Below are 114571 nucleotides of genomic sequence, written 5' to 3'. Positions count from 1 at the left end.
GGGTCCCGGACAGGAACCGTCATCCACCCGGCGAAGTAACCCTTCCCCTGCAAAAGGGGTGATCTGGGGATGTTTGCCGTGACCGGTTCGCGGTTGCGGCGTTGAAGGGGCAGTGCGGTCGCGCGTCCTGCTGCCGCACTCCCCGAATCAGCAAGGAGAAAGTGATGTCTCGCATCGCGAAGGCCGCCACCATCGCCCTCGGCACGGGCGCCGTGGTGCTCGGCGGGGCCGGTCTCGCCGCGGCGAACTCGGGCGCGGAGGGCGCTGCGGCGCACTCGCCCGGCGTCGCGTCCGGCAACGTGGTCCAGGTCCCGGTTCACGTGCCCGTCAACGTGTGCGGCAACACCGTCAACGTGGTCGGCGCCCTCAACCCGGCGATCGGCAACGTCTGCACGAACGACTAGCCGCGAGCCGTGCGGCTGTGACGACCGACGTGCAATGACGGACGGTCGGTCGGCAGTTCCGAACGCCCGGCCGGGGATATCCCGGCCGGGCGTTCCCCGTGCAGGGCCGCTGTCGCGGCCCTCGGCGGTGTGCGCGGCGGTGCTTGGCACGGCGGCGTCCTCACGCGCGTACGCCGTGCTCGTTCTCCGGGTCCGCCCGGGGCGGCTTCGGGTTCCCCGGGTTCACCGTGTCGCCCGGCGGGCCCGGGGCCATGTCGTGCGGTCCTCCGCCGGGGCCGAGTCCGGCCACGGCGGAGCCGGCGAGGGCCGCCACCGGGACCAGGGCGGCGAGCACGCGGACGAGCAGGGTGCGAGTCGTCTTGCGCCGGGTGCCGGTCCGTGTTCCGGCGTTGCCCATGTCTGACTCCTCGTCCGGTGCGGTGCACGTCGTGCGGTGCTCGTGCGGAAGGGACGGCCCCCGGACCATGCCGGGGCCGTCCCTTCCGACGACGTGCGACGTTCGGCGTGTCGCCGTGCCCTACAGCGCCAGGTCGCCGTGCATCGGCTTGGCGTCCTGGAGGGCGGTCGTCGCGTCCTTGGTCGTGTGGTGCAGCGGGCGGGCGTCGTTCAGCGAGTTGGCGGCCTCGCGGGCCGTCTCGACGAGCGAGCCGCTGGTCCCGGTGTGGATCACGTCCGACTGGTGGTCCAGCGGGGCCACCTCGACGGGAAGCTTGGAGTTCAGGTGGCCGCTGAAGCCCGCGGACGCCACGTCGGCGGCGAACGCGGGCCCGCCGACACTGGCGGCGATCAGGGACCCGGCAACGATGGCGGCAGCCTTCAGGGACTTCATCGTGTTCCTTTCTTCGGCAACGCAGGTCGCCGGAGGGGGAGTCTTTCGCCCTGCCTAACGAGCCCGGGCCGGGCCGGAAACCGGAGGCGCCGAAGATTGCGAGTCCTCATATGAGATCTATGGATGACCGGTCGCCGGGGGAGCCGCGCGAGAACGGCGGCGAGAACGCCCACGAGGACGCGCACTCCCCGCCACCGCGTACGGCGAAGGCCGTGGCGCCGACCCGGAGGCCGGCGCCACGGCCGGAAGGAGACGCGCCGTACGGCGATATGGGTCCGCGTATGCCGCTCACGAGGCCGGCGACAGGAGCGACGACGGCAGCGAGATCGCAGGCAGCGTGACGGCCGAGGTGACGGGCTCCGACGAGGCGGACGAGGTGGCCGTGGGGGACGGCGTCGCCGAGGAGTCGGCCGGGGTCTCGACGGCGGTCAGCAGGCCGGTGACGAGGCCCGCCACCTGGGTCAGCAGATCGGTGACGACCGCCTGGACGTCGCCGACGCCGCCGGTGACGGCCTGCACGAGGTCGTCGACGGCCTTGTCCAGGGCGGCCAGCGCGTCGCTCACCGGGTCGGCGGCGCGCTGCCCCGCCACCGTGGCGGAGGCGGGCGAGCCGGCGGCCGGGGCGGCGGCCGAACCGGCCGGGGTCCTGCCGACCGCCTCGGCGACGGCGCGCTTGGCGGCCTCGCCGGCCTGCCTGGCCTGAGCGGCCGTCAGCTGGCCCTTGTCGGCCTTGGAGATGGTGTTCAGCAGCTCGGTGACCGGCGTGAGCACGTCCGCGCTGCCGCGGACCTTCCCGGCCTGCGCGCGCAGCGCGTCCGCGGCGGGCTGCCGCAGCTGGGGCGCGACGGGGTGGTCCTCGCGGACCGGGTCGGCGGCCATGGCGGCCGAGCCGGCGATCCCGGTCAGAAGGGCGGCGCACAGGGCTCCGGCGGCGAGGCGCCGTGCGGGCAGGGAACGCATGGGGATTCCTTTCGACGGGCGACTGATCTTGAGCCCACCGTGGGAGCGGCCCCGCGCGCCCGCAACCGATCATGCGCTTTCTGGCTGTCACCCGTTTCCCTCCGCTGCCGCGTCGCCGCTGGTGGGCAGGTGGGTCGCGGTGCGCGGACCGCCCCCGTGCGGGGGACAACCGCCGCCGGACGCCCGCCGATTCGGCCGATGGCGTGATGCACGACGGCGGAAAGTTTCACCATTCCGACACACATGCCCGGATTCACCATGTTTGTCCTGCTGACAACTAGAGTTGCGGCTCTCCCGAGGCAACTCTCCCGGCGGACGCATCGCACGCATGTCGCTGCTGTCACCGCCCCCCGCTTCCGAAAGGCATCGACGGTCATGCCCCAATCCCTGGGCCCGCTGCTGCGCCGTGCCACGGTGGGCGTCCTCGCCCTCACCGCCCTGTGGCTGCCCGGCGGGTCCCCCGCCGCCTCGGCCGCGCCGCCCGCGCCGGAGGCGGGCGGCATCGCGTTCGCCGAGCGGTACCACGCCCTCCAGCACGGCGGCATCGTGCGCGCGGCGAACTCCTCCGTCACCTGCCGCCCGGGCCCCGGCCAGGGCGGTCCCTCGTGCCCGGCCGCACAGGCGGGCGAGCAGGGCGCGAACGGCGACTTCGACACGTCGTACATCGACGTCGACGACGACCCGAACACCTACAACTCCTCCCGCGCCGAGGTCAGGCTGCCGGCCGGCTCCCGCGTGACGTACGCGCGCCTGTACTGGGGCGGCAACCTGCGCGTGGGCGAGCAGAAACCGCCGCAGGACAGCGGACGGGTGCTGGTCGCCGAGCCGGGCGGGTCGTACAAGGAACTGCTCGCCGACACCGTCGTCGGGCACCGGGTCGCGGACGGCGCGGACGCCTTCCAGGCGTCCGCGGACGTGACCGGTCTGGTGCGCGAGAGCGGACCCGGCCCGTACACCGTGGCGCAGGTCAACGTGGCCGGCGGCCGGTCGCAGGCCGGCGCCTGGGGCGGCTGGACGCTGGTGGTGGCGTACGAGAACCCGGCCGAGCCGCTGCGCAGCCTCGCGCTGTGGGACGGCTTCGCGCCGCTCCGGTCCGGCGCGCGGGAGATGCGGCTGGACCACCTCGGCTACCCGGCGGGCGCGGGCGGGCGGGTCGGTCTCGTCGCGTACAACGGCGACCGCGGCACCACCGGCGACTCGCTCACCCTGACGGCCGGTCACGCGGCCCCCGTCGACCTCGCCGGGCCCGGCAACCCGGCCGACGACGTGCTGAACTCCACCATCAGCGAGCCCGGCGACGCCACCGCGCGGGTTCCCGCGTACGGGAACACGCTCGGCTACGACTCCGATGTGTTCGACCTCGCGGGGCTGCTGCGCGACGCCGGCGACCAGGCGACCTTCCGGCTCCGTTCGCAGCGCGACGCGGCATGGGCCGGCGTGCTGTTCGCCGCCGTCGACGCCCGGCGGTGAGCACGCCGCAACCCGCGGCAGCGGGGGGCGCGGCGGACGCGCCGCGCCCGGGCCGCCCGCCACGCGTCCTGCACCTGGCCCAACCGGTGGAGGGCGGGGTCGCGCGCGTCGTGACGGATCTGGTCGAGGCGCAGTTGGCGGACGGTCTGGACGTCGTCGCCGCCTGCCCCGACGGCCCGCTGCCCGAGCGGTTGCGGGCCCTCGGCGCGCCCGTACGGCACTGGTCCGCCACCCGGTCGCCCGGTCCCTCGCTCGCCGGGGAGGTACGGCGGCTGGCGCGGCTGGTCGACGAGGTGCGCCCGGATCTGGTGCACGCGCACAGCGCGAAGGCCGGGCTGGCCGGGCGGCTCGCCGTGCGCGGCCGCGTCCCCACCGTCTTCCAGCCGCACGCCTGGTCGTTCGAGGCGGTCGGCGGCGTCACCGCGGCCCTCGCTCTCCACTGGGAGCGGTGGGGGGCGCGGTGGGCGGCGCGGACGGTGTGCGTCAGCGAGGCCGAGCGCGCCACCGGCGAGCGCGCCGGGATCGCCGGCCGGTGGGCCGTCGTCGCCAACGGCGTCGACACCGCCCGCTTCCGCCCGGCGCCCGCCGCCGCCGTACGGGCCGCTCTCGCGCCGGTGACCGGACTCGGCCCGGCCGCGCCGCTCGCCGTGTGCGTGGGGCGGCTGTGCCGGCAGAAGGGGCAGGACGTCCTGCTGCGGACCTGGGACCACGTCGTGCGCGCGGTCCCGGGCGCCCGGCTGGTGCTGGTCGGCGACGGGCCGGACGGGGAGCGGCTGCGGGCCGGGGCCCCGCCGTCCGTGCTGTTCGCCGGGGCCGTCGCCGACGTACGGCCCTGGTACCAGGCCGCCGATCTGGTGGTCCTGCCGTCCCGCTGGGAGGGGATGGCGCTGGCGCCGCTGGAGGCGATGGCGTGCGGGCGGCCGGTGGTGGTCACCGATGTGGACGGCGCCCGCGAGAGCCTGCCGCCGGAGTGCGCCGACCGCTGCCTGGTGCCGCCGGAGGACCCGGCGGCGCTGGCCCGCGCGGTGACCGGGCTGCTGCTCGACGGGGAGCTGCGCGCCGCGCTCGGCGCCGAGGCCCGGCGGCACGTGCTGGCCGCCCACGACGTACGGCACACCGCCGAGGCGGTCGCGGGCGTCTACCGCGATCTGCTCGGCCCCCGGCCCGCCGGCCCGGGACCGGTCCCGCCGCGGGCGCAGGGCCGCGCCGGACACGGCCGGCCGCTCGGCCCGGCACACGACGCCGGGGCGGTCCGTACGGCGCCGCGTCCCCAGCCCACCGAGCACAGGGAGTCGAACCAACCGTGACCGCCGAACGTACCGATACCGTCCCCTCCCCCGGTGTGCAGCCACGGGACGGCCAGCTCACCCCCGTCTCGGTCGTGCCGCCGCGCGGCGCGGCCACCGCCTTCCCCTTCCCCGCCGTCCGCCGCCCCGCCCTGCCGGGCACCCGGGTGGCGCTGCTCGTCGCGGACGGCGTCGCCGCCCTGCCCGGCGCCCTGGCGCTGGGCGAGGGCCGGCGGCAGCCGCTGCTGGTCGCCCTGCTGGTCGCCGGCTCGCTGCTGCTGCGCCCGCGCGGCGCGTGGCGGCCCGCGCCGGGCCTGCTGGAGGAACTGCCCGCCGTGTGGGGGCGGATCACGGTCGCCTGGCTGGCACTGGCCGCGTTCGCCGCCGCGTACGGGCCCGGGCACGCGCTGCCCCTGCGGACCGTGGTGACCGGTCTGGTGGTGCAGGCGGTGGTGTGCTGCGTGCTGCGCGGCACCGTGCACGGGCGGCGGCGCGCCGCGCTGCTGCGCCACCCGCACCCGGCGCTGATCGTCGGCCCGGTGACGGGCGCGCAGCGCGTGGCCGCCGCCGTGCTGCGCCACCCGCGGTGCGGGGTGCGGCCGGTGGGGATCGTCGCCGGGCAGCCGGAGGGCGCCGAGGTCCTGCCGGTGCTGACCACCGGCGAGGAGGTCAAGCGGGCGGTCATCCAGAACGGGGTGCGCGCGGTGCTGGTCCTCGGGCCCGAGGCGCGCGCCGAGCAGGAGCCGCTGCTGCGGGCGCTGGCCGAGTCGGGCTGCCGGGTGTGGGAGCTGGACGCCGGCTGCCCCTCGTACGCGGCGGGCGAGCGGCTGGCGGGGTTCCCCTGCCGGCTCCTCGACCTGTCCCCGGCGCGCCGCGAGGGCGTGGGCAAGCGGATGCTGGACGTGCTGGTGTCCGGGGCGCTGCTGGCGCTGGTCAGCCCGCTGCTGCTGGTCTGTGCGGTGGTACTGCGGATCAGCGACGGTCCGGGCGTGGTGTTCCGGCAGGAGCGCATCGGCCGCGACGGCCGGCCGTTCACGCTGCTGAAGTTCCGCACCCACCGCCCGGTGGACGAGCGCGAGTCGGCGACCCGGTGGAGCGTGGCGAACGAGCACGAGATGCGCCGCTTCTGCCGGATGCTGCGGCGCACCTCGCTGGACGAGCTGCTCCAGCTGTGGAACGTGCTGCGGGGCGACATGAGCCTGGTCGGACCGCGCCCCGAACGCCCCTACTTCGTCGCCCAGTTCAGCCAGGCCTACCCCGGTTACGCGGCCCGGCACCGGATGCGGGCCGGGCTGACCGGGCTAGCCCAGGTCAACGGGTTGCGCGGCGACACCTCGATCGAGGACCGCAGCCGGTTCGACAACGCCTACATCGACGACTGGTCCCTGTGGCAGGACGTGTGCATCCTGCTGCGCACCGCCGTGGCGCTGGTCCGTCCCACGGGGAGCTGAGCGACGTGAGCCTCGCCCTGACAGCGTTCCCGCGCCGCCCCGCCGCGCCGGCGCCGGCCGCCGCGGCGGTGGCCGTGGTCGCGCTGCTGGCCCTGCCCGTGTCGCCGGGCGGCGCGGAGCCCGCCGACCTGCTCTCCGCGCTGATGGTGCTGTACTGCCTGGTCCTGGTGGTGCGCGAGCGGCGGCGTCCGCTGCCGCCGGCCGCGGCGCTGCTGCTCGGCCTGCCGGTGGTGGGCCTGGCGCTGGCCGCCATGGGCGCCTCCTCCGCGGCGGCCGGGCTCGCCGGGCTCGGCCGCTATCTCCAGATCTTCGTGCTGGTCCCGGCGGCGGTGCTGCTGCTCGTCCGCGACCGGTCCGGATTCCGGCTGCTGGCCTGGTCGTTCGTGGGGCTCGCCCTGGTCCAGGGGGCGGTCGGCGTGCACCAGTACGTCACCCGGACCGGGGCGTCCTACCAGGGCGAGGACGTGCGGGCGGTCGGCACGTTCGGCCCGCAGGACGTGATGGGCATGGCCACGGCGGTGGCGCTCGGCCTGGTCTGCGCGGTCGGCATCGCGCTGGGCCGCTCGCCGCTGCGGCAGCGGGCCCTCGCCGCCGGGTGCGCGCTGGCCCTGCTGGCCCCGCTGGCGTTCTCCTTCAGCCGGGGCGCGTGGATCGCCACCGTGCTGGCGTGCTCCGCGCAGCTGGTGCTGGCGGGGCCGCGCCGGGCGCTGGTGACGGCCGCCGCCGTGGCCGCCGCGGGGGTGGTGCTGGTGGGCGGGTTCGGCGCGGGCTCGGCGCAGTTGCAGCAGCGGCTGGGCAGCATCGCGCAGGTCGCCGACGCCCCCGACCAGTCGGTGATCGACCGGTACACCCTGTGGGCGTCCGCCGTCGGCATGTGGCGTCGGCACCCGGTGACCGGGGTCGGGCTGAAGGGCTTCCCCGAGTACCGCGACGGCAACGCCAGTGTGGCGCTGTCCTCGGGCGCCGAGGTGGCGGGCGCGGGCGCGGCGTACCGGCGGCAGCCGCTGCTGTCGCCGCACAACATGTACCTGCTGCTGCTGAGCGAACAGGGCCTGGTCGGGCTGGTCGCGCTGGCGGGGGGCTGGCTGGCGCTGCTGGTGTGCGCCGTACGGCGGCTGCCGCGCGTCCGCGACGGCGGCGACGGCGGCCGCGGTGACGGGGGTGCTGACGGGGGCGGGCTCGACTGCGGGCTGGTGGCCTGCGGGCTGATCGTCTGGCAGCTGACCGACTTCGCCTACGGCGACATCGGCGGCCCCTCGACCCTGCTGACCGGGCTGGCCCTCGGCCTCACGGCGTGGTGGGCCCTGTCCGGCGACCGCACGCCGCGCGTACTCACTCCGACCCGTACCGAGGAGGCGGTGACGCGATGACCGTGAGACCTCCGTCCGTTCCGGACCCCGCGCGGGGTCCGGGCTCCGGGGCGGCCGAACACGTGACCGGGGCGCCCAGGCCGGGCGCGGTGCCGACCGGGCCGGGCGCCGGAGTGCCCAAGTCCGGAGTGGAGGCGACCCGGCCGGGCGCCGGAGTGCCCGAATCGGGTGCCGTGGCATCCAAGCCTGGAGCCGGATTACCGAAGCCAGGTGCCGGGAGGCGCACGTCGGGTGCCGGAGTGTCGAAGTCGCGCGCCGGGAGGCGCACGTCGGGTGCAGGCGGCCCCAAGTCCGGGGCCGGAGTCGCCGAGTCCGGGGTCGCGCCCCTCGACCTCGGGTTCGCCGACGACCTCTCGGCCCCGAACCCGCCCGGGGCCGCACCCGGGCCGGGCCCGTCCGTCGCGCCCGCGCCCGGCACCACCACCTCGCCCGACATCCCCGCCCCGGGCCTCCCGGCCCCCGGCTTCCCCCCGCCCGGCGCCGAATCCGCCGTGCCGCCCGCGCGCAAGGGCGGTTCCGGCGGGGGCGAGGCGGGGGCGGCGTCGCGGGGGTTCCTCGCGCGCGCCGCACTCCTCACGGCGTCGCTGTCCATCGCCGGTTCCCTGCTCGGCCTGGTGCGCGACCAGGCGCTGGCGCGGCTGTTCGGCGCGGGCAGCGACACGGACGCCTTCCTGGTCGCCTGGACCGTCCCTGAGTTCGCCTCCACGCTGCTCATCGAGGACGGCCTGGCACTGGTGCTGATCCCGGCGTTCAGCATGGCGCTGTCCCGCCGCGCCAAGGGCGCCGGGGGCGATCCGGTGCGCGCTCTGGTGGGCGACACCCTGCCCCGGCTGTGCCTCGCCCTCGCCGCGGTCGCCGCACTGGTGGCCGGCTGCGCGCCCTGGCTGGTCCGTGCCCTCGCGCCCGGCCTGCCCGATCCCCGTCTCGCCGCCGACTGCACCCGGCTCACCGCGACCTGCGTGCTCGCCTTCGGACTGGCCGGCTACTGCAGCGCGGCCCTGCGCGCCCACCGCCGCTTCCTCGCGCCCGCCGCGATCTACGTGGCGTACAACACCGGCATCATCGCCGCGATGTACCTGCTCGGCGACGCCTGGGGGGTGCGCTCGGCGGCGGTCGGCGTCGCGGCCGGCGGCTGTCTGATGGTCGCCGTGCAACTGCCTTCCCTGTGGCGGCAGCTGGCGAGCCGCAGACCGGCGCCGCGCCCGGGCGGGACGGACGCGGAAGGGCGGCCGATGCAGCTCGCCCTGGTCGCCGCCGTGCTGCTGTTCGCACTGTGCCGCCAGTCGCAGGTCCTCGTCGAACGCTTCCTCGCCTCCACCCTGCCCGCCGGGGCGATCTCGCACCTGAACTACGCGCAGAAGGTCGCGCAGATCCCGATGACGCTGTCGCTGATGCTGTGCACCGTCACCTTCCCGGTGGTGGCGCGCGCCCTCGCCGACGGCGACACCGAGCGCGCCCGCACCCGCGTCCAGCGGGACGTCGCGCTCGCCTCCGCGCTGGTGCTGCTGGGCATGTGCGCGGTCATCGCCTGCGCCCCGCAGATGATCGAACTGCTCTTCCAGCGCGGCGCGTTCACCGCCGCGGACACCGCCGCCACGGCGTCCGTCATGCGTGTGTACGCCCTCGGGCTGCTCGGTCAGACCCTGGTGGGCGCCCTGGTCCGCTCCTACTTCTCGGCCGGCCGGCCCCGCTGGTACCCGGTCGCGGCGATGGCCGCGGGGATCGCCGTCACCTCCTGGGCCGGCGCCGCGGCCGTGGGCCCGTTCGGCGTGGCGGGCATCGCCGCCGCCAACGCCCTCGGCATCACCGTCACCGCCGCCCTGCTCCTGACCGGCCTGCGCAAGGGGCGCCGCAGCGCCGCCGACGGCGTGTCCGTCCATCTGCGGCAGGTGCTGGCCGAGCTGAGCCGGCCGGTGCGCGCCGCGGTGGTCGCCACCGTCGCCGGGGCGTTCGTCGCCGGTCGCCCGGACTCCGCGCCGGCCGGTCTGCTGGCCGGCCTGCTGACCGTGACCGCCGTCTTCGTCCCCCTCACCCTCGCCCTGGGCGGACCCCAGGGCCGCACATCCGCCCTGCGCTCCGTACGCACCGTCACACGAAGGCTCGCACATGGCCGCAACCGTTGATTCCGCCGTCCCGGGCGCCGTGCCCGTTCCCCGCCAGGGGCCGTTCCCGTGGGTGGCGATGTACCACTCGGTGGGCGACTGCTCCCACGACCCGTACCGCGTCACGGTCACCCCCGAACGGCTGGAGCGGCAGCTGGCGTGGCTGCGCCGGCGCAGACTGCGCGGTGTGTCCATGGGCGAGCTGCTCGCCGCCCGCGCACGGGGTGAGGCCCGCGGACTGGTCGGGCTCACCTTCGACGACGGGTACGCCGACTTCGTCACCGGCGCGCTGCCGCTGCTGCGCCGCTGGGGCTGCCGCGCCACCCTGTTCGTGCTGCCCGGCCGGCTCGGCGGCGACAACGCCTGGGACCCGCTCGGCCCACGCAAGCAGCTGCTGGCCGCGGACGGCATCCGGCACGCCGCCGCCGAGGGCGTCGAGATCGGCTCGCACGGGCTGACCCACGTCGACCTGACCCGCGCCGACGACCGCACCCTGCGCGCCGAGGTAGCCGAGAGCCGCGACCGGCTCACCGAGCTGACCGGCGTGCGCACCGAGGGCTTCTGCTACCCCTACGGCACCGTCGACGCCCGCGTCGCCGGGGCCGTACGGGAGGCCGGCTACTCCTACGCCTGCGCCATCGACCCCGGCCCGCTGACCGGCCCGTACGCCCTGCCGCGCGCCCACGTCGGGCAGGGCGACACGGCCCTGCGGCTGTTCCTCAAGCTGCGGCTGCACCGGCTGCGCCGACGCCCGGTGGAGGGGCTGTAGATGACCACACGCGCGCCCTCCGCCCCGGCCAGGGCCCTGCACGTCATCACCGGCCTCGGCGTCGGCGGCGCCGAGCAGCAGTTGCGGCTGCTGCTGCGCCATCTGCCCGTCGACTGCGACGTGGTGACGCTCACCCAGCCGGGCGCGGTCGCCGAGGGCCTGACCGCCGACGGGGTGCGCGTCGTCCACCTCGGCATGCGCGGCAACCGCGACCTGGCCGCGCTGCCCCGCCTGGTCCGGGTGATCCGCACCGGCCGCTACGACCTCGTCCACACCCATCTGTACCGGGCCTGCGTCTACGGCCGGCTCGCCGCGCGCCTGGCCGGGGTGCGGGCCGTCGTCGCCACCGAGCACTCCCTCGGCGACACCCAGATGGAGGGCCGCAGGCTCACCGCGGGGGTGCGCGCGCTGTACCTCGCCAGCGAACGGCTCGGCTCGGCCACGGTCGCCGTCTCCCCCACGGTCGCCGACCGGCTGGAGCGCTGGGGCGTGCCCGCGCCGCGCATCGAGGTCATCCCCAACGGCATCGACCTCGACCGCTTCCGCTTCGACCCGGCGCGCCGTGAGCGCACCCGCCGCCGTCTCGGCCTGCCGGCGGGCGCGTACGTCGTCGGCGGCGTCGGGCGGCTGGCCCCGGGCAAGCGGTTCGACGTCCTGATCCGCGCCCTCGCGCTGCTCCCGGACGACTGCTGGTTGCTGCTGGTGGGCGGCGGTCCCGAGGAGCACGTCCTGCGCCGCGCAGCCCACGGGGCCGGGGTCGCCGGGCGGGTGCTGTTCACCGGCGAGCGCCCCGGCCTCCCCGACGGCTCCCCCGGCCCCGATCTGCCCTCGCTCACCTGTGCGATGGACCTGCTCGCGGCCCCCTCCGAGGACGAGGCCTTCGGCCTGGCCGTCGTGGAGGCGCTGGCCTGCGGCCTGCCCGTGCGCTACGGCTCCTGCCCGGCCGTCGAGGACCTGCCGCGCCCGGCCGCGGCCGGCGCCCGCCAGGTGCGCGGCGGCGCGGAGGCGTACGCCCGTGCGATCGCCGAGGCCCGCGCGGCCGGGCCGGGGCCGCGCACCGCACCGCAGGCCGCGCACCGCTACAGCATCGCCCGCAGCGCGGCCCGGCTGATGGACGTGTACGCGGCAGCCGTCTCCAGCCCGTCGTCCCCCTCATCCCTGGGAGCAACCCCGTCGTGACCACCACGAAGAACAAGCCCGTCATGACCGACCCCGCGCAGGCCGCGCACAGCGCGCCGACCACTCCCGACGGCGAGGCGGGCACGGCGTCCGCCCCTGGGGGCGATTCCGCCGCGGCGTCCGCCCCCGGCGGCAAGTCCGCTGCGAGCGCCGCGCCCGACGGCGCGGCCGGCGGTGGGACCGGCGCCACGCTCGGCGCCCAGGGCAGGGGCGGCGAGGGCGAGACGGCCACGGACGACGCCGCTGCGGCCCCCGCCGCGCAGCGTGAGGCCGCCGTGACGGCCCCTGGTGACAGCGCCGCGTCCGGTCCGGCTGACGGCGCGTCCGGTGCGGGCCGAGCGTCCGGCGCGGGCGGAGCGTCCAGTGGCAAGTCCGGCGCCACGGTCGGCGCCCAGGGCAAGGACGGCGAGGGCGAGACGGCCACGGGCGACGCCGCTGCGGCCCCCGCCGCGCAGGGTGAGGCCGCGGTGACGGCCGCCCGGGCCGGGCGGGTCGGCGGTGCGCCGGTGGGCGGCTCGGGTCGGTCGGTGCGTTCCTCGCTCGCGCGGGTCAGGCGCTTGCCGTCCTGGGCCGTGCTCGCGGCCGGGGCCCTCGCCGGGGGGCTGTTCGGGGCGGCGTACGGCTGGCTGACCCCGCCGGCGTACACGGCCACCAGCTATCTCGTCGCCGTGCCGGCCAAGAAGGCCGAGGCGAACTCCGCCCTCGGTTTCGCGCAGGCCTACGGCCGCGTCGCCACCCAGCCCGCGGTGCTCGCGGGCGCGCAGCAGCAGGCGGGCGTGCCGGTGCGCACGCTCCAGCGCGCCGTGCGCGCGGAGACCTCGCCGGACGCCCCGATGGTCGCCGTCTCCGCCACCTCGGCGCGGCCCGCGCGCGCCGCCGACATGGCCAACGCGGTCGCCCGGGCGCTGGCCGCGCAGGCGAACGCCGCCGAGGACAGCACCCAGGTGCGGCTCGTGCAGTTCTCCCGGGCGGTCCGGCCCACCGAGCCGACCTCCACGTCCACGCAAGTGACCGCCCTGGTGGGCGCCAGCGCGGGCGGGCTGCTGTGCGGGCTGGCGCTGCTGGCCCGGCCCCGGCGGACCGGCACGGACGGCACGGCCGGCGACGGGCCTGCGCCCGCCCTCGCCCGGCCCGTCCCCGCCACCGCCCCCGCCGTGCCCGGCCCGGCCGCCGGCGACGCGCGGGGAGAGCGGTGAGGCCGGTGTGCCCGGCGGCCGGGGCCGGACACGGAACCGGAGCCGTGTCCGGGGCCGGACACGGCGATGCGCTACCCGCCCTGCGGCCACCAGTCGAAGCGGACGCAGAGCTTGCCGCCGAGCCAGTACTCCACCCAGCTGCCGAGGTCGACCGGCGAGCAGTCCTTCGGGGACGCCGGTGCGGCGGGCCCGGTCGGCTGCGGTGCGGGCGCCTGGGTCTGGGGCTCGGTCGGGGTGGGGGCCGGCTCGTCGGCCCGGCCGAAAAGGACCGACCGGTAGACCTGGGACGCCCGGGGATTGGCCGAGCACTGCCACACGCCGTGCGGGCAGTAGTCCGTCAGCGTGTTGTAGAGCGGCTTGTGCTCGTCCATCCAGGCCAGCATGCGCCGCATGTACTCGGCGTTGTCGCCGTTGCGGAAGAGCCCCCATTCGGGGTAGGAGACCGGCTTTCCGTGGGCCTTCGCGAAATCCACCTGGGCCTGGAGTCCGTACGGTTCCCTGATCTGCTCGTCGAAGGAGATTCCGGTGGGCTGGTCGTAGGAATCCATGCCCATGATGTCGACGGTGTCGTCACCCGGGTAGCACTCGGTCCAGGGAACGGCGTCCCGGCCCCGGTTCGGCGCGAAATCGAACCGGAACTTCTGGCCCGGCACCGAGCGCATCGTGGTGACGATCCGGTTCCAGTACTTCTTCCAGGACTCCGGGTCCGGTCCGCAGCGGTGGGTGTAGGTGGTGCCGTTCATCTCCCAGCCGAGCACGAGGACCGTGTCCTCGGCCTTCAGCTCGACCAGCCGTTCGGCCAGGGCGCGGAAGTGGTGGTCGAACTCGCCGGCCGCGCCCTGCCGCAGCAGCCGTCTGACCTCGTCGTCGGAGACGCCCGCCTCGTTGCGCTCCTGGAGGGGCACGTTGAGGACGAGCATCCGGTCGGGCTTCTCGTTGCGCCAGCGCGCCCACGCCTCCAGGAAGCCGGGCGCGCCCTCGATGTCGCTCCAGTGGCCGCCGGGCAGATAGGTGTGGCCGACGCGCAGTTCGGCGCCGCCCAGCCAGCGGCTGAGCTGCGGCATCCGGGCCACCCCGCGGGAGTCGGAGGCGAGGAAGGCGCCGAAGGCCGGGACCTGCACGGGCGGCACGGTCGGTACGGCCGCGACGCCGACCGGCGGTGTGGGCGCGGGCGGCGTGAGCACGGGGGCGGCGGGGACGGCCGCCGGAGCGACGGCGCTCGGGTCGGCCGCCGGGGGAACGCCGTGAGCGGTCGTCTGGGCGACGCCCGCTGCGGTGGCGGCCGGCGAAGCGGGGACCGCCGGGACGGTGGGCGCGACCGCCTGCGCCCCGGCCGGGACGGTCGTCCCCGGTGTCTGGACGGCGGCGGCCGGGGCGGTCGGGACGGGCACCGGCGGGGTCGGTGCCGGCGCCCGGGGATCGGCGGCCCGCACCGCCTCCACCCCCCTCGCGGGACCGCACGCCAGGGTGGCCAGCGCGACCGCCGCCGCGCCCACGGCCAGCCGGCGGACCCGCGTCCGCCTCTGCTCGGCTGCCATTCCTGCTCCCTTCCTCACTGCTGTCCGGACTTCCCTCTGCGTTCCCCATATTGACGGCCAGTCATATGAAGTGAGGCATACCCAAGCCGAAGGCGCCACCGCCGTCATGGCTTTCGAGTACCCGGCTGACCCGTACGGGTGAGCCGAATCCGACGACACGACGACACGACGAAGAGATCCCCCCCGAGAAACACGCACAAGCCCCCGGGAAGCCCCGAGAAAACCCCGAGAACTCCCCTGGAAGCCCCCGAGAAGACCCGAGAGAAGAGAATTCGTGCCGCTGCTCGACACCCGCGTTCCCGCAGTAGTGCTGCGGATCGACCGGAACCCCTTTCACCATGGAACGCTCGGCGCCGTGCGCTCCCTCGGCCGGGCGGGAGTGGAGGTGCACGTCGTCGCCGACACGGTGGGGAGCCCCGTGCACCGGTCGCGTTTCGTCCACCGCGCGCACACCCCGCCGCCGGACGCCTCCCCCGACGCCGTCCGCGCCGTGCTGCACCAGGTGGCCGGCCGGATCGGGCGGCCCGCCGTGCTGGTCCCGATGGACGACGCCGGCGCCATCGCCGCGGCCCGGTCGCGCGACGGCCTCGCCGCCTCCTATCTGCTGCCCGAACTGCCGGGCGCGCTGGCCGAACGCGTCGCCGACAAGGCGGAACTGGCCGCCGTGTGCGCCGCCGCCGGCGTCCCGCACCCGCTGACGCTGGTCCCGGACAGCGCCGCGCGGGCCGCCGCCGACGTACGGCGGCTCGGCCTTCCGGCGGTGGCCAAGTGGAGCCGCCCCTGGCTGCTGCCGGTCGGCAGCGGTCTGCGCAGCACGGTGCTGGTGCGCTCCGAACGCCAGGCCCGCGCACTGTACGCGCGCACCGAGGAAGCGGGCAGCCGGCTGCTGTTCCAGGCGTATCTGCCGCCGGGCCGGGACCGGGACTGGTTCTTCCACGGCTACGCCGACCGCTCCGGCGCGGTGCGGGCGGGCGGCCCGGGCCGCAAGCAGTCGGCCTGGCCGCGCGGCGCGGGGCTGACGGCGGTGGGCCGCTGGACGCCCAACCCGCAGCTCAGGGAGCTGACCGAGCGGCTCGTCGGCGAGCTGGGCTACCGGGGCGTCCTCGACCTGGACTTCCGCCGCTGCGGATTGACGGGCCGCTACCACCTGCTCGACTTCAACCCGCGCCCCGGCGCGCAGTTCCGGCTGTTCGAGGACGGCGCGGGGGTGGACGTCGTACGCGCCCTGCACCTGGACCTGACGGGGCGTCCGGTGCCGGACGGGCTGCCCCGGTCCGGGCGGGAGTTCGTGGTGGAGAACTACGCGCCGCTGGCCGCGCTGCGGGCGGCCCCGACCGGACGCGAACTGGCCTGGTACGCGCCGGACGACCGGATGCCCGGGTGGGCGATGTGCGGTCTGTGGGGCCGGCACGTCTCCCGGCGGCTGGGGCAGCGGCTACGGGCGACGGCGGCCGGTGCGGCGGGGTCGCGGCGGGTCGCCGCGGCCGGTTCCGGGGCGACTTGCGCCGCGGGTCCCGGGGCGGACCCCGCGGCGGGTTCAGGGACGGACCCCGCGGCGGACTCCGCCGTGGTCCCCGGGGGGCGGCCGTCCTCCGGGCCGCCCGTCCCGACGCCCGGGTCGTCCCCGTCGTCCCTGCCCTTCCTCCACTCCCCGGGCTCCAGGACCTCCGGGTCCGCCGTGGTCCCCGTGTCCTCCGGAACCTCCGTGACCGACAACGAGAAAGCGAGCAGTCGATGAAGTACGACCTTGTGGTGGTGGGCGCGGGCCCGTACGGCCTCTCGATCGCCTCCCACGCCGCGGCCGCCGGGCTGAACCTGCGCGTGTTCGGCCGGCCCATGGCGTCCTGGCGCGACCACATGCCGCGCGGCATGCTCCTGAAGTCGGAGCCGTGGGCGTCGAACCTGTCCGATCCGGCGGGCCGCTGGCGGCTGGACGCGTACTGCGCCGAACGCGGGATGACGGCCCGGCACGCCGAGCCGATGCCGGTGGAGACGTTCGCGGCGTACGGACTGTGGTTCGCGCGCAACGCCGTACCCGGGGTGGACGAGCGCACGGTGGTGCGGATCTCCTCCGGCCCCGGTGGGTTCACCGTGGTCACCGAGGACGGGCAGGCGGTGCAGGCGCGGACGGTGGCGCTGGCGGTCGGTGTGATGCCGTTCGTGGAGGTGCCGCCGGTACTGCGCGCGCTGCGGCCCTCGCTGGTGACGCACAGCAGCGACCACAGCGACCTGACCCGCTTCCGGGGAATGGACGTCACGGTGGTCGGCGGCGGCCAGGCGGCCCTGGAGACGGCGGCGCTGCTGGCCGAACAGGGCTCACGCTCCCGGGTGCTGGCCCGGGCCGGGGAACTGCGCTGGAACGATCTGCCGCCGGTGCTGGAACGGCCCTGGTGGCAGTCGGCGCGCTCGCCGCACAGCGGGCTGGGTCCCGGCTGGCGCAACTGGTTCTACTCCGAGCGCCCGAACCTCTTCCGGCGGCTGCCGGAGCCCACCCGGGCCCGGATCGCGGCCACCGCGCTGGGACCGGCGGGCGCCTGGTGGGTGCGGGACCGGGTGGAGCGGGCGGTGGAGCTGCTGCCGGGCCACGAGATCGCCTCTGCCCGTGCGGCGGGCGGCGGCCTGCGGCTGGAGACGGTGCGCGTGGACGGCACGGTGTGCACGGTGGAGACCGAGCATGTGATCGCGGCGACCGGGTTCCGGACGAGCTGCGACCGGTTCGGGATGCTCGCCGCCGAGCTGCGCGGGACGCTGGCCGCGCTGCCGGACGGCTCTCCGGAGGTGGGGCACGACTTCGAGTCCTCGCACCCGGGGCTGTTCCTCGCCGGGCTGGTGACCGCGTCGGGCTTCGGTCCGGCGATGAGGTTCGTGCAGGGCGCGACGTTCACGGCGTCGGCGCTGGTGCGCGGGGTGCGGCGGCGGCTGCGGGCGGCGCCGGCGAGCGTGGCCGTGCCCGGGCCGGGCGGCAGCCGCACCGCGGTCCCGGCGCCGGTACGCCACTGACGCCCCCGCCGGGCGCCTCCCGGTGGGCCCCGGCCCGAGCCGTCTCCCGTACGACTCGGGCCGGGGCGGGGCGCGGAACGAGAAAGGGTCACCCGAGTACGCGGGGCGTACTCGGGTGACCCTGATGTCGCGGCCGGACGCCGCGCCGGGGCCGCCCCCCGCGGGGGGCGGTCGTCCGGCGGGGCCGCCGGCTAGCGGGCCGCCGCGGCGCGACCGCGGCGGTACAGCATCGCGCCGCCCGCGATCAGCGCCACGCTCACCGCGCCGGCCGCCAGCGTCTCCTTGCCGCTACCGGTCTCGGCGAGCTGCGGCGGCTCGTGCGGGACGACGGCCGGCGGGGTGTACCGGACCGGCGGCGCGGGCTTGGGCGTCTCGGCGCGCGGGGGCGCCGGGGTGGGCTTGGCCGACGGGGTCGTCTCGCGGCCGTTCTCGCAGGTGTTGCCGAACGAGCTGTTGAGCGCGGCGACACCGTTGACGGTGTTGCCGCAGACGTTCGCCTCCACCTCGACCGGGACCTGCACGGTGTTGCCGGACAGGACGCCGGGCGAGTCGCTGCTGGTGCCGTTGGCCGTGGAGTCGGCGAAGGCGGAGGTGCCGGACAGGGACAGAATGCCCGTGGCGGCGGCGGCCGCCGCGAACACTCCCCTGCTCAGGGTCTGTCGCAATGTGGTGTCTTCCTGTGTGAAGAATGGGGAGAGCCGGCCCTGGAACCGGGAGACCGAGTTCTCGTAGCGCCGCATGCCCTACTGCTTCTTCAACCCGACACCGGGGAATTGGTGGCGCAGGTTCACCCAATTGGACCGCGTGACCGGCGTCGGACTGACCGCCGGCCCCCGTACTTCAGGACACCACGTCCTTGCGGGCGAATCCGCGGAACGCCAGGGCGAGGAACACCAGTGCGTAGGTGACGGAGATCGCCGCCCCCTGGATCATCCCGGACCACTCCGGACGCGGCTGTACGGCGTCGGCCCAGGCGAACTGCCAGTGCGCGGGCAGGAAGTGCCGCCAGTGGCCGAGGGCGGTGACGGCGTCCAGCACATTGCCCACGATGGTCAGACCGACCGCGCCGCCCACCGCGCCCAGCGGCGCGTCCGTCTTCGTGGACAGCCAGAACGCCAGCGCGGCGGTGACCAGCTGGGAGACGAAGAGGTACGCCACCACCACCACGAGCCGCCCGGCGGCGGTGCCCGCGTCGAGCGCGCCGCCGGTGGGGATGCGCAGCGGCCCCCAGCCGTAGGCGGCGGTTCCGACGGCGAGCGCCACCACCGGCAGCAGCACCATCGCGGCCAGGCTCAGCCCGAGCCCGACGGCCAGCTTGGACCACAGCAGCCGGGCCCGGGGCACGGGCGCGGCGAGCAGATAGCGCAGCGAGGACCAGCTCGCCTCGGAGGCGACGGTGTCCCCGCAGAACAGCGCGACCGGGATCACCAGCAGGAAGCCCGCCGAGACGAACAGGTTGACCGCGGCGAAGTTGGCGCCGGAGGCGGTGGCCGTGTCCATCAGCGTGACCTGGTTGTTGCGGCCGCCGGGGTCGCCGCCGATGGCGAAGGCGGCGACCAGCACGAAGGGCAGCGCGGCGAGGATGCCGGCCATGATCAGCGTGCGGCGGCGCCCCAGCTGGCGGGCCAGTTCGACGCGCAGCGGCAGGGTGCGGCCCGCGCGGTAGCCGGAGGCGGTCTCCACGGGCTCGGTGAGCGTGCTCACGCGGAACCTCCGATCAGGGTGAGGAAGGCGTCCTCCAGGCGGCGGTGCGGGCCGACGGAGGCGACGGGCACATCGAGCCGCACCAGCTCGGCGACGAGCGCCTGCGGGGTGCCGCCGGGCTCCAGGCGGACCAGGAGGCCGTCCTCGGTGCGGACCGCGGAGGCGACGCCGGACAGCGCGGCCACCTTCTCCGCCACGGGCTCCTCCACGGGTGTGGCGGTGCCGACGAGCAGGGTGTCCCCGGAGCCGATGATGTCGCGCACGGGGCCCGCCTGCACCAGCCGGCCGCGGTCCATGACGACGAGGTGGGTGCAGGACTGCTCGACCTCGGCCAGCAGATGGCTGGAGACGATCACGGTGCGGCCGCCGGCCGCGTAGCGGATCATCACCTCGCGCATCTCGCGGATCTGCGGCGGGTCGAGGCCGTTGGTCGGCTCGTCCAGGATGAGCAGGTCGGGCAGTCCGAGCATGGCCTGGGCGATGGCCAGGCGCTGGCGCATGCCCTGCGAGTAGGTGCGCACGGCGCGGGCGAGTGCCTCGCCGAGGCCGGCGATCTCCAGGGCCTCGTCCAGGTGGGCGTCCTCGGGCGGCCGTCCGGTGGCCCGCCAGTACAGTTCCAGGTTCTCCCGGCCGGACAGGTGGGGCAGGAAGCCGGCGCCCTCGACGAAGGCGCCGACGCGGGAGAGGACGGGCGCGCCGGGCCGGACGGCGTGGCCGAAGACGCGGATCTCGCCCTCGTCGGGCCGGATCAGGCCCATCAGCATGCGCAGGGTGGTGGTCTTGCCGGCGCCGTTGGGTCCGAGCAGGCCGAGGACCTGGCCCTGTTCGACGCGGAAGGACAGGTCGCGGACCGCGTACCGGTCGGTGGACTTGGCGTAGCGCTTGCTGAGGCCGGTGATCTGGAGGGGGACCCCGGCGAGCGCGGGGTCGGGGGCGGGGGCCGTGGTGCGGCGGCGGGCGGTGAGCAGCAGGGCGGCCGCCACGACGGCGCCGGCGGCCGGCAGCCACCACACCCAGGCGGGCAGCGGGGCCGCCGCGGTGGTCACGCCGGGCGCGGTCGGCACGGTCAGGGCGCTCTTGAGGGAGACGGTGTACGTCGCCGGGGTGGCCGGGGAGGCGTAGGCGAGGTCGGTGGAGGCGAGGACGAGGCGGAGGCGGTGGCCCTTCTGCACCTCGTGGTCGATCGCGGGGAGGGTGAGGGCGACGTCCTTGCCGGCCTTGGCGCCCTCGACGCGCACCGGGTCGACCAGCTGGGCGGGCAGCACCGGCCGCGCCTCGCCGGGTCCGACGTCGTACAGCTTGGCGAAGAGCACGGCGTCGTCGCTGGTGGAGGCGACGTGCACGGTGACGGTCGGGGAGCCGGTGACGCGCAGGTCGCGGCCGACCGGGGCCGAGTCGAACTTGGCGTACTGGCCGGGGAAGTCGAGGGCGACGCCGACGCCGAGCGCGGAGAGCTGGGTGAGCGATCCGGCGGCGGAGCCGAGGCCGGGCAGGGAGGAGACGGCGGGCGGACTGGCGCCGGCCGGGTTCTCGATGCGCTGGGCGCGGCCGGTCAGGGCGATGGTGTGCGGGGTGCTCGCGAGGCCCGGGTAGGCGTCGGCGCTCGCGCCGCGCAGCAGGGCCGCGCCGTCGGTGGAGTCGACGCCGCCGGTGCGGGTGACCCGGAAGGCGGGGCCGGTGTCCGCGTCCCGGTCGCCCTTGAGATACCGGTCGAACCAGGCCGTCACCCGGCTATGGACCCGGTCGCTCTCCAGGTCGCCGCCGTCGTGCCCGCCGGAGATCCAGTCGACGTCCACGGGCGCGCCGTTGGCCTTGATGGCCCTCTGGGCCTGGTCGGCCTGGGCGAGCGGGAAGAGCGAGTCGGTCTGGCCCTGGACGAGCAGGGTGGGCGCCTTGATGCGGTCGGCGACGGCGGCCGGGGAGCGGGCCTGGAGGAGGGCACGCGCCTCGGGGTCGGGGCGGCCGGACTCGGCGACGCGCTGGTACATCCGGCACAGCTCGGGTTCGAAGCGGGCGCAGCCGCCGCCGGAGTTGATGAAGACGCCGGTCCAGAGCTTCTTGAAGACGCCGTTCGGGAAGAGGGCGTCGGCGAGGTTCCAGTAGGTGATCGCGGGGGCGACGGCGTCGACGCGGTGGTCGTGTCCGGCGGCGAGCAGGGCGATCGCGCCGCCGTAGGAGGCGCCGGCGACGCCCACGCGCGGGTCGCCGGGCTTGTCGAGGCGGACCTGGGGCTGCCGGGCGAGCCAGTCGATCAGCCGCGAGACGTCGGCGACCTCGCCCTTCGGGTCGTTCAGCCCGATCTTGCCGGTGGACCTGCCGAAACCGCGCGCCGACCAGGTCAGCACCGCGTACCCGTCGCGGGCGAGGTCCTCGGCCTGCTGCCGGACGTCGTCCTTGCTGCCGCCGAAGCCGTGCCCGAGGAGGACGGCGGGGTGGCGGCCGGATCCGGCGGGGGTGAAGTACGAGGTGTCCAGGCGTACGCCCGCGCCGGTGGCGATCGTCCGGTCGGAGCGGTGCACGGCGGGCGGGTCGTCGGAGGCGACCGCCGTCCAGGTGCCGGCCCCGGCGAGCACGACGACGGCGGCCCCGGCGGCGAGCCACCGCCGGGGCCGCGTCAGCAGCCTTCGAAGATCCATGCCTCAACGGTACGGGCCGCCGCCGACAACCGATGCCGCCGTGGGGCCGACCCGCGTCCCCTCCTGCGGGAGTACGGCCGCCGGGCGGCGTACCGCGCCCGTGGTAGCCGGGGCGGTACGCCGGCGGGCCGGGCGGGCCCGGCGAAGCCCCCCACTCGGTGTGGGGGGCCTTCGCCGGGCAGGGCGGCCCGGCTTCGGGGGAGTCGCCGGGTTACGCCTGCTCGTCCACGGGGACGGAGACCAGCCAGCGCGTGTCGCGACGCGGGCGGAGGTAGAAGGCCCAGTAGAGGGTGGCGACGGCGGTGATGCCGCCGGTCCACAGCAGGTAGCCGACCTCCTGCTGGGTGAGGACGTACACCAGGACCACGATCAGCAGGACCGGCACGGCGGGCCACAGCGGCATGCGCCAGGCGGCGGTGTGCTTGTGGTCGCCGCGGCGGCACAGCAGGGCGGCGACCGCGACCAGGATGTACATGCCGGTCACCGAGACGCCGGTGACGCCGTAGAGCGTGTCCAGGTTGACGAAGCAGAGGGCGGCGCCGGGGACGCCGACCGCGAGGGTGGCCACCCAGGGGGAGCCGAACCGGCCGAGCTTGGAGAAGACGTTGTTGACGGGGGCGGGCCAGGCCTTGTCGCGGGCGGAGGCGAACAGCACGCGGGAGTTCTGGATGACCATGACGATGCCGGCGTTGATGATGGCGAGGGCCACGCAGAGGCTGACGAAGGTGCCGACCGCGGAGTTGGACCAGGCGGTCACCATCGAGCTGAGGTCGCCGCCGGTCAGCTCCTTCAGGTCGGAGGCGCCCATGGTGATGGCGACGACCGGCACGAGGATGACCACGGAGGAGATGGCGAGGGTGGCCAGCACCGTGCGGGCGACGTTGCGGCGCGGGTTCTCCAGCTCCTCGGAGAGGTAGACGGCGGTCGAGAAGCCCTGGGTCGCGAAGAGCGCGATGGCGAGCCCGGAGATGACGAGCATCGCGGTGACCGGGTCGGTGTGCCCGGCGGAGTCGGCGACCTGGAGGTGGACCAGGCTGCCGACGCCGCGCTGGCTGTGGGCGAAGCCCAGCAGGGCGACCACGCCGGCCGCGATGACCTCCAGGACCAGGAAGATGCCGGTGATCCAGGCGTTGGCGCGCAGGTCCAGCAGACCGGCGAGGGTGGCCAGGAGCATCACTCCGGCGCCGGTCATCGCCGGGTCGAGGTGGACGATCGGCGCGAGGTAGTCGGCGGTGCCCATCGCGATCACCGGGGGCACGATCATGACGACCAGCAGGGAGAGCACGAAGACCAGCCAGCCCGCCAGCCGCCCGGCCATCGTGGAGACCATGGCGTACTCGCCGCCCGCGCTGGGGATGAGGGTGCCCAGCTCCGAGTAGCAGAACGCCACGGCGATACAGAGCAGCGAGCCGATGGCGATGGTGAGGGCGGTCGCGGTGCCGAGGCTGCCGAACAGATCGGGCACCACCACGAAGAGCGTGGAGGCGGGCGTCACGCACGAGAGCGTGAGGAGCGTGCCGCCGACGACCCCGATGGAGCGCTTGAGCTGCCTGGGGTGGTCCGTGGTCCCCGTGGGACTGCCGGTCGCCTCGGCGACGGCGTTCTCGACAGGGCGGAGCGTGTCGGTCATACGGCGGTTCCGATCGACTCGTGCAACAGGTGATGGGGGCTCGGGAGCGCTATCGCCTCCGGCGGCTTCGCTCGTACGGTCGTCGTCTTTTTCGTCCGCTCCCGGCGCCAGCATGGAACCCCGACGAAAACCGTCACGTCAATGGCTGTTCACCTTCGGAATCCGCAGGTGCGAGCTGCGCAGTATGGTCTCGTTTTCGCAGGCGTCGCGACCATGCCAGGGCATTCATCAAGCCCCGCAGAAGTGTGACCTTGCTTTCGAAGGTGAACCGATGTTCACGCCTCCGCCATCCGTTTCATCCCCTAAGCACGGGAAACGCAGGCGGGCGGGCAAAAAAAGTTGCGGCCGTCCGGATAGCGGACGGCCGCTGCGGGCGGTGGCGTCACCGTCGGCCACCCCGGGTGAACCCGCGGCGACGGTGTCCATGACCGCGCGGGCGTGACGCGAGGGCGAGCGGCGAGGGCGGGCGGTGCGGGCACGGCCCGGGACCTCGGTTCACGCGCGTGTGCCCCGCGCCGGCGGTCGTCGGGCGGGGCACTACGGGCCGTACGGGGAGCGGGGGCGTCAGTGGTTGCGGGGGAAGCCCAGGTCCACGCCGGCCGGGGCCTCGGAGGGGTCGGGCCAGCGGGTGGTGACGACCTTGCCGCGCGTGTAGAAGTGCGTGCCGTCGTTGCCGTAGATGTGGTGGTCGCCGAAGAGCGAGTCCTTCCAGCCGCCGAAGGAGTGGTAGCCGACCGGCACCGGGATCGGCACGTTCACGCCGACCATGCCGGCCTCCACCTCCAGCTGGAAGCGGCGGGCCGCGCCGCCGTCGCGGGTGAAGATCGCGGTGCCGTTGCCGAACGGCGAGGCGTTGATGAGGGCCAGGCCCTCCTCGTAGGTGTCCGCGCGCAGCACGCACAGCACCGGGCCGAAGATCTCGTCCTGGTACGCCTTCGCGGTGGTCGGCACCCGGTCGAGCAGGGACAGGCCGATCCAGTGGCCGTCCTCGTGGCCCTCCACGGTGTAGCCGGTGCCGTCCAGGACGACCTCGCAGCCCTCGTCGGCGGCGTTCTTGACGTAGGAGGCGACCTTGTCGCGGTGGGCGGCGGTGATCAGCGGGCCCATCTCGGAGGCCGGGTCGTTGCCGGGCCCGATCTTGATCTTCTCGGCGCGCTCGCGGATCTTGTCCACCAGCTCGTCGGCGATCGCGCCGACCGCCACGACGGCCGAGATCGCCATGCAGCGCTCGCCCGCCGAGCCGTAGGCCGCCGAGACCGCCGCGTCGGCCGCCGCGTCCAGGTCGGCGTCCGGCAGCACCAGCATGTGGTTCTTGGCGCCGCCCAGCGCCTGCACCCGCTTGCCGTTGGCGGCGGCAGTCGTGTGGATGTGGCGGGCGATCGGGGTGGAGCCGACGAAGGAGACCGCCTTGACGTCGGGGTGCTCCAGGAGGCGGTCCACCGCCACCTTGTCGCCGTGCACGACGTTGAACACGCCGTCGGGCAGCCCGGCCTCGGCCAGCAGCTCGGCGAGCCTGACCGACGCCGAGGGGTCCTTCTCGCTCGGCTTCAGCACGAACGTGTTGCCGCAGGCGATGGCGATCGGGAACATCCACATCGGGACCATCGCCGGGAAGTTGAACGGCGTGATGCCGGCGACCACGCCGAGCGGCTGGCGGATCGAGGCCACGTCCACCCGGCTCGCCACCTGCGTCGACAGCTCGCCCTTGAGCTGCACGGTGATGCCGCAGGCCAGGTCGACGATCTCCAGGCCCCGCGCGACCTCGCCGAGGGCGTCGGAGTGCACCTTGCCGTGCTCGGCGGTGATCAGCTCGGCGATCTCGTCGCGGTGGGCGTCCAGCAGCGCGCGGAACTTGAACAGGACCGAGGTGCGCTGCGCCAGCGAGGACCGGCCCCAGGCGGTGTACGCGTCCTTGGCGGCGGCCACGGCCGCGTCCACCTCGTCGACCGAGGCGAAGGCCACCTTGGTGGTGACCGCGCCGGTCGCCGGGTCCGTCACCGGCCCGTACGTCCCCGAGGCGCCTTCGACGGTCTTCCCGCCGATCCAGTGGTTGACGATCTTCGTCATGCCCGGTAACTCCTTCACAGATGGCGGCGACGGGTCGAGACGTGCCGTTCGTGCAGCTCACGTGACCGGGTCGCGACCTCCTGGACCACGACCCCGGTCACGTGTCCATCCCACCAGGACCGTGCGCCGGGCGCGCCCGACACTGTGTCTGCGGTTTCGGCGTCCCTGTAGACACATGAGGGAGTGTCCGCCGGGGGGCGGTGCGGGGGCGGGAGGGGGCGTGCGCGTGTCGGGGGCGGTGCGGGGCCGGGGGTGCCGGGTGGGGCGGCGCGGGACCTCCGGCGCGGGGCCGTAGCGGGCGGGGAGTCGGCGCTCGCACTTCGCTCCTGCCAGGGCGAAGCGGCCTCCCGCGCCGGAGGCGATCGGTGGCCGGGCGGCGCCGAGCGCCTTGGTGCGTCGGCTCAACGTGCGCTCACCGCCCGGGGTTTGGAACTCCGCGTGCTCCGTGCGTCATGTACCTGCACCGTACAACCGCCCGCGCGCCGACGGCGTGCTCCACTCGCCGATGCGGGCGGCGAACGTATGTATGTGTGGCTCTCCCGGTTCTAGTGCGGGCGTGTCGGCCCTGTCAATGGATTGTCCGGACATTCGGACGACCGCCCCGGTGACACCGTTGCGCAACTCTCCTGTCACAGATGTCTCAGTCGTGCGGCCCCCGCGTCACACCCGCGCGACGGACCATGCCACCGCCCGGACCGGTTCGTTCGCCGGGCACTGGGAGGTACACGCACATGACCGACCGAAGGCTCTGGTCGTACAAGGAGATCGCCGCGCACATCCGGGTCCAGCCGGACACCGTGCGGTCGTACCGCAAGCACGGGCTGCTGCCGCCGCCGGACCATGTGGAGGGCGGCCGCCCCTACTGGTACGCCGACACCGTCCGCGCCTGGGTCGCCGCGCGGCCCGGGAACCGGGGACGGAGAGGCGGGTGAGACTGCCGCGGGTCCGCCACGGCGGTCAGGCCCACGGTCAGCTCCACGGTTCGATGACGGTGACCCCGGCGCCGGGCGCCGTGCCCATCGCGGCGAGCGCGCCGGGGGCCGCCGCCAGCGGGACGGTGGAGGTGACCAGCAGATCGGGGCGCAGGGCACCCGCCGCGACCAGGCGCAGCAGCTCCGGGTAGGCGTGCGCGGCCATGCCGTGGCTGCCGAGGAGTTCCAGCTCCAGCGCGATGGCCCGGGCCATCGGGACCGGCGTCGTACCGGTCGCGGAGGGCAGCAGTCCGACCTGGACGTGCCGGCCGCGGCGGCGCAGGCCGTTCACCGAGGCGGCGCAGGTGGCGGGCGAGCCGAGGGCGTCCAGGGAGAGATGGGCGCCGCCGTCGGTCGCCTCGCGGACCGCCGCGGCGGTGTCCGGGGCCGTGGGGGCCGGTGCCGTGGAGGCCCGGGCCGTGGGGGCCGGCGTCGCCGACGCGTCGACGCACCGGGTCGCGCCGAAGCGTTCGGCCAGCTCCAGCGCCTTCGGCGACACGTCCACCGCGACGACCCGCGCGCCGGCCGCCGCCGCGATCATCACCGCGGACAGGCCGACGCCGCCGCAGCCGTGCACGGCGACCCACTCGCCGGCCGCGACCCTGCCCTGCTGGACCACCGCGCGGTAGGCGGTGGCGAACCGGCAGCCGAGGGAGGCGGCGGTCGCGAAGGAGAGGCCGGCGGGAACGGCGACGAGGTTGACGTCGGCGTGGTCGAGCGCGACGTACTGGGCGAAGGAGCCCCAGTGCGTGAAGCCGGGCTGGGTCTGCCGTTCGCACACCTGCTGGTCGCCGGCCGCGCACGCCGGGCAGGCGCCGCAGGCGCAGACGAACGGTGCGGTGACGCGGTCGCCCGGGCGCCAGCGGGTGACCCGGGGGCCGGCCTCCTCCACGACGCCGGCAAGCTCGTGGCCGGGGACGTGCGGGAGGGCGACGTCCGGGTCGTGGCCCTGCCAGGCGTGCCAGTCGCTGCGGCAGAGGCCGGTCGCCTCGACGCGTACGACCACGCCGTGGTCGGCGGGTTCGGGGCGCGGCACCTCGCGGACCTCGGCCGGCTCCCCGAATCCTTCGAACACCACCGCGCGCATCACCGCCACCTCGGCTTTCTCGTGCCGTCACTCCCCCGGGGTCCGGGGGGAGTCCTCCGGGAGGGAACGCTAGCGCGGCGGCCGGCCGGGGGGTCCGCCCCCGCCGCCGGACCGGGCGGCCGCGTCCTCGGGCGCCGGACGGGCTGGTGGTGACGGCCTCGGTCCCGGGCGCCGCGCGGCTGTGGGCGGCGGGCTCCGTTCCGGTGGCGCCCGGTCAGTGGTTCGCCTTCGCACTCCTGTGCGTCCCCGGCATGCCGCGGGCGGATCGTCGCGGGGCGGGGCGTGACCCGTGCGACGCTGCTCGCGCGGGGTAGCCGGACGCTGCCGGGAGGCGCCGGGACGCCGTCCCCCGGTGACGTCCCGCCCGGTCCGCGCTCGCCTCTCCGCTCCTTTGCCTGATACCCCCTAGGGGTATAGTCTGGTTGATGTGAGCCCCCGTGGGCCACGTCGACCCCACACGTCACGACGAGGAGAGCGTTATGACCGCCCAGACCGAGACCCCGGAGACCGTCACCACCGTCTACAAGGTGAGCGGCATGAGCTGTGGACACTGCGAGGGCTCCGTCTCCGCCGAGATCTCCGAACTGGCCGGCGTCAGCTCGGTGAAGGCCGTCGCCTCGACCGGTGAGGTCACCGTCGTCTCCGCCGCCCCGCTGGAGGACGAGGCGGTGCGCGCGGCCGTGGACGAGGCGGGCTTCGAGCTGGTCGGCCGCGCCTGAGGCGCACCGCGCCCCGGGCGGCCCGCGCCGCGCCCCGACCAAGAGGCACCTCTCGACACCGGGCCGTATCGACCAGCTGATACTGGCTCTGTACGACCCGGTCCGTCATCTGGAGTACGGACATGACCAGTACCACCACCAGCGGCAGCAGCACGGCGACGGCCTCGGCCCCGGCCCCGCGGACGTCCGAGGTCGAACTGCTCATCGGCGGGATGACCTGCGCCTCCTGCGCGGCCCGCGTCGAGAAGAAGCTCAACCGGATGGACGGCGTCACCGCCACGGTGAACTTCGCCACCGAGAAGGCGAAGGTCGCCTACCCCCCGGGCGTACAGGTCGCCGATCTGATCGCCACCGTGGTGAGGACGGGGTACACCGCCGAGGAACCGCCTCCACCCGCCCCCGGGCCGGAGAGCGCCGGCATACCGGGCGAGGCGGTGCCCGCCTCGGACGCCTCGGACCCGGAACTCGCCTCGCTGCGCCAGCGTCTGACCGTCTCCGCGCTGCTGGCCGTCCCGGTGATCCTGCTCTCCATGATCCCGGCACTCCAGTTCGACAACTGGCAGTGGCTCGCACTGACGCTGGCCGCGCCGGTCGTCGTCTGGGGCGCGCTGCCCTTCCACCGGGCCGCCCTCACCAACGCCCGGCACGGCGCGGCCACCATGGACACCCTCGTCTCGGTCGGCACCCTCGCCGCCTTCGGCTGGTCGCTGTGGGCGCTGTTCCTCGGGGACGCGGGCATGCCCGGCATGCGGGACGAGTTCCGCCTCACCGTGTCGCGGATGGACGCCGCCTCCACGATCTATCTGGAGGTCGCCTCCGGCGTGGTGGCCTTCATCCTGCTGGGCCGCTATCTGGAGGCCCGCTCCAAGCGGCGGGCGGGCGCCGCGCTGCGGGCGCTGCTGGAGCTGGGCGCCAAGGACGTGGCGGTGCTGCGGGACGGGCGCGAGGTGCGCGTCCCGGTGTCGGCGCTGACCGTGGGCGACCGGTTCGTCGTGCGGCCCGGCGAGAAGGTCGCCACCGACGGCACGGTCGTCGAGGGCACCTCGGCGCTCGACGCCTCGATGCTGACCGGCGAGTCCGTGCCGGTGGACGTGAGCGTGGGCGACGCGGTCACCGGCGCCACCGTCAACGCGGGCGGCCGGCTGGTGGTCGAGGCCACCCGGGTCGGCGCCGACACCCAGCTCGCCCGGATGGCGAAGCTGGTGGAGGACGCGCAGAACGGCAAGGCGCAGGTACAGCGTCTCGCCGACCGCATCTCGGCCGTGTTCGTGCCGGTGGTCCTGGTGATCGCGGTCGGCACGCTGCTGGCCTGGCTGTCGGCCACCGGCGACGTGACGGCCGCGTTCACCGCCGCCGTGGCGGTGCTGATCATCGCCTGCCCGTGCGCCCTGGGACTGGCCACGCCGACCGCGCTGATGGTCGGCACCGGCCGGGGCGCGCAGCTCGGCATCCTCATCAAGGGCCCCGAGGTCCTGGAGTCCACCCGCCGCGTCGACACCGTCGTCCTGGACAAGACGGGCACCGTCACCACCGGCCGGATGACCCTCCAGGAGGTGTACGCGGCCGAGGGCGCCGACGAGAAGGAGCTGCTGCGGCTCGCGGGCGCCCTGGAGCACGCCTCCGAGCACCCGGTCGCCCGCGCGATCGCGGCCGGCGCGCAGGAGCGGGTCGGCGCGCTGCCGGGGGTCGAGCAGTTCGAGAACGTCCCCGGGAGGGGCGTACGCGGGCGTGTGGAGGGCCGCGAGGTCGCCGTCGGGCGGCTGTTCGAGGAGCTGCGCGAGGACGTGGCGCGGGCCCGCCGGGAGGCCGAGGCGGCGGGCCGTACGGCCGTCGTGATCGGCTGGGACGGTGCGGCGCGGGGCGTCGTCGCCGTCGCGGACGCGGTCAAGGAGACCAGCGCGGAGGCCGTCGGGCAGCTGCGGGCGCTGGGGCTGCGGCCGGTCCTGCTGACCGGTGACAACTGGGCGGTCGCCGAGTCGGTGGCCCGCGCGGTCGGGATCGCCGTGGACGACGTGATCGCCGAGGTGCTGCCCGAGGAGAAGGTCGCGGCCGTGGAGCGGCTGAAGGCCGAGGGCCGTACGGTCGCGATGGTCGGCGACGGCGTCAACGACGCGGCCGCGCTCGCCACCGCCGATCTGGGGCTGGCGATGGGCACGGGCACGGACGCGGCGATCGAGGCCGGCGACCTGACGCTGGTGCGCGGGGACCTGCGGGTGGCGGCCGACGCCATCCGGCTGTCGCGGCGGACGCTCGCCACGATCAAGGGCAACCTCGTGTGGGCCTTCGGCTACAACGTGGCCGCGCTGCCCCTGGCCGCCGCCGGGCTGCTCAACCCGATGATCGCGGGGGCGGCGATGGCGTTCTCCTCGGTGTTCGTGGTGACCAACAGCCTCCGGCTGCGCACCTTCCGCTGACGGATGCGGGCCGTCGCGGGCCCGCCGGGACCACCGTCGCGGGCCGAACGGAAGCAGCCGAACGGAAGTAAGAGTCCCCCTAGAGACATGAGCGAGCCTCACATAAGCTCTTCACAAGGCTCGCGCATCTTCCTTACGCTTGGGTCTTGATCGCCATAACCGGTCTCTTGCGCACCTAAGGGACATATGCAGGAGACACAGATCACAGTGATGTGAAGGTAACCATCGAAGGGCTTCGAAGGTCTAAGTTTGGCGATGTCAGGAAGCGTCTTGGGGGGCGCTGACTGGCAGTCCGGGGTTGTCTTGGGGGACTTCCTCGGATGGGGGTATCCCCTGCTCGAACGGAGTTGAGAGCTTGGGGGAGCGTCGCCGGGGCACGTACACCGGGAAGCTTTGAGCGGCCCTCCCGGAAGTGCGCTGTCCCGGCAGATCGCACAGCAGTAGGCAGTACAGGAGTACGACGGGTTCCGCTCGTCTGCTCACAGCGGTTCAGGCGCTGGTCTCACAGACGCCCGGCCGGATCCCGTGGGGGGAATCCGCACCGGGACATGGGAAGGCGCCCTGGCCGTCGGCCCGTGGGGGGACCGGCGCGCCGGGGCGCCTTCCGCTTACCTCGAACACTTGTACGTACAGGCGGCGGTCTTCCGTACGCGCACGTACGAAGGCCCCGCACCCGCCGGGCGGCGGACACGGGGCCCCGGAAGCCGTCACGTCCAGGGCCACGACCCTGGACGCGCGGGCACTACGCCCGTCAGCGCTCCTCGACCGGGACGAAGTCGCGCTCGACCACGCCGGTGTAGATCTGACGCGGGCGGCCGATGCGGGAGCCCGGCTCCTTGATCATCTCGTGCCACTGGGCGATCCAGCCCGGCAGCCGGCCGAGGGCGAACAGGACCGTGAACATCTCGGTCGGGAAGCCCATGGCCCGGTAGATCAGGCCGGTGTAGAAGTCGACGTTCGGGTAGAGCTTGCGCTCGACGAAGTAGTCGTCGGAGAGCGCGTGCTCCTCCAGCTTCAGGGCGATGTCGAGGAGCTCGTCCTCCTTGCCCAGCGCGGAGAGCACGTCGTGCGCGGCGGCCTTGATGATCTTGGCGCGCGGGTCGAAGTTCTTGTAGACCCGGTGGCCGAAGCCCATCAGGCGGACGCCGTCCTCCTTGTTCTTCACCTTGCGGATGAAGGTGTCGACGTCGTTGCCCGAGTCGCGGATGCCTTCCAGCATCTCCAGCACCGACTGGTTGGCGCCGCCGTGCAGCGGGCCCCACAGGGCGTTGATGCCGGCCGAGATCGACGCGAACATGTTGGCCTGGGAGGAGCCGACCAGGCGGACCGTGGAGGTCGAACAGTTCTGCTCGTGGTCCGCGTGCAGGATGAGCAGCTTGTCCAGCGCCGAGACGACGACCGGGTCCAGCTCGAACTCCTGGGCGGGGACCGAGAAGGTCATGCGCAGGAAGTTCTCGACGTAACCGAGGTCGTTGCGCGGGTAGACGAACGGGTGACCGATCGACTTCTTGTAGGCGTACGCCGCGATCGTCGGAAGCTTGGCGAGCAGGCGGATGGTGGAGAGGTTGCGCTGCTTCTCGTCGAACGGGTTGTGGCTGTCCTGGTAGAAGGTGGACAGCGCCGAGACGACCGAGGACAGCATCGCCATCGGGTGGGCGTCGCGCGGGAAGCCCTTGTAGAAGTTCTTGACGTCCTCGTGCAGCAGGGTGTGCTGCGTGATCTCGTTCTTGAACGTGGTCAGCTCGTCGACGGTCGGCAGCTCACCGTTGATCAGCAGGTAGGCCACCTCCAGGAAGGTGGAGCGCTCGGCCAGCTGCTCGATGGGGTAGCCGCGGTACCGGAGGATGCCCTGCTCGCCGTCGAGATAGGTGACGGCGGATTTGTAGGCGGCGGTGTTGCCGTAGCCGCTGTCCAGAGTCACCAGACCGGTCTGGGCGCGCAGCTTCCCGATGTCGAAGCCCTTGTCGCCGACGGTGCTGTCGATCACCGGGTAGGTGTACTCGTTGCCGTCGTACCGCAGTACTACAGAGTTGTCGCTCACGTCTTCCCTCACCGACGTAGTGCCTCATCTTCGAGGTGCCCTGACTGTCTCTACCATCCCCCATTTGGCTCAGGAGAGTGCACTCGGGGTCGACCATTGGGCCTATCGGCGGCACTCAGTGCCGTCAACCTGCTCATCCTGCCCCCTCCACCCGGTCACCGGAAGTGCTGTGTGACCTTTGCGACTCGTTTGATCGATCATTTTCCGTGAGGGCGGGCCGGGGGTGGCGGGGCGCGGGTCCGGTTGATGCATGTTAGGTGCTCTTGGGCGGTTTCAGGAGGGGCGGAGGTCGCGGGGAGCGTTCAGGAGAGGCGGAAGTCCAGCGCGGTGCAGCGGCGGCCCGCCGACACCGTGCGCACCGCCTGGCCGATCGCCTTGCGCGAGCCGACGAGGACGACCAGCTTCTTCGCCCGGGTCACCGCCGTGTAGAGCAGGTTGCGCTGGAGCATCATCCACGCGCCCGTGGTGACCGGGATCACCACGGCGGGATATTCACTGCCCTGGGAGCGGTGAATGGTGACCGCGTAGGCGTGTGCCAGCTCGTCCAGCTCGTCGAAGTCGTACGGCACCTCCTCGTCCTCGTCGGTCAGCACCGTCAGGCGCTGCTCGACCGGGTCGAGCGAGGTGACGACGCCGACGGTGCCGTTGAAGACGCCGTTGCGCCCCTTCTCGTAGTTGTTGCGGATCTGGGTGACCTTGTCGCCGACCCGGAAAACCCGTCCGCCGAACCGCTTCTCGGGCACGTCGGGGCGGCCGGGGGTGACGGCCTGCTGGAGGAGTCCGTTGAGCGTGCCCGCGCCGGCCGGGCCGCGGTGCATGGGCGCGAGCACCTGCACGTCCCGGCGCGGGTCCAGCCCGAAGCGGGCCGGGATGCGGCGCGCCGCCACGTCCACGGTGAGCCGGCCGGCCTCCTCGGTGTCGTCCTCGACGAAGAGGAAGAAGTCCTTCATGCCGTCGGTCAGGGGGTGCTGACCGGAGTTGATGCGGTGCGCGTTGGTCACCACGCCGGACTGCTGGGCCTGGCGGAAGACCCGGGTGAGCCGGACGGCCGGGATCGGGCTGCCGTCGGCGAGCAGATCGCGCAGGACCTCGCCGGCGCCGACGCTGGGCAGCTGGTCGACGTCGCCGACGAAGAGGAGGTGCGCGCCGGGCGGCACCGCCTTGACCAGTTTGTTGGCGAGCAGCAGGTCCAGCATGGACGCCTCGTCCACGACCACGAGGTCGGCGTCGAGGGGGCGGTCGCGGTCGTAGGCCGCGTCGCCGCCGGGCTTCAGCTCCAGCAGCCGGTGGACGGTGGAGGCTTCGGCGCCGGTCAGCTCGGCGAGCCGTTTGGCCGCGCGTCCGGTGGGCGCGGCCAGCACCACCTTGGCCTTGCGGGCGCGGGCCAGCTCCACGACGGAACGGACCGTGAAGGACTTGCCGCAGCCGGGGCCGCCGGTCAGCACGGACACCTTCTCGGTCAGCGCCAGCTTGACGGCCGCCTCCTGCTCGGGGGCCAGCTCGGTGCCGGTACGGCCCTTCAGCCAGCCGAGCGCCTTGTCCCAGGCCACGTCACGGAAGCCGGGCATCCGGTCCTGGCCGGTGCGCAGGAGGCGCAGCAGCTGCGCGGAAAGGGAGAGCTCGGCGCGGTGGAAGGGGACCAGGTAGACGGCGGTGACGGGGTCGCCCCCCTCCGGGCCCGGGACGCGCTCCCGTACGACGCCGGGGTCCTCGCCCTCCTCGGGCTCGGCGGCCAGTTCGGCCAGGCATTCGATGACGAGGCCCGTGTCCACCTGGAGCAGCTTGACCGCGTCCGCGATCAGGCGTTCCTCCGGGAGGTAGCAGTGGCCCTGGTCGGCGGACTGGGACAGGGCGTACTGGAGGCCGGCCTTGACCCGCTCCGGGCTGTCGTGCGGGATGCCGACGGACTGGGCGATCCGGTCGGCGGTGAGGAAGCCGATGCCCCAGACGTCGGCGGCGAGCCGGTAGGGCTGGTTCTTCACCACGGAGATGGAGGCGTCGCCGTACTTCTTGTAGATGCGCACGGCGATGGAGGTGGACACCTCGACGGTCTGGAGGAACAGCATGACCTCCTTGATCGCCTTCTGCTCCTCCCAGGCGTCGGCGATCTTCTTCGTACGCTTCGGCCCGAGCCCGGGCACCTCGATGAGCCGCTTGGGCTCCTCCTCGATGATCCGGAGGGTGTCGGTGCCGAAGTGCTGGGTGATGCGGTCGGCGAAGACGGGTCCGATGCCCTTGACCAGGCCCGAGCCGAGGTAGCGCCGGATGCCCTGCACGGTCGCGGGCAGCACGGTCGTGTAGTTCTCGACGTGGAACTGCTTGCCGTACTGCGGGTGGGAGCCCCAGCGGCCCTCCATCCGCAGCGACTCCCCCACCTGCGCGCCGAGCAGCGCGCCCACGACGGTGAGGAGGTCGCCGGCGCCTCTGCCGGTGTCGACACGGGCGACCGTGTAGCCGTTCTCCTCGTTGGCGTACGTGATCCGCTCCAGCACGCCTTCGAGCACGGCGAGCCGCCGCTCCGCGGCTCCCGCCGCCTGCCCCGCCCCTCGACTCGCCTCGGTGGTCATGAGGCGACGGTACCGGGGCGGTGTGACAGCGGGGGCCGCGTCCGCGGTCAGGGGCCGGGGCTGTGGAAGTCCCGACGTCCTCTCCTCAGTCGGACAACTCCCACAACAGCCGGTAGTACGCGATCCGCTCGGGGGCCGCCGTGACCCCGTACGCGTCGAGCAACGGCTCCTCCCACCCCGGCCCGTAGTTCCACCGCGTGCTCCACGTGGCGACGGCGAGGTCGGCCCAGCGGTCCGCCACTCCGAGGGCGCCGAGATCGACGTGTCCGGTGCAGGCGCCGTCGTCCCCGACCAGGGTGTTGGGGGCGCAGGCGTCGCCGTGGCAGACGACGAGTTCGTCCACCGGCGGGATGCCGGAGAGGACGGCGAGGGCGCGCCGGACGGTGCCGTGCTGCCGGACGTCCTCGTCCCAGCCGGCGGGATCGATCCGCCCCGCCGCCGCGCGCGACCGCACCGCCGCCAGCCGCCGTTCGGCCGACCAGTCGAACGGGCAGTCCGCGACGGGCAGCGCGTCGTGCAGGGCGCGGAGGCCGGCTCCGACGGCGCGTACGGCGGTCGCCGGGTCGCGCTTCCAGTGGTCGTCCACGGCGGAACGTCCCGGCAGTCCGGCGGTGACGATCCAGGAACCGGTCCCGTCCGCGCCCTCCCCGAGCACGCGCGGCACCGTGGCGAACTCCGCCGCCCAGCGCAGCCGCGCCACCTCGGCGGACAGATCGGTGCGGCTTCCGTGCGGCGTCCACTTCACGAACTGCCGCGCCTCCCCCAGGCCGACCTGGAAGGTGAGACCGCCGAGTTCGTTCTCCCACACGGCTTCGATGGGTCGCCCGGCGGCGAACTCGGCGACGCACGGCGGTACGTGAACGGGCCCCTGGGGCGCGGCAGCGATCATCCGATCACTGCCGCGGTTCCAGGGTCTCAAGAGAGGTGAGGAAGGCGGGGGCGGGGAAGGTGAGGGCGGCCCGGGCGGGGGCCTTGGAGTCGCGGACGGCCGCCCGAGCAGGTGAGTCGGCGATCTCTGCGCAGTCGTCGCCCTCTCCCCCGCCGGAGGGGGAGGTCTTCCGCCGGGTGGTGGAGGTGAACACGGGGCGGCTCACAGTTCGGTGGTCGTAGGCGCGGTCTTCAGGGCGTCCACGAAGGTGGTGAAGACGCCCGCCGGGAACGTGAGGATCGCTCGGGCCGGGACCTTGGAGTCGCGGACGGCCGTGTGGGAGGAGGAGGTGGCGATCTCCACGCAGGAGTCGCCGTCGCCGGGCCCGGAGTAGGACGACTTCCACCAGTTACCGGGGGTGTCCATAGAGTGCCTCACAGCTCTTTCGCCAGCCTGTGGATGAAGTCACGCGACCGGACGGGGTCGAGTGACGCGGCCTCCACCTTATGAAAGAGCGTTCGAAAGGCTGCGAGTTGGGCCTCGGAGTCGATGAACGCCGCACCGTGCGGGCCGTCGCGTACCACCGTGTCCAGCTTCGGCAGGGCGCCTCCCACGTACGTCATGGCGCTCGCGGCGCCCGCGAACCCTTCGAGTTCGAAGGGGATCACGCGCACCGTGATGTGCTCCGCCTCGGACATCTCCACGACGCGTGCCAGCTGCGTCCGTGCAGTGGTCCGGTCGCCCACCATGATGCGCAGCGCCGCTTCGTGGACCACAGCCTCGTAGGGCGTGGGTGCGGGGCCTTCGAGAAGCACCTTGCGCCGCATACGGTGCTGGACGCGCAGGTCCAGTTCGTCTGACGGCAGCTCGGGGACCCGGTACGCGTAGACGGCTCGGGCGTAGTCCTCCGTCTGCAACGGACCGGGGACGAACAGGAACTGCGCCTCCAGCAGGTACGTGGCGTGGTGCTCCAGCTCCGCGAGATCGAGGAACGGTGTGGGCAACCGGCCCCGGAACTCCTCCCACCACCCACGTGTCCGGTCGGTCGCCATGGCCACCAACGCGTCGATCAGCGCCTCGTCCGCGCACGAGTAGTTCGCGGCGAGGCGGCGCAGCCGTTTCTCGCTCACGCCCGCGATCCCGGCCTCGATCTGGCTGATGACCGGACCGCTGACGCCGAGTTGGGCCGCCGCCTCCTTGGCGGAGAGGCCGGCCGCGTCGCGGAGCCTGCGCAGTTCGACCGCCAGCCGTAGCTGACGTGCTGTCGGCTCGCCCCGCAACGCCATCGGCCGTACCTCCCAGGTCAGTTCTCAGCGTTACCCGTTCGGGCGTCAGAGTACGCGGACGGCTTGCACCGCCTAATGAGTTAGCCCTACTGTCGGTGACGCGGCGTATACACAGCGTAAGCGCACCGCGCCGTCGCGCCCCGCCGGCTGCGGCGATGCCACCGTGCCCGACCCCCCCCTCGTCGACCGGAGTCGGTGACCCATGCCCGAAACCTCCCCCACCCCTGGGAGTACTCCCTCCCCGTCCCCAACGACCCCCGCGCCGTCACCGTCACCCGCCGCACCCTCCGGCTGATCCTCACCCTGCACGGACTGATCGGCCTCGTGGACACCGCGGAACTCCTCGGCACCGAACTGATCTCCAACGCCGTGCTGCACACCAGGGGCCCCGCCGCCCTCCGCCTCCGCTTCTCCGCCGGCGTCCTGCGGATCGGGGCGTGGGACGCCGACCCCGCACCCTCAAAGCCGCCCGCCACCCCGGAAGCCCTCGAAGACCTCGCCGGCCGGGAAGGAGGCCGCGGGCTCTTCCTGGTCAAGACCTGCGCCGACCTGTGGGGCCGGCAGCCCCTCTCCCGCGACGGCGACCGCGTCAAGGTCGTCCGGTGCGAACTGTCGGCGGCGTGAGCGAGCGGTCCGTCGGCCATCCGACGCCTGCCCGGACTCCCACGCCGTGCGCTTCCGGGCGCCCGTCCTCACGGCAGCCGCCGGCCCGCCGGGGGAGGCTGTCCGGCCACGGAGCCGGTGGCCTCCGGTCGGCTTTCGGGGCGGGTCCGTCCTGTCCGGTCAGGGGGATGCCCCGCGCAGCCGCCCCCGGTCACGATTAGGTTTCAGCCACCGTCGCCCCCTTGTCCCGATCTCGTGTAATCGATTCCAATCCTCCGTGTAATCGATTCCACGAGGAGGTGGAACGCGATGGCGAGCATCAAGGACGTCGCTGCCGAGGCAGGGGTGTCGGTCGCCACGGTTTCGCGGGTGCTGAACGACCATCCGTCGGTCAGCAGCGACGCCCGTACCCGCGTGCTGCGCGCCGTCGCGGCGCTCGGCTACCGGCCGAACGCCGTCGCCCGGTCGCTCCGCACCGACCAGACCCGCACTCTCGGCCTGGTCATCAGCGACGTGCTCAACCCGTACTTCACCGAGCTGGCCCGCTCCGTGGAGGAAGAGGCCCGCGCCCTCGGGTACAGCGTCATCATCGGGAACGCCGATGAGCGGCCCGACCTGCAGGACCACCACGTGCGGACCCTGCTCGACCGCCGGATCGACGGGCTGCTCGTCTCCCCGACCGACGGCGGCTCCCCGCTGATGCTGGACGCCGCGCGGGCGGGGACGCCCATGGTGTTCGTGGACCGGTGGATCCCGGGCGTGGACGTTCCGGTGGTGCGCGCCGACGGGCAGAGCGCCGTACGCGATCTCGTCGCCCATCTGTACGGGCTCGGGCACCGGCGGCTCGCCATCATCGCCGGCCCCGCGGCCACCACCACCGGCAGCGAGCGAGTCCAGGCCTTCCGCACGGCCCTGGCCGCGTACGGGCTGCCCCTGCCCGACGCCTACACCGGGCAGGGCGACTTCCAGGCCGAGAGCGGGCGGCGCGTCACCGAGGGCTTCCTCGACCTGCCCGAACCGCCCGAGGTCGTCTTCGCCGCCGACAACCTGATGGCCCTCGGCGCGCTCGACGCCATCCGCGCCCGCGGGCTGCGCGTGCCGGACGACATCGCGCTGGCCGCGTTCGACGACATCCCGTGGTTCGTGCACACCGATCCGCCGGTCACCGCCGTCGCGCAGCCCACCGGAGAGCTGGGCCGGGCCGCCGTACGGGCCCTGGTGGACCGCATCGAGGGGCGGCCCCCGCAGTCCGTCACCCTGCCCGCCCGGCTCGTCGTCCGCCGCTCCTGCGGTGAGACCCCCGAGGCCGCACGCACTGCGCGGTCCCCCCACTCCCCCGCACCGCCCGAGCCGCAAGCCGCCCCCGGCCCGGTCCCCGCGGCCACCGAAGTCCCCGCAACGAACAGGAGCAAGCCGTGAGCAACCCGGACGAGTTGCTGCGCATCGAAGGGATCCGGAAGACCTTCCCGGGCGTCGTCGCGCTCGACAGCGTCGACTTCGATCTGCGCCGCGGCGAGGTGCACGTGCTGCTCGGCGAGAACGGCGCGGGCAAGAGCACCCTGATCAAGATGCTGTCCGGCGCCTACACCCCCGACGCCGGGAAGATCCTCGCCGGTGGTCAGGAAGTCCGCATCCATGGCGCGCAGGACGCCGAGCGCCTCGGGATCGCCACCATCTACCAGGAGTTCAATCTCGTCCCGGACCTCACCGTCGCCGAGAACATCTTCCTGGGGCGGCAGCCGCGCCGCTTCGGGATGATCGACCGGGGGCGGATGGAGGCGGACGCCGCCGCGCTGCTGGAGCGGGTCGGCGTCAACGTCTCGCCGCGCGCCCGGGTGCGCGAACTCGGCATCGCCCGGCTCCAGATGGTGGAGATCGCCAAGGCGCTCAGCCTGGACGCCCGGGTGCTGATCATGGACGAGCCGACCGCCGTGCTCACCTCCGAGGAGGTCGAGAAGCTGTTCGCGATCGTGCGCGCGCTGCGCGCCGACGGCGTCGGCATCGTCTTCATCACCCACCACCTGGAGGAGATCGCCGCCCTGGGCGACCGCGTCACCGTCATCCGCGACGGGCGCAGCGTCGGCCAGGTGCCCGCCACCACGCCCGAGGACGAACTCGTCCGGCTGATGGTGGGCCGGTCCATCGAACAGCAGTACCCGCGCGAGCGGCCCGAGCAGGGCGAGCCGCTGCTCACCGTGGCCGGGCTCACCCGCGACGGCGTCTTCCACGACATCAGCTTCCAGGTGCACGCCGGCGAGGTCGTCGGCATCGCCGGGCTCGTCGGGGCCGGCCGTACGGAGGTGGTGCGGGCCGTGTTCGGCGCGGACCCGTACGACCACGGGTCCGTGCAGGTCGCGGGCGCCGAGCTGAAGCGGCACGACGTGAACGCGGCGATGGCCGCCGGGATCGGGCTGGTGCCCGAGGACCGCAAGGGGCAGGGCCTGGTCCTGGACGCCTCCGTGGAGGAGAACCTCGGCCTGGTCACCCTGCGGTCCGCGACCCGCGCCGGACTCGTCGACCTCAAGGGGCAGCACACCGCCGCCGAGCGGATCGCCCAGCAGTTGGGCGTGCGGATGGCGGGTCTCGGCCAGCATGTGCGGACCTTGTCCGGCGGCAACCAGCAGAAGGTCGTCATCGGCAAGTGGCTGCTGGCGAACACCAAGGTCCTCATCCTCGACGAGCCGACCCGGGGCATCGACGTCGGCGCCAAGGTCGAGATCTACCAGCTCATCAACGAGCTGACGGCCGCCGGCGCCGCCGTCCTGATGATCTCCAGCGATCTGCCCGAGGTGCTCGGCATGAGCGACCGCGTCCTGGTGATGGCGCAGGGCCGGATCGCCGGCGAACTCCCGGCCGACCAGGCCACCCAGGACGCCGTGATGGCGCTCGCCGTCAGCACCCCCTCCCCCGCAACGTCCCCCGACACGACCGAAGAGGAGGCCCCCCGTGGCCACTGACACGCTCAAGAGCAAGGCGGGCGCGGGTGGCGCCTCCGGTCTGCGCCGCCTGCTCCTCGACAACGGCGCGCTCACCGCGCTGATCGTCCTCGTCATCGCCCTGTCGGCGCTGTCCGGCGACTTCCTGACGACGGACAACCTGCTGAACATCGGCGTCCAGGCGGCCGTGACCGCCATCCTTGCCTTCGGCGTCACCTTCGTCATCGTCTCGGCGGGCATCGACCTGTCGGTCGGCTCGGTGGCGGCGCTGTCGGCGACCGTGCTCGCCTGGAGCGCCACCTCGCACGGTGTCCCGGTCGTCCTCGCGGTCCTGCTCGCGGTCGCCACAGGCATCGCGGCGGGTCTGGTCAACGGCTTCCTGATCTCCTACGGCAAGCTGCCGCCGTTCATCGCGACGCTGGCCATGCTGTCGGTGGGCCGCGGTCTGTCCCTGGTGATCTCCCAGGGCTCCCCGATCGCCCTGCCGGACTCCGTCTCCCACCTGGGCGACACCCTCGGCGGCTGGCTGCCGGTGCCCGTCCTGGTGATGGTCGTGATGGGCCTGATCACCGCGCTGGTCCTGGGCCGCACCTACATCGGCCGCTCCATGTACGCGATCGGCGGCAACGAGGAGGCGGCCCGCCTCTCCGGTCTGCGCGTCAAGCGGCAGAAGCTCGCCATCTACGCCCTGTCGGGGCTGTTCGCCGCCGCCGCGGGCATCGTCCTCGCCGCCCGGCTGTCCTCCGCGCAGCCGCAGGCCGCCAACGGCTACGAGCTGGACGCCATCGCCGCCGTCGTCATCGGCGGCGCCTCCCTGGCGGGCGGCACCGGCAAGGCGTCGGGCACGCTGATCGGCGCGCTGATCCTCGCCGTGCTGCGCAACGGCCTCAACCTGCTGTCGGTGTCCGCGTTCTGGCAGCAGGTCGTCATCGGCGTCGTCATCGCGCTGGCCGTGCTGCTGGACACCGTGCGCCGCAAGGCCGGCGCCACCCCGCAGACCGCGGGCACCGGCAGCGGCGGCGGCAGGGGCAAGCAGGCGGCGACGTACGGTCTGGCGGCCGTGGTCACCGTCGCCCTGGTGGCCGCGACCTCCCTGCTGCACACCGGCTCCTCCTCCACCACCCCGAAGATGGGCCTGTCGCTGTCCACGCTGAACAACCCGTTCTTCGTGCAGATCCGGTCGGGCGCGCAGGCCGAGGCGAAGAAGCTCGGTATCGACCTGACCGTCACCGACGCCCAGAACGACGCCTCCCAGCAGGCCAACCAGCTCCAGAACTTCACCAGTTCCAGCCTCGGCGCGATCATCGTCAACCCGGTGGACTCGGACGCGGCCAGCAACTCGGTGAAGGCCGCCGACAAGGCCGGCATCCCGGTGATCGCCGTGGACCGCGGCGTCAACAACGCCACGACGGACGCGCTGGTCGCCTCCGACAACGTGGCCGGCGGCGAGCTGGCCGCCAGGACGATCGCCGAGAAGCTCGGCGGCCACGGCAGGATCGTGATCCTCCAGGGCCAGGCGGGCACCTCCGCCGCCCGGGAGCGCGCCGCCGGCTTCGCCCAGGGCCTCAAGTCCTACCCGGGCATCCAGGTGCTGGCCCAGCAGCCCGCCGACTTCGACCGCACCAAGGGCCTCGACGTGATGTCGAACCTGCTCCAGGCCCACCCGGACGTGCAGGGCGTGATCGCCGCCAACGACGAGATGGCGCTCGGCGCGGTCAAGGCGCTCGGCTCCAAGGCCGGCACGTCCGTCCAGGTCGTCGGCTTCGACGGCACCCCGGACGGCCTGACCGCCGTCAAGAAGGGCACGCTGTACGCGTCCGTGGCGCAGCAGCCCAGCCAGCTCGGCAGGATCGCCGTGGACAACGCGCTGAGGGCGACCCAGGGCAAGAAGGTCGAGTCGACGGTGAAGGTGCCGGTCAAGGTGGTAACGAAGGAGAACGTGGCCGGGTTCAGCGGCTGACCGGCCCGTGTTCGGACGAGCCGAGGGCTCCCGGTCCAGGCGGACCGGGGGCCCGCGGCCGGATGAACCGTCGGCTCCAGGTGAGTCGGCGGCTCGCGTACGAGCCGAGGGCTCTCGGCCGGACGATCCGGCCGGTACGCGCTTTTGGTGAGGAGACACTGCGCATGTACGACTACGACCTGCTGGTCGTCGGATCGGCCAACGCCGACCTGGTGATCGGCGTCCAGCGGCGGCCCGCGGCCGGGGAGACGGTGCTCGGCTCCGACCTGGCCGTCCACCCCGGCGGCAAGGGCGCCAACCAGGCGGTGGCCGCCGCCCGCCTCGGGGCCCGCACCGCCCTGCTGGCCCGGGTCGGCGACGACGCGCACGGCCGGCTGCTGCTGGACTCGCAGCGGGCGGCCGGGGTGGACCCGGCGGGCGTCCTGGTCGGCGGCGCGCCGACCGGCGTCGCCCTGATCACGGTGGACCCCTCCGGGGACAACTCCATCGTGGTCTCGCCGGGTGCCAACGGCCGGCTCACTCCCGAGGACGTGCGCGCGGCGGCCGCTCTGGTCCGCTCCGCCCGGGTGGTCTCCGCCCAGCTGGAGGTCCCGCTGGAGACGGTCGTGGAGGCGGTACGGCAGCTCGCGCCCGGCAGCCGGTTCGTGCTGAACCCGTCGCCGCCGCGGGAACTGCCGCCGGAACTGCTGGAGGCGTGCGACCCGCTGATCGTCAACGAGCACGAGGCGAAGGTCATCCTCGGCGGGGACGGGGGCGACGACCCGGAGGACTGGGCGCGGGCGCTGCTCGCGCGCGGGCCGCGCTCGGTGGTCGTCACCCTCGGCGCCGAGGGCGCGCTGGTCGCCTCCGCCGACGGGGCCGTACGGGTGCCGTCGGTGAAGGTGGACGCCGTGGACACCACCGGCGCGGGCGACGCGTTCACCGCGGCGCTGGCCTGGCGGCTCGGCGCGGGCACGTCCCTCGCCGAGGCGGCGGCCTACGCGGCCCGGGTCGGCGCGGTGGCCGTGACGCGGCGGGGCGCGCAGGAGTCGTACCCGACGGCGGACGAGGTCGAGGACGTATGAAGAAGGCGGGCATCCTGAACCGTCACCTGTCCGGTGCGCTGGCCGAGCTGGGCCACACCGACCAGGTGCTGGTGTGCGACGCGGGCATGCCGATACCGGACGGGCCGCGCGTGGTGGACCTGGCGTTCCGGGCCGGGGTCCCGTCCTTCGCCGAGGTGCTGGACGGGCTGCTGGCCGAGCTGGTCGTGGAGGGCGCCACGGCGGCGGCCGAGGTCCGCGGGGCCAACCCGGCGGCGGCCGCCCTGCTGGCCGGTCACTTCCCCGGGCTGGCGTTCGTCCCGCACGAGCGGCTCAAGGAGCTGTCGGCGGGGGCGCGGCTGGTCGTCCGGACCGGGGAGGCCCGGCCGTACGCCAACGTGCTGCTGCGGTGCGGGGTGTTCTTCTAGGGTCCCTCGTCCGGATCAGGCCGGGTCAGGGAGCGGGGTCCGGCGAGGGGCCAGCTCCCGCGCGTTGGGCAGTGGGGGAGCCTCGCAAGACGGAGGAGGGCGTCATGGCGGAGCCGTGGCAACCGACGACGCGGCGTGGAGCCCCTGCTCGAAGAGCTTGGGGGAGCGGGTGCCAGAGCCCGCGAGCCCGGCACGATCCAAGCGGGAGGCGCTAGGCGCGCGGGGGTCTGTCAGGCGGGTGCGGGTGTCGGTCCCGGGGCAGGACCCGGGCCCGGCCCCGGACAGCTTCGAGGGGGCCCGGTCGACGACCCGGCCCCCTCGGCTCTTCCCCTCCTGTACCGGCACCCCCGGGAATCCCCCCCGGGTCCCCCCACGGGGATGCCGATGCCAGATACGACACGCGTCGGGCGCGAAGGGTTGCACGTCCGGTGAAGATCTTTTCCGGAAGCCGGCGGGGCACGGTGCTCACCGGATCACCTGGGTCACGAACCGCTCCGCCGTCTCCGCCAGCACCTCCCGTCCGTCCCGTGCCCACAACGCCTCGTTGAACAGCTCCACTTCGATGGGACCGGTGTAACCGGCCGCCTCCACGCGCCCCTTCCACTCCCGCAGGTCGATCGCGCCGTCGCCGAGTTGGCCGCGGCCGTTGAGGACGCCCGCGGGGAGCGGGGTGATCCAGTCGGCGAGCTGGAAGGCGTGGATGCGGCCGGCCGCGCCCGCGCGGGCGATCTGCTCGGGGGCCCGGTCGTCCCACCAGATGTGGTACGTGTCCACGGTCACGCCGACCTGGTGGGCGGGGAAGCGTTCGGCCAGGTCGAGGGCCTGGGCGAGGGTGGAGACGACGCAGCGGTCGGCGGCGAACATGGGGTGCAGGGGCTCGATGGCCAGCCTCACGCCGTGGTCCTCGGCGTGCGGGGCGAGTTCCGCGAGGGCGTCGGCGACGCGTTCGCGGGCGCCGCGCGGGTCCTTGTCACCGCGCGGCAGCCCGCCGCAGACCAGGACGAGGGTGTCGGTGCCGAGCGTGGCGGCCTCCTCGACCGCCCGGCGGTTGTCGGCCAGGGCCGCCGCCCGCTCCTCGGAGCCGGTCGCGGTGAGGAAGCCGCCGCGGCACAGGGTGGTGACGGTGAGGCCCGCGTCCCGGACGAGTTTCGCGACGGCCTCGACACCGTACGCCCGGACCGGCTCGCGCCACAGACCCACGTGCGACACACCCGACCCGACGCAGGCCTGCGTGAGTTCGGACAGGGAGAGTTGCCTGACCGTCATCTGGTTGACGGAGAAGCGGGAAAGATCGGGGGCGGTCGCGGGGAGGGCCGCGTCCGGGGCGGGGACGGTCGGCTTCGGGCCGGTCACGAGGTCACTCCGTACAGCGACAGCAGGGTGCGCATGCGCTCCTCGGCGAGCTCGGGATCGGGGAACAGGCCGAGACCGTCGGCGAGTTCGTAGGCGCGGGCCAGGTGCGGCAGGGAACGGGCCGACTGGAGGCCGCCGACCATCGTGAAGTGACTCTGGTGACCGGCGAGCCAGGCCAGGAACACCACGCCCGTCTTGTAGAAGCGGGTGGGGGCCTCGAAGAGGTGGCGGGCGAGCGGGACGGTGGGGTCGAGCAGGGCGCGGAAGCCCGCCCTGTCCCCGGTGTCCAGGACGCGTACCGCCTCGGCGGCCAGCGGTCCCAGCGGGTCGAAGACGCCGAGCAGCGCGTGGCTGAAGCCCTGCCCGTCGCCCTCGATCAGCTCGGGGTAGTGGAAGTCGTCGCCGGTGTAGCAGCGCACGCCCTTCGGCAGCTGGCGGCGCAGGTCCGCCTCACGGCCGGCGTCCAGCAGGGAGATCTTGACGCCGTCCACCTTGTCGGGGTGGGCGGCGATGACGTCCAGGAGGACGCCGGTGGCGGCGTCCAGGTCGGTCGAGCCCCAGTAGCCCTCCAGCGCCGGGTCGAACATGGGGCCGAGCCAGTGCAGGATCACCGGTTCGGCGGCCTGGCGGAGCAGATGACCGTAGACCTCCAGGTAGTCGTCCGGTCCCTGGGCGGTGGCGGCGAGGGCGCGGGAGGCCATCAGGATCGCCTGCGCGCCGGACTCCTCGACGACGGCGAGCTGTTCCTCGTAGGCGGCGCGGATGCCGGCGGGCGTCATCGACGCGGACCGGTCGGTGAGCTGGTCGGTACCGACGCCGCAGGCGATACGGCCGCCCACCGCCTTCGCCTCCGCCGCCGACCGGCGGATCAGTTCGGCCGCGCCCGTCCAGTCCAGGCCCATGCCCCGCTGCGCGGTGTCCATCGCCTCGGCGACGCCGAGCCCGTGGGACCACAAGTGGCGGCGGAAGGCGAGGGTGGCGTCCCAGTCGACGGCGGCGGGCGTGTCGGGCGAGGCGTCCGCGAACGGGTCGGCGACGACGTGCGCCGCCGAGAAGACCGTACGGGAGGCCAGAGGCGCGCCGGCGGTGGCGACGAAGGGCTCGGTGCGGGGGGCGTAGGCCCTCAGACCGCCCGTCGCGTCGGGCAGGTGGAGGGTCACAGCCGGATCTCCGGGACCTCGACGCGGCGGCCCTCGGCGGCGGACTTCAGGCCGAGTTCGGCGAGCTGGACGCCGCGGGCGCCGGCCAGCAGGTCCCAGTGGTAGGGGGTGCCGGCGTGGACGTGCCTGAGGAACAGCTCCCACTGCGCCTTGAAGCCGTTGTCGAACTCCGTGTTGTCGGGCACCCGTTGCCACTGCCGGCGGAAGTCCTCGGTGGCCGGGATGTCGGGGTTCCACACCGGCTTGGGGGTGGCCGAACGGTGCTGGACGCGGCACTCGCGCAGCCCGGCGACGGCGGAGCCCTCGGTGCCGTCCACCTGGAACTCGACCAGTTCGTCGCGGTGGACGCGGACCGCCCAGGAGGAGTTGATCTGCGCGATCGCGCCGCCCTCCAGTTCGAAGAGGCCGTAGGCGGCGTCGTCGGCGGTGGCGTCGTAGGGCTTGCCGTTCTCGTCCCAGCGCTGCGGGATGTGGGTGGCGGTCAGGGCCTGGACGGAGGTGACGCGGCCGAACAGCTCGTGCAGGACGTACTCCCAGTGCGGGAACATGTCCACGACGATGCCGCCGCCGTCCTCGGCGCGGTAGTTCCAGCTCGGGCGCTGGGCCTCCTGCCAGCCGCCCTCGAAGACCCAGTAGCCGAACTCGCCTCGCACGGAGAGGATCCGGCCGAAGAAGCCGCCGTCGATCAGCCGCTTCAGCTTGAGCAGCCCCGGCAGGAAGATCTTGTCCTGGACGACGCCGTGCCTGACGCCCTTGGCCTGGGCGAGGCGGGCGAGTTCGAGGGCGCCGGCGAGGCCGGTGGCGGTGGGCTTCTCGGTGTAGACGTGCTTGCCGGCGGCGATGGCCTTGCCGAGCGCCTCCTCGCGGGCGGAGGTGACCTGCGCGTCGAAGTAGACGTCCACGTCCGGGTCGGCGAGGACGGCGTCGAGGTCGGTCGACCAGTGCTCCAGGCCGTGCCGGTCGGCGAGCGCCCTGAGGGCGTGCTCGCGGCGGCCGACCAGGACCGGTTCCGGCCACAGCACGGTGCCGTCGCCGAGGTCGAGTCCGCCCTGCTCGCGCAGGGCGAGGATCGAGCGGACCAGGTGCTGGCGGTGGCCCATGCGTCCGGTGACGCCGTTCATGGCGATCCGCACCGTCTTGCGTGTCACGTCGGTCCCTTCGTACGTGTCCGGGGCCCACGGGGTCGTCCCGTACGGGTCGTCCCGTAGGAAGCGCGCGTGCCGGGGCGGGTGCCAGCGGGGCGCCGGGTGGGCGGCGATGGCGGCGGTGGCACTGGTGAACCGTGTAGCAAGCGCTTTCTATACGAGGAGAAGCTAGCGCCGGGCGGCGGCGGGGACAAGAGGGCGACGGGAACAGGACCGGTGAGCGGGGCGGGAACCGGACCGCACGACGGGTCCCGTCGGGACGACCGCGAGACGAGGCCGGTTTGTTCGAGGGGGCGAACAAAGGCGCGCGGAGGGCCGTAAGGTCTGGACGACACGCACCACCAGACGCGCGACCGGAGGACGACGAGATGACGGTGACCCTTGCGGACGTGGCGGCCCGCGCCCAGGTCTCGCCCGCGACGGTGTCGCGCGTGCTGAACGGCAACTACCCGGTGGCCGCCTCCACCCGGGAACGGGTGCTGAAGGCGGTCGAGGAGCTGGACTACGTGCTCAACGGCCCCGCCAGCTCGCTGGCCGCCGCCACCTCCGACCTGGTCGGCATCCTCGTCAACGACATCGCCGACCCGTTCTTCGGGATCATGGCGAGCGCGATCCAGTCGGAGATAGGCGGCCCCGGCGGCCGGGCCGGCGGCGAACGGCTGGCCGTGGTGTGCAACACGGGCGGCTCGCCGGAACGCGAACTGACGTATCTGACGCTGCTGCAACGGCAGCGGGCGGCGGCCGTGGTGCTGACCGGCGGCGCGGTGGAGTCGGAGCCGCACGCGGAGGCGGTCGCGGCGAAGCTGCGCAAGCTGGCGGAGGCGGGGACCCGGGTGGTGCTGTGCGGGCGGCCGCCGGCGCCGGGCACCGGGTCGGTCGCGCTCGCCTTCGACAACCGCGGCGGCGCGCGGCAGCTCACCGGGCACCTGATCGGGCTGGGGCACCGGCGGCTCGGCTACATCGCCGGCCCCGAGGAGCGGACCACCACCCGGCACCGGCTGGAGGGGCACCGCGAGGCGCTGACGGCGGCCGGCATCGCGGACGACCCGCGCCGGACCGTGCACGGACGCTACGACCGCACCTCCGGTCACGAGGCCACACTGGAACTGCTGCGCCGCGACCCGGAACTGACGGCGGTCGTCGCCGCGAACGACTCCGTGGCGCTGGGGGCGTGCGCGGCGCTGCGCGAGTCGGGGCTGCGGGTGCCCCAGGACGTGTCGGTGGCCGGCTTCGACGACCTGCCCTTCAGCGTGGACGCGGTGCCGGCGCTGACGACGGTACGGCTGCCGCTGGCGGAGGCGGGGGCGCGGGCGGGCCGTATCGCGATGGGCCGCGAGGAGCCCCCGCCGGGCGGCATCGCGACGGTGCGGGGCGAGCTGATGGTGCGCGGGTCCTCCGGAGTGCCGCGGGGGTGAGGACGGGGCTTCGCCTGATGAGCGGGCCGGGGCGGCGGTTCCGGTCGTCCGGCGCGGGTACACCTGTGGCCATGAAACTGGCGTTCTCCACCCTCGGTGTCCCCGGTCTGCCCGTCCCGGACGTGCTCGCTCTCGCCGTCGCGAACGGCTATCACGGAGTCGAGCTGCGCGCCCACCACGAGGAGCCGGTGCATCCGGGGCTCGGCCCCGAGCGGCGCGCAGAGGTGGCGGCGGAGTTCAAGGCGGCGGGGGTCGAGCTCCTGGGCCTCGCGGGATACGCGCGGGTCGCGGCGCCCGGCGACGACGCGCCGGTGCTGGCCGAGATCCGGGCGCTGCTCGAACTCGCCCGGGACCTGGGCGCCCCGTACGTACGGGTCTTCCCGGGCGGCGACAGGGACCTGCCGCGCGAGGAGGGCGACGCCATCGCCGCGCGGCGCCTGGGCGTCGCCGCGGAGGACGCGGCGGGCCTCGGGGTGCGCATCCTGCTGGAGACCCACGACTCGCACCCCACCGGCGCCGACGCGATCCGCGTCCTGGGCCCGGTCGGCCACCGCAACGTGGGCGCGCTGTGGGACGTGATGCACCCCTGGCTGGCCGGCGAACAGCCGACGGACACCTACGCGGCCCTCGCCCCGCACCTCGGATACGTACAGGTCAAGGACATCGCCTCCGCCGACGACCGCACCCCGGTCGCCCTCGGCGCGGGCGTCCTGCCCCTGGCCGAGTGCGTCGAGGTCCTCTCCCGCCACGGCTGGGACGGCTGGCTCTGCTGGGAGTACGAAAAGCGCTGGTACGACGCGGCGCCCCCGCTCCCGGACCTCCTGTCCCCGGCCCGCGACCACCTGACCAAACTCCTGACGGAGTCGGCGTAACTCTGTCGCGTGCGGCGCTCACGCCCAGGTCAGTGCCTGGTCAACGGCATGTCGGGCGTGGGACGAACGGGGCGTACGGGGTGGGTCCGGGGGTGCCGCGTTCGCCATGGGGTGGCTCGGGGCCGCGTGCACCGGTGCGACCACCCGAACGAGGTCGGCGCCCGGCGGTGGAGGGAGGGGCGGTAGCCCGGCGGGGCCGGGTGGTGTCTCCCTCCGGTGCGCGGTCGTGGTCTCCGGGGGGCCGGGCGGCGCCTCCCTCCGGTTCGCCGTCGTACTCGCGCCTCGGCCGTGCTGCGCGCTCCCTTGACTGGCAGAAACTTCCCGGATATCAGTGGCTCCTCGGAAGTTTCCTTCAGCGATGACACTCCAGCGGATCCCCCTCCGGAAGGAGCGCACGTGCACGACTCCAGCACGGGAAGCAGCGCAAGACCGGGAGACACCGCACGACCCACAGAGGGACGGGACGGCGCGCGTCCGTCCAGACGTCTCGTCCTCGCCGCCACCGCCGGGGTCACCGCCGCCGTGGCGGTGCAGGGCGGCAGTGCGCACGCCGCCGCCCCCGCCCGTCCCGACGACCGGCGGCTGCGCGCCCTCATCTCGCGGATGACCCTCGAGGAGAAGGTCGGCCAGCTCTTCGTGATGCGGGTCTACGGCCACTCCGCCACCGATCCCGACCAGGCCGACATCGACGCCAACCTCGGCGAGATCGGCGTCCGCACCGCCGCCGAACTGGTCGCGAAGTACCGCGTCGGCGGCGTCATCTACTTCACCTGGGCCCACAACACCCGTGACCCGCGGCAGATCGCCGACCTGTCCAACGGCATCCAGCGGGCCTGCCTCACCCAGCCCCGCGGGCTGCCCGCGCTCATCGCCACCGACCAGGAACACGGCATCGTCTGCCGGATCGGCGCGCCCGCCACCCTCTTCCCCGGCGCGATGGCGATCGGCGCCGGCGGTTCCGTCTCCGACGCCCGCACCCTCGGCCGGATCTCCGGCGCCGAACTGCGCGCGATGGGCGTCAACCAGGACTACTCCCCCGACGCCGACGTGAACGTCAACCCGGCCAACCCGGTCATCGGCGTCCGCTCCTTCGGCGCAGACCCGGACGCCGTGGCCCGTCTGGTGGCGGCGGAGGTGCGCGGCTACCAGGACTCCCGCGTCGCGGCCACCGCCAAGCACTTCCCCGGGCACGGCGACACCGCCGTCGACAGCCACTACGGCTTTCCCGTCATCACCCACACCCGTGAGCAGTGGGAGCGGCTGGACGCCGTGCCGTTCCGCGCCGCGATCCGGGCGGGCATCGACTCCGTGATGACCGCCCACATCCAGTTCCCGGCGCTGGACGACTCCGGCGACCCGGCCACCCTCTCCCACCCCATCGTCACCGGCATCCTCCGCGGTGAACTCGGCTACGACGGCGTGGTGATCACCGACTCGCTCGGCATGGAGGGCGTGCGCACCAAGTACGGCGACGACCGGGTGCCCGTGCTCGCCCTGAAGGCGGGGGTGGACCAGTTGCTCAACCCGCCGTCCCTCGACGTGGCGTGGAACGCGGTCCTCAGGGCCGTGCGCGAGGGCGAACTCACCGAGGCCCGTATCGACGAATCGATCCTGCGCATCCTGCGGCTCAAGGCGCGACTCGGTCTGTTCGACGGCCCCTACGTCACCTCGGCCGGTGTCGCCCGCACCGTCGGCACCCGCGCGCACCTGGCCGCCGCCGACCGTATCGCCGAGCGGACCACCACCCTCCTCGTCAACGAGAAGCGCCTGCTGCCGCTCTCCCGGCGCACCCACCGCGAACTCCTGGTCGTCGGCGCCGATCCCGCCTCCCCGTCGGGCACCACCGGGCCGCCCACCACCGTGCTCGCCGCCGCCCTCACCGAACTCGGCTTCACCGCGACCGCCCTGTCCACCGGCACCGCTCCGTCCGCCGCGGTCATCGACCGGGCCGTCGCGGCGGCGCAGGACGCGGACGCGGTCGTCGTCGCGACGTACAACGTCACGGCGGGCAGCGCGCAGCGGACGCTGGTGGAGCGGCTGACGGCGACGGGCCGCCCCGTGATCGCGGTCGCCGTCCGCAATCCCTACGACGTCGCCCAGCTCCCCGGCGTCCCCGCCGTCCTCGCCGCCTATGCGTGGACCGACGTGGAGGTGCGCGCCGCCGCCCGCGTGATCGCCGGGCGGGTCGGGCCGCGCGGGAAGCTGCCGGTGCCGGTGCCCCGCGCCGACGACCCGGCCACGCCCCTCTACCCCGTCGGGTACGGCCTGTCCTACTAGCGTGTTTCGACAGTAGCGTCGTCCGCCCGAAGGGCGGGGCCCGCGGTGTCCGGTGCGGTGGATCGCAAGGCGGAGGGTATCCGCGTACCGGGCGTACGCGGACGGTCCCGACAACGCGGCGAGGCGCCGTGCCAGGCGTCGCGGGCACGGGACTTCCGAAACACGCCCCAGGGCCTTTCGTCCGGAGCACGCCGGGCTCTCCGCCGGCCTGGGACGGCCCCGCCGCGGAGGGTCACCCCGGGCGGCGGGACGGAGAAGGGGCGGCGACGCGGCACCTCCCCCTCAGCACAGGATCCAGCCGCTCGTCGCCGACACCGCCCCCACCGACCCGCCGACGCGTACGCAGCGGTGGCCGGCGTGCACGGTGACCGGGCCCGCGTGGAAGGAGAAGCGGCCCTTGTCGGTGACCGGACGGTTGCCGCGCGCCTGCACGGTCACCGACATCACCTGCTTGCCCCCGGCCCGCCGGGGCAGGGTCAGGGCGCACACGTAGCCGCCGTCCCGGTAGACGTGCACGGAGCCGGTGGCGAAGGTCACCGTCTTGACCTGACGGCCTGCGCAGGAGGAGGCAGCCGCCTGCGCGGTGCCGGGCAGGGCGAGCGAGAGCAGCCCGGCCCCGGTCAGCACGGCCGTGCCGAGTGCCAGCCGCCGACGGATCGCACCACTGTTCACAGTCGCCCCTCCCCTGTCCTTTTCCGTACAGGCGTACGGACGCAGGACGCACGTCCGATGGTTGCCTCGGGGTGACGGAACTCCTGCGGGGCGCGGCGGCCGCCGGGCCGGTTCAGCGGGGCGCGCCGACCGGTTCCTCCGGCTCGGAGGCGCCGACGAAGGTCCGCCACAGCTCGGCGTACCGGCCGCCGCGGGCCAGCAGTTCGTCGTGCGTGCCGTCCTCGGCGACCCGGCCGCGGTCCATGACGACCACCCGGTCGGCGCGGGCGGCCGTCGTCAGCCGGTGGGCGACCACGAGCGTCGTACGGCGGCCGGCGAGCCGGTCGGTGGCCTGGTTGACCTGCGCCTCGGTGGCCAGGTCCAGCGCGGCCGTCGCCTCGTCCAGCAGCAGGACGTCGGGGTCGACGAGTTCGGCGCGGGCCAGCGCGATCAGCTGGCGCTGGCCGGCCGACAGGTTGCGGCCCCGCTCGGCGACCCGGTGCAGATAGCCGCCCTCCAGCGTGGCGATCATCTCGTGCGCGCCGACGGCCCGCGCCGCCGCCTCCACCTCGGCGTCGGTGGCGTCCGGGCGGCCGTAGGCGATGGCGTCACGGACGGTGCCGGGGAAGAGGTACGCCTCCTGCGGGACGACGCCGAGCCGGCGCCGGTACGCGGTCAGGTCCAGCGCCCGGATGTCGACGCCGTCCACGGTCACCCGGCCGCCGGTCGGGTCGTAGAACCGGGCCACCAGCTTGACCAGCGTCGACTTGCCCGCGCCGGTCTCGCCGACGAAGGCGACGGTCTGCCCGGCCGGGATGCCGAGATCGATGCCGGTGAGGGCCTCCTCCTCGTCGCCGTAGGCGAAGCGCACGTCCTCGAAGGCGATCTCGCCGCGCAGCGCGGTGACCTCGCGGGGCTCGGCGGGCGGCTTCGTGGAGGTCGGCTCCTGGAGGAGCTCCTGGATGCGGCCCAGGGAGACGGTGGCCTGCTGGTAGCCGTCGAAGACCTGCGAGAGCTGCTGGACGGGCGCGAAGAACAGGTCGATGTAGAGGAGGTACGCCACCAGGGCGCCCGTGGTCAGCGTCGCCGCCTCCACCCGGCCCGCACCCGCGATCAGCACGGACGCCGCCGCGACCGAGGACAGGAACTGCACGAACGGGAAGTACACCGAGATCAGCAGCTGGCCCCGGATCCGGGCCTGGCGGTAGCTGTCGCTGCGCTCGGCGAACCGGCGCCCGCCGTCCCGCTCGCGCCGGAACGCCTGCACGATCCTGAGCCCGGACACCGACTCCTGGAGGTCGGCGTTGACCGCCGAGACCCGCTCGCGCGCCAGCTGGTACGCCTTCACGCTGGCCCGGCGGAAGAAGAACGTGGCGAGGACCAGCGGCGGCAGCGTCGCGAACACCACCAGCGCCAGCTGCACGTCGATCACCAGCAGGGCGACCATGATGCCGAAGAAGGTGACCACGGAGACGAACGCCGTGACCAGTCCCGTCTGGAGGAACGTCGACAAGGCGTCGACATCCGTCGTCATCCGCGTCATGATGCGGCCGGTCAGCTCGCGCTCGTAGTAGTCGAGGCCGAGCCGCTGGAGCTGGGCGAAGATCTTCAGCCGCAGCGCGTACAGCACCCGTTCGCCGGTGCGGCCGGTCATCCGGGTCTCGCCGGTCTGCGCCGCCCACTGCACGAGGACGGCGAGCAGCCCGAGCAGCGCCGCCGACCAGACCGCGCCGAGCGCCATCCGGCTGACGCCCTGGTCGATGCCGTGCCGGATCAGCACGGGCAGCAGCAGGCCCATCCCGGCGTCCACGGCGACCAGGCCGAGGCTGACCAGCAGGGGCAGGCCGAAGCCGTGCAGCAGCCTGCGCAGCCCGTACGACTCCTCGGGCCTCACCGCGCGGTCCTCGTCGACGTCCGGGGTGTCGGTGGCCGGCGGCAGGGCCTCCACCTGGGCCAGCAGCTCGGGCGTGGCGGGCATCCCGGCCAGCGCCGTGTCGCGGGGCTCGCGCTCGCCCGCCCACAGCTTGGGCGTGATCCCGCGCTCGGCGTCGAACTCGGCGTCCAGTTCGTCGCGCACCGAGGTGTCCTCGTGGGGCGCGGCGGGCGTGACATGGCCTTCGGAGACGCCGCCGAGCTCGTCGGGGTCGGTGAGCAGGCTCCGGTAGAGGGCGCAGCGCTCCTGGAGTTCGTCGTGGGTGCCGACGTCGGCGAGGCGGCCGCCGTCGAGGACGGCGATGCGGTCGGCGAGGCCGAGCGTGGAGCGGCGGTGCGCGATGAGGAGGGTGGTACGGCCCTCCATCACCTGCTTGAGCGCCTCGTGGATCTCGTGCTCGACCCGGGCGTCCACGGCGGAGGTGGCGTCGTCCAGGACCAGCAGGCGCGGGTCGGTGAGGATCGCGCGGGCGAGCGCGACCCGCTGGCGCTGGCCGCCGGACAGGGTCAGGCCCTGCTCGCCGACCGTGGTGTCGTAGCCCTCGGGCAGCTCGGCGATGAAGCGGTCCGCCTGGGCGGCGCGGGCGGCGGCTTCGATCTCCTCCTCGGTGGCGTCCGGGCGGCCGTAGGCGATGTTGGCGCGGACGGTGTCGGAGAAGAGGAAGGAGTCCTCGGGGACGAGTCCGATCGCGGCCCTGAGCGAGTCCAGGGTCAGTTCGCGCACTTCGTGCCCGCCGACGAGGACGGCACCGTGGGTGACGTCGTAGAAGCGCGGCAGGAGCAGGGAGAGCGTGGACTTGCCGGAGCCGGAGGAGCCGACGACGGCGAGGGTCTCGCCGGGGCGGATCTCGAAGCTGAGGCCCTTCAGGACGGGGCGCTCGGGGTCGTAGCCGAAGGAGACGTCGTCGAACTCGACGGTCGCCGGGGCGTCGGCGGGCAGCTCCTTGGCGCCCTCGGTCAGCGTGGGCTCGGTGTCGATCAGCTCCAGGACGCGTTCGGTGCTCGCGCGGGCCTGCTGGCCGACGGTGAGGACCATGGCGAGCATCCGGACCGGGCCGACCAGCTGGGCGAGGTACGTGGAGAAGGCGACGAACGTGCCGAGCGTGATGTGGCCCTTCACCGCCAGCCAGCCGCCGAGCGCCAGCATGGCGACCTGGCCGAGCGCGGGCACGGCCTGGAGCGCGGGCGTGAACCGGGCGTTCAGCTTGATGGTGCGCAGCCGCCCGGCGAACAGCCGCCGGCCCACCGCGCGCAGCTTGGCCGTCTCCTGTTCCTCCTGCCCGAACCCCTTCACCACGCGGACGCCGCTGACCGCGCCGTCCACCACGCCCGCGACCGCGGCGGCCTGCGCCTGCGCGTACCAGGTGGCGGGGTGCAGCCTGGTGCGGCTGCGCCGGGCGATCCAGCCGAGGGCGGGGGCGACGGCGAGCGCGACGAGGGTCAGCGGCCAGGACAGCCAGGCCATGATCCCCAGGGAGATCAGGAAGAGCAGGACGTTGCCGATGGTCATCGGCAGCATGAAGAGCAGGCCCTGGATCAGCTGGAGGTCGCTGGTGGCCCGGCCGATCACCTGGCCGGTGGACAGCTCGTCCTGGCGGCGGCCGTCGAGCCGGGTGATCGTGCCGTACATCTCCGTACGGAGGTCGTGCTGGACGTCCAGCGCGAGGCGGCCGCCGTAGTAGCGGCGGACGAAGGTCGCGGCGTAGACGAGGAGGGCGGCGACGACGAGGGCTGCCGCCCAGGGGGCCATGGCGCGGGTGTGGTCGCCGATGACGTCGTCGATGATCACCTTGGTGATCAGGGGGACGACGGCCATGACCGCCATGCCGGCGAGGGAGGAGGCGAGGGCGAGGACGACGTCCTTCGGGTAGCGCCATGCGTAGGCGGCCAGCCTGCGTGCCCAACCTCGTTGCTCACCCGGCTGCGCTGCCACGTCGGTGCCTTTCTGGTGGTCCGGTCTTCCGAGAGGCACCAACGCGGGCGGGCGCGGATTTCATCCCGCTGTAACAAAGCGGGACGCTGTGGTGAAGCGGGCGTGCCGAGCGGTGTGTTCGTCCTCGCGTTCGTGTGCGGAGGCGGGTGGGTGGGGGCTGGTCGCGCTCGCGCGGCGAAGCCGCATGTCGACGCTGCCCCGTGCCGCTGAGAAGCCTGCGCGCGGCCGGAGGCCACAGCCCTGGAGGTCGGTTCGCACCCGGAGGTGGTAGAAGCGGGTCGTCTGGGCGGGGTTCTCGTTGTCGTCGCTCACCAGGAGGACGCGGAGGTCGCCTCGGATGTCGCGGCCGGTGATCGTCATGCCCTCGATGTTGTCGAGGAGCGGGTTCGGCTGGGGCTGCTTGGCGGTGGCGCCGAGGGACGGGCAGGCGGCGATGTCGGCCAGCGGCGTCTTCTCGACCAGCCGGACGCCGGACTGCCCGGTCAGGCGGTCGACCTCGGCGGTGTCGGTGGCCTGGCGCGGGTCGGCGAGGTAGAGGCGCACGGTGTTGCCGACGCCGGAGGTGAAGCCGCGCTCCAGGACGAGCAGGCGACCGTCGGGCGTGGCCTGCACCTCGGGGACGCCGAGGCCGTCGTCCGTGCGGTACGCGTACTGCGCGCCGAGCCGGAAGCGGCCGTCGCCGGTGCGCTGCCAGGTCTGGAAGCGCACGATGCCCGCGGCGTCGCCGGCGAGCGCGTACTCCATGGAGGCGAGCAGGGTGCGGCCGTCGGGCAGCAGGGTCAGGCCCTCGAAGGTCTGGTTGGCGGTGGCGCGGCCGGCCGGGGCGACCAGCAGGGAGGACGGCACGGGGAGCCGGTCGAGGATGCGGCCGGCGCGGGAGTAGCGGCGCACCGACGGCTCGGTCTCGGAGGTGACGAGCCGGGTGCCGTCGCGGTCGACGACCAGCGCCTCGGAGTCGAGCGCGGCGCCGTTCTCGTCGGCGAGCCGCACCACACCGGTCGGCCGCAGCGTACGGCGGTCCAGGGTGAACAGCGACGAACGGTCCGAGAGGGCCGCGAGGTCGCCGTGCCGGTCGGCGGCCAGCGCGGAGAGATTGCCGACGTAGTTCCCCCGGTACGTCGTCTTGTCCAGGGCGTCGGAGAAGCGGTCCAGGGAGACGGCGGGTGAACAGGCGTGGTCCTGGCGCGTTCCGGCGGCCGCCGGCCCGACGGTCAGGCAGGTGGCCGCCGCCAGGCCGGCGGTGACGGTCGCGAGTACGGTTCTCAGGCGCATGACCGTCACCGTAGGGCCCCCGGCCGGCCGGCGGGAGACCGCCCTGTGAAGCGTCAGCCGCTCGGCGGCACCGGAACCAGCGCCTCCCGGGGCTGGGCGGTGGGCGTGTAGAGCGCGGACTTGGCCCCCTTCGTCGGCGGGAGGTCCTTGTGGATGGCGCGCGCGATGTTCTGGATCGTGGTGACGCCGTAGCTCATCGTGCTGTTGTCCTGCGTGAGGACCGTCATCGTGTAGTCGTGGCCGCCGCCGTTGAAGGTGCCGACGCTGTGCACGCGCCAGCCGTGGGTGGAGCGCTGGAGCCAGCCGTTCTTCACGTGCACGGCGACGGCGGACGGCGCGCCCGCGGGGGTGCCCCAGCGCTGGGAGGAGACGACCTGGCCCATCAGCTTGAGGATGTAGGCGCGGGAGTTGTCGCTCAGGACCTTGTTCCTGGCCGTGAGGAGACCGAGCAGTTTCTGCTCGTCGCGCACGGTGATCTGGGTCAGGCCCCAGTAGCCGCCCGAACCGGGCCTGGTCTGGGTCATGCCGGCCGCGGAGAGGAAGCCCTTGACCTTCGTCACGCCGAGCTGCTTCCACAGGGCGCTGGTGGCGTTGTTGTCCGACTGAGTGATCATCGCCTTGGCGAGGTTCGACTCACGGGTGGTCAGGAGGCGGTTCGTCTTCTTGGCGTCCCACAGCAGGGTGGCCAGCACGGTCACCTTGACCACGCTGGCGGAGTCGTAGGCGGAGCTGTCCCGGAGGGTGCAGGTGGTGCCGGTGCTGCGGTCGTACAGGCCGACGGCGACGGTGCCCTTGCGGCCGGCCATCGCCGCGGTGATGTCCTTCTGAAGCTTGGCGGCCAGGCCCGCTTTGGCGGACGTGCAGCTGACCTTGGGGGTGGCCGCAGAGGCGGGTGCGGCGAAGGCCACGCAGGACGCGAGCATGCCGGCGCCGACGCCTGCCGCCGCCAGCGCTCTGGCGCGTCGGGATATCCAGTGAGTCATGCACAGTTGACGCACAGGTGTGCGGGAATGGTTGCACGGGAGAGTGAAACCGTGACGGCCCGTCACTTGTCGGCACGGCGGGACGCCGCCGGAGGTGGATCGGCCCGCCGCCCTGGGCAGAGATCGTCCATGCCCGATCCCGCGTTCCACGACCACGTCCTGGCCGGCCGTCTCCTCGCGGCCCTGTGGACGGTGCGGCTCCTCACCGCCGGCGGCGGGACCCCGCCCGAGAGCGGGACGTTCCCGCCGAAAGCGATGCCCAGCGAACTGGTGGGCGGCGAGCTGAAGGCCCTCACCGGCCGTCTCCTCACGGCCAGGGGCCGGGACGACGACCGCTGGAAGGCGGCGGCCGAGGTCTTCCGCGAGATACCCGACCTGCTGCCGAAGAAGCTGCCGGGCAAGAACATGTCGGAGGCCGAACTGAAGGCGTTCGCGGACGGCTACGACGCGCAGCGCGCCACCCACGCCGAGAAGTACGGGCGTCTGCTGGAGCAGTGAGCCGCCGGTCGCCGGTCGCCGGTCGCCGGTCGCCGACAGAGTACGTGTCCCGCCGCGGCGCGTACTCCGTCGGGCCGCGTGCGTCTCCTGCGCCACGCGCCTGTTCTGCGCGGGGCGCGTGTCCGGCGCGGGGTGCACAGCCGAGGGCAAGGCGGGCCACAGCCGCGCCCGCCCGCGCTGCGCACGATGCCCGGGTGACCTCGGCCGCCGATCGCCTTCCCCGCCCCCCCGCCGGCCCCGGCGCGCCGCCGCCGGACCGGCGCGCGGCGCACGCCGGCGCGGACCGCCCCTCAGCCCAGGTGCGTAGGTGCGAACATCCGCAGCACCGCCGGGAGGACGACCACCGACGGGCCGGGCTCGGACAGGGCCTTGGCCAGGTCCGCCTCCAGGGACTCCGGCGTCGTGCGGACGCCGGGGACGCCGAAGGACTCGGCGAGGGCGACGTAGTCCGGGCGGGTCAGTTCGGTGGCCGTGGGCTGGCCGAACGCGTCGGTCATGTACTCGCGCAGGATGCCGTAGCCGCCGTCGTCCACGATCAGCCAGGTGACGTTCAGGTCGTACTGGCGGGCGGTGGCGAGTTCGGCGATGGAGTACAGCGCGCCGCCGTCACCGGAGACGGCCAGCACCGGGCGGGTCGGGTCGGCCGCGGCGGCGCCGAGGGCGGCCGGGAAGCCGTAGCCGAGGCCGCCGGCGCCCTGCGCGGAGTGCATGGTGTTCGCGCCGCGGGGGTCGAAGGCCGACCAGGCCCAGTAGGCGAGGATCGTCATGTCCCAGAAGGACGGCGAGCCGGCGGGCAGGGCGCGGCGCACGGACGCCAGCACGTCCTGTTCCAGGGTGAGTTCCTGGGCGGCGATCCGTTCGCCGACCTTGTCGAGCAACTCCCTCACGCGGCGCGGCGCGTCCTCGTCGGTGCGCTCGTCCACGGTCTCCAGCAGCGCCTGGAGGGCGAGCCGGGCGTCGGCGTGGATGCCGAGGGCCGGGTGGTTGGACTCCAGTTTGCCGAGGTCCGCCTCGATCTGGACGACCCGGCCGCGGGGCTTGAACGTGTGGTAGTTGGAGGAGAGTTCGCCGAGCCCCGAGCCGACGACGAGGAGGACGTCGGCGTCCTCCAGGAAGTCGGTGGTGTGCCGGTCCTCCAGCCAGGACTGGAGCGAGAGCGGGTGGTTCCAGGGGAAGGCGCCCTTGCCGCCGAAGGTGGTGACCACCGGGGCCTGGAGGCGTTCGGCGAGGGCCCGCAGCTTCCCGGAGGCGTCCGAGCGGACCACTCCGCCGCCCGCGATGATCGCCGGGCGCTCCGCGCGGGAGAGCAGGTCGGCGGCGACGGCGGTGAGTTCGGGGCGGGGCGGCAGCTCCTCCGGGGCGGCGTCCAGGGCCGTCACCGCCGGCAGACCGGTCTCGGCGAGCAGCACGTCCTGCGGTATCTCCACCCAGACCGGGCCGTGCGGGGCGGTGAGCGCGGACTTCCAGGCCGCCGCGATGGCGGACGGGATCTGGGACTGGCTGCGCACCGTGTGGACCGACTTGACCACGCCGCGGAACGAGGCGGCCTGGTCCGGCAGTTCGTGCAGATAGCCGTGGCGGCCGCCGCCGAGCCCGGCGGTCGGGACCTGGCTGCTGATCGCGAGGACGGGTGCGGAGGCCGCCGCCGCCTCCTGGAGCGCGGCCAGCGAGGTGAGCGCGCCGGGGCCGGTGGACAGCAGCAGCGGCGCGGCCTCGCCGGTGATCCGGCCGTAGGCGTCGGCGGCGAAGCCCGCGTTGTTCTCGACGCGCAGGCCCACGTACGCGAGGTCGGAGCGGCGCAGGGCGTCGAACATGCCGAGAGCATGCTGGCCGGGCAGGCCGAAGACGGTGGTGGCGCCGAGCCCGGCCAGGGTCTCCACGACCAGGTCTCCGCCGTTGCGGCCGGGGGGAGGGTTGAGCGCGGCCTCCGTCTGGGCGGGCGTGGGGCGGAGCACCAGGTCGTGGTCGTGGGTCACTTCGCTTCGGTGTCCTTCCGGGCCGCGGCGATCTGGCGGCTCATGATGGTGGTCAGTTCGTAGGCGGTGTGGGAGGCGGCCACCGAGGTGATCTCGGCGTGGTCGTAGGCCGGGGCGACCTCGACGACGTCCGCCGAGACCAGGTTGCACGAGGCCAGTCCGCGCAGGATCTCCAGGAGTTCACGGGAGGTCATGCCGCCCGCCTCGGGGGTGCCGGTGCCGGGGGCGTGGGCGGGGTCGAGGCAGTCGATGTCGATGGAGATGTACAGCGGGCGGTCGCCGATGCGCTGGCGCAGCTGGTCGGCGATCTCGTCGGCGCCGCGGCGGTACACGTCGGCGGAGGTGACGATGCCGAAGCCCATCTTCTCGTCGTCGGTGAGGTCCTGCTTGCCGTAGAGGGGGCCGCGGGTGCCGACGTGGGAGAGGGCGGAGGTGTCGAGGACGCCCTCCTCGACGGCCCGGCGGAAGGGGGTGCCGTGGGTGTACTCGGCGCCGAAGTAGGTGTCCCAGGTGTCGAGGTGGGCGTCGAAGTGGAGCAGGGCGACCGGGCCGTGCTTCTTGGCGACGCTCCTGAGGAGCGGCAGGGCGATGGTGTGGTCGCCGCCGAGGGTCATCAGCCGGGCGCCGGTGCCGAGGAGGTCGTCGGCGGCGGCCTCGATGGTGTCGACGGCCTCGTTGATGTGGAACGGGTTCACCGCGATGTCGCCGCCGTCGGCGACCTGGGCGAGGGCGAACGGCGAGGCGTCCTGCGCGGGGTTGTAGGGGCGCAGCAGCCGGGACGCCTCGCGGATGGCGTTGCCGCCGAAGCGGGCGCCGGGCCGGTAGGAGACGCCGGAGTCGAACGGGACGCCCACGACGGCGACGTCGGCGGTGCCGACCTCGTCCAGGCGGGGCAGCCGGGCGAAGGTGGCGGGACCGGCGTAGCGCGGGATGCGGGAGGAGTCGACGGGGCCGCGGGGCGTCTCGTTGCCGCTCATGATGAAATGCCTTCTTTCCTGCGCTTCGTCGCGCATGTACTGCTTTCCTGACGACTCTACTGGTGCGCCGGGACGGGTTCGGAGGCGAGTTCTGGACTGCGTCCGGCGAGGCGTTCGCGCCAGGCGGCGAGGACCGCCTCGTCGGTGGGCCGGGTGGCCAGGGAGACGACGAGGTAGGCGGCGAGCGAGGCCGGCAGGCCGTAGTAGACGGGCTCGTTGGCCAGGATGCCGTACCCCGCCATGAGGCCGATGACGGCGAGGCCGCCGACGATCACGGAGGCGAGGGCGCCCTGGGCGGTGCCGCGCTTCCACAGCAGGCCGCCGAGGATCGGCACGAGCAGTCCGCCGACGAGGAGGTTGTAGGCGACGGTGAGCGCCTCGACCACGTCGTTCAGGGCGATGGCGGTGCCGATCACGGCGAGGCCCATGACGAGGATGAACAGGCGGTTGTCCCGGACCTCGTCGTGGGCCCCGCCCGCCTCGTCGTGGGCCCCGCCGCCGGGGCGGACCGCGCCGCGCAGCCGGGACCAGATGTCGTTGTTGGCGACGGTGGCGCAGGCGATCAGCGCGCCGGAGGAGGTGGACATCACGGCGGCCAGGGCGGCGGCGAGGACCAGTCCGCGCACGCCGATGGGCAGTTCGTCCTTGACGATGGTGGCGAAGGCGTCGTCGGCGCTGGCCAGGTTGGGGTAGAGGACCTTGGCGGCGGTGCCGATGACGGCGCCGGCGAGGGCGTAGACCAGGCAGTAGGTGCCGGCGACGGTGCCGCCGTGACGGGCGACCCTGTCACTGCGGGCGGTGAACACGCGCTGCCAGATGTCCTGGCCGATGAGCATGCCGAAGGTGTAGATGAGGACGTAGGTGAAGATCGTCTCACCGCCGATGCCCAGCGGGTCGAAGTAGGAGGTCGGCAGCTTCGCCTTCATGCCGCTGAAGCCGCCCGCCTTGACGACGGCGATGGGCAGCAGCAGGAGCAGCACGCCGATCGTCTTGACGACGAACTGCACCATGTCGGTCAGCGTGATGGACCACATGCCGCCGAGGGTGGAGTACGCGACGACGATCGCGCCGCCGAGGACGATCGCGACCGTGCGGTTCAGGTCGAACAGGACGTCGAAGATCGTGGCGTAGGCGATGGTCGAGGTGACGGCGAGCATGAGCGTGTACGCCCACATGACGACGCCGGAGATGACGCCGGCCTTCCCCCCGTAGCGCAGGTCGAGCATCTCGGAGACGGTGTAGACCTTCAGCCGGGCGATGCGGGCGGAGAAGAAGACGGACAGGGCGAGCAGACCGAGGCCGATGGTGAACACCATCCACGCGCCGGAGAGCCCGTACTTGTAGCCGAGACCGACGCCGCCGATGGTGGACGCGCCGCCGAGGACGATCGCCGCCATGGTTCCGGAGTACATCGCGGGTCCCAGGCGGCGGCCGGCCACCAGGAACTCGCTCTTGGACCGGGCGCGGCGCATGCCCCACCAGCCCATGCCGAGCATGCCGGCCAGGTAGACGACGATCACTGTGTAGTCGACGGCCATGCGGGGCCCTCCTTCGCGCACGTTCCGGTGGCGTGTCGTGCTGGTGCGTGTTTCCCGAGGTCAGGCGCCTGGGGCGCGCCGAGGTCGGGCGGGCCGGCGGGGGGCCGCGGGGACATCCGCCCGTACCCGCGGCTGCCGGTCCGGACTTGACCTTAGGTGGCCGAAAAGAGACTGCGAAGTGTACGTTTCATCCATTCCCGTGGCTCGGAGTGGAGGGAACGCACACCATGCCGGACACGCTGCACCCGGCCGCACCGCCCTCGCCTCCCCCGCCGTCCGGGCCCCAGGCACCGCCGGTCCCGCCGACGCCGTCCGCCCCACCGGCACCGCCCGTCCCGCCGACGCCGCCGGTCCCGCTGTCGGCGCTGCTGGCCCGCGAGGACCTGGCGCTGCGGCAGATCGCCGGGCCGTCCGGTCCCGGGGTGGTGGTCCACGGGGCGCACACCTCGGAGATGGCCGACCCGTACCCGTACCTGCTGGGCGGGGAACTGCTGCTGACGGCGGGCGTCCAGGCGCCGGGCGGGGGCGAGGGCTCGGGCGGCGGTTTCGGGGCGGCCGGCGCTTCCGGGGCGAGTGCCCCTTCCGGAGCGGTTGGCGGTTCCGGAGCGGGTGACCCTTCCGGGGCGGGCGGCGGCGCGGAAGCGTACTTCGACGCGTACGTCGCCCGGATCGTCGCCGCCGGCGGCGCCGCGCTCGGCTTCGGGGTGGCGCCGGTGCACGACACCGTGCCCCCGGCGCTGGTCGCGGCGTGCGAGGCGCACGGGCTGCCGCTGCTGGAGGTGCCGCCGCAGACCACGTTCTCCGGGGTCGCCCGGGCGGTGTGGCAGCTGATGGCGCAGGCCCGGCTGGCCGAGCTGCGCCGGGTGACCGAGGCGCAGCAGAGCCTGGCCACGGCGGCCTCCCGGCCGGACCCGGTGCCGTCGGTGCTGCGCCAGCTGGCGCAGCGGACGGCGGGCAGCGCGGTGCTGTACGGCCCCGACGGCACGGAGGTCGCCGCGGCGGGCCGCGCCATGGACGCCCCGGCCGCCCGGTCCCTGGCCGCCCTCGCGGACGTGGTCCGCCCCCCGGCCCCCGCGCCCGCGATCCCCTCCACGCCCCCACCGGCCGGCGAGGCGGAACCGCCCGCCGCCGCCCGCCCCTCCCCCGCGCCCTCCCCCGCGCCCTCCTCCGCCACCGACACCGTCGCCGGGCGCCATCTCGCCGCCTACGCCCTCGGCGCCGGGCACGGCTTCGTGCTCGGGGTCGCCTCGGGGCAACGCGGGCCCGGGGACCACACCATCGCCTCGGTCGCCGCCGTCCTGCTCTCGCTGCTCACCGGCGAGCACCACAGCGGCACCGGCGCGGCCCGTTCCTCGGCCCTGGTCCGGCTGCTGCTGGGCGCCGCGCCCGAGGAGGTGGCGCCGCTGCTCGGCGCCGGGCGGTGGGCTGTCGTGCACGCCCGGCCGGCCGCGCAGGCCGCCGACGCGGTGGCCGCCTCCGCGCTCGGCGCGGCCCTCGGCTCGGCGCTGGTGGACCTCGCCGACGGCGTCGTACGCGTGCTGGTCCCCGCCGGGCGGGAGCCGGCCGCGCAGCCCGGCTGGACCCTCGGCGTGAGCGAGGCCGTCGAACCGGCGCACTGGCCGGTCGCCGACACCCAGGCGGCCCGCGCCCTGGCCCGCGCCCGCGCCACCCGCACCGCCCTCGTCCGGCACGGCGCCCCGGGCGCCCGCCCCGGCCTCAGCACCCTGCTGCCGCCCGCCGAGGCCGACGCGCACGCCCGCGCGCTGCTCGCCCCACTGGCCGGTACGCCCGCGCTCGCCGAGACACTGCGCACCTGGCTGTCCCTGCACGGCAGCTGGGACCGCACCGCGGTGGCCCTGGCGGTGCACCGCAACACCGTCCGCCAGCGCGTCGCCCGCTGTGCCGCGCTCCTGGCCGCCGACCTGGACGACCCGGACACACGCATGGAGCTGTGGTTCGCCCTGCGCCGCACCTGACCGGGACCGGGCCGGGCACTGCCCCGAACCGGGACCGGCCCGACCGGAGCCGGGGCCGTACGCCGACCGGGGCCCGGGACCGGCCCGACCAGGGCCGCGCGGCGGCGTGACCCGCGTCCCAGCGGCCGGAACGGCGGCGACGGATACGGATCACTGCATCACAATGGGTGGCATGCCGATACCCGGGACACCCAGCCGCGCCGAACTCGTCGACCACCTCGTCAGGACCCGCATCGCCGGGGACGTCGCCACGCCCCGCGAGAACAACCTCTCCCACTACCGCAAGCTGGCGAACGGCGACCGCAACTTCTGGCTGGGCCTGGAACTCGGCGACCGCTGGAGCGACGAGCAGGACGTGCTCGCGGTGATGGCCGAGCGGGTCGGCGTCAACGACGACCCGGAGTACCGGCACGGCCAGGACACCATCGACCCGGAGCTGACCGTGGACGGCCTGGAGCGGCTGGCGGCCCGGCTGCGCAAGGCGGCCGACGGCGGCCAGCGGGTGCTGTTCGCCACCGGCCACCCGGGCGGGCTGCTGGACGTGCACCGCGCCACGGCCGCCGCGCTGCGCGCCGCCGGCTGCGAGATCGTGGTGATCCCGGACGGCCTCCAGACGGACGAGGGCTACGTCATGCAGTTCGCGGACGTGGCGGTGCTGGAGCACGGGGCCACGCTGTGGCACACCCACTCCGGCGAGCCGATGCGCGCCATCCTGACGGGTCTGGACTCGGCGGGCCGGCCGCTTCCCGACCTGGTCGTCGCCGACCACGGCTGGGCCGGCTGCGCGGGCCAGCTCGGCGTGGACTCCGTCGGCTACGCCGACTGCAACGACCCGGCGCTCTTCCTCGCCGAGGCCGAGGGCACGGTGCAGGTGGCGGTCCCGCTGGACGACCACGTGGTCAGCCCGCGCTACTACGACCCGATGACCGCGTACCTGCTGGACCAGGCGGGGCTGGCCTGACGGCCTCCGGAGAACGGCCTCACGGCGCGGGGTCCAGCCCCTGCGCGCGGCGCTGCGCGAGCCCGGGCGTCGGGTCCAGATAGACCCGGGTGATCACCGGGAACTCCTCGCGCAGCCGCTGCTCCGCCCGCTCGCACGCCCACTCGATCTGGGCCGCGTTCGCCGCGTCCCGGAGGTCGACCTTCGCCGCCACCAGCGCCGAGTCCGGCCCCTGCACCAGCGTGGTCAGCTCCAGCACGGCCTCGATGTGCTCCACGCCCACCAGCAGGGCGCGGATGCGTTCGCGGGTGGCGCGGGGCAGCGGGCGGCCGATGAGCAGTTCGGCGTTGGAGCGCCCCAGCACCCAGGCGACGTAGAGCAGGAGCGCGCCGATGCACAGGGAGGCGACGCCGTCGTAGACGCCGGAGCCGGTGAGCTGGCCGCCGAGCAGACCGCCGGCCGCGAGCAGCAGGCCGACCAGGGCGGCGGAGTCCTCCATGACGACGGCCTTGACGGCGGTGTCGGGGGTGCGCCGGAAGTAGCGGCGGAAGGGCATCCTGAGCCGGGCGGCCTCGCCGCGGGCCTGGCGCAGTCCGGTGCGCAGCGAGAAGCCCTCCAGCAGGAAGGCGACGGCGAGGACGAGGTAGGAGGCCAGCGGGTCGCCTAGTTCCTCGCCACGGGTGAGGGTGCGCACGCCGTCGTAGAGGGAGAAGACGGCGCCGCCGACGAAGGTGGCGACGGCGGCGAGCAGCGCCCAGATGTAGCGCTCGGGGCCGTAGCCGAGGGGGTGGTCCTCGTCGGCGGGTTTCCCGCTGCGTTTGAGGGCGGTCAGCAGCAGCACCTCGGTGACGGTGTCGGCGATCGAGTGCGCGGCCTCCGACAGCATCGCGCTGGAGCCGCTGATCAGGCCCGCGACGGCCTTGGCCACCGCGATGCCGAGGTTGGCGAGGGCGGCGACGATCACCGTGAAGGTGGACCCGCCGCCGCCGGTGTCCGCCTGGTCCGTGTCCTGTACGGGTGGGAGGGCCATGCCCCTCAGTGTTCCCGGGGGACGCGGACCACGCCCTCCTGGATCACCGAGATGGCCAGCCGGCCGTCCTGCGTGTGGATGCGGGCCTGCCCGAGGCCCCGGCCGCCGTGCGCCGAGGGCGACTCCTGGTCGTAGAGGAGCCATTCGTCGGCGCGGAAGGGCCGGTGGAACCACATGGCGTGGTCGAGGGAGGCCCCGACGACGTCCCCGACGGCCCAGCCGCCGCGCCCGTGGGCGAGGAGGACCGAGTCGAGCAGGGTCATGTCGGAGACGTAGGTGGCGAGGACGACGTGCAGCAGCGGGTCGTCGTCCAGTTTGCCGTTGGTGCGGAACCACACCTGGGAGTGCGGCGGGCGCGGCTCGCCGAACCTGCCGTACGGCGGCTCGTCGACGTAGCGCAGGTCGACGGCCTCGCGGGCCTCCAGGAAGCGTTCGACGACCTCGGGCGGGAGGTGGTCGTAGGAGCGCAGCCGTTCGGCGGAGGTGGGCAGGGTCTCCGGGTCCGGGGCGGGCGGCATGGGCGCCTGGTGGTCCAGGCCCTCCTCGTACGTCTGGAAGGACGCGGAGAGGTGGAAGATCGGCTGCCCGTGCTGGACGGCGACCACCCGCCGGGTGGTGAAGGACCGGCCGTCGCGGATGCGGTCCACGGTGTACACGATGGGCGCGCCGGGGTCGCCGGGCCGCAGGAAGTAGGCGTGCAGCGAGTGGGCGTGGCGGTCGGCGGGGACCGTGCGCCCGGCGGCGACCAGGGCCTGCGCCGCGACCTGGCCGCCGAAGACGCGGGGCACGACGGCGGAGCGGGACCGCCCGCGGAAGATGTCCCGCTCGATCCGCTCCAGGTCGAGCAGATCGAGCAGGGACTCCAGTGCCGTGCTCACGTGCCTACAGGCCCATGTCCTTGGCGATGATCGTCTTCATGATCTCGCTGGTGCCGCCGTAGATGCGGTTGACCCGGTTGTCGGCGTACAGACGGGCGATCGGGTACTCGTTCATGTAGCCGTAGCCGCCGTGCAGCTGGAGGCAGCGGTCGATGACGCGGTGGGCGACCTCGGTGCAGAACAGCTTGGCGGAGGCGGCCTCGGCGGGGGTCAGTTCGCCGGCGTCCAGGGCCTCGGTGGCGCGGTCGGCGACGGCCTCGGCGGCGTCCACCTCGGCCTGGCAGGCGGCCAGCTCGAACTTGGTGTTCTGGAAGTGGGCGACCGGCTTGCCGAAGACGGTGCGCTCCTGGACGTACTGCTTGGCGAACCGGACGGCGGCCTTGGCCTGGGCGTAGGCGCCGAACGCGATGCCCCAGCGCTCGGAGGCCAGGTTGTGGCCGAGGTAGGAGAAGCCCTTGTTCTCCTCGCCGAGCAGGTCCTCGGCCGGGACCTTGACGTCCACGAAGGCCAGTTCGGCGGTGTCGGAGGTGCGCAGGCCCAGCTTGTCCAGCTTGCGGCCGACGGAGTAGCCCTCGGACTTGGTGTCCACGGCGAACAGGGAGATGCCGAAGCGGCGGTCCTCGGCGGTGGGCGCGGAGGTCCGGGCGCAGACGATCACCTTGTCGGCGTGCACGCCGCCGGTGATGAAGGTCTTGGCGCCGTTGAGGACGTAGTGCGTGCCGTCCTCGGAGAGCTTGGCGGTGGTCTTCATGCCCGCGAGGTCGGAGCCGGTGCCCGGCTCGGTCATCGCGATGGCCCACATCTCCTCGCCGGTGACGAACTTCGGCAGGTACCGCTTCTTCTGCTCCTCGGTGGCGAGCATCTTGATGTACGGCAGGGCGAGCAGCACGTGCACGCCGGAACCGCCGAACTGGACGCCGGCGCGGGCGGTCTCCTCGTAGAGGACGGCCTCGAACTTGTGGCTGTCCATGCCGGCGCCGCCGAACTCCTCGGGGACGTTGATCCCGAAGATGCCCAGCTCGCCCAGCTTGTAGTAGAAGTCGCGCGGGGCCTGGCCGGCGGCGAACCACTCGTCGTACACCGGTACGACCTCGGCCTCGATGAAGGCGCGAAGGGTCTCCCGGAACGCCTCGTGATCCTCGTTGAACACCGTACGGCGCACGCCGCCACCTCCACATGCCTCGGCTGTCTAAGCGCTTGCTCACACAAACGTACCGGCGGGTAGGGCAGGTGGTAAAGAGGCGGAGCAGTAACGCGCGTCACGCGGCCCGGCACGGGCTCCGCGGGAGGCGGCCGCACAGCGGTCCGCGCGCGTCGCGCCAGGGTCTTCCCCTGGATCACAACGAGCGCCGCCCTCTCGGACGCCCCGGCACAGGCCCCCCTCAGCCCCCCGGGCGCAGGCCTCCTCAGGCGCCCCGGGCTCGGGGTGGAGCCCGGCCGAGGGCGCGGGGAACGGCACGCCCGGCCACGCCCCACCCGCACCGCCCACGCACAAGAAGCCCCCACCCCCGGGGCGCCCCCTCAGCCCGCCGCAGGCGACCCCGCCGCCGCGAAGGCCCCCCGCGCCATCCGGTGCAGCAACTCCGCGGTGGCCCCCCGCCCGGGCAGCACCCCCCGCCGCCCCAGATGCGGCGTGGAGTTCAGCAACCCGAACACCGAGTGCACGGCAGACCGCGCCGCGGGCTCACCGAGCCCGGGGTGCACCTCCCGCACCACCTCCACCCACAGCTCCACGTACTGCCGCTGCAACTGCCGCACGAGCTTGCGGTCGCTGTCCCGGAGGCGGTCCAGCTCGCGGTCGTGCAAGGTGATGAGGGGCCGGTCGTCGAGCGCGAAGTCGATGTGCCCCTCGATGAGCGAGTCGAGGACCGCCTCGGGCCCGGCCACCCCGTCCGCCTCCGCCAGGCGCCGCTTCGCTCCGGTCAGCAGCCGGCCACTGATGCCGACCAGCAGCTCCGCGAGCATCGCGTCCTTGCCGGGGAAGTGCCGGTACAGACCGGGTCCGCTGATGCCCACCGCGGCGCCTATCTCGTCGACGCCGACGCCGTGGAACCCGCGTTCGGCGAACAGGCGTGCGGCCTCCTTGAGGATCTGCTCGCGGCGGGTGGGGGCGTCGGTTCGCATGGCCATGAGAACAATTCTAGACAGCGACGTTAGCGCTCGTTAACCTGAGGGCGATGGGTTAACGCTCATTAACAAGTGGACCACGTCGACCACCGGGTGAGGGGACCACAGGGATGCACGAGGCACCGGAGCTGACGAGCGCGGCAGACCCCGCGTCGGAGGCCTGGCGGGCCAACGAACAGGCGCACCGGGCGCTCGCCGAGGAGCTGCGCGGCAAGCTCGCCGCGGCCAGGCTCGGCGGCGGCGAGAGAGCGCGGGCGCGGCACACCGCCCGCGGCAAGCTGCTGCCGCGCGACCGGGTGGACGCGCTGCTCGACCCCGGTTCGCCGTTCCTGGAGCTGGCGCCGCTGGCCGCCGACGGGATGTACGACGGGCAGGCCCCGGCCGCCGGGGTGATCGCGGGCATCGGCCGGGTCAGCGGACGGGAGTGCGTGATCGTCGCCAACGACGCCACCGTCAAGGGCGGCACCTACTACCCGATGACGGTGAAGAAGCACCTGCGGGCGCAGGAGGTGGCGCTGGAGAACCGGCTGCCGTGCCTGTACCTGGTGGACTCCGGCGGCGCGTTCCTGCCGATGCAGGACGAGGTGTTCCCGGACCGCGAGCACTTCGGGCGGATCTTCTACAACCAGGCACGGATGTCCGGCGCGGGCATCCCGCAGATCGCGGCGGTGCTCGGCTCCTGCACGGCGGGCGGGGCGTACGTCCCGGCGATGAGCGACGAGGCGGTGATCGTCCGCAACCAGGGCACGATCTTCCTTGGCGGCCCGCCGCTGGTGAAGGCGGCCACGGGCGAGGTCGTCACGGCGGAGGAGCTGGGCGGCGGCGAGGTGCACTCGCGCACCTCCGGGGTCACCGACCACCTCGCCGAGGACGACGCGCACGCCCTGCGCATCGTGCGGAACATCGTCGCCACGCTGCCCGCGCGCGGACCGCTGCCCTGGGAGGTCACGGCCCCGGTCGAGCCGAAGGTCGACCCGTTCGGGCTGTACGGCGCGGTGCCGGTCGACTCCCGCACCCCCTACGACGTGCGGGAGATCATCGCGCGCGTGGTGGACGGCTCGCGGTTCGCGGAGTTCAAGGCCGAGTTCGGGCAGACCCTGGTCACCGGCTTCGCCCGTGTCCACGGCCACCCGGTGGGGATCATCGGCAACAACGGCATCCTGTTCTCCGAGTCGGCGCAGAAGGGCGCGCACTTCATCGAGCTGTGCGACCAGCGCGGCATCCCGCTGCTGTTCCTCCAGAACATCTCGGGCTTCATGGTGGGCCGGGACTACGAGGCGGGCGGCATCGCCAAGCACGGCGCGAAGATGGTCACCGCGGTCGCCTGCACACGGGTGCCGAAGCTGACGGTCGTCGTCGGCGGCTCGTACGGCGCGGGCAACTACTCCATGTGCGGCCGGGCCTACTCGCCCCGCTTCCTGTGGATGTGGCCGAACGCCAAGATCTCCGTGATGGGCGGCGAGCAGGCCGCCTCGGTGCTCGCCACCGTCAAGCGCGACCAGCAGGAGGCCCGCGGCGAACAGTGGCCCATGGAGGACGAGGAGTCCTTCAAGGCGCCGATCCGCGCGCAGTACGAGCGCCAGGGCAGCGCCTACTACGCCACCGCCCGGCTGTGGGACGACGGTGTGATCGACCCGCTGGAGACCCGCCAGGTGGTGGGCCTGGCCCTGACCGCGTGCGCCAACGCTCCGCTGGGCGACCCCCAGTTCGGCGTCTTCCGGATGTGAGGGGGATCTCGTGAGCATGTTCGAGACAGTTCTGGTGGCCAACCGCGGCGAGATCGCCGTCCGGGTGATCCGCACCCTGCGCGCCCTCGGGGTGCGCTCGGTGGCCGTCTTCTCCGACGCCGACGCGGACGCCCGCCATGTGCGCGAGGCGGACACGGCGGTGCGGATCGGTCCGCCGCCCGCGGCCGAGAGCTATCTGTCGGTGGAACGGCTGCTGGAGGCCGCCCGCCTGACCGGCGCCCAGGCGGTCCACCCGGGCTACGGCTTCCTGGCGGAGAACGCCGGCTTCGCGCGCGCCTGCGAGGAGGCCGGGCTGGTCTTCATCGGGCCGCCGGCCGACGCGATCTCGCTGATGGGCGACAAGATCCGGGCCAAGGAGACGGTGCGGGCGGCCGGGGTGCCGGTGGTGCCCGGCTCCAGCGGCTCCGGGCTGAGCGACGAGCAGCTGGCCGAGGCGGCCCGCGAGATCGGCATGCCGGTGCTGCTGAAGCCGTCGGCGGGCGGCGGCGGCAAGGGCATGCGCCTGGTGCGGGAGGCGGACCGGCTGGCCGAGGAGATCGCCGCCGCGCGCCGGGAGGCCCGTGCCTCCTTCGGCGACGACACGCTGCTGGTCGAGCGCTGGGTGGACACCCCGCGCCATATCGAGATCCAGGTCCTGGCCGACGGCCACGGCACCGTGATCCACCTCGGCGAGCGCGAGTGCTCGCTGCAACGCCGCCACCAGAAGATCATCGAGGAGGCGCCGAGCGTCCTGCTGGACGAGGCGACGCGCGCCGCGATGGGTGAGGCAGCGGTCCAGGCGGCCCGCTCCTGCGGCTACCGGGGCGCGGGCACGGTGGAGTTCATCGTCCCCGGCGGCGACCCCTCCTCGTACTACTTCATGGAGATGAACACCCGTCTCCAGGTGGAGCACCCGGTCACCGAGCTGGTCACCGGCCTGGACCTGGTGGAGTGGCAGCTGCGGGTGGCGGCCGGCGAGCACCTGCCCTTCGCGCAGGAGGACATCGCCCTCACCGGGCACGCGGTGGAGGCCCGGCTGTGCGCGGAGATCCCGGCGCGCGGCTTCCTGCCCTCGGGCGGCACGGTGCTCAGGCTGCACGAGCCCGAGGGCGACGGCGTGCGCACCGACTCGGGGCTGAGCGAGGGCACCGAGGTCGGCAGCCTCTACGACCCGATGCTGTCCAAGGTGATCGCCTACGGCCCCGACCGCGCCACCGCGCTCAGGAGGCTGCGGGCGGCCCTGGCCCGGACGGTCACCCTGGGCGTGCAGACCAACGCCGCGTTCCTGCGCCGTCTGCTGGCGCATCCGGCGGTGGTGGCGGGCGAGCTGGACACCGGTCTGGTGGAGCGGGCGGTGGACGACCTGGTCACCACCGAGGTGCCCGAGGAGGTGTACGAGGCGGCGGCGGCCGTCCGGCTGGAGGAGCTGCGGCCGAAGGCCGACGGCGCCGGCTGGACGGACCCGTTCTCCGTGCCGAGCGGCTGGCGGCTGGGCGGCGAGCCGAAGCCGCTCGCCTTCCACCTGCGGGTGACGGACCCGGTGGAGTACGTCCCGCGCGGCGCCCACACGGTCACCGACGAGACGGTCTCGGTCGTCCTGGACGGGGTGCGGCACACCTTCCACCGCGCCGCCGACTGGCTCGGCCGGGACGGCGAGGCCTGGCAGGTGCGCGACCACGACCCGGTCGCCGCCTCCCTCACCCGCGCCGCCCACGCCGGCGCCGACTCGCTCACCGCCCCCATGCCCGGCACGGTGACGGTGGTGAAGGTGGCCGTCGGCGACGAGGTGACGGCGGGCCAGAGCCTGCTGGTGGTGGAGGCGATGAAGATGGAGCACGTCATCTCCGCCCCGCACGCCGGCACGGTCACCGAACTGGACGTCTCGCCGGGCACGACGGTCGCCATGGACCAGGTCCTCGCGGTCATCGCGCCGCACGACGAGGCGTCGCACGCCGACGAGGAAGGGACGGTGCGGTGATGAGCGACGGCACTCCCGCGGCCGAGCCGCTGCCCATGGTGGTGCCCGCGCCGGATCTGCCCGCCCGGGTCAGGATCCACGAGGTGGGTCCGCGCGACGGCCTGCAGAACGAGCAGACGGCCGTGCCGACCGAGGTGAAGGCCGAGTTCATCCGCCGGCTGGCCGACGCGGGCCTGACGACGATCGAGGCGACCAGCTTCGTCCACCCCAGGTGGGTGCCCCAGCTGGCCGACGCCGAGGAGCTGTTCCCGCAGGTCTCCGGCCTCCCGGTGGACCTGCCGGTGCTGGTGCCCAACGAACGCGGTCTCGAGCGGGCGCTGTCGCTGGGCGCGTCCCGGATCGCCGTCTTCGCCAGCGCCACCGAGTCCTTCGCCAAGGCCAATCTGAACCGCACGGTGGACGAGGCGCTGGCCATGTTCGAGCCGGTGGTGGCACGCGCCAAGGAGGGCGGCGCCCATGTGCGCGGCTATCTGTCGATGTGCTTCGGCGACCCGTGGGAGGGCGCCGTCCCGGTCCACCAGGTGGTGCGGGTGTGCCGGGCGCTGCTCGACATGGGCTGCGACGAGCTGAGCCTCGGCGACACGATCGGCGTGGCCACCCCCGGCCACGTCCTGGAACTGCTCTCCGCGCTGAACGAGCAGCGGGTGCCCACCGCCGCGCTCGGCGTGCACTTCCACGACACCTACGGCCAGGCGCTCGCCAACACCCTGGCCGCGCTCCAGCACGGCGTCACCACCGTGGACGCCTCCGCGGGTGGCCTCGGCGGCTGTCCGTACGCCAAGTCCGCCACCGGCAACCTCGCCACCGAGGATCTGGTGTGGATGCTGCGGGGCCTCGGCATCGACACCGGAGTCGACCTCGGCCGTCTCACCGCCACGAGCGCGTGGATGGCCGCCCGGCTCGGCCGGCCCAGTCCCTCCCGCACCCTGCGTGCCCTCTCCCACAAGGAGCAGTGATGAACCACCGTCTCACCCCCGAGCTGGAGGAACTCCGCCGTACGGTGGAGGAGTTCGCGCACGACGTCGTGGCGCCGAAGATCGGCGACTTCTACGAGCGGCACGAGTTCCCGTACGAGATCGTGCGGGAGATGGGCCGGATGGGCCTGTTCGGGCTGCCGTTCCCCGAGGAGTACGGCGGCATGGGCGGCGACTATCTGGCGCTCGGCATCGCGTTGGAGGAGCTGGCCCGGGTGGACTCCTCCGTGGCCATCACCCTGGAGGCGGGCGTCTCGCTGGGCGCCATGCCGATCCATCTGTTCGGCACCGAGGAGCAGAAGCGCGCGTGGCTGCCGCGGCTGTGCGCGGGCGAGATCCTCGGCGCGTTCGGCCTGACCGAGCCGGACGGCGGCTCGGACGCGGGCGCCACCCGCACCACGGCCCGCCTGGACGAGGCGACCGGCGAGTGGGTCGTCAACGGCGCCAAGTGCTTCATCACCAACTCCGGCACGGACATCACCGGTCTGGTGACGGTCACGGCGGTCACCGGCCGCAAGAGCGACGGCCGGCCGCTGATCTCCTCGATCATCGTCCCCTCCGGGACGCCGGGCTTCACGGTGGCGCCCGCCTACTCCAAGGTCGGCTGGAACGCCTCGGACACCCGTGAGCTGTCCTTCCAGGACGTGCGGGTGCCGGCCGCCAACCTGCTGGGCGAACAGGGTCGCGGGTACGCGCAGTTCCTGCGCATCCTGGACGAGGGGCGCATCGCGATCGCGGCGCTGGCCACCGGCCTGGCGCAGGGCTGCGTGGACGAGTCGGTGAAGTACGCCAAGGAGCGGCACGCCTTCGGCAAGCCGATCGGCGCCAACCAGGCGATCCAGTTCAAGATCGCCGACATGGAGATGAAGGCGCACACCTCCCGGCTGGCCTGGCGGGACGCGGCCTACCGGCTGGTGGCGGGCGAGCCGTTCAAGAAGGAGGCGGCGCTGGCGAAGCTGTACTCGTCGACGATCGCCGTGGACAACGCCCGCGACGCCACGCAGATCCACGGCGGCTACGGCTTCATGAACGAGTACCCGGTGGCCCGGATGTGGCGCGACTCGAAGATCCTGGAGATCGGCGAGGGCACCAGCGAGGTCCAACGCATGCTGATCGCTCGGGAGTTGGGCCTGACCAGCTGAGAATCCGCCCCTGACGCCCGGACGGGCGGGGCCCCCGGCCCTGGACGGAGGATGAGGTTAGGCTAACCTACCTTCGAACCTCACCGGCGGTACCCCGCCCCGTTCGAAAGCGGCACGCCCATGTCCCAGCCCCAGCCCCGTGTCCCCCGTCTCTCCCGCCGCGGCGTCCTCGCCGCCGGCGGCGCCATCGGCCTCGGCGCCGCGCTCGCCGCCTGCGGCGACGGGGACAAGAAGGACGGCGGGTCGGACAGCAGCAAGGGGAGCGCGGCGAAGTCCGGCCCCTGGTCCTTCGAGGACGACCGCGGGCAGACCGCGAAGGCCGACAAGGTCCCCTCGAACATCGTCGCCTTCGTCGGCGTGGCCGCCGCGCTGTACGACTACGGCATCCAGACCAAGGGCGTCTTCGGTCCCACCACGACCAAGGACGGCAAGGCCGACGTCCAGGCCGGCGACATGGACGTCGCCAAGGTGACGGTCCTCGGCAACGAGTGGGGCCAGTTCAGCATCGAGAAGTACGCCTCCCTCGCCCCCGACCTGCTGATCTCCACGATGTTCGACAACGCGGGCACCCTCTGGTACGTCCCGGAGGAGTCGAAGAAGAAGATCCTCGCCGTGGGCGCCCCCTCGGTCGGCGTCTCCGTCTACGACCGCCAGCTCACCCAGCCGCTGGAGCGCATGCTCGCGCTGGCGAAGTCGCTCGGCGCCGACGTGGACAACGACAAGGTCAAGCAGGCCAAGAAGCGCTTCGAGGACGCCGCCGCCCGGCTGCGCGCCGCCGCCAAGGCCAAGCCAGGCATCAAGGTGCTGGTCGGCTCCGCCAGCCAGGACCTGTTCTACGTCTCCGGCTCCAACCTCTCCATCGACCTGGAGTACTTCAAGGCGCTCGGCGTGAACCTCGTCGAGCCGCCCGAGCAGGCCAAGGCCAAGGGCGGCGGCTGGTACGAGTCGCTGAGCTGGGAGAACGTCGACAAGTACGCGGCGGACATCATCATGATGGACAACCGCACCTCGGCCATCCAGCCCGCCGCCATCACCCAGGCCACCTGGAAGAAGCTGCCCGCGGTCAAGGCGAACCAGGTCATCGCCCGCAACCCGGAGCCGATCCTGTCCTACGACAAGTGCGTCCCGCTGCTGGAGGACCTGGCCAAGGCCATCGAGACGGCGAAGAAGGTCTCCTGACCGCCGCACACAAAACACCTGACCTAACGTCAGGAGCATTCCCGGCGACGGCCCGCGCGGGTTCGCGAGAAGACCGCCGCGGCCGCCGGGATCGGGCGGGCGCCCCGGAGTACGGTCCTCCGGGGCGCCCGCCGTGCGCTGCCGGTCAGCTGCTCGGCCAGGGCACCTGGGGCGAGCGGTAGTAGCCGATGCCCAGGGCGTCCCAGCGCGGGGCCTGGGCGGCGAGCCGGACCTTGTAGGCGTCCCAGTCGTGCGTGGCCACGGGCGACCAGCCGAGTTCGGCGGCGCCGGGCAGCCGCGGGAAGGCCATCGCGTCCAGGTGGGCGGAGGTGGACAGCGTCTCCGACCACAGCGGCGCCTCCACGCCGCGTACCGCGGAGGCGGGTGCGCCGGGCAGATAGGTCGCGGGGTCCCAGTCGTAGGAGCGCCGCACCTCGACATAGCCGGCCCAGGTCAGGCCGAGCGGGGTGTCCTTCGTGTACTTCATGTCGAGGTAGACCCGGTCGGCCGGGGAGAGGATCAGCCCGGTGCCGTTCCGCGCGGCCTGCGCGACCTGCTCCTTCTCGGCCGCGCTGGTGGAGTCCAGGCCCCAGTACTGCGCGAGGGCGCCCTTGGCGGGGGTGGCGCCGGTCAGCTGGTGCCAGCCGATGACCGTCTTGCCGTATTCGGCGACGAGGGGCTGCACGCGGTGCATGACCGTCGTGTAGTCCTCGTGGCTGGTGGAGTGCGCCTCGTCGCCGCCGATGTGCAGATAGCGGCCCGGGGTGAGGGCGGCCAGCTCGCGGATCACGTCCTCGGCGAACTTGTAGGTGATCTCCTTGCCCGCGCACAGGGAGCTGAAGCCGACGTTGGTGCCGGTGTAGAGCGGGGGCGCGACGCCGTCGCAGTTGAGGTCGGCGTAGGAGGCGAGGGCCGCGTTGGTGTGGCCCGGCATGTCGATCTCCGGGACGACCTCCAGGTAGCGGGAGGCGGCGTAGCGGACGATCTCCTGGTAGTCGGCCTTGGTGTAGTGGCCGCCGGGGCCGCCGCCGACCTGGGTGGAGCCGCCGTAGGACGCCAGGCGCGGCCAGGAGTCGATCGCGATGCGCCAGCCCTGGTCGTCGCTCAGGTGCAGATGCAGTTCGTTGACCTTGTACAGGGCGAGTTCGTCGATGTACCGCTTGACCTGCGCGACGGTGAAGAAGTGCCGGGAGACGTCCAGCATGGCGCCCCGGTAGGCGTAGCGCGGGGTGTCGGTGACGGTGCCGCCGGCGACCTTCCAGGGACCGGGCTGCACGGACTTCTTCTCCACCGCGGCGGGCAGCAGTTGGCGCAGGGTCTGCACGCCGTGGAAGAGGCCGGCCGGCTCGCGGGCGGTGATGGTCACTCCCGCGGGGCCGCTGTCGAGGCGGTAACCCTCGGCGCCGGACGGGCCGTCGGCCAGGCGCAGCCGGATGCCGGTGGCGGCGTGCGTGGTCAGCGGCAGCCGGTAGCCGGTCGACGGGCGCAGGACGTCCGCGAGGTACTGGCCGACCGCGCGGACCGCGGGCGAGTCGTCCACCCGGATCCGGGCGCCGGCGGTGAGCCGGTACGGGGACCCGCCGGGCCGGACGGAGGCGGGCGCGGGGATCACCCGGTCCAGCGGGGTCACGCCCGCGCGGGTGTACGCGGCGCTCGCCCGCGCGGCGGTGTCCCGCACGGCGTTCTCGTGCCCGGCGGGGGCGGCGCCCACGGCGCAGGCGCCGGCCGCGGAGACGAGCAGCAGCGCGCCGAGGGCGCGGGCCGCGCGGGCCGGCCGGAAGCCGGCCGGGTCACGCGGCGGGGAGGTTGAGGGGGATTCGCGGTGCGTGCGGGGAGTCGTGCTGTGGTGCCGTCTCACATGCGCTCCCTTTACGTTCGGACGGGGACCGGGGGCCTGGTGCACGGCCCGAGGCTATTGACCACTGTCCCCCAGGAGCGGCCGAACCGTCCCTCCCCCGGCGAAATCATCCGTAGGGCGGCACGGGAACGGCGCTGCCCGGCGCGCTCCGTCGGTGACGGGCGGGGGCCGGGCAGCGGGGGGCGGTCCCCCGGCGACGGGCGGCGAACCGGCGGGGCGCGGAACCCGCGGGCTGCGGGCGCTACTTCGCCCGGCGGGCCACCGTGAAGTGGTCGATCTGCTCGCCGGTTTCGGCGATGCCGCGCACCGTCAGCGTGGCGTACCGGCCGCGCGCGGCGGGCTGGACGTCCACGCGCAGGAAGGAGTAGTCGAGGTAGCGCACGCGCGACCAGGTGACCGTCTCGTTCTTCTTGCCGTCCTTGGTGTTGACGAAGGAGGCGACCGACTCGACCTCGTGCTCGTGGCCCTCGTAGGAGTCGGGGGCGGAGAAGGCGTACAGGCTGCGGCCCGCCGCGCCGGCGGTGACGTAGACGACGCCCTCGGTCTCCGGGTAGGCGGTGGCGCCGATCGGGAGCTTCTTGGCGACGGCGCCGGCCTTGATGACGTCGGTGCGCTCGTACTGGTGGTTGTGGCCGTTGATGACCAGGTCCACGGAGTACTTCTCGAACAGCGGCACCCACTCCTGGCGCACGCCCCCCTCCGAGGCGTGCGCGGTGGAGGTGCAGTAGGCGCAGTGGTGGAAGAAGACGACGACGAAGTCGACGTCCCGGGAGGCGCGGAACCTCTTGAGCTGCGCCTCCAGCCACTTGGTCTGGGTGCCGCCGGAGAGGCCGAGGTTGGCGGGGATCTCGAAGGAGATGTCGTTGGCGTCCAGCGAGATGACCGCGGTGTTGCCGTAGACGAAGGAGTAGACGCCCGGCAGGTTCTTCGCGTCGGGGCCGTTGTCGGGCAGGGTCCAGCGGGCGTCCTCGCCGCCGTAGCCGTTGGGCGAGTACCAGGCCTCCATGTCGTGGTTGCCGTAGGCGGGCATCCACGGGATCTGCTTGGCGACGGACTCGGTCTGGGCGAGGAACTGGTCCCAGGTGCGCGAGTCGAAGCCGGTGTCGGCGGTCTTGCCGGCGCCGGACGGGTCGGCGTAGGCGATGTCGCCCGCGTGCAGGTGGAAGGCCGGGTTCTGGCCGAGCAGCAGGCTGTTGTTGGCCAGGCCGTGGTAGCCGACGCCCTCGTCGCCGAAGGCGGTGAAGGTGAACGGCGCCTTGTGGTCGGGGGCGGTGGTGAAGGTGCCGAGGGTGCCCGCGAGGTGCGCCTGCGCCGGGTCGAAGCCCTGGTGGCCGACGCCGTAGTAGTAGGTGCGGCCGGGGCGCAGGTGGGTGAGCCTGGCGTGCAGGTAGTACTGGGTGTGGTCGCCGCTCGCGCCGACGCCGGCCGGGGTGTACAGGGTGCGGACCTCGGCCTCGATCCTGCGGGACAGGTCCCAGGGGTGGGCGCCGATGCGGATGAACGGCTTCTCGACGGCGACCGGGACCTGCCAGGAGACGGTGATCTCCGTGCGCGGGTCGTTGCCGTAGGCCAGGTGGCGGCCGAACGGGGCGACGTAGGCGCCGTCGACGTGCTGCGTCGAAGGGGCGGCCGAGGGGGTGCTGCGCTGGGCCGGGACGGCGGCCTGGGCGGCGGTGCCCGTCAGGAACGCGCCACCGGCGACGGCGCCGAGAGTGACCGCGCCGCCTCTCATCATCGTGCGCCGCGAGAACTTGGAGCGCAGGTACTCGTGCTGCTCGGCCATGCTCATGCGGTCGGCCAGCTGCTCGGGAACGCCCATGCGAGGAATGTCCATGGCGTCTGAAAATGGTGTACCCACGCGACGGGGCGCGGGCCGCCGAGTGGACAGGATACGAACAGGAGTTCACAAGAAACCCAAGAGGGTCCTGCCCGAAATCGGGCAAGATTCTTGCGAAAGTATCGCCGGTACCCCAGGATCTACCGGGTGCACGACGAACTTGTAGATCATCTGACGCGGTCCACGCCCCTGAGCCGGGGCGAGGCGCTGCGGGTGATCCAGGACGTGCTCGCCTACTTCGACGAGACGACCGAGGAGTTCGTCCGTCGCCGCCACCGCGAACTCCAGGCGCAGGGCCTGGTGAACGCGGAGATCTTCGAACGGATCGGGACGGACCTGAAGTACCGCGCGGTGGCGCCGCCGGAGCTGTCCCTCCGCCAGCTGCGCCGCATCGTCTACGGCTGAGTCCCCCGCCCTCCCCAACCCTGAGGAATACGTCTTTATGTGCGGAATCGTCGGATACATCGGCAAGCGTGACGTAGCGCCGCTGCTCCTGGAGGGCCTCCAGCGCCTGGAGTACCGCGGCTACGACTCCGCGGGCATCGTCGTCACCTCGCCGAAGACGCCCGGTCTGAAGATGGTCAAGGCCAAGGGCCGGGTCCGCGACCTGGAGGCCAAGGTCCCGGCGCGCTTCAAGGGCACCACCGGCATCGCCCACACCCGCTGGGCCACGCACGGCGCCCCCTCCGACGTGAACGCCCACCCGCACATGTCGGCCGACCACAAGGTCGCCGTCGTGCACAACGGCATCATCGACAACGCCGCCGACCTGCGCCGCAAGCTGGAGGCGGACGGCGTCGAGTTCCTCTCCGAGACCGACACCGAGGTCCTGGTCCACCTCATCGCCCGCTCCGAGGCCGCGACGCTGGAGGAGAAGGTCCGCGCCGCCGTCCGTCTGGTCGAGGGCACCTACGGCATCGCCGTCATGCACGCCGACTTCGCCGACCGGATCGTCGTCGCCCGCAACGGCTCGCCGGTCGTCCTCGGCATCGGCGAGAAGGAGATGTTCGTCGCCTCCGACGTCGCCGCGCTGGTCGCCCACACCCGCCAGATAGTCACCCTCGACGACGGCGAGATGGCCACCCTCAAGGCCGACGACTTCCGCACGTACACCACCGAGGGCACCCGTACGACCGCCGAGCCGACCACCGTGGAGTGGGAGGCCGAGTCGTACGACATGGGCGGCCACGACACGTACATGCACAAGGAGATCCACGAGCAGGCCGAGGCCGTGGACCGGGTGCTGCGCGGCCGGATCGACGACCGGTTCGCCACCGTGCACCTCGGCGGCATCAACCTCGACGCCCGCGCCGCCCGCGCGGTGCGCCGGGTGAAGATCCTCGGCTGCGGCACCTCGTACCACGCCGGCATGATCGGCGCGCAGATGATCGAGGAGCTGGCCCGGATCCCCGCCGACGCCGAGCCGGCCTCGGAGTTCCGCTACCGCAACGCGGTCGTTGACCCCGACACCCTCTACATCGCGGTCTCCCAGTCCGGCGAGACCTACGACGTGCTGGCCGCCGTCCAGGAACTCAAGCGCAAGGGCGCGCGGGTGCTCGGCGTCGTCAACGTCGTCGGCTCCGCGATCGCCCGCGAGGCGGACGGCGGCATCTACGTGCACGCCGGCCCCGAGGTGTGCGTGGTGTCCACCAAGTGCTTCACCAACACCTGCGTCGCCTTCGCGCTGCTCGCCCTGCACCTCGGCCGCATCCGCGACCTGTCGGTGCGCGACGGCAAGCGGATCATCGAGGGCCTGCGCCGCCTGCCCGAGCAGATCACCGAGATCATGAAGCAGGAGGAGGAGATCAAGCGGCTGGCCGAGGGCTACGCGGACGCCCGCTCGATGCTCTTCATCGGCCGGGTGCGCGGCTACCCCGTGGCCCGCGAGGCCTCCCTGAAGCTCAAGGAGGTCTCCTACATCCACGCCGAGGCCTACCCGGCCTCCGAGCTGAAGCACGGCCCGCTGGCCCTGATCGAGCCCGCGCTGCCGACGGTCGCGATCGTGCCGGACGACGACCTGCTGGAGAAGAACCGCGCGGCCCTGGAGGAGATCAAGGCCCGCAGCGGCAAGATCCTCGCCGTCGCCCACCAGGTGCAGGAGAAGGCCGACCAGACGATCGTCGTCCCGAAGAACGAGGACGAGCTGGACCCGATCCTCATGGGCATCCCGCTCCAGCTCCTCTCGTACCACACGGCCCTGGCCCTCGGCCGCGACATCGACAAGCCCCGCAACCTGGCGAAGTCGGTGACGGTGGAGTAGAGCTCCCCCGCACCGCCGACGCACGAGAACGGCCCCCCACGTGTCGCCACCGACCACGTGGAGGGCCGTCCCGCATGCCGGGGAGCCGCCCGCCCCCGGTCACAGCACTAGCCGGTGGCCGTCACCCCCCGGCGGGCAGCCCGACGCGAGATGGCCGTGGGCCAGTGCGCGAGCGCGGCGGTGGCCGCGTACCAGACCACCGCCCCCGCGGCCACGGAGAACCAGCCGCCCACCTTGCCGAGCCCGTCGTTCCCGGCGAAGTCGGCGATGGCGAGCAGGACCAGCGAGACCAGGAACAGCCCGTACCCGGCCTGGGTGAGCTGATCGTCGGCCGCGAGGGTCAGTGTGAGGACCACCGCGGCGAACAGGACCAGGAACAGTCCCCCGGCGTTGGCGGAGGACGGACCGCCGGCCGAGAGCGCCCAGGTGAACCAGAGGGCGCCGAAGGCCGTGAAGGCCGTACCGGAGGCGGTGTCGCGGTCGTGGAAGGCGAGCAGTCCTATGAGGAACAGGGCTGCTCCGCCCGCGTAGTGAGCCACCGTCACGGCGTCGGCGGCGGTGACGGAGTGGACGACCCTCGTGTTCCCGAGGCCGAAGGCCAGCAGGGTGACGAAGAGGGCGAGTCGGCCGGCGATGGTGGTGGTCGCGCTTCCCGCAGGGACGTCGTTGGCCACGGCGGGCTCCCTTCATGCCTGTGTGCAGTTGTGCGGTGACCGGTATATGCCCTTCACAAAGGCACGAACACCTCTACGCGCGAGTAGGGTCGCATCTCGAAGTGCCTGGTCGCACAGGCGTGTTGAGAAGAGACGAAGCCGCTCCCGCGAGCAGCGGGGACGGCGTGCGGGATGGCCGGGGAGGCCGCGCGGGCGACCGGGGACGGCGCACAGGTCGCCGGGCACGGTCCGGGAGCGGCGCAGGCCGCCGGGGACGGTCAGGGGAAGGCCGGAGACGGTCTACGGGATGACGACGACCGGCCGCTGCGCGCGTTTGGCGAGCCGCCCGGCCACCGAACCGAAGATCCGGCCCACGAGGCCGTGGGTGGTGCCGACCACGATGGCGTCCGCCGCGTACTCCTTGCCGACCTCTTCCAGCTCGTGGCAGATGTCGCCGCCGCGCTCGACCAGGATCCACGGCACCTCGGCGAGGTACTCCGCGCACGCCAGCTCCAGGCCGAGGACCTCGGTGCGGTGGTCGGGCACGTCCACGAAGACGGGTGGCTCACAGCCGGCCCACACCGTGGTGGGCAGCCGGTTGGCGACATGGACGATGATCAGACCGGAGCGGGTGCGGTGGGCCATCCCGATCGCGTAGGCGAGGGCGCGCTCGCTGGAGTCGGACCCGTCGAAACCGACGACGACGCCGTGCTTGAACGCCGGATCGCAGGGGTGGCGTGGCTCTTGCGCCGCCAGGGGATCGGCCGCCGTGGGGTCGGCGACCGGCCGCTTGCGGTCCGCGGGTTCGAAGAATTCGTGACCGGCCATGGCTGTCTCGGCGATGTGATCCTTAGTCGGGGACGACAGTCTGCGGCGAAGCTGTGTCCGGGAATCGTCTTCCCGTCCCCATACCCCCAAGGGTACGGCGCCAAGCCTTTCTAGCCCAGATTCCGCGCACTCTCCGTGGCGGTTCGGCGCGGTTCACCGGAGCATGCACGACGCGCGCCCGTAACGCAATGGTTGCTGCCCCGTACAGGCGGTTTGCGCGCAATGAACGGGCCATGGCCGGAGCGTGGAGGTTCTGGTGGGGTCAGCGGGGTTGAAGAGGGGCGCGTGGGGGAAGGCGGGAGGCTCTGACAGGGTCGTACGGGTCGGGGCGCGGGTCCGGTGCGGGACCGCCGCGCGGGCGGCGCGCGGCGTGCGCAGGGCGCGCGGGAGGTCACGGGAAGGGGCGCGCAGGACGGCCGCGGAGAGACCCGTCGGCTCCGGACAGTGACCGACGGATCGAACCGGCGTTGAACCCGGCGAGCCGTCGTAGGGAGCAATCAGGGAGCGCACCGTGTCCGGACCCCGTACTGTCCCGGGTGCCACCGGTGTTCCCGGCGGCCACCCCGCGGCCGGGAGCCGTCCGTCGCCGCCGCCTCCGCCGGGGACGGCCGACGGCGTACCGGGACACGGAGCGGCGACCGGCGCGGAAGCGGGTGCGGGAGCCGGGCAGGTCGCCGGGCCCGGCGCCGACGGCGGCGTGACCGAGGTGCTCCGCTGGGCGGTCTTCAGCTGCGCGCTCGTGCCGGCGGTCCTGCTCTGGTACGGCACGCCGCCCGTCCACGCCGCCGGGACCGCGCTGGGGCTGGCGGCCGTGACCGGGGCCTGCCGCGTCCTGCTGCGCCAGTCGGAGCGCGGGGCGGCCCGGCTGCGCGCCGAGGAACGCGTCGCGCACCGCGGCCGGCGGCGACGGACCGGTACGGGGGCCCACCGGGGCCACCGGCACCCCGGCGGAACTACACCGGCTGACTGACCGGTTTCCGCACCCGCGCCCGCATCTTTTCAGCCAACTTCTCGAAGTTGTGCCTCCCCTGACCCAAGTACCCCCCAACCCCCGTTCGACCTGCACGGAAAGGGCCACCGGGGGTTTGCGCACCCTACGGGGATTGGCCACCGCGACGAGGCGCACTTCCCTGCACGCCGCGCTAGTGCGACGCTTCGTGATCGAATGCTTCACGCCAAGTTGCCATGTCGACAATGTGCCGGGTGGTGAACTGGCCACTGGCGCACGGCTGGACACAGTAGATTCGATCTTGACTGTCTTTACGGCGGGGGACTCGTGCAGGACCGAGGGGAAACGTGCAGGAGCGACACAACCGAGGAGCCGCGACCACCGAGGGGGGCTTAGCAGTATGAGCCACGACTCCACTGCCGCGCCGGATGCCGCGGCCCGGAAGCTTTCCGGGCGACGCCGCAAGGAGATCGTCGCGGTGCTGCTGTTCAGCGGCGGCCCCATCTTCGAGAGTTCCATACCGCTTTCGGTGTTCGGGATCGACCGCCAGGACGCCGGAGTGCCGCGCTACCGCCTGCTGGTGGCAGCCGGCGAGGACGGCCCGCTGCGGACCACAGGGGGCCTGGAACTCACCGCGCCACACGGCCTGGAGGCGATCTCGCGGGCGGGCACGGTCGTCGTGCCGGCCTGGCGTTCGATCACCTCGCCGCCGCCTGCGGAGGCGCTCGACGCCCTGCGCCGGGCGCACGAGGAAGGGGCCCGCATCGTCGGCCTGTGCACCGGGGCGTTCGTCCTGGCCGCGGCCGGCCTGCTGGACGGCCGTCCCGCGACCACCCACTGGATGTACGCGCCGACGCTGGCCAAGCGCTATCCGTCGGTGCACGTCGATCCGCGGGAGTTGTTCGTCGACGACGGCGATGTGCTGACGTCGGCGGGCACCGCGGCCGGGATCGACCTGTGCCTGCACATCGTGCGCACGGACCACGGCAACGAGGCGGCCGGCGCGCTGGCTCGCCGGCTGGTGGTCCCGCCGCGCCGCAGCGGCGGCCAGGAGCGCTATCTCGACAGGTCTTTACCCGAGGAGATCGGCGCCGACCCGCTCGCCGAGGTCGTCGCCTGGGCGCTGGAGCACCTCCACGAGCAGTTCGACGTGGAGACGCTGGCGGCGCGCGCGTACATGAGCAGGCGGACGTTCGACCGGCGCTTCCGCTCGCTCACCGGCAGCGCGCCGCTGCAGTGGCTGATCACCCAGCGGGTGCTCCAGGCGCAGCGGCTGCTGGAGACGTCGGACTACTCGGTGGACGAGGTGGCGGGCCGCTGCGGCTTCCGCTCACCCGTGGCGCTGCGCGGTCACTTCCGGCGGCAGCTGGGGTCGTCCCCGGCCGCCTACCGGGCCGCGTACCGGGCGCGCCGCCCGCAGGGCGAGCGGCCGGGCGAGGGCGAGGAGCCGCTGGGGCCGGGCGGGCCGGGCCCGAACGGCCAGGGCCTCGCCGGACCGGCTCCGGCCGGACCGGTGGGCGTGCCCCAGCCCGCAGGTCCCGTGCCGTCGTCGCTGCACCCCGACGGCCCGATGCCGCACCAGGCGCGGCGTGCGCCGGCGGCCCTGTCGGCGAGCCTGCCGGGGCAGCGGTCCGGCAGCTGAGCGAGGAGCGGGCGGGTGTCCTGAGGGCGCCCGCCCGTCCGCTTCCCGTGCCGTGTGCCGCCGCGGCGGTGCACGGCGGGTCCGGTGGCGGGCCGCTCGCCGTAAGGTTGCACACATGAACGATCGCATGGTGTGGATCGACTGCGAGATGACCGGCCTCTCGCTGTCCGACGACGCTCTCATCGAGGTGGCCGCCCTCGTCACCGACTCCGAGCTGAACGTGCTCGGCGAGGGAGTCGACATCGTCATCCGCCCGCCGGACGCCGCGCTGGAGACGATGCCGGAGGTGGTGCGCCAGATGCACACCGCGTCCGGCCTGCTCGCCGAGCTGCCCGGCGGCACGACCCTGAAGGACGCCGAGGAGCAGGTGCTCGCCTACGTCCGCGAGCATGTGAAGGAGCCGGGCAAGGCGCCCCTGTGCGGGAACTCGGTCGGCACCGACCGCGGCTTCCTGCTGCGCGACATGCCGGCGCTGGAGGGCTACCTCCACTACCGCATCGTCGACGTCTCCTCGATCAAGGAGCTGGCCCGGCGCTGGTACCCGAGGGCGTACTTCAACAGCCCGGAGAAGAACGGCAACCACCGGGCGCTCGCCGACATCCGCGAGTCCATCGCGGAGCTGCGGTACTACCGCGAGGCGGTCTTCGTGCCGCCGCCCGGCCCGGACTCCGAGACCGCCAAGGCGATCGCCGCGAAGCACGTCCTGCCTGCTCAGCAGGGCTGAACGGGTCCCCGCGGAGGGGCGCCGCGAAAGTCGTGCGCGAGCACCCCTTCGGACCCTGTACACTTTTTCTCGGCCGGTCGGGGAAACGACCAAGTGAACCGCTTCCGGTCATGGTGGGTGTAGCTCAGCTGGTAGAGCACCTGGTTGTGGTCCAGGATGCCGCGGGTTCGAGTCCCGTCACTCACCCTCTGGAATGGGGCCGGTGATCTGCGGAAACGCAGATCACCGGCCTCTTTCGTCTCTCCCGTGGGCACACCGACGGCCACACGGGATCTTGAGAAGGGTCGTACGGTCCTCCCCATGGCGAGCATCCGCGAGCGCGCCGCCATGACGGCAGCACCGCAGCTCAGGTCCGCTGGCGCGAAGGCGGCTCCCGCGACGCGGGCTTCGCCCAGCCCGGCGAGGCTGGGCGAAGTGGTCCTCGGCAGCCGGCCGGTCGCGTCCGTGGATGGGCCCGACCGGTGGGACCGCCGCCCGCACGGTGAAGTTCCGCGTCCGTCCGCACAGTTGTGAGCCGTTCCGGATCAGGGGATCGAATGCGTGCCGAGATCGTCCGCACCGCTCGTCTCGAGCTGGTGCCGCTGGAGGCGGCGCACGCCGGGGAGATGGCCGAGGTGCTGGCCGATCCGGCGCTGCACGAGTTCATCGGGGGTGCGCCGCTCGGGGCGGCGCGGTTGCGGGAGCGGTACGCGCGGCTGGTGGGCGGGTCGCCGGACCCCGAGGTGTCCTGGTGCAACTGGGTCCTGCGGACGCGGGAGCGGCCCTGTCGGCTGGTGGGGACCGTGCAGGCCACCGTGACCGCCGGCGGCTCGGTCGCCGAGGTCGCCTGGGTGGTCGGCACCGCCTGGCAGGGGCGCGGGTTCGCCGCGGAGGCGGCGCGCGGGCTGGTCGGGCTGCTGGAGCGGCGGGGCGTCGGTCTCGTCCTCGCGCACATCCACCCGGAGCACCGGGCCTCCGCCGCCGTCGCCCGCGCCGCCGGGCTCGCGCCGACCGACGAGAGGGCGGACGGCGAGGTGGTGTGGCGGCTGGCGCTCGGGCGGTGAGCGGACCGGCGCACACCGTCCGATCAGGCGGTCGGCCGCGTGAGGCCGCCGTCACGACGACGCCCGGACCACCAGTTCCGTGGGGAGGACCGCGTGGTGGGGTTCATAGGCGGGGCCGCCGGCCAGGCGGCGGTCGGCGATCTCCGTCAGGAGCAGGTCGATCATGGCCCGGCCCATCTCCTCGATGGGCTGGCGGACGCTGGTCAGCGGCGGGTCCATGTGCCGGGCGATGGCCGAGTCGTCGTAGCCGACCAGGGCCACGTCCTCGGGCGTACGGCGGCCCCGTTCGCGCAGCACCTGCCGGGCGCCGGCCGCGGTGACGTCCGAACCGGCGAAGACGGCGTCCACGTCGGGGGCGTTGTCCAGCAGCCGCGCCATCGCACGCCGTCCGCCCTCCTCGGTGAAGTCCCCCTGCTCGACGAGGACTTCGTCCACCGGAAGGCCCGCCGCGCGCAGCGCGTCGCGGTAGCCGTCGACGCGCCGCTGGGCGCCGTAGACGTCCAGGTGACCGGTGATGTGGGCGATCCGGCGCCGGCCGCCGGCCAGCAGGTGCTCCACCGCCGAGCGCGCGCCGCCGTAGTTGTCCGAGTCCACCGAGGGCAGCGTCTCGGCCGCCGAGCGCGGGCCGCTGATCACGGCCGGGATCTCCAGCTGGGCCACCAGGTCGGGCAGCGGGTCGTCGGCGTGCACGGACACCAGCAGCACCCCGTCCACCCGGTGCGCGGCCAGGTACTGGGCGAGCCGCCGCCGCTCGCGGTCGCCGCCCGCGAAGGTCAGCAGCAACTGCATCTCGGTGTCGGCGAGTTCGGCGCCCACACCGCTCAGCATGTCGGAGAAGTACGGCTCGGCGAAGAACCGCGTCTCCGGTTCCGGCACCACCAGCGCGATCGCGTCGGTGCGGTTGGCGGCCAGGGCGCGGGCGGCGGTGTTGGGGACGTAGCCGAGTTCGGCGACGGCCGCCTCCACGGCGGCGCGGGTGGCGTCGCTGACCCGGGGCGAGCCGTTGATCACCCGCGAGACCGTGCCGCGGCCCACGCCGGCCCGGGCGGCGACCTCCTCCAGGGTGGGCCGCCGACCGCCACGGTTCCGCCCGCCGTTGACCATAGTCGCGCCTTCCGTTCGCAGCCGTCAGGCCAGGAATGTAACAGCCTGCGGCCTGCCGGGCCGCAGGCCGACCGGTCCCGCGGCCGGCCGGTCCTCCGGTCGTCCCCTCCCCCTCCCCCGCCCCGCCCTCAGCGGGTTCTCAACGCCCCGCCGGCAGGGCGTTCGCGCGGATCACCTCCGCGTACCAGTGGGCGCTCTCCTTGGGGATGCGGCGCTGGGTGCCGTAGTCGACGTAGACCGCGCCGAAGCGCTTCGAGTAGCCGTAGGACCACTCGAAGTTGTCCAGCAGGGACCACAGGAAGTAGCCGCGCACGTCCGCCCCGTCGGCGATGGCCCGCCGCACCGCGTCCAGATGGGCGTGCAGGTACGCGATGCGCTGCGGGTCGTTCACCACGCCCTCGGGCGAGACGTAGTCGTCGAAGGCGGCGCCGTTCTCGGTGACCATCAGCGGCAGCCGGGGGTGCGACGCCGCCAGGCCGGTCAGCAGGGTGTGCAGTCCGCTCGGGTCGATGGCCCAGTTCATCGCGGTCAGGTCGTCGTTGGCGAGGTGGAAGGCGATGTGGTCGGAGCCGGTCCACGGGGAGTGGTCACTTGCGCCGTGCCCGTCGTTCTTGGTGGTGCCGGTGCCGTCGGCCGGGTGCGAGACCACGGTCGGCGCGTAGTAGTTGACGCCGAGCACGTCGATGGGGCGGGAGATCTCGGCCAGGTCGCCCTCGTGCACCAGCCGTCCCCAGTCCACCAGGTGCGCGGTGTCGGCCAGCAGGTCCTCGGGGTAGGCGCCGTCGAGGATCGGCCCGGTGAAGATCCGGTTGCCGACCGCGTCGATCCGGCGGGCCGCCTCGGCGTCCTCCGCGCTGTCGGTGAGCGGGCGCACCTGGTGCAGATTGAGGGTGATGGAGGTCTGCGCGGACGACGGCAGCGCCGAGCGCAGCACGCCGATCGCCTTGCCGTGGGCGAGGTTGAGGTGGTGCGCGGCGCGCAGGGTGGCCGCCGGGTCGGTACGGCCCGGGGCGTGCACGCCGGAGCCGTAACCGAGGAAGGCGCTGCACCAGGGCTCGTTGAGGGTGGTCCACACGCCGACGCGGTCGCCGAGGGCGCGGGCGACGAGCTCGGCGTAGTCGGCGAAGCGGTCCGCGGTGTCGCGCTGCGGCCAGCCGCCCGCGTCCTCCAGTTCCTGGGGCAGGTCCCAGTGGTAGAGGGTGGCGACGGGGGTGATGCCCGCCTCCAGGAGTTCGTCGGTGAGCCGGCGGTAGAAGTCGAGGCCGCGTTCGACGGCGGGGCCGCGGCCGGTGGGCTGGACACGCGACCAGGACACGGAGAAGCGGTACGCCTTGAGGCCGAGGCGCTTCATCAGGGCCACGTCGTCGCGGTAGCGGTGGTAGTGGTCGGCGGCGATGTCGCCGGTGTCGCCGTTGCGGACCTTGCCGGGGGTGTGGCTGAAGGTGTCCCAGATGGACGGGGTCCGGCCGTCCTCGGCGGCGGCGCCCTCGACCTGGTAGGCCGCGGTGGCGGCGCCCCAGACGAATCCCGTCGGGAAGGAGAGGGAGGAGGCGCCCGGGGCCGGCTGGGCGGTGGTCTCGGGTCGTACGGCGGTCATGGTGAGAACGCTCCCAAGGTGGCGTGGCGGAGGGAAGGAGGAGGGGAAGGGAAGGGGGGTGGAGGGGGAGAGTGCGGACGCGGACGGCGGTCCGGTGGTGGGGGAGGAAGGGAGAGGACGCGCGGGGTGGGGGCTGGGCGCTCCGGCCGGGAAGGTCGTCGCGGGGGCTAGTCCGCGACCCTCGTGAGGGCGTCCCGGGCGGGAGGGCGAAACGGACGGGACGGCGGGACGGGGGTCGGCGCGCCCGGTCCGGTACGGCTCTTCCGCGGGCCGTACCGGACGGGGGCGGCCGGCCGGTGTGCCGGACAGGAGGCCCTCCGGCGTACGGGGGCCGGAGCCGGGCGGGACCGGCACGGCGGGTCCGGGGCTCGCCCGGACCGGTGCACCGAGTCGCCCGGCGGAGGCGGAGGGGCAGGGGGGCGGGAGGCGGCCGGGGATGACGACCCGTACCGTGTCCGAGCGTCCCGCGCGCGTCCGCGCACCCGCCCGCCCCGCAGCGCCTCCTCAGCCCTTGACCGCCCCCGCCATGATCCCCCCGACGATCTGCTTGCCGAAGATCACGAAGACCAGCAGCAGTGGCAGCGTGCTGATCAGCGCGCCCGCCATGACGATGCTCTGGTCGGGGGTGTAGGAGGCGCTGAGCTGCCCGAGCGCCACCTGGAGGGTGGGGTTCTCCTGGTTCAGGGCGAGGAACGGCCAGAAGAAGTCGTTCCACGCCTGGACGAAGGTGAGCATGCCGAGCACCATCATCGCGGGCCGGGCGGCGGGCAGGACGACGTTCCACACGACACGGATGTTGCTCGCCCCGTCCACCTTGGCGGCTTCGATCAGCTCGTAGGGCAGCGCCTCCAGCAGGTACTGCCGCATGAAGAAGACGCCGAACGCGCCGACCAGGGTCGGGAAGATCACCGACTCCAGCTTCCCGCCCCATCCGATGTCGGACATCATCATGAACAGCGGGACGACGCTGAGCTGCGGCGGGATCGTCAGCGTGGCGATGACGGCGGTCATCAGCGCGCCCCGGCCGCGGAAGCGCATCTTGGCGAAGGCGTAGCCGGCCAGGGTGCAGAAGAACAGGGTGGCGGCGGTGATGCAGCCGGACACGATGACGCTGTTGACGATCGCCTTGCCCAGGTTGGCCTGTTCCCAGGCCGCTTGGAGGTTGTGCCACAGCTTGCCGCCGGGCAGCAGCGGGGGCGGGTTGTCGAGGACGCGTTGCTGGTCGTTGGAGGCGGCCACCAGCGTCCAGTACAGCGGGAACACCGAGCCGAGGCCGACGACGACCAGCGCGATGTAAGTGAACGGGCCGCCCTTGAGCTGCTGGCCGGCGCCGAGCTTGAAGCGGCTGCCGCCCTTGTGCGGGGCGGCGGCGGGCGGGGCCGGGACGAGTTCCGGCGCGGTGCCGGCAGGAGTGGTCGTGGTCATCGATATCGCTCCCGTCAGGCCGCGCTCTTGCGCACGAGGCGGCCGACGATCCAGTTGATCAGGGCGATGAGCAGCAGCAGGACGAGCATCGCCCAGGCGACGGCGGCGGCCGGGCCGAGATGCTGGAGCTTCCAGCCGTAGTTGTAGAGGTAGATGCTGAGCGTCTCGTACTGGTGCTCGCTGCCGCCGACGGCGCCGAGCGTGCCGCCCTGGAGCAGTAGCGGCTCGCCGAACAGCTGCATGGAGCCGATCGTCGAGATGACGATGGTGAACAGGATGGTCGGCCGCAGCGAGGGGATGGTCACCTTGCGGAACTGCTGCCAGCGCGAGGCCCCGTCAATCGAGGCGGCCTCGTACAGGTCGGTCGGCACGGCCTGCATGGCGGCCAGGTAGATGAGGGCGTTGTAGCCGGTCCAGCGCCAGATCACGATGATGGAGATGGCGATCTTGGAGGTCCACTCGCCGTTGCCCCAGTCGGTGTTTCCCGCGCCGAAGAAGTGCAGCACCCAGTTGAGGAAGCCGCCGTCGGCGCGGAAGACCAGGGCGAAAACCAGGGCGGCGGTGGCGACCGAGGTGGCGTACGGAGTGAGGATGACGGTCCGCCAGAAGGTGCTGGCGCGCAGCTTGTAGTTGAGCAGATGGGCCAGCCCCAGCGCCACGAGCAGCTGCGGGACGGTGGAGATGACGCCGATGACGAAGGTGTTCGTGACCGCCGTCCAGAACTCGGAGTCCTGGAGGATCCGGGTGAAGTTGTCGAGACCGACCCACTCGGACTGGTCCAGGCTCGTCATCTCCACCCGGTGCAGCGCGATCCAGCCGGTGTAGAGGAGGGGGTAGAGCCCGAAGGCGCCGAAGATCAGGAAGAAGGGGGCGATGTAGGCGTACGGCGACACCTTGTCGTCGAAGCGCCACAGCCGTGAGCGCCATGCGCTGTGGGGTTTCGAGGCGGTGCCGGTGCCGCCGGGCGGCGGGGTGTAGGCGCCCCGTGCGGGGGTTGTCGTTGCCACGGAGGGAGTCCTTCCCTGGAGGTCTGGCCGGGTACGGGGCGGGAGTCGGGTCCGGCGCACACGGCTCGGTGCGTACGACCCGGTGCGTACGGCGGCTCCGGTGCGTACGGCGGCTCCCGCACGGCCGGCGGTGGTCCCTCAGACGGGACCGGGGCCGCGGCGACGGCCGCCACACGGCTCCGCGCCCGCCGCGGCAGCCGTCGTGCGGCTTCGCGGGCGGGCGCGGTGCGGGCGGCCGGTCGGGCCGCCCGCACCCCGGGCGGTCGTCAGCCGATCGCCTTGTCGATGGTCTCGGTCGCGTCCTTCCAGGCCTTGTCGGGGCTGGTGCCGCGCTGCTCCATGTTGTTGATCTGCGTGGAGATCGCGTCCTTGATGACGCCGTCCTTCGCGCCGAGCACCGCCTCGGGGATGGACTTGGCCTCCTCGGCGTAGATCTCACCGATGGGGGCGTCGCTGAAGTAGGGGAGCTTGGCGGTCTTCACGCTGGCCAGTTCGTAGGCGCCCTTGTTGGACGGGAAGACGCCGACGGCCTTGAAGACGGCGGCCTGCTGCTCGGGCGCGGTCAGCCACTTGACCAGCTCGGTGGCCTCCTTGACGTGCTTGCCGCCCTTGGGCACGGCCAGGAAGGAGCCGCCCCAGTTGGCGGCGGTGTTGCCGGGCGCCCGGGAGATGTCCCACTTGCCCTTGAAGTCGTCGCCGGAGTAGGTCTGGATCTGCGCGGCCATCCACGCCGGGCATGCCATGGAGGCGATCTGGCCCTTGCGCAGCGCCGCCTGCCACGGGTCCTGGAACTGGGCGAGGCCACCGCTCAGCTTCTTCGAGGCGGCCTCGGCGGCCAGGTTCCAGCCCTGCTTGACGGAGTCGCTGTCCTTGTAGGCCGGCTTGCCGTCCGTGTCGTAGTACTGCTTGGCGGAGGAGCTGACGACCGCGTTGTACATCGCGCTCGCGGAGTCCATGAAGTAGGTGCCGGAGGGCGCCTTCGCCTTGTACTGCTCGCCGAGCTTGAGGTAGTCCTCCCAGCCGCCCGCGACGGCCTTGGCGACGGCCTCGCGGTCGGTGGGCAGGCCCGCCTTCTGGAAGAGGTCCTTGCGGTAGCACAGGGACATCGGGCCGATGTCGGTGCCCGCGCCGATCACCGTGCCGTCGGCAGCGGTCGCCTGCTTCTCCTTCCAGGAGACCCAGTCGCCCACGTTGATGGTCTTGCTCAGGTCGGTGAACTTGGCCGCCTGGGTGTCGACGACCTCCTTGATGCGGCCGACCTCGATGCCCGTGACGTCGCCCAGGCCGCTGCCCGAGTTCAGCTGCTGAAGGAGCTTCGGGTAGTAGTCCTGCTCGTTGGCGGTGGTCTCTTCCTTGACCGTGATGTTCGGGTGCAGCTTGTGGTACTGCTCGAACAGACCGGCTTCCTTGTAGCCGAACTGACCGAAGTCGGCCACTTTGAGGGTGATGTTCCCGTTGGAGTCCGAGGCGTCCGAGTCGCCGTCGTCGCTGCTGCAGCCGGTCAGCAGCAGGGCGGAGGCCGTCAGGACCGTCGTGGTCAGGGCCGCTGCTCTGCGGCCACGACCGCCGCCGGTACGGGTGATGCGCATTCCACTACTCCTTGTTCCAGTGGGGAACGGGACCTCAGGAATCAGACCGCCGGGGTTCGACGGCTCGGACCTGCCCTCTCGGATCGAGCAGCGGCCAGCCCACAGCACACGGAGTGCGGTGAAAAGGTGCTGGTCAACGGTGTGTCATGCGAGGCAGAGGGAAGGACCTTGGGTGGTTCGGTCCACACGGGAGGCAACTCCTACGTTTCCGTGGGACCGCTCCCACGCGGCATGTCCGGAAGACTCGTGGTTGCCGGGCCAGGTGTCAAGAGTTGAAAACGGCGTTGTTGCGCAAGCGTGTTCGGCGCGTCACGTGAATGTGTCTGGAACGGCGGCGACATCCGCCCGACACCGGCCGGACGCACACCGGATTCACGCAGGTCACAGACGGGCCGGTGGGGCCGGTCGCGGACCGGCGGGCGGCGCCGGGGCCGTGGCCGGATTTTTTCTGGGCCAGAATGAGGCGACCCCCGACCGACCGCCGGAAGGTGAACGATGAACTCCGCCGAGCACCGGCCCGAGGCCGCGGACACCCCGACCCCCACCCCTCCCCCTGGCCTGACCGCGGACGTCGCAGGTGCGGTGCGGGGCAGGGGCGTTCCGCGCACGTCCGGGTCCGGGGAGCTCCCGGGTCCGTTCCGGCCCGCGGAGGCGTCGAGTGCGGTGTCGGCTGTGGACGCGTCGGGCGCGGTGCCGGGCGTGGAGGTGTCGGGTGCGGGGCGGGAGGGGGGCCTTCCGCGCGCGTCCGGGTCCGCGGAGTTCCCGGGTCCGGCCCTGCCCGCGGACGCGTCGAGTGCGGCGACGGAGGCGCCGGACGTGGTGCCGGGCGTGGAGGCGTCCAGTGCGGTGCCGGCCGCGGGTGTTCGGCGTGCGGCCGTGTCGGCGGAGGTGCGGCGGCCGGTGCCGGCCGCGGAGGTGCGGCGGCCGACGCTGAACGCCGTGGCCGCGCGCGCCGGGGTCGGCCGCGGCACGGTCTCCCGGGTGATCAACCGATCCCCCAAGGTGAGCGAACGGTCCCGGGCCGCCGTCGAGCAGGCCATCGCCGAACTCGGCTACGTCCCCAACCGCGCCGCCCGCTCCCTGGTCACCCGCCGCACCGACTCCGTCGCCCTGGTCGTCCCGGACGCCGAGACCCGGCTCTTCTCCGAGCCGTACTTCTCGGAGATCATCCGGGGCGTGTCGGCCGGACTCGCGGGCGCGGGGATGCAGTTGCTGCTGGTGCTGGCGCGGGACGCGCAGGAGTACGCGCGGCTCGCCTCGTATCTGTCCGCGCAGCGGGTGGACGGCGTGCTGATGATGGCGGTGCACAGCGAGGACACGCTGCCCGACCGGCTGGAGGAACTGGCGGTGCCGACCGTGCTGGCCGGCCGCCGCAGCCACCGCGAGCCACTGGGGCACGTCCGCGCCGACAACAGCGGCGGCGCCCGGGTCGCCGTACGGCATCTGCTGGCCTCCGGGCGGCGGGCCATCGGCACCATCACCGGGCCGCTCGACATGGACGTCGCGCGGGACCGGCTCGACGGCTACCGCGAGGCGCTGCGCGAGTCGGGCGTCCCCGTCGAGGACGGCCTGATCGCGAGCGGCGACTTCACGGAGGAGGGCGGGCGCGCGGCCATGCGGGAGCTGCTGCGCCGCCGCCCGGACCTGGACGCCGTGTTCGCCGCGTCCGACGTGATGGCCTCGGGCGCGGTGCTGGAACTGCGCGCCGCGGGGCGCCGGGTGCCGCACGACGTCGCCCTGGTCGGTTTCGACGACTCGATCGTGGCCCGGCACATCGATCCCCCGCTGACCAGCGTGCGCCAGCCGCTGGAGGAGATGGGCCGCACCATGGCGAGCCTGCTGCTGGACGAGATCGCCCACCGCGGCACCGGCCACCGCGAGGTGGTCCTGCCGACGGAGCTGGTGGTACGCGAGTCGGCCTGACGGCGCGGCGACACGCGGGGCCCGGACGCACGGGCCCTTACTGGTCAGTACCGCGAACGGCCGTCGGCGGGCTCCGGCTTCGCCGGCGCCACGGACGCCCCGAACTGTTCCGAAACCCCCTTCCGCCGTGGGAGCGCTCCCATGCATAATGGGCGGACCCGACCCGTGGGAGCGATTCCATGCCCGAACCGTTGACCGTGTCCTTTCCACCAGGCTTCCTCTGGGGCGCCGCGACCTCCGCCTACCAGATCGAGGGCGCGGTACGGGAGGACGGCCGTACCCCTTCGATCTGGGACACCTTCAGTCATACGCCGGGCAGAACGGCCGGCGGCGACACCGGTGACATCGCGGTCGACCACTACCACCGCTACCGCGACGACGTGGCCCTGATGGCGGACCTCGGCCTGACGGCGTACCGCTTCTCCGTGTCCTGGCCGCGGGTGCAGCCCACCGGCCGCGGCCCCGCCGTCCAGACGGGCCTGGACTTCTACCGGCGGCTCGTGGACGAACTCCTCGCCCACGGCATCAAGCCCGCCCTCACCCTCTACCACTGGGACCTGCCCCAGGAGCTGGAGGACGCGGGCGGCTGGCCGGAGCGGGACACCGCGCTGCGCTTCGCGGAGTACGCGCGGCTCGTGGGCGAGGCGCTCGGCGACCGGGTCGAACAGTGGATCACGGTCAACGAGCCCTGGTGCAGCGCCTTCCTCGGCTACGGCTCCGGCGTCCACGCCCCCGGCCGCACCGAGCCCGTGGCCGCGCTGCGCGCCGCCCACCATCTGAACCTGGCGCACGGACTGGCCACTCAGGCCCTGCGCTCGGTGCTGCCCTCGCGCGCCTCGGTCGCCGTCAGCCTCAACTCCCAGGTGATCCGCCCGCTCTCACAGCACCCCGCGGACCTGGCGGCCGCGCGGCGGATCGACGACCTCGCCAACGGCGTCTTCCACGGCCCCCTGCTGCACGGCGCCTACCCGGCCACCCTGCTGGAGGCGACATCGTCCCTGACGGACTGGTCCTTCGTCCTGAACGGCGATCTGCGCGACATCCGTCAGCCGCTGGACGCGCTGGGTCTCAACTACTACACGCCCCAGATCGTCTCGTCCGTCGAGACCGCGCCGGCGGGACCGCGCTCGGACACGCACGGGGCGAGCGCGCACTCGCCCTGGCCGGCCGCCGACGACGTGGTGTTCCACCAGGTCCCGGGCGAGCGCACCGACATGGGCTGGACGGTCGACCCGGACGGCCTGCACGAACTGATCACGCGCTACACCCGCGAGGCGCCCGGCGTGCCGCTGTACATCACGGAGAACGGCGCCGCCTACGAGGACAAGATGGACGACGACGGCCGCGTGCACGACCCGGAGCGCATCGCCTACCTCCACGGCCACCTGGCCGCGGTGCGCCGCGCGATCGCGGACGGCGCGGACGTGCGCGGGTACTACCTGTGGTCCCTGATGGACAACTTCGAGTGGGCCTACGGCTACGCCAAGCGGTTCGGCGCGGTCCACGTGGACTACGCGACGCTCGCCCGGACGCCGAAGTCCAGCGCCCTGTGGTACGGGAAGGCCGCCCGGACGGGACAGTTGCCGCCGGTGGACGCGGCGGTCTGACGCCCGGCCGGGCGGCCGGGGAGGTGCGGGCGCGGCACACGGGAGTCGAGGGGGAGCGCCGCGCCCCACCGGCCGCGGGCCCGGGTGGTACGTCAGTTGTAGGAGCCGAACGCCTTGCTGAAGGCGAACGCGTCCTGGGTGATCGAGCTGCACGTGGCGTCCGCGGTGGGCTTGGCGCCGCCGGCGCACTGCTTGTCGCGGGTGGCGGACCACATGGAGAGCCACCCGAGGCCCTTGGACCTGGCGAGGTTCACCAGCTGGGTGGCGTCGTCCACCTTGAAGACCTCCGAGGAGACGTCGTTGACGCCGATCATCGGGGTGACGGCGACCGTCTTCCAGGCGGCGCTGTCGGACAGGGCGAGCACGCTCTTGATCTGGGCCTGGGTGGCGGTGGCGGCCTGCTCGGCGTAGGTGCCCATGTCGCCGTTGTAGGAGGCGCCGTAGTCCATCGCCATGATGTTGACGGTGGAGATCCTCACGCCGTTGGTCCTGGCGTTCGCCAGCAGGTTGACGCCGTCCTGGGTCAGGCCCTCGGGCATGACGGGCAGCGTGAAGGAGACGTCCAGACCGGGGTGCTGCTGCTGGAGCTTGGCGATGGCCTGGGCACGGCGGGTGTTGGCCGCGGTGTTCGGCAGCGCGCCGCCCTCGACGTCGAAGTCGACCTTGGTCAGCTTGTACTGGTCGACCGCCTTCCCGTAGGCCGCCGCCAGCGAGTCCGCCGAGGTGCAGGTGGTGGCCAGTTCGGAGCCGGACGCCCCGCCGAAGGAGACCCGTACGTCGCCGCCCTTGGCGCGCAGTGCGCCGATCTGGGCCGCCACCGCGTCGCCGGCGAGGTCGGTGACGCCGCCCCACTTGGGGGTGCAGCCGCCGCCGTCGGTGACGAAGGCGAGGTTGTAGTTCTTCACGCCCGTCGCGTCGGCGCTCGCGAGCAGGTCGAAGGCCGGGTAGAGGGAGGTGTCGACGTAGGGCGCGAAGCCCGCGGCCGCGGTGGTGCCCGTGCCGGTTCCGGTGCCCGTGCTCTGGGAGGCGGTGGGGGCCGGCGTCGAGGTGGGGGGCGGTGCGGTGATCTTGGTGGGAGTCGGGGCGGGAGCGGCGGTCTCGGTGGGGCGGCCGCTGGGCTCGGGGGTGGCGGCGCCGTCCGCGGAACAGGAGGCGCCGTCTATCCGGCAGCCGGTCGGGTCGCCGCTGCCGTCGACGACGAAGCCGACGGTGACCGACGCGCCGGAGGCGAGCCCGGCGGTGTCCCACTTGGCGGGCTTCACGGTGACGTGCCGGCCGCTGACCGTGGACTCGCCGTTCCACAGCGAGCCGAGCCTGGCCCCGGCCGGCAGGTCGAACTCCAGCGTCCAGTCCTTCTCCGTCCGGCCGCTGTCGTTGGTGACGACGTACTGCCCGGTGTAACCGGTCGACCAGTCGCTGGTCCTGGTGTACGCGGCGCCGACGCCGGCCGCCTGCGCGGTGGCGGTGAAGACGAGCGCGCCGCCGCCCACCACGGCCGCCGCGACGAGACCGCCGATCACCTTGTTCCTGCCACTGATCCTGCGCCGGTGCGTGCTCATCGTGCCTGCCTTCTCTGTTCACGAGGGGGGTGCGGTGCGGCAGCACGCTAGCGACCCGGAATCGGGCAATCCGCCTGATCCGGAACTCCGTTGAGCTTCTTAGGGTGCGCTTAAGGAGGGGATCGGGGACGGTTAAAGATCGCCGCGCGGGGCGGCCTCGCCCGCTCGCTCCGTCACTTCGCCACCAGTCGTCTGCGGCGCCGTACGGCTCCCCGGTGGCCGCGGCCGGCGGCGGGTCCGCGGCCGTCGAGCTGGAGCCAGATGCGCACCTCCGTGCCGCCGAGGACGGAGGAGCCGATCCGGACGTCGCCGCCCGTCGACTCCGCCAGCCGCCGCACGATGTCGAGCCCGAGGCCGGTCGAGCCGTCGCTGCCCGATCCGCTGCCGCGCCGCATGGCCGCGTCCGGATCGGGTATGCCGGGCCCCGCGTCGGAGACGAGCACGATCACCGCGTCGTCGCCGTTGTGCACGTCGACGGCGAACGCCGTGCCCTCCGGGGTGTGCCGGAAGACGTTGCCGAGCAGGGCGTCCAGCGCGGCGGCGAGGTCCGCCCGGGCCACCGGCACCCGTACCGGCCGCTCCACCCCTGCCAGCCGCCACTCGCGGCCCTCGTCCTCGGCGAGCGCGGACCAGAACCCCATCCGCTCCCGTACCACCTCGGCCGCGTCGCAGCCGGCGCCCGGTCCTGCGGCTGCCGTCTGCGGCTTGGCCTCCCGGGCGGTGCGGATGATGGTGTCCACCTCGCGCTCCAGCTGCGCCACCGCCGCCCGGGTCTGGTCGGCGGCCGGGCCGTCGCCGAGCGAGGCCGCGTTCAGCCGCAGCACGGTCAGCGGGGTGCGCAGCCGGTGCGAGAGGTCGGCGGCCAGCTCCCGCTCGTTGGCGAGGAGCTGCACGACCTGGTCGGCCATGGAGTTGAACGCGACCGCCGCCAGGCGCAGTTCGGTCGGCCCTTCCTCCGGCACCCGCGCGCCGAGCTGGCCCTCGCCCAGTTCGTGCGCGCCCTCCACGAGCCGCCGCGCGGGCCGCACCATCCGCACCCCGAGCCGGTCGGCGACGGCGACGGAGCCGACGACGAGCGCCACGCCGACTCCGGCGAGGACCGCCCACGCGGTGCCGACGCCGTTGCTCATCTCGGCCTCGGGGACGTAGACCTCGACCACCGCGATGGCCCCGGAGCTGAGCGCGACCGGCTGGAGCAGGACGGAGCCGCCGGGCGTGCCGGTGGTGGAGGCGCGGCCCATCCGCCGGACGGCCGCGATGTCCGCCTCGGCGGCCCGGCGGCGGCCGATGCCGACGGCCGGCTCGCCGTCGGTCGCCGGTATGTGCACGGCCATCTCCGTGTCCGAGCCGGCCGAGGCGACGACCCGTTCGAGCTGGTCGTGGTCGGTGGTGATGGACAGCGCGGGCGCCACGGCGGCGGCCTGGCGCTCGGCGTGGGAGAAGGCGCGATCCCGGGCCATCTCCCTGACGACCAGGCCGAGCGGGACGGCGAAGGCGACCACGACCATGGTGGTGACCGCCAGGCAGACCTTGACCAGGGCCCATCTCATCGCAGCGGCTCCGCTCCGGGCGGTTCCAGCTTCACGCCGACGCCCCTGAGGGTGTGCAGATAGCGGGGCCGGGCGGCGGTCTCGCCCAGTTTGCGGCGCAGCCAGGACAGATGGACGTCGATGGTCTGGTCGTCGCCGTAGGACTGCTGCCACACCTCGGCCAGCAGCTCCCGGCGCGCCACGACGACGCCGGGCCGGCCGGCCAGGAAGGCGAGCAGGTCGAACTCGCGGCGCGTGAGGTCCAGTCGTACGCCGTCCAGTTCGGCCTGGCGGCGCAGCGGATCGACGGTGAGGCCGCCGACGCGCAGGACGGGGGACGGCGCGGCCTCGGCCGGTCCGGAGCGGGCGCGGCGCAGCACGGCGGCCATGCGCGCGAACAGGTGCTCGACCGAGAACGGTTTGGTCAGGTAGTCGTCCGCCCCGGCGTTGAGCAGCCGGACCACCTCCGCCTCGTCGTCGCGCGCGGTGGCGACGATGACGGGCACGTCGGTGATGCCGCGCAGCATCTTCAGGGCCTCGGAGCCGTCCAGGTCGGGCAGTCCGAGGTCCAGGATGACGACGTCGAAGCGGAGGTGGGCGACCTCGCGCAGCGCCTCCAGCGCGGTGCCGACGCTGCGCACGGTGTGCGAGGCGTCGGTCAACTGCCGGATGAGCGCCGAGCGTACGAACTGGTCGTCCTCGACCACGAGCACACTTGCCATGCGCCGCACCGTACGCCATGGACGCGACGGCGGTGCGGGCCTGTGGACAACTCGGGCCGGGCCCCAGCCGCCTGTGGACGACTCCTTGTGGACCACCTCACGCCGCGCCCCTGACGCCGCCCCGGGCGGGGTGCGTGCGGCAGTATGACCGCGATGCACAGAGGACTCGTACACGTACTGGCATGGTCGCTCGCCACCGGTGCGGCGGCCACCCTGTCGTGGTGGGGCGTCCACACGGTGATGGCGGGCACGGCCTACGATCCGCCGCGCGCCCTGCCCATCACGGCGGCCGAGGCCAAGGCGAAGGGGCCGTCGCCGACCGCCTCCGCCACCCGTGGGCCGGCCGCGCCGCCGAGCACCCCGGCCGCCTCCCCCACCCCGCCCCGGACCTCCGCCGCCCCGCGCCCGCCGGCGTCCGCGCCCGCCGCGCGCACCACCCCCTCCCCCGCCGCGACCGCCGCCGGCCGGGTCAGGAGCTACGACACCGACGGCGGCCGGGTGGTCTTCGACCTCGGTCCGGCCGCCGCGACCCTGGTCTCGGCGACCCCGGGCACGGGCTGGTCGATGCAGGTGTGGAAGACGGCGTCGTGGATCCGGGTGGAGTTCACCTCGGGCGCCGACCGGGTGTCGGTCATCTGCACCTGGCACGACGGCCCGCCACGGGTGGAGGTGGGCACCTACTAGGTCTTTCGCCTGGATGAGGCCGGATCAGGGAGCGGGTCCGGTGAGGGGGGGCGCCTTCCACGCCGTTCAGGCAGTGGGGGAACCTCGCGAGGCGGAGGAGGGCGTCATGGCGGAGCCACGGCAACCGACGACAACGCCGCGAGGGGTGGTGCCAGGGCCCGCGAGCCCGGCAGGATCGAAACGAGAGGCCCTGGGAGCGCCGGTCCCGGCCCCGATCCGGCAGACGCCGCCCGCGGATGTGCGGTTCAGCGGAAGGCGGAGGGCGGCGGCGCCGGGGAGGCGACGGCCGCCGCGTCGATGACCGGGAGGGCGCCGCCGGTGAAGTCGGTTAGGGCGCGCCCGTGTTCGACGCGGCCCGGGTGCGGGTCGGAGGCGGCCCGGCGGGTCAGTTCGGCGACCGGCAGCGGCAGGTCGGAGGCGACGAGAACGGCGTTGCCGAAGCGTCTGCCGCGCAGCACGGTGGGGTCGGCGACCAGGGCGAGTTCGGCGAACCGGGCGGCGGCGGTGGCGATCTGGCCGCGCAGATGGGCCAGCGGCGGCCCGTCGGCGAGGTTGGCGGCGTAGCGCCCGCCGGGCTTCAGCGCCCTGCGGACCTCGTCCAGGAACTCCGTGGAGGTGAGGTGGGCGGGGGTGCGGGCGCCGCTGAACACGTCCGCTATGACGAGGTCGGCCCAGCCGTCGGGCACCTTGGCGAGTCCGGCGCGGGCGTCGGCGGACCGTATCCGGATGCGCGCGTTCGCGTCCAACGGCAGCTCACGGCGCACCAGTTGGACGAGGGCCGCGTCACGCTCGACCACCTGCTGGGTGGAACGGGGGCGGGTGGCGGCGACATAGCGGGCCAGGGTGAGCGCGCCGCCGCCGAGGTGGACGGCGTGGACGGGCTTGCCGGGCGGCGCGGCCAGGTCGATGACGTGCCCGAGCCGGCGCTGGTACTCGAAGGAGAGGTGCGCCGGGTCGTCCAGGTCGACGTGGGACTGCGGGGCGCCGTCGATCAGCAGGGTCCAGCCGCGCGGCCGCTCCCGGTCGGGGACGAGTTGCGCGAGGCCGCCGTCCACCCGCTCGCTGACGGCTTCGACGGCGCCCCGCTCACGGCGGGGACTCCTGGACCTTCCCATGGGGCCATTGTCGCAAGCCGCGAGGGAGGCACGGGCGGGCGGTGACGGTGCGTACCCGCGCGGGGCGGTACGGGCGAACGGCGCCGGGGCGTCACGTCCGCGGGGTCAACGGCAGCTGTCGGCCGCAGCGATCAGCCGGGCCGCCTCGCCCAGGGCGCGGCGCAGTACGGCCGGGTCCGTCGCCGGGTCGGCCTCGTCGGGCGGGAGGAGCCAGTCCGAGCCCTCCACGGGCGGTTCGGGCGCCAGGCGCAGGCCCCGTCCGTCGGTGCCGGTGCAGGTGCTGCCCGGCACGTCCCAGCCCTCGGCGGTGCCCGCCGGCACCACGAAACCCAGGGTGTCGCCGCCGTCGTCGTGCAGCACGGGGCCCACCGCCTCGCCCGTCCCGCGGCGCAGGATGTCGACCGCCTCCAAGCCCTGTCGCGCCGGCACCGTCACCAGGTCGCACCCGGTCCGCGCTGCCGGCGGTGGACACGGATCGACGCTCCCACTGGTTCGCGTCCCGGCCTCCACCACGGATACCCCTCCTAGTGAGTCGACGGGCGGGAGCCGGGCTGGCTCCCGGCCCATGGGGTACAACGCGGCGGCGCGTCAACGGCTACGGCCGAAGACAGCCTCAAAGGATGGCAGTTCATGGCAGATCACGGAGGGGATATCCGGTTTGTGGCCAAACTCCGCGTGGCGGAGCGGACACAGCGGGTACGTTCTTGCTCGCCGGAAACAGGGTGTCACCGGGATGACCCGGACAACTCACCCCGTGTCCGGCATGGTTCGACGGTTCGCACGAGAGGGCCCGGCCATGGCGTCGTCAACGGTGACCTCGTCCCCGTCCCCCCGGCCACCGCGGCCGAATCTCGTCTTCCGGCGCCTGCGCGGACAGCGCTCGCCGGCCGAGTTCGCCGCGGCGGTACGGCGGGCCGCCCGCGAGATCGGTGAGCGGGTCAGCTGTGACGCCCGCTACATCGGCCGGGTGGAGGCGGGCGAGATCCGCTGTCCCAACTACGCCTACGAACGCGTGTTCCTGCACATGTTCCCCGGCCGGACGCTCGCCGACCTCGGGTTCGCACCCCGCTCGTCCGTCCGCGGACGGGCGGCGCGCACGCCCGGGGACGACGCGCCCCCCGCGCACACCACGAGCCCGGAACGCGCCCCGTCTGAAACGCGGAGCGCGGGCCACCCGTATCACGCCCATGAAGGACGGGAACCGCGCGACACCGCGGCCCCGCCGGCCGGACAGGACCAGGCGGACCGGATGGACCGGCCCGGCCGCAACGACCGGGACACCCGGACCGACCGGGCCGACCGGCGAACCCGGCCGAACCGGCCGGACCCGCACGACCGGCAAGACCCGTACCACCCGCACGAAGACCACGAGGAGAGCGACGTGCTGCGTCGCGCATTCATGACCCGCTCCGGCGCCACCGTGGCCGCCGTCTCGCTGGGTCCCCTGGGGCTCGCCCTCGACGCCTCGGCCGCGGACCGGCAAGTTGGCCGCGCCGGCACGAGCGACGCGGGCGCCCTGGAAGAGGCCGTCCGCAGGATCCGGCTGCTCGACGACCGGCACGGGGCGGACGGCCTCTACCGGCGCGCGGCCGCGCCCCTGCGCGCCGCCTACGCGCTGCTGGACGCCGGGGCGACCCGGCAGGCCACCGCCGACCGGTTGCACTCGGGCGCCGGTGAGCTGGCGATCTCGGTGGGCTGGCTGGCCCATGACTCGGGCCGCTTCGACGACGCCCGTTCGCACTACGCGGAGGCGCTGGCCACCGCGCGCATGACCGGGGACGCGGGCCTGGAGGCGCACGCGTTCTGCAACACGGCGTTCCTGGCCCGGGACGCGGGCCGCCCGCGCGAGGCGGTGCGCGCCGCGCAGGCCGCGCAGCGCGTCGGCCGGGAGCTGGGGTCCGCGCGGCTGATGTCGCTGCTCGCGCTGCGCGAGGCGGGCGGCTGGGCCGGGCTAGCCGACCGCACCGCCTGCGCGCGGGCGCTCACCCGCGCGCAGGCGCTCTTCGGACGCGGCCCCTCGGACGCCGACCCGGAGTGGATGACCTTCTACGGCGCGGCAGAGCTGGAGGGTCTGGAGGCGCAGTGCTGGTCCACGCTCGGGGACTGGCCGCGGGCGGCGCTGCACGCCCGGCGCGCGGCCGAGCTCCAGGACCCGCACTTCACCCGGAACATCGCCCTCTACACGGCCGAGCTGGCCGACGACCTCGCGCGCGGGGGGCGTCCCGACGAGGCAGCGACCGCCGGGATGAAGGTCCTCGACCTGCTCGACCAGGTGCAGTCCTCCCGCATCCAGACGATGCTGGCGGGCACCGCGCGCGTGCTGCTGCCGCACCGGCGCGCCTCCGGGGTGTCGGCGTTCCTGGAACGGCACGCCTCGGCACCGCGGACGGCGTGAGCGGAGCGCGGAGGACGCGGCCCGCGCGGGGACTACGCCGCCAGATGGCCCACGTCGTTCCAGTGGTGCAGGGCCGGCTCGCCGTAGGCCCAGCCCAGCACCGACAAGGACGTCGGGTTGAGCCGGAGGCGGGCCGCGAAGTCGATCGGCAGGCCGAGCCAGCGCGCGCCGATGGAGCGCAGGATGTGCCCGTGCGCGAAGACCAGCACATCGCGGTCCTCGGCGCGCGCCCAGGCGACCACCTCGTCCGCGCGGGCCGTCACGTCGGCGGTCGTCTCCCCGCGCGGGACGCCGTCGCGCCAGATCAGCCAGCCGGGCCGCTCGTCCTGGATCTGCTGCGGGGTCATCCCCTCGTAGGCGCCGTAGTCCCACTCCATGAGCGTGTCCCACGGGGTGGCGCGGTCGCCGAAACCGGCCAGCTCGCAGGTCTCCCGCGCGCGGAGCAGCGGGCTGGTGCGCACCTCGACGCCGGGCAGGCCGTCGAACGGCGCCCGGTGCAGCCGCTCGCCGAGCAGCTTCGCGCCGCGCCGGCCCTCGTCCAGCAGCGGCACGTCGGTCCTGCCGGTGTGCTTTCCGGACAGCGACCACTCGGTCTGTCCGTGCCGGGCCAGCAGGATGCGCGGTGCCATGAGGAGCCCTTCCGGGAAAAAAGTCAGATCTTCAGACGGAACGCTCCCATCATCGCGCACCCTGGTCGGGGGCCTCCCCGGGGCAACCCGGACGGCGGTCGTCGCGTCTTCGAGGGCCGGGGGCGCTCCCCGCACCGGGGCGCATGCCCCGTAAAGTGACACGACCGACCGGGGATCACCGGGCGCCGCAGCGACCAGAAGGGGGAGGGGCATCGGATGCCTCAGACCAAGGCACCGGCACCCGCACCACGCACCGAGGCCGCCCAGCGCACCCGGCTGCGCTGGTGGACCGAGCTTCCGCTGATCGTGCTGGTGTACGCCTGCTACTCCGCCGGCCGGCTGCTGGTGCGCGGCGACGTCGCCTCCGCCGTCGACCACGGCCTGGCGCTGCTGCGCTTCGAGCAGACGCTGCACCTGAACGCCGAGCACCCGCTCAACCGCCTGTTCACCCGCGAGCCCTGGCTCGGCGTCCCGGCCGACTTCTGGTACGCCTCGCTGCACTACGTGGTGACGCCCGCGATCCTGGTGTGGCTGTTCCGGGCGCGCTCCCAGCTCTACCGCGCGGCCCGCACCTGGCTGATGACCTCGACGTTCATCGGCCTGATCGGCTTCACCCTGCTGCCGACCTGCCCGCCGCGCCTGCTGTCGTCCGAGTACGGCTTCGTGGACACCATGGCCCAGTACAGCTCCTACGGCTGGTGGGGCGGCGAGGCCAGCGCCCCGCGCGGCATGGGCGGCATGACCAACCAGTACGCGGCGATGCCGAGCCTGCACGTGGGCTGGGCGCTGTGGTGCGGCGTGATGCTGTGGCGGCACGGCGGCACCCGGTGGGCGAAGGCGGCCGGCATCGCCTATCCGCTGCTGACCGCGATCGTGGTGATGGGCACCGCCAACCACTATCTGCTGGACGCGGTCGCCGGAGTGGCTGTGATGGCCGTCGGCCTGTTCCTCGGGCCGTACGTGACCCGGGCCGCGGACCGGGTGCGGACGCTGCTCGCGGCCCGCGTCCCGGCCCTCGCGCCGACCCCGGCGGGCTCGGGTTCCGCGATTGTCAGTGGCGGGTGCCAGACTTCGGCGGGTGAGCGAATTCCACGGCAGCGCGAAACACGGTTCGGGTCCGGAGCCGAGCCGGGTGCCTCCTCCCAGGACTCGGGGGACGGCGCTCCGGCGGCCGCTCGCTGAACTGCGCGGGCCGGGCGTGCCGGCCCGGGCGCTGGACGCCCGCGCGCTGGCGGCGCTGGCCGCGAACCCGGGCTGCAGGCGGCGCGCGCTCCTGGACGGCGCGGGCGTGGACAAGGCGGCGCTGGCGGGCGCGATCGGCGCGCCCTCCGCGTTCGGCCAGTCCCAGTTCGCCCTCACCCGGGGCAACGCGTTCGAGGCGCGGGTCAAGGCCGACGGCGGCGCCGAGCTGCTGCGCCTGGTCCACCGGCGGCTGGACCCGGCCGCCGAACCGCCCGAGCGGGCCGAGCTGCCCGAGCTGAGCGCCGCGGGCCCCGAGGGGCGCGCGGAGCGCACGGCGCTGGCGCTGCGCGAGGCGACGGCGGCCGGCGCGTGGACGCTGCTGGACCATCCGATGCTCGCCCTGGAGGTGGCCGGCTCGCCCGCCTTCCTGGAGCCCGACGCGGTGGTAGTCCACCCGGACGGCAGCTGGACGGTCGTGGAGATCAAGTCGTTCCCGATGCTGGACGGCTCGGCCGATCCTGCGAAGGTCGGCGCGGCGGCGCGGCAGGCCGCGGTGTACGTGCTGGCGCTGGAGCACGCCGCCGCCCGCCTCGACCCGGCGCCCCGGGTGCGGCACCGCGTCCTGCTGGTGTGTCCGAAGGACTTCTCCAACCTGCCCACCGCCTCCGCCGTGGACGTGCGCAAGCAGCGCGCCGTGACCGCCCGCCAGCTGGCGCGCCTCACCCGCGTCCAGGACATCGCCGACGCGCTCCCCGAGGGCACGTCCTTCTCCCCGGAGCTGCCCGCCGAGGAGCTGATCACCGCCGTCGAGGCGGTGCCCGCGGCGTACGCGCCCGAGTGCCTGGCCGCGTGCGAGCTGGCCTTCCACTGCCGGGCGCGCGCCCGCGCGCGGGGCGCGGTGACCGCGCTGGGCCGTTCGGCGCGCGCCGAGCTGGGCGGCCTGTCCACGGTGGACGACGTGCTCGCGGCGGCCCGCGGCGAGGCGGGCGACCCGGACGACCCGGCGGTGGCCGCCCTGCGCAGGGCGGCCCTCCTGCGGGCGGAGGCCCTCGCCGGACACCGCCCGGCGACGCTCCCCGGCGGCCACCGGCAGGGCACCCTGGAACAGGACGGCGAGCGGCGGGAGGCGGTATGTCGCTGATCACCACCCTCGCCCGGCTGGAGGCCGTGCACAACGGCCGGGCGCAGCCCGCCGCGACCGTGCGGCACCGGCACCTGTCCGACCGGCCACTGGTGTTCGTGCCGCTCACCACCGCCGGTGAGGCGGGCGCCCCGCTCGGCGCGCTGGTCGGCACGGACCGGGACGCGCCGCGGCTGCTGGCCGTACCGCAGCCGCGCGACCGCGACCTCAGGTTCGCGTTCCTCGCCGAGCTGGCCGACGTCATGCTCCCCTACGTCGACTCCTTCGCCGAGTCGGTGGAGGCGGCTGAGCGCACCGAGACCGACCCGGAGACCGGCAAGCGGGTCAAGGTCGAGGTGGAGCTGTGCGCGGACGCGCCCCAGCTGATCGTGCCGAGCCGCGCCGGCATCGACCTCGTCCGGCTGCTCGGCCGCTCCATGCGGTTCCGGCGCACCGCCGAGCAGGACCCCGAGACCCCGCATCCGGCGCCGCCCAGGGTGCCGCTGCTGGGGCGGTGGCTGACCCACTTCGGGGAGCGGGCGCGGGTGCCCGGCTCCTCGCTGCTGCTGGCCCTGAGCGACGTACTGGCCCGGCACTGGACCACCGGACAGTCCGGTCTGGAGGACCAGCACCTGGGGGCGCTGCTGGCGTGGATCGCCCCGCCGGACGGCGGCTCGGGCGCCGAGGCCGCGCTGCGTGCCGAGCTGGAGCGGGACGCGGCCGGCCAGCTGCGGTGCCCGCCGGCGGGCCCGGCCACCGACCCGGCCTTCGACAACAAGCTGCTCGCGCCCGCCATCGAACGCTACGACCGGGCCCGCCAGGCCCTCGCCGCCGCCGAGGACGGCATGGCGGCCGACGACCGGCTCGGCGCGGTCACCGCGGCCGAGCGCGACATCCTCGCTCTGGTGGAGACGTGCGCGCTGCCCACCTGGGAGAAGGTCTGGGACGGCCTGGACCTGCTGCGGACGCTGCCCGAGGGCGCGCACGTGGCGGAGCGTTGGACGCGCGACCGCTGGTCGTTCACCGGGCACCGCGACCGGATCACCGCCGGGGAGCCACCGCAGCCGCGCCGCGACGACGCGGTCACCGCCGCCAACAAGCTGGCCGCGCGCGAGCGCGAGCAGGCCCGCCTCGACGCACAGGAGGCGCTGGACGACCCGCTGGTGATGGCGGGACGGCGGCTGGCCGGGGAGGCGTTCGCGGGCGAGGTCGTCGAGGTCGTCATGGCCTACAGCGAGGGCAGGCGGCCCAGCCCCCGCCCGCTGGTCACCGTGCGCACGGACGACCGGCCGCACCTCGGCGAGCGGGCGAAGGTGTACCGCTCGCTGAACGGCAGGCCGCAGTCGGCGGAGTTCGTCGCCGCGGAGGACGACGGCACACTGGTCGTGCTGCGGGTCCTGGACAAGATGGGCCGCGGCAAGGAGCCCGAGGCCGGTTCCGTGCCCGAGAAGGGTGACCGGGTGTGCTTCACGCTCTTCGAGCACGAGCAGCGCGGCGGCGCGAAGCTGCCCGACCCGGAGCAGACCCCCTGGACGCACGGCGGCCCGCCGGGCGAGGAGAGCGTCCCGGAGGCCCCCGACCCGGTGACCGAGGAGGACCTTCTGTGACCGCCCCCGTCCGCCCGACCGCCACCGGCCCGGAGCCGGCCTTCGACCCCGGCGCGGCCGCCGCCCGGGCCACCGGGGCGATCCTGCGCGACACCCTGCACGGCGCGCACCGCGGGGTGGTCGTGGACTCGCCGCCCGGCGCCGGGAAGTCGACGCTCGTGGTGCGCGCCGCGCTGGAGCTGGCCGCCGCCGGGCGGCCCCTGATGGTGGTCGCGCAGACCAACGCGCAGGTGGACGACCTGGTCCTGCGGCTCGCCGAGAAGGAGCCCGAACTGCCGGTGGGCCGCCTGCACAGCAGCGACGCCGACGCCTACGACAAGGCGCTGGACGGCCTGGCCAACGTACGGAAGTCCGCGAAGCCCGCCGACCTCGCCGGACTGGACGTGGTGGTGTCCACGGCCGCGAAGTGGGCGCATGTGAAGGTCGACGAGCCGTGGCGGCACGCGATCGTGGACGAGGCGTACCAGATGCGCTCGGACGCGCTGCTGGCGGTGGCCGGGCTGTTCGAGCGGGCGCTGTTCGTGGGCGACCCCGGTCAGCTGGACCCGTTCGCGATCGTCGGAAGCGAGCAGTGGGCGGGGCTGACGTACGACCCGTCGGCGTCCGCGGTGACGACCCTGCTCGCGCACAACCCGGAACTGCCCCAGCACCGGCTGCCGGTGTCCTGGCGGCTGCCGGCATCGGCGGCGCCACTGGTCTCGGACGCGTTCTACCCGTACACGCCGTTCCGCAGCGGTACGGCCGCCGGTGACCGGCGGCTCTCCTTCGCAGTGGCCTCGGACGGTTCGGGGCCCGACCGGGTGATCGACGAGGCCGCCGCGTCCGGCTGGGGCCTGCTGGAGCTGCCCGCGCGGCACACCCCGCGCACCGACCCGGAAGCGGTGCGGGCCCTCGCGACGGTCGTCCGGCGGCTGCTGGAGCGCGGCGGCGCGGCGACCTCGGAGCGGTCCGCGGACCCGGCGCCGCTGACCGCCGACCGGATCGCCGTCGGCACCGCGCACCGGGACCAGGCGGCCGCGGTGCGGGCGGCGCTCGCCGAGCTGGGCGTCACGGACGTCACCGTGGACACCGCCAACCGGCTCCAGGGACGGGAGTTCGACGTCACGGTCGTCCTGCACCCGCTCTCCGGCCGCCCCGACGCCACCGCTTTCCACCTGGAGACCGGCCGGCTGTGCGTCCTCGCCTCGCGCCACCGGCACGCGTGCATCGTCGTCTGCCGCGCCGGGGTGAGCGAACTCCTGGACGACCACCCGTCCACGGAACCGGTCCAGCTCGGGGTGACGGTGAAGTTCCCGGACGGCTGGGAGGCGAACCACGCGGTACTGGCCCGACTGCACGAACACCGGGTCAGCCGGCGACCCTGACCGAAGTGGCGAGCGTGGGGCGCGGGAACCGGCACGGTGCCGCCCACACACCGGACGGAGTCCGGCACGCCGCCGGAGGCGGCCGACGAACACAGTCCGGACGGCTGGGAGGCGAACCACGCGGTACTGGCCCGACTGCACGAACACCGGGTCAGCCGGCGACCCTGACCGAAGTGGCGAGCGTGGGGCGCGG

At 73.7% G+C, this 114571-nt stretch carries 89 protein-coding genes, 1 tRNA gene and 2 pseudogenes; 46 read left to right on the top strand and 46 right to left on the bottom strand.

Features of this window, described 5'->3' with window-relative positions; all coding sequences use genetic code 11:
- The first annotated feature begins 164 nt into the window (after nucleotides 1-164).
- Entirely contained in the window at nucleotides 165-404 is a 240-nt protein-coding gene (locus AB0N63_RS23135; RefSeq protein WP_365530993.1) for a chaplin, read from the top strand.
- Nucleotides 405-564: 160 nt separating this feature from the next.
- On the opposite strand, the gene AB0N63_RS23130 is transcribed toward AB0N63_RS23135, so the two are convergent.
- The 3 genes from AB0N63_RS23130 to AB0N63_RS23120 all read right to left on the bottom strand — a co-directional run bounded on the left by AB0N63_RS23130 (nucleotide 565) and on the right by AB0N63_RS23120 (nucleotide 2193).
- A complete protein-coding gene (locus AB0N63_RS23130; RefSeq protein ID WP_365530991.1) occupies nucleotides 565-801 on the bottom strand; it encodes a hypothetical protein in 237 nt (78 codons plus the stop codon).
- Nucleotides 802-921: 120 nt separating this feature from the next.
- On the bottom strand, nucleotides 922-1233 hold the full coding sequence (locus tag AB0N63_RS23125) for a hypothetical protein (RefSeq protein ID WP_009188672.1): 312 nt from the start codon (nucleotides 1231-1233) through the stop codon (nucleotides 922-924).
- Nucleotides 1234-1521: 288 nt separating this feature from the next.
- Nucleotides 1522-2193, bottom strand: a complete 672-nt coding sequence (locus AB0N63_RS23120; RefSeq protein ID WP_365530989.1) for a hypothetical protein — start codon at nucleotides 2191-2193, stop codon at nucleotides 1522-1524.
- 375 nt (nucleotides 2194-2568) lie between these two features.
- On the opposite strand from AB0N63_RS23120, the gene AB0N63_RS23115 reads away from it, so the two are divergent.
- The 8 genes from AB0N63_RS23115 (at nucleotide 2569) to AB0N63_RS23080 (ending at nucleotide 13016) form a co-directional block, all read left to right on the top strand.
- Nucleotides 2569-3663: a DUF3344 domain-containing protein gene (locus tag AB0N63_RS23115; RefSeq protein ID WP_365530987.1), complete on the top strand. Its 1095-nt coding sequence runs from the start codon at nucleotides 2569-2571 to the stop codon at nucleotides 3661-3663.
- A gap of 68 nt (nucleotides 3664-3731) precedes the next feature.
- Nucleotides 3732-4970, top strand: coding sequence for a glycosyltransferase (locus tag AB0N63_RS23110; protein WP_365531067.1), 1239 nt, complete (start codon nucleotides 3732-3734; stop codon nucleotides 4968-4970).
- The gene (locus tag AB0N63_RS23105) at nucleotides 4967-6400 is read left to right on the top strand and encodes an exopolysaccharide biosynthesis polyprenyl glycosylphosphotransferase (RefSeq protein ID WP_365530985.1); all 1434 of its coding nucleotides are present in this window, start codon (nucleotides 4967-4969) and stop codon (nucleotides 6398-6400) included. The genes AB0N63_RS23110 and AB0N63_RS23105 overlap by 4 nt, the downstream gene beginning before the upstream one ends.
- A gap of 5 nt (nucleotides 6401-6405) precedes the next feature.
- On the top strand, nucleotides 6406-7770 hold the full coding sequence (locus tag AB0N63_RS23100; protein WP_365530983.1) for an O-antigen ligase family protein: 1365 nt from the start codon (nucleotides 6406-6408) through the stop codon (nucleotides 7768-7770).
- Nucleotides 7771-8261: 491 nt separating this feature from the next.
- On the top strand, nucleotides 8262-9893 hold the full coding sequence (locus AB0N63_RS23095) for a lipid II flippase MurJ (protein ID WP_365531066.1): 1632 nt from the start codon (nucleotides 8262-8264) through the stop codon (nucleotides 9891-9893).
- Nucleotides 9877-10641 carry a polysaccharide deacetylase family protein gene (locus AB0N63_RS23090; RefSeq protein WP_365530981.1) on the top strand — a complete coding sequence of 255 codons (765 nt, stop codon included), beginning with the start codon at nucleotides 9877-9879 and terminating at the stop codon, nucleotides 10639-10641. The genes AB0N63_RS23095 and AB0N63_RS23090 overlap by 17 nt, the downstream gene beginning before the upstream one ends.
- Entirely contained in the window at nucleotides 10642-11820 is a 1179-nt protein-coding gene (locus tag AB0N63_RS23085) for a glycosyltransferase (RefSeq protein ID WP_365530979.1), read from the top strand. It abuts the gene before it with no gap.
- A 506-nt stretch (nucleotides 11821-12326) separates the two neighbouring features.
- Entirely contained in the window at nucleotides 12327-13016 is a 690-nt protein-coding gene (locus AB0N63_RS23080; RefSeq protein WP_365531064.1) for a lipopolysaccharide biosynthesis protein, read from the top strand.
- A 71-nt stretch (nucleotides 13017-13087) separates the two neighbouring features.
- On the opposite strand, the gene AB0N63_RS23075 is transcribed toward AB0N63_RS23080, so the two are convergent.
- Nucleotides 13088-14554 carry a glycosyl hydrolase gene (locus AB0N63_RS23075; RefSeq protein WP_365530977.1) on the bottom strand — a complete coding sequence of 489 codons (1467 nt, stop codon included), beginning with the start codon at nucleotides 14552-14554 and terminating at the stop codon, nucleotides 13088-13090.
- A 274-nt stretch (nucleotides 14555-14828) separates the two neighbouring features.
- On the opposite strand from AB0N63_RS23075, the gene AB0N63_RS23070 reads away from it, so the two are divergent.
- Both AB0N63_RS23070 and AB0N63_RS23065 read left to right on the top strand, forming a co-directional pair.
- Complete coding sequence (locus tag AB0N63_RS23070) at nucleotides 14829-16292, top strand: ATP-grasp domain-containing protein (protein ID WP_365530975.1); 1464 nt, start codon at nucleotides 14829-14831, stop codon at nucleotides 16290-16292.
- Nucleotides 16289-17554, top strand: a complete 1266-nt coding sequence (locus tag AB0N63_RS23065) for an NAD(P)-binding domain-containing protein (RefSeq protein WP_365530973.1) — start codon at nucleotides 16289-16291, stop codon at nucleotides 17552-17554. Before AB0N63_RS23070 ends, AB0N63_RS23065 begins: the two co-directional genes overlap by 4 nt.
- A gap of 191 nt (nucleotides 17555-17745) precedes the next feature.
- On the opposite strand, the gene AB0N63_RS23060 is transcribed toward AB0N63_RS23065, so the two are convergent.
- The 6 genes and pseudogenes from AB0N63_RS23060 to AB0N63_RS23035 form a co-directional block, all read right to left on the bottom strand.
- Entirely contained in the window at nucleotides 17746-18294 is a 549-nt protein-coding gene (locus tag AB0N63_RS23060; protein ID WP_365530971.1) for a chaplin family protein, read from the bottom strand.
- Nucleotides 18295-18394: 100 nt separating this feature from the next.
- Nucleotides 18395-19258 (bottom strand): ABC transporter permease, encoded by an 864-nt coding sequence (locus AB0N63_RS23055; protein WP_365530969.1) that lies wholly within the window; start codon nucleotides 19256-19258, stop codon nucleotides 18395-18397.
- Nucleotides 19255-21894 (bottom strand): CocE/NonD family hydrolase, encoded by a 2640-nt coding sequence (locus AB0N63_RS23050; protein ID WP_365530967.1) that lies wholly within the window; start codon nucleotides 21892-21894, stop codon nucleotides 19255-19257. The genes AB0N63_RS23055 and AB0N63_RS23050 overlap by 4 nt, the downstream gene beginning before the upstream one ends.
- Before the next feature lie 211 nt (nucleotides 21895-22105).
- A complete protein-coding gene (locus tag AB0N63_RS23045) occupies nucleotides 22106-23524 on the bottom strand; it encodes an APC family permease (RefSeq protein WP_365530965.1) in 1419 nt (472 codons plus the stop codon).
- 564 nt (nucleotides 23525-24088) lie between these two features.
- Nucleotides 24089-25591: a CoA-acylating methylmalonate-semialdehyde dehydrogenase gene (gene mmsA / locus AB0N63_RS23040; RefSeq protein ID WP_365530963.1), complete on the bottom strand. Its 1503-nt coding sequence runs from the start codon at nucleotides 25589-25591 to the stop codon at nucleotides 24089-24091.
- Nucleotides 25592-25861: 270 nt separating this feature from the next.
- Nucleotides 25862-25966, bottom strand: a pseudogene (locus AB0N63_RS23035) (5-deoxy-glucuronate isomerase); the annotation flags it as partial.
- A 356-nt stretch (nucleotides 25967-26322) separates the two neighbouring features.
- Between AB0N63_RS23035 and AB0N63_RS23030 the strand changes: the two are divergent.
- Nucleotides 26323-26523, top strand: a complete 201-nt coding sequence (locus tag AB0N63_RS23030; protein WP_019980480.1) for a MerR family transcriptional regulator — start codon at nucleotides 26323-26325, stop codon at nucleotides 26521-26523.
- Between the two features lie 37 nt (nucleotides 26524-26560).
- Here AB0N63_RS23030 and AB0N63_RS23025 read toward each other — a convergent pair whose 3' ends face one another.
- The gene (locus tag AB0N63_RS23025; protein ID WP_365530961.1) at nucleotides 26561-27649 is read right to left on the bottom strand and encodes an alcohol dehydrogenase catalytic domain-containing protein; all 1089 of its coding nucleotides are present in this window, start codon (nucleotides 27647-27649) and stop codon (nucleotides 26561-26563) included.
- A gap of 479 nt (nucleotides 27650-28128) precedes the next feature.
- Here AB0N63_RS23025 and AB0N63_RS23020 point away from each other — a divergent pair, with 479 nt between their 5' ends.
- Together AB0N63_RS23020 and AB0N63_RS23015 are read left to right on the top strand one after the other, a co-directional pair.
- Nucleotides 28129-28368 (top strand): cation transporter, encoded by a 240-nt coding sequence (locus AB0N63_RS23020; RefSeq protein WP_365530960.1) that lies wholly within the window; start codon nucleotides 28129-28131, stop codon nucleotides 28366-28368.
- A 122-nt stretch (nucleotides 28369-28490) separates the two neighbouring features.
- Nucleotides 28491-30782, top strand: a complete 2292-nt coding sequence (locus tag AB0N63_RS23015; RefSeq protein WP_365530958.1) for a heavy metal translocating P-type ATPase — start codon at nucleotides 28491-28493, stop codon at nucleotides 30780-30782.
- A gap of 751 nt (nucleotides 30783-31533) precedes the next feature.
- Here AB0N63_RS23015 and AB0N63_RS23010 read toward each other — a convergent pair.
- The 6 genes from AB0N63_RS23010 to AB0N63_RS22985 form a co-directional block, all read right to left on the bottom strand.
- The gene (locus AB0N63_RS23010; protein ID WP_009188691.1) at nucleotides 31534-32823 is read right to left on the bottom strand and encodes a citrate synthase; all 1290 of its coding nucleotides are present in this window, start codon (nucleotides 32821-32823) and stop codon (nucleotides 31534-31536) included.
- 302 nt (nucleotides 32824-33125) lie between these two features.
- The gene (locus AB0N63_RS23005) at nucleotides 33126-35390 is read right to left on the bottom strand and encodes an ATP-dependent RecD-like DNA helicase (RefSeq protein ID WP_365530955.1); all 2265 of its coding nucleotides are present in this window, start codon (nucleotides 35388-35390) and stop codon (nucleotides 33126-33128) included.
- A gap of 85 nt (nucleotides 35391-35475) precedes the next feature.
- A complete protein-coding gene (locus AB0N63_RS23000; RefSeq protein WP_365530953.1) occupies nucleotides 35476-36279 on the bottom strand; it encodes an aminoglycoside 3'-phosphotransferase in 804 nt (267 codons plus the stop codon).
- A 4-nt stretch (nucleotides 36280-36283) separates the two neighbouring features.
- Complete coding sequence (locus tag AB0N63_RS22995; protein ID WP_365530951.1) at nucleotides 36284-36484, bottom strand: DUF397 domain-containing protein; 201 nt, start codon at nucleotides 36482-36484, stop codon at nucleotides 36284-36286.
- Entirely contained in the window at nucleotides 36481-36684 is a 204-nt protein-coding gene (locus AB0N63_RS22990) for a DUF397 domain-containing protein (protein WP_365530949.1), read from the bottom strand. The genes AB0N63_RS22995 and AB0N63_RS22990 overlap by 4 nt, the downstream gene beginning before the upstream one ends.
- A gap of 8 nt (nucleotides 36685-36692) precedes the next feature.
- Entirely contained in the window at nucleotides 36693-37544 is an 852-nt protein-coding gene (locus AB0N63_RS22985) for a helix-turn-helix transcriptional regulator (RefSeq protein ID WP_365530947.1), read from the bottom strand.
- Nucleotides 37545-37739: 195 nt separating this feature from the next.
- Between AB0N63_RS22985 and AB0N63_RS22980 the strand changes: the two genes are divergently transcribed.
- From AB0N63_RS22980 to rbsD, 6 genes are all read left to right on the top strand, one after another.
- A complete protein-coding gene (locus tag AB0N63_RS22980; protein ID WP_365530945.1) occupies nucleotides 37740-38168 on the top strand; it encodes an ATP-binding protein in 429 nt (142 codons plus the stop codon).
- Between the two features lie 288 nt (nucleotides 38169-38456).
- Nucleotides 38457-39566: a LacI family DNA-binding transcriptional regulator gene (locus AB0N63_RS22975; protein WP_365530943.1), complete on the top strand. Its 1110-nt coding sequence runs from the start codon at nucleotides 38457-38459 to the stop codon at nucleotides 39564-39566.
- The gene (locus AB0N63_RS22970) at nucleotides 39563-41104 is read left to right on the top strand and encodes a sugar ABC transporter ATP-binding protein (RefSeq protein WP_365530941.1); all 1542 of its coding nucleotides are present in this window, start codon (nucleotides 39563-39565) and stop codon (nucleotides 41102-41104) included. Before AB0N63_RS22975 ends, AB0N63_RS22970 begins: the two co-directional genes overlap by 4 nt.
- Nucleotides 41094-43043 (top strand): substrate-binding domain-containing protein, encoded by a 1950-nt coding sequence (locus AB0N63_RS22965; RefSeq protein ID WP_365530939.1) that lies wholly within the window; start codon nucleotides 41094-41096, stop codon nucleotides 43041-43043. The genes AB0N63_RS22970 and AB0N63_RS22965 overlap by 11 nt, the downstream gene beginning before the upstream one ends.
- Before the next feature lie 164 nt (nucleotides 43044-43207).
- Nucleotides 43208-44107, top strand: coding sequence for a ribokinase (locus AB0N63_RS22960; protein WP_365530937.1), 900 nt, complete (start codon nucleotides 43208-43210; stop codon nucleotides 44105-44107).
- Nucleotides 44104-44493, top strand: coding sequence for a D-ribose pyranase (gene rbsD / locus AB0N63_RS22955; RefSeq protein WP_365530935.1), 390 nt, complete (start codon nucleotides 44104-44106; stop codon nucleotides 44491-44493). The genes AB0N63_RS22960 and rbsD overlap by 4 nt, the downstream gene beginning before the upstream one ends.
- A 465-nt stretch (nucleotides 44494-44958) precedes the next feature.
- Here rbsD and AB0N63_RS22950 read toward each other — a convergent pair whose 3' ends face one another.
- The 3 genes from AB0N63_RS22950 to AB0N63_RS22940 form a co-directional block, all read right to left on the bottom strand.
- The gene (locus AB0N63_RS22950; RefSeq protein ID WP_365531062.1) at nucleotides 44959-45759 is read right to left on the bottom strand and encodes a sugar phosphate isomerase/epimerase family protein; all 801 of its coding nucleotides are present in this window, start codon (nucleotides 45757-45759) and stop codon (nucleotides 44959-44961) included.
- An 83-nt stretch (nucleotides 45760-45842) separates the two neighbouring features.
- Nucleotides 45843-47006 (bottom strand): dihydrodipicolinate synthase family protein, encoded by a 1164-nt coding sequence (locus tag AB0N63_RS22945; protein WP_365530933.1) that lies wholly within the window; start codon nucleotides 47004-47006, stop codon nucleotides 45843-45845.
- Nucleotides 47003-48154 carry a Gfo/Idh/MocA family oxidoreductase gene (locus tag AB0N63_RS22940; RefSeq protein WP_365530931.1) on the bottom strand — a complete coding sequence of 384 codons (1152 nt, stop codon included), beginning with the start codon at nucleotides 48152-48154 and terminating at the stop codon, nucleotides 47003-47005. Before AB0N63_RS22940 ends, AB0N63_RS22945 begins: the two co-directional genes overlap by 4 nt.
- A 365-nt stretch (nucleotides 48155-48519) precedes the next feature.
- Between AB0N63_RS22940 and AB0N63_RS22935 the strand changes: the two genes are divergently transcribed.
- From AB0N63_RS22935 to AB0N63_RS22925, 3 genes are all read left to right on the top strand, one after another.
- Complete coding sequence (locus AB0N63_RS22935) at nucleotides 48520-49566, top strand: LacI family DNA-binding transcriptional regulator (RefSeq protein WP_365530929.1); 1047 nt, start codon at nucleotides 48520-48522, stop codon at nucleotides 49564-49566.
- A 71-nt stretch (nucleotides 49567-49637) separates the two neighbouring features.
- On the top strand, nucleotides 49638-50438 hold the full coding sequence (locus AB0N63_RS22930) for a sugar phosphate isomerase/epimerase family protein (RefSeq protein ID WP_365530927.1): 801 nt from the start codon (nucleotides 49638-49640) through the stop codon (nucleotides 50436-50438).
- A 396-nt stretch (nucleotides 50439-50834) separates the two neighbouring features.
- On the top strand, nucleotides 50835-52715 hold the full coding sequence (locus tag AB0N63_RS22925; protein ID WP_365530925.1) for a glycoside hydrolase family 3 protein: 1881 nt from the start codon (nucleotides 50835-50837) through the stop codon (nucleotides 52713-52715).
- 282 nt (nucleotides 52716-52997) lie between these two features.
- On the opposite strand, the gene AB0N63_RS22920 is transcribed toward AB0N63_RS22925, so the two are convergent.
- From AB0N63_RS22920 to AB0N63_RS22905, 4 genes and pseudogenes are all read right to left on the bottom strand, one after another.
- The gene (locus AB0N63_RS22920; RefSeq protein WP_365530924.1) at nucleotides 52998-53387 is read right to left on the bottom strand and encodes a hypothetical protein; all 390 of its coding nucleotides are present in this window, start codon (nucleotides 53385-53387) and stop codon (nucleotides 52998-53000) included.
- 112 nt (nucleotides 53388-53499) lie between these two features.
- Nucleotides 53500-57231 carry an ABC transporter ATP-binding protein gene (locus AB0N63_RS22915; RefSeq protein ID WP_365530922.1) on the bottom strand — a complete coding sequence of 1244 codons (3732 nt, stop codon included), beginning with the start codon at nucleotides 57229-57231 and terminating at the stop codon, nucleotides 53500-53502.
- A gap of 249 nt (nucleotides 57232-57480) precedes the next feature.
- Nucleotides 57481-58503, bottom strand: a pseudogene (locus AB0N63_RS22910) (esterase-like activity of phytase family protein); the annotation flags it as partial.
- Nucleotides 58504-58556: 53 nt separating this feature from the next.
- Nucleotides 58557-59426 carry a serine hydrolase gene (locus AB0N63_RS22905; RefSeq protein WP_365531060.1) on the bottom strand — a complete coding sequence of 290 codons (870 nt, stop codon included), beginning with the start codon at nucleotides 59424-59426 and terminating at the stop codon, nucleotides 58557-58559.
- Nucleotides 59427-59615: 189 nt separating this feature from the next.
- On the opposite strand from AB0N63_RS22905, the gene AB0N63_RS22900 reads away from it, so the two are divergent.
- Nucleotides 59616-59984, top strand: coding sequence for a hypothetical protein (locus AB0N63_RS22900; RefSeq protein ID WP_365530920.1), 369 nt, complete (start codon nucleotides 59616-59618; stop codon nucleotides 59982-59984).
- A gap of 290 nt (nucleotides 59985-60274) precedes the next feature.
- Here the strand turns inward: AB0N63_RS22900 and AB0N63_RS22895 are convergent, their stop codons facing one another.
- From AB0N63_RS22895 to AB0N63_RS22885, 3 genes are read right to left on the bottom strand one after another with little or no spacing between them, the layout of a single operon-like run.
- Nucleotides 60275-61960: a thiamine pyrophosphate-binding protein gene (locus AB0N63_RS22895; RefSeq protein ID WP_365530918.1), complete on the bottom strand. Its 1686-nt coding sequence runs from the start codon at nucleotides 61958-61960 to the stop codon at nucleotides 60275-60277.
- Complete coding sequence (gene speB / locus AB0N63_RS22890) at nucleotides 61957-62937, bottom strand: agmatinase (RefSeq protein WP_365530916.1); 981 nt, start codon at nucleotides 62935-62937, stop codon at nucleotides 61957-61959. Before speB ends, AB0N63_RS22895 begins: the two co-directional genes overlap by 4 nt.
- A gap of 56 nt (nucleotides 62938-62993) precedes the next feature.
- A complete protein-coding gene (locus tag AB0N63_RS22885; RefSeq protein WP_365530914.1) occupies nucleotides 62994-64475 on the bottom strand; it encodes a sodium:solute symporter in 1482 nt (493 codons plus the stop codon).
- A gap of 227 nt (nucleotides 64476-64702) precedes the next feature.
- Here AB0N63_RS22885 and AB0N63_RS22880 point away from each other — a divergent pair, with 227 nt between their 5' ends.
- Both AB0N63_RS22880 and AB0N63_RS22875 read left to right on the top strand, forming a co-directional pair.
- Complete coding sequence (locus AB0N63_RS22880) at nucleotides 64703-66451, top strand: helix-turn-helix domain-containing protein (RefSeq protein ID WP_365530912.1); 1749 nt, start codon at nucleotides 64703-64705, stop codon at nucleotides 66449-66451.
- Between the two features lie 172 nt (nucleotides 66452-66623).
- Nucleotides 66624-67412: a phosphatase gene (locus AB0N63_RS22875; protein ID WP_365530910.1), complete on the top strand. Its 789-nt coding sequence runs from the start codon at nucleotides 66624-66626 to the stop codon at nucleotides 67410-67412.
- Nucleotides 67413-67431: 19 nt separating this feature from the next.
- Here the strand turns inward: AB0N63_RS22875 and AB0N63_RS22870 are convergent, their stop codons facing one another.
- The 4 genes from AB0N63_RS22870 to AB0N63_RS22855 all read right to left on the bottom strand — a co-directional run bounded on the left by AB0N63_RS22870 (nucleotide 67432) and on the right by AB0N63_RS22855 (nucleotide 71429).
- Nucleotides 67432-68421, bottom strand: a complete 990-nt coding sequence (locus AB0N63_RS22870; protein WP_365530908.1) for a cation diffusion facilitator family transporter — start codon at nucleotides 68419-68421, stop codon at nucleotides 67432-67434.
- A 5-nt stretch (nucleotides 68422-68426) separates the two neighbouring features.
- On the bottom strand, nucleotides 68427-69299 hold the full coding sequence (gene tesB, locus AB0N63_RS22865) for an acyl-CoA thioesterase II (protein WP_365530906.1): 873 nt from the start codon (nucleotides 69297-69299) through the stop codon (nucleotides 68427-68429).
- Between the two features lie 4 nt (nucleotides 69300-69303).
- A complete protein-coding gene (locus AB0N63_RS22860; protein WP_365530904.1) occupies nucleotides 69304-70461 on the bottom strand; it encodes an acyl-CoA dehydrogenase family protein in 1158 nt (385 codons plus the stop codon).
- A 359-nt stretch (nucleotides 70462-70820) separates the two neighbouring features.
- Nucleotides 70821-71429, bottom strand: a complete 609-nt coding sequence (locus AB0N63_RS22855) for a TetR/AcrR family transcriptional regulator (protein ID WP_365530902.1) — start codon at nucleotides 71427-71429, stop codon at nucleotides 70821-70823.
- 107 nt (nucleotides 71430-71536) lie between these two features.
- On the opposite strand from AB0N63_RS22855, the gene AB0N63_RS22850 reads away from it, so the two are divergent.
- From AB0N63_RS22850 to AB0N63_RS22830, 5 genes are all read left to right on the top strand, one after another.
- On the top strand, nucleotides 71537-73153 hold the full coding sequence (locus AB0N63_RS22850; RefSeq protein WP_365530900.1) for a carboxyl transferase domain-containing protein: 1617 nt from the start codon (nucleotides 71537-71539) through the stop codon (nucleotides 73151-73153).
- 16 nt (nucleotides 73154-73169) lie between these two features.
- Complete coding sequence (locus AB0N63_RS22845) at nucleotides 73170-75131, top strand: acetyl-CoA carboxylase biotin carboxylase subunit (RefSeq protein WP_365530898.1); 1962 nt, start codon at nucleotides 73170-73172, stop codon at nucleotides 75129-75131.
- Nucleotides 75131-76087 (top strand): hydroxymethylglutaryl-CoA lyase, encoded by a 957-nt coding sequence (locus AB0N63_RS22840; protein ID WP_365530896.1) that lies wholly within the window; start codon nucleotides 75131-75133, stop codon nucleotides 76085-76087. Before AB0N63_RS22845 ends, AB0N63_RS22840 begins: the two co-directional genes overlap by 1 nt.
- On the top strand, nucleotides 76087-77247 hold the full coding sequence (locus AB0N63_RS22835; protein ID WP_365530895.1) for an acyl-CoA dehydrogenase family protein: 1161 nt from the start codon (nucleotides 76087-76089) through the stop codon (nucleotides 77245-77247). Before AB0N63_RS22840 ends, AB0N63_RS22835 begins: the two co-directional genes overlap by 1 nt.
- A 120-nt stretch (nucleotides 77248-77367) precedes the next feature.
- Nucleotides 77368-78426 carry an ABC transporter substrate-binding protein gene (locus AB0N63_RS22830; RefSeq protein WP_365530893.1) on the top strand — a complete coding sequence of 353 codons (1059 nt, stop codon included), beginning with the start codon at nucleotides 77368-77370 and terminating at the stop codon, nucleotides 78424-78426.
- A gap of 145 nt (nucleotides 78427-78571) precedes the next feature.
- Here the strand turns inward: AB0N63_RS22830 and AB0N63_RS22825 are convergent, their stop codons facing one another.
- Nucleotides 78572-80167, bottom strand: coding sequence for a beta-N-acetylhexosaminidase (locus AB0N63_RS22825; RefSeq protein ID WP_365531059.1), 1596 nt, complete (start codon nucleotides 80165-80167; stop codon nucleotides 78572-78574).
- 358 nt (nucleotides 80168-80525) lie between these two features.
- Nucleotides 80526-82103 carry a metallophosphoesterase family protein gene (locus AB0N63_RS22820; protein ID WP_365531057.1) on the bottom strand — a complete coding sequence of 526 codons (1578 nt, stop codon included), beginning with the start codon at nucleotides 82101-82103 and terminating at the stop codon, nucleotides 80526-80528.
- A 165-nt stretch (nucleotides 82104-82268) separates the two neighbouring features.
- Between AB0N63_RS22820 and AB0N63_RS22815 the strand changes: the two genes are divergently transcribed.
- Both AB0N63_RS22815 and glmS read left to right on the top strand, forming a co-directional pair.
- Nucleotides 82269-82526, top strand: coding sequence for a hypothetical protein (locus tag AB0N63_RS22815; protein WP_009188745.1), 258 nt, complete (start codon nucleotides 82269-82271; stop codon nucleotides 82524-82526).
- 37 nt (nucleotides 82527-82563) lie between these two features.
- On the top strand, nucleotides 82564-84381 hold the full coding sequence (gene glmS / locus AB0N63_RS22810; RefSeq protein ID WP_365530891.1) for a glutamine--fructose-6-phosphate transaminase (isomerizing): 1818 nt from the start codon (nucleotides 82564-82566) through the stop codon (nucleotides 84379-84381).
- A gap of 107 nt (nucleotides 84382-84488) precedes the next feature.
- Here the strand turns inward: glmS and AB0N63_RS22805 are convergent, their stop codons facing one another.
- Together AB0N63_RS22805 and AB0N63_RS22800 are read right to left on the bottom strand one after the other, a co-directional pair.
- Nucleotides 84489-85055, bottom strand: a complete 567-nt coding sequence (locus tag AB0N63_RS22805) for a GPR1/FUN34/YaaH family transporter (protein ID WP_365530887.1) — start codon at nucleotides 85053-85055, stop codon at nucleotides 84489-84491.
- 279 nt (nucleotides 85056-85334) lie between these two features.
- A complete protein-coding gene (locus tag AB0N63_RS22800; protein WP_009188748.1) occupies nucleotides 85335-85862 on the bottom strand; it encodes a universal stress protein in 528 nt (175 codons plus the stop codon).
- A 697-nt stretch (nucleotides 85863-86559) separates the two neighbouring features.
- Between AB0N63_RS22800 and AB0N63_RS22795 the strand changes: the two genes are divergently transcribed.
- The 5 genes from AB0N63_RS22795 to AB0N63_RS22775 all read left to right on the top strand — a co-directional run bounded on the left by AB0N63_RS22795 (nucleotide 86560) and on the right by AB0N63_RS22775 (nucleotide 90220).
- Complete coding sequence (locus AB0N63_RS22795) at nucleotides 86560-86832, top strand: hypothetical protein (RefSeq protein WP_365530885.1); 273 nt, start codon at nucleotides 86560-86562, stop codon at nucleotides 86830-86832.
- Nucleotides 86833-87211: 379 nt separating this feature from the next.
- Entirely contained in the window at nucleotides 87212-88453 is a 1242-nt protein-coding gene (locus tag AB0N63_RS22790) for a helix-turn-helix domain-containing protein (RefSeq protein ID WP_365530883.1), read from the top strand.
- A gap of 115 nt (nucleotides 88454-88568) precedes the next feature.
- Complete coding sequence (orn, locus tag AB0N63_RS22785; protein ID WP_365530882.1) at nucleotides 88569-89177, top strand: oligoribonuclease; 609 nt, start codon at nucleotides 88569-88571, stop codon at nucleotides 89175-89177.
- Between the two features lie 113 nt (nucleotides 89178-89290).
- Nucleotides 89291-89363 (top strand) — tRNA-His (locus AB0N63_RS22780).
- Nucleotides 89364-89713: 350 nt separating this feature from the next.
- Nucleotides 89714-90220 carry a GNAT family N-acetyltransferase gene (locus tag AB0N63_RS22775; protein ID WP_365530880.1) on the top strand — a complete coding sequence of 169 codons (507 nt, stop codon included), beginning with the start codon at nucleotides 89714-89716 and terminating at the stop codon, nucleotides 90218-90220.
- A 51-nt stretch (nucleotides 90221-90271) separates the two neighbouring features.
- On the opposite strand, the gene AB0N63_RS22770 is transcribed toward AB0N63_RS22775, so the two are convergent.
- From AB0N63_RS22770 to AB0N63_RS22750, 5 genes are all read right to left on the bottom strand, one after another.
- Nucleotides 90272-91324 carry a LacI family DNA-binding transcriptional regulator gene (locus tag AB0N63_RS22770; RefSeq protein ID WP_365530878.1) on the bottom strand — a complete coding sequence of 351 codons (1053 nt, stop codon included), beginning with the start codon at nucleotides 91322-91324 and terminating at the stop codon, nucleotides 90272-90274.
- 139 nt (nucleotides 91325-91463) lie between these two features.
- The gene (locus AB0N63_RS22765; protein WP_365530876.1) at nucleotides 91464-92921 is read right to left on the bottom strand and encodes a GH1 family beta-glucosidase; all 1458 of its coding nucleotides are present in this window, start codon (nucleotides 92919-92921) and stop codon (nucleotides 91464-91466) included.
- Between the two features lie 504 nt (nucleotides 92922-93425).
- Nucleotides 93426-94346 (bottom strand): carbohydrate ABC transporter permease, encoded by a 921-nt coding sequence (locus tag AB0N63_RS22760; protein WP_365530875.1) that lies wholly within the window; start codon nucleotides 94344-94346, stop codon nucleotides 93426-93428.
- A 14-nt stretch (nucleotides 94347-94360) separates the two neighbouring features.
- Entirely contained in the window at nucleotides 94361-95353 is a 993-nt protein-coding gene (locus AB0N63_RS22755) for a sugar ABC transporter permease (RefSeq protein ID WP_365530873.1), read from the bottom strand.
- A 266-nt stretch (nucleotides 95354-95619) separates the two neighbouring features.
- Nucleotides 95620-96942, bottom strand: a complete 1323-nt coding sequence (locus AB0N63_RS22750) for an extracellular solute-binding protein (protein ID WP_365530871.1) — start codon at nucleotides 96940-96942, stop codon at nucleotides 95620-95622.
- A 900-nt stretch (nucleotides 96943-97842) separates the two neighbouring features.
- On the opposite strand from AB0N63_RS22750, the gene AB0N63_RS22745 reads away from it, so the two are divergent.
- Together AB0N63_RS22745 and AB0N63_RS22740 are read left to right on the top strand one after the other, a co-directional pair.
- Nucleotides 97843-98865: a LacI family DNA-binding transcriptional regulator gene (locus tag AB0N63_RS22745; protein ID WP_365530869.1), complete on the top strand. Its 1023-nt coding sequence runs from the start codon at nucleotides 97843-97845 to the stop codon at nucleotides 98863-98865.
- Nucleotides 98866-99044: 179 nt separating this feature from the next.
- Nucleotides 99045-100472, top strand: coding sequence for a GH1 family beta-glucosidase (locus tag AB0N63_RS22740; protein ID WP_365530867.1), 1428 nt, complete (start codon nucleotides 99045-99047; stop codon nucleotides 100470-100472).
- Between the two features lie 92 nt (nucleotides 100473-100564).
- On the opposite strand, the gene AB0N63_RS22735 is transcribed toward AB0N63_RS22740, so the two are convergent.
- The 3 genes from AB0N63_RS22735 to AB0N63_RS22725 form a co-directional block, all read right to left on the bottom strand.
- Complete coding sequence (locus tag AB0N63_RS22735) at nucleotides 100565-102031, bottom strand: cellulose binding domain-containing protein (RefSeq protein ID WP_365530865.1); 1467 nt, start codon at nucleotides 102029-102031, stop codon at nucleotides 100565-100567.
- 173 nt (nucleotides 102032-102204) lie between these two features.
- The gene (locus tag AB0N63_RS22730; protein WP_365530863.1) at nucleotides 102205-103581 is read right to left on the bottom strand and encodes a HAMP domain-containing sensor histidine kinase; all 1377 of its coding nucleotides are present in this window, start codon (nucleotides 103579-103581) and stop codon (nucleotides 102205-102207) included.
- Nucleotides 103578-104282: a response regulator transcription factor gene (locus tag AB0N63_RS22725; protein ID WP_043260864.1), complete on the bottom strand. Its 705-nt coding sequence runs from the start codon at nucleotides 104280-104282 to the stop codon at nucleotides 103578-103580. The genes AB0N63_RS22730 and AB0N63_RS22725 overlap by 4 nt, the downstream gene beginning before the upstream one ends.
- Nucleotides 104283-104435: 153 nt before the next feature.
- On the opposite strand from AB0N63_RS22725, the gene AB0N63_RS22720 reads away from it, so the two are divergent.
- Nucleotides 104436-104966 (top strand): hypothetical protein, encoded by a 531-nt coding sequence (locus AB0N63_RS22720; RefSeq protein WP_365530861.1) that lies wholly within the window; start codon nucleotides 104436-104438, stop codon nucleotides 104964-104966.
- A gap of 245 nt (nucleotides 104967-105211) precedes the next feature.
- Here AB0N63_RS22720 and AB0N63_RS22715 read toward each other — a convergent pair whose 3' ends face one another.
- On the bottom strand, nucleotides 105212-106081 hold the full coding sequence (locus AB0N63_RS22715) for a fused MFS/spermidine synthase (RefSeq protein ID WP_365530859.1): 870 nt from the start codon (nucleotides 106079-106081) through the stop codon (nucleotides 105212-105214).
- Between the two features lie 105 nt (nucleotides 106082-106186).
- Complete coding sequence (locus AB0N63_RS22710) at nucleotides 106187-106594, bottom strand: hypothetical protein (RefSeq protein ID WP_365530857.1); 408 nt, start codon at nucleotides 106592-106594, stop codon at nucleotides 106187-106189.
- Between the two features lie 283 nt (nucleotides 106595-106877).
- Here AB0N63_RS22710 and AB0N63_RS22705 point away from each other — a divergent pair, with 283 nt between their 5' ends.
- Nucleotides 106878-108476: a hypothetical protein gene (locus AB0N63_RS22705; RefSeq protein ID WP_365530855.1), complete on the top strand. Its 1599-nt coding sequence runs from the start codon at nucleotides 106878-106880 to the stop codon at nucleotides 108474-108476.
- A 32-nt stretch (nucleotides 108477-108508) separates the two neighbouring features.
- On the opposite strand, the gene AB0N63_RS22700 is transcribed toward AB0N63_RS22705, so the two are convergent.
- Complete coding sequence (locus AB0N63_RS22700; protein WP_365530853.1) at nucleotides 108509-109105, bottom strand: histidine phosphatase family protein; 597 nt, start codon at nucleotides 109103-109105, stop codon at nucleotides 108509-108511.
- A 216-nt stretch (nucleotides 109106-109321) separates the two neighbouring features.
- Between AB0N63_RS22700 and AB0N63_RS22695 the strand changes: the two genes are divergently transcribed.
- Genes AB0N63_RS22695 through AB0N63_RS22680 form a run of 4 tightly spaced genes read left to right on the top strand, consistent with a single transcriptional unit; the run spans nucleotide 109322 to nucleotide 114378 of the window.
- Nucleotides 109322-110287 carry a phosphatase PAP2 family protein gene (locus tag AB0N63_RS22695; protein WP_365530851.1) on the top strand — a complete coding sequence of 322 codons (966 nt, stop codon included), beginning with the start codon at nucleotides 109322-109324 and terminating at the stop codon, nucleotides 110285-110287.
- Complete coding sequence (locus tag AB0N63_RS22690; protein ID WP_365530849.1) at nucleotides 110238-111428, top strand: hypothetical protein; 1191 nt, start codon at nucleotides 110238-110240, stop codon at nucleotides 111426-111428. Before AB0N63_RS22695 ends, AB0N63_RS22690 begins: the two co-directional genes overlap by 50 nt.
- Nucleotides 111419-113014, top strand: a complete 1596-nt coding sequence (locus tag AB0N63_RS22685) for a hypothetical protein (protein WP_365530847.1) — start codon at nucleotides 111419-111421, stop codon at nucleotides 113012-113014. Before AB0N63_RS22690 ends, AB0N63_RS22685 begins: the two co-directional genes overlap by 10 nt.
- Entirely contained in the window at nucleotides 113011-114378 is a 1368-nt protein-coding gene (locus tag AB0N63_RS22680) for an AAA domain-containing protein (protein WP_365530845.1), read from the top strand. Before AB0N63_RS22685 ends, AB0N63_RS22680 begins: the two co-directional genes overlap by 4 nt.
- The last annotated feature ends 193 nt before the right edge of the window (nucleotides 114379-114571 follow it).

The organism is Streptomyces sp. NPDC093260, assembly GCF_040683715.1.
GTDB classification, from domain to species: Bacteria; Actinomycetota; Actinomycetes; order Streptomycetales; family Streptomycetaceae; genus Streptomyces; species Streptomyces sennicomposti.
The sequence above is the reverse complement of the archived record's forward strand: the minus strand, read 5'-3'. Positions and strand labels throughout refer to the sequence as shown.

Excerpts from the sequence above, each read along its gene's own strand:
- AB0N63_RS22735 (WP_365530865.1), bottom strand. The coding sequence starts at position 102,031 with ATGAGCACGCACCGGCGCAGGATCAGTGGCAGGAACAAGGTGATCGGC.
- AB0N63_RS22875 (WP_365530910.1), top strand. The coding sequence starts at position 66,624 with ATGCCGATACCCGGGACACCCAGCCGCGCCGAACTCGTCGACCACCTC.
- AB0N63_RS22800 (WP_009188748.1), bottom strand. The coding sequence starts at position 85,862 with ATGGCCGGTCACGAATTCTTCGAACCCGCGGACCGCAAGCGGCCGGTC.
- AB0N63_RS22700 (WP_365530853.1), bottom strand. The coding sequence starts at position 109,105 with ATGGCACCGCGCATCCTGCTGGCCCGGCACGGACAGACCGAGTGGTCG.
- AB0N63_RS22695 (WP_365530851.1), top strand. The coding sequence starts at position 109,322 with ATGCCTCAGACCAAGGCACCGGCACCCGCACCACGCACCGAGGCCGCC.
- AB0N63_RS22835 (WP_365530895.1), top strand. The coding sequence starts at position 76,087 with ATGAACCACCGTCTCACCCCCGAGCTGGAGGAACTCCGCCGTACGGTG.
- AB0N63_RS22985 (WP_365530947.1), bottom strand. The coding sequence starts at position 37,544 with ATGGCGTTGCGGGGCGAGCCGACAGCACGTCAGCTACGGCTGGCGGTC.
- speB (WP_365530916.1), bottom strand. The coding sequence starts at position 62,937 with ATGAGCGGCAACGAGACGCCCCGCGGCCCCGTCGACTCCTCCCGCATC.
- AB0N63_RS23060 (WP_365530971.1), bottom strand. The coding sequence starts at position 18,294 with ATGCGGCGCTACGAGAACTCGGTCTCCCGGTTCCAGGGCCGGCTCTCC.
- AB0N63_RS23030 (WP_019980480.1), top strand. The coding sequence starts at position 26,323 with ATGACCGACCGAAGGCTCTGGTCGTACAAGGAGATCGCCGCGCACATC.
- AB0N63_RS22845 (WP_365530898.1), top strand. The coding sequence starts at position 73,170 with ATGTTCGAGACAGTTCTGGTGGCCAACCGCGGCGAGATCGCCGTCCGG.
- AB0N63_RS22775 (WP_365530880.1), top strand. The coding sequence starts at position 89,714 with ATGCGTGCCGAGATCGTCCGCACCGCTCGTCTCGAGCTGGTGCCGCTG.
- AB0N63_RS22720 (WP_365530861.1), top strand. The coding sequence starts at position 104,436 with ATGCACAGAGGACTCGTACACGTACTGGCATGGTCGCTCGCCACCGGT.
- mmsA (WP_365530963.1), bottom strand. The coding sequence starts at position 25,591 with ATGACGAAGATCGTCAACCACTGGATCGGCGGGAAGACCGTCGAAGGC.
- orn (WP_365530882.1), top strand. The coding sequence starts at position 88,569 with ATGAACGATCGCATGGTGTGGATCGACTGCGAGATGACCGGCCTCTCG.
- AB0N63_RS22760 (WP_365530875.1), bottom strand. The coding sequence starts at position 94,346 with ATGACCACGACCACTCCTGCCGGCACCGCGCCGGAACTCGTCCCGGCC.
- AB0N63_RS22705 (WP_365530855.1), top strand. The coding sequence starts at position 106,878 with ATGGCGTCGTCAACGGTGACCTCGTCCCCGTCCCCCCGGCCACCGCGG.
- AB0N63_RS22950 (WP_365531062.1), bottom strand. The coding sequence starts at position 45,759 with ATGACGGTCAGGCAACTCTCCCTGTCCGAACTCACGCAGGCCTGCGTC.
- AB0N63_RS22685 (WP_365530847.1), top strand. The coding sequence starts at position 111,419 with ATGTCGCTGATCACCACCCTCGCCCGGCTGGAGGCCGTGCACAACGGC.
- AB0N63_RS23130 (WP_365530991.1), bottom strand. The coding sequence starts at position 801 with ATGGGCAACGCCGGAACACGGACCGGCACCCGGCGCAAGACGACTCGC.
- AB0N63_RS23135 (WP_365530993.1), top strand. The coding sequence starts at position 165 with ATGTCTCGCATCGCGAAGGCCGCCACCATCGCCCTCGGCACGGGCGCC.
- AB0N63_RS23005 (WP_365530955.1), bottom strand. The coding sequence starts at position 35,390 with ATGACCACCGAGGCGAGTCGAGGGGCGGGGCAGGCGGCGGGAGCCGCG.
- AB0N63_RS22905 (WP_365531060.1), bottom strand. The coding sequence starts at position 59,426 with ATGCTCGCGTCCTGCGTGGCCTTCGCCGCACCCGCCTCTGCGGCCACC.
- AB0N63_RS23090 (WP_365530981.1), top strand. The coding sequence starts at position 9,877 with ATGGCCGCAACCGTTGATTCCGCCGTCCCGGGCGCCGTGCCCGTTCCC.
- AB0N63_RS23025 (WP_365530961.1), bottom strand. The coding sequence starts at position 27,649 with ATGCGCGCGGTGGTGTTCGAAGGATTCGGGGAGCCGGCCGAGGTCCGC.
- AB0N63_RS22740 (WP_365530867.1), top strand. The coding sequence starts at position 99,045 with ATGCCCGAACCGTTGACCGTGTCCTTTCCACCAGGCTTCCTCTGGGGC.
- AB0N63_RS23115 (WP_365530987.1), top strand. The coding sequence starts at position 2,569 with ATGCCCCAATCCCTGGGCCCGCTGCTGCGCCGTGCCACGGTGGGCGTC.
- AB0N63_RS23120 (WP_365530989.1), bottom strand. The coding sequence starts at position 2,193 with ATGCGTTCCCTGCCCGCACGGCGCCTCGCCGCCGGAGCCCTGTGCGCC.
- AB0N63_RS22990 (WP_365530949.1), bottom strand. The coding sequence starts at position 36,684 with ATGGACACCCCCGGTAACTGGTGGAAGTCGTCCTACTCCGGGCCCGGC.
- AB0N63_RS22900 (WP_365530920.1), top strand. The coding sequence starts at position 59,616 with ATGCCCGATCCCGCGTTCCACGACCACGTCCTGGCCGGCCGTCTCCTC.
- AB0N63_RS22960 (WP_365530937.1), top strand. The coding sequence starts at position 43,208 with ATGTACGACTACGACCTGCTGGTCGTCGGATCGGCCAACGCCGACCTG.
- AB0N63_RS22830 (WP_365530893.1), top strand. The coding sequence starts at position 77,368 with ATGTCCCAGCCCCAGCCCCGTGTCCCCCGTCTCTCCCGCCGCGGCGTC.
- AB0N63_RS22750 (WP_365530871.1), bottom strand. The coding sequence starts at position 96,942 with ATGCGCATCACCCGTACCGGCGGCGGTCGTGGCCGCAGAGCAGCGGCC.
- AB0N63_RS23065 (WP_365530973.1), top strand. The coding sequence starts at position 16,289 with ATGAAGTACGACCTTGTGGTGGTGGGCGCGGGCCCGTACGGCCTCTCG.
- AB0N63_RS22725 (WP_043260864.1), bottom strand. The coding sequence starts at position 104,282 with ATGGCAAGTGTGCTCGTGGTCGAGGACGACCAGTTCGTACGCTCGGCG.
- AB0N63_RS23000 (WP_365530953.1), bottom strand. The coding sequence starts at position 36,279 with ATGATCGCTGCCGCGCCCCAGGGGCCCGTTCACGTACCGCCGTGCGTC.
- AB0N63_RS22730 (WP_365530863.1), bottom strand. The coding sequence starts at position 103,581 with ATGAGATGGGCCCTGGTCAAGGTCTGCCTGGCGGTCACCACCATGGTC.
- AB0N63_RS23125 (WP_009188672.1), bottom strand. The coding sequence starts at position 1,233 with ATGAAGTCCCTGAAGGCTGCCGCCATCGTTGCCGGGTCCCTGATCGCC.
- AB0N63_RS22850 (WP_365530900.1), top strand. The coding sequence starts at position 71,537 with ATGCACGAGGCACCGGAGCTGACGAGCGCGGCAGACCCCGCGTCGGAG.
- AB0N63_RS22820 (WP_365531057.1), bottom strand. The coding sequence starts at position 82,103 with ATGGGCGTTCCCGAGCAGCTGGCCGACCGCATGAGCATGGCCGAGCAG.
- AB0N63_RS22975 (WP_365530943.1), top strand. The coding sequence starts at position 38,457 with ATGGCGAGCATCAAGGACGTCGCTGCCGAGGCAGGGGTGTCGGTCGCC.
- AB0N63_RS23050 (WP_365530967.1), bottom strand. The coding sequence starts at position 21,894 with ATGGATCTTCGAAGGCTGCTGACGCGGCCCCGGCGGTGGCTCGCCGCC.
- AB0N63_RS22885 (WP_365530914.1), bottom strand. The coding sequence starts at position 64,475 with ATGGCCGTCGACTACACAGTGATCGTCGTCTACCTGGCCGGCATGCTC.
- AB0N63_RS22935 (WP_365530929.1), top strand. The coding sequence starts at position 48,520 with ATGACGGTGACCCTTGCGGACGTGGCGGCCCGCGCCCAGGTCTCGCCC.
- AB0N63_RS22790 (WP_365530883.1), top strand. The coding sequence starts at position 87,212 with ATGAGCCACGACTCCACTGCCGCGCCGGATGCCGCGGCCCGGAAGCTT.
- glmS (WP_365530891.1), top strand. The coding sequence starts at position 82,564 with ATGTGCGGAATCGTCGGATACATCGGCAAGCGTGACGTAGCGCCGCTG.
- rbsD (WP_365530935.1), top strand. The coding sequence starts at position 44,104 with ATGAAGAAGGCGGGCATCCTGAACCGTCACCTGTCCGGTGCGCTGGCC.
- AB0N63_RS23045 (WP_365530965.1), bottom strand. The coding sequence starts at position 23,524 with ATGACCGACACGCTCCGCCCTGTCGAGAACGCCGTCGCCGAGGCGACC.
- AB0N63_RS22770 (WP_365530878.1), bottom strand. The coding sequence starts at position 91,324 with ATGGTCAACGGCGGGCGGAACCGTGGCGGTCGGCGGCCCACCCTGGAG.
- AB0N63_RS23075 (WP_365530977.1), bottom strand. The coding sequence starts at position 14,554 with ATGGCAGCCGAGCAGAGGCGGACGCGGGTCCGCCGGCTGGCCGTGGGC.
- AB0N63_RS23085 (WP_365530979.1), top strand. The coding sequence starts at position 10,642 with ATGACCACACGCGCGCCCTCCGCCCCGGCCAGGGCCCTGCACGTCATC.
- AB0N63_RS22715 (WP_365530859.1), bottom strand. The coding sequence starts at position 106,081 with ATGGGAAGGTCCAGGAGTCCCCGCCGTGAGCGGGGCGCCGTCGAAGCC.
- AB0N63_RS22855 (WP_365530902.1), bottom strand. The coding sequence starts at position 71,429 with ATGGCCATGCGAACCGACGCCCCCACCCGCCGCGAGCAGATCCTCAAG.
- AB0N63_RS23020 (WP_365530960.1), top strand. The coding sequence starts at position 28,129 with ATGACCGCCCAGACCGAGACCCCGGAGACCGTCACCACCGTCTACAAG.
- AB0N63_RS22765 (WP_365530876.1), bottom strand. The coding sequence starts at position 92,921 with ATGACCGCCGTACGACCCGAGACCACCGCCCAGCCGGCCCCGGGCGCC.
- AB0N63_RS22880 (WP_365530912.1), top strand. The coding sequence starts at position 64,703 with ATGCCGGACACGCTGCACCCGGCCGCACCGCCCTCGCCTCCCCCGCCG.
- AB0N63_RS22840 (WP_365530896.1), top strand. The coding sequence starts at position 75,131 with ATGAGCGACGGCACTCCCGCGGCCGAGCCGCTGCCCATGGTGGTGCCC.
- AB0N63_RS22930 (WP_365530927.1), top strand. The coding sequence starts at position 49,638 with ATGAAACTGGCGTTCTCCACCCTCGGTGTCCCCGGTCTGCCCGTCCCG.
- AB0N63_RS22870 (WP_365530908.1), bottom strand. The coding sequence starts at position 68,421 with ATGGCCCTCCCACCCGTACAGGACACGGACCAGGCGGACACCGGCGGC.
- AB0N63_RS23015 (WP_365530958.1), top strand. The coding sequence starts at position 28,491 with ATGACCAGTACCACCACCAGCGGCAGCAGCACGGCGACGGCCTCGGCC.